This window comes from Polaromonas sp., from assembly GCF_012927455.1.
Lineage (GTDB): Bacteria > Pseudomonadota > Gammaproteobacteria > Burkholderiales > Burkholderiaceae_C > Polaromonas.
Window position 1 is genome coordinate 342233 of record NZ_JABBPE010000008.1, and the last position, 114654, is coordinate 456886.

103 protein-coding genes, 1 other RNA gene and 1 pseudogene (2 of these 105 only partly in view) are annotated in these 114654 nt (G+C 61.9%); 41 read left to right on the forward strand and 64 right to left on the reverse strand.

Annotation, left to right across the window (positions count from 1 at the left end):
* Window positions 1–375, reverse strand: the 5' portion of a protein-coding gene (locus HHJ18_RS10155) for a c-type cytochrome (RefSeq protein ID WP_296914730.1). 33 nt of this gene lie to the left of the window's left edge; the window shows 375 of its 408 coding nt (coding positions 1–375); the start codon lies at window positions 373–375; its stop codon lies beyond the left edge, outside the window.
* Window positions 376–483: 108 nt separating this feature from the next.
* Here HHJ18_RS10155 and HHJ18_RS10160 point away from each other — a divergent pair, with 108 nt between their 5' ends.
* Window positions 484–1320, forward strand: a complete 837-nt coding sequence (locus tag HHJ18_RS10160) for a c-type cytochrome (RefSeq protein WP_296914733.1) — start codon at window positions 484–486, stop codon at window positions 1318–1320.
* A gap of 493 nt (window positions 1321–1813) precedes the next feature.
* On the opposite strand, the gene ffh is transcribed toward HHJ18_RS10160, so the two are convergent.
* Window positions 1814–3172 (reverse strand): signal recognition particle protein, encoded by a 1359-nt coding sequence (gene ffh / locus HHJ18_RS10165; RefSeq protein ID WP_296914736.1) that lies wholly within the window; start codon window positions 3170–3172, stop codon window positions 1814–1816.
* Window positions 3173–3251: 79 nt separating this feature from the next.
* On the opposite strand from ffh, the gene ccsA reads away from it, so the two are divergent.
* The 8 genes from ccsA to HHJ18_RS10205 all read left to right on the forward strand — a co-directional run bounded on the left by ccsA (window position 3252) and on the right by HHJ18_RS10205 (window position 13515).
* Window positions 3252–4052: a cytochrome c biogenesis protein CcsA gene (gene ccsA / locus HHJ18_RS10170; protein WP_296914739.1), complete on the forward strand. Its 801-nt coding sequence runs from the start codon at window positions 3252–3254 to the stop codon at window positions 4050–4052.
* Window positions 4049–4297, forward strand: coding sequence for a PP0621 family protein (locus HHJ18_RS10175; protein WP_366558825.1), 249 nt, complete (start codon window positions 4049–4051; stop codon window positions 4295–4297). Before ccsA ends, HHJ18_RS10175 begins: the two co-directional genes overlap by 4 nt.
* Window positions 4298–6016, forward strand: a complete 1719-nt coding sequence (locus tag HHJ18_RS10180; protein WP_296914741.1) for an ATP-binding protein — start codon at window positions 4298–4300, stop codon at window positions 6014–6016.
* 4 nt (window positions 6017–6020) lie between these two features.
* The gene (locus tag HHJ18_RS10185; protein ID WP_296914743.1) at window positions 6021–7496 is read left to right on the forward strand and encodes a sigma-54 dependent transcriptional regulator; all 1476 of its coding nucleotides are present in this window, start codon (window positions 6021–6023) and stop codon (window positions 7494–7496) included.
* The gene (gene ampD, locus HHJ18_RS10190; protein WP_296915187.1) at window positions 7489–8094 is read left to right on the forward strand and encodes a 1,6-anhydro-N-acetylmuramyl-L-alanine amidase AmpD; all 606 of its coding nucleotides are present in this window, start codon (window positions 7489–7491) and stop codon (window positions 8092–8094) included. Before HHJ18_RS10185 ends, ampD begins: the two co-directional genes overlap by 8 nt.
* Window positions 8095–8530: 436 nt before the next feature.
* Window positions 8531–11440 carry a ribonucleoside-diphosphate reductase subunit alpha gene (locus tag HHJ18_RS10195; RefSeq protein WP_296914744.1) on the forward strand — a complete coding sequence of 970 codons (2910 nt, stop codon included), beginning with the start codon at window positions 8531–8533 and terminating at the stop codon, window positions 11438–11440.
* Window positions 11441–11573: 133 nt separating this feature from the next.
* The gene (locus tag HHJ18_RS10200; protein WP_296914746.1) at window positions 11574–12812 is read left to right on the forward strand and encodes a ribonucleotide-diphosphate reductase subunit beta; all 1239 of its coding nucleotides are present in this window, start codon (window positions 11574–11576) and stop codon (window positions 12810–12812) included.
* A gap of 190 nt (window positions 12813–13002) precedes the next feature.
* Window positions 13003–13515: a histone H1-like DNA-binding protein gene (locus HHJ18_RS10205; RefSeq protein WP_296914749.1), complete on the forward strand. Its 513-nt coding sequence runs from the start codon at window positions 13003–13005 to the stop codon at window positions 13513–13515.
* 198 nt (window positions 13516–13713) lie between these two features.
* Here HHJ18_RS10205 and HHJ18_RS10210 read toward each other — a convergent pair whose 3' ends face one another.
* From HHJ18_RS10210 to HHJ18_RS10240, 7 genes are all read right to left on the reverse strand, one after another.
* Window positions 13714–14616, reverse strand: a complete 903-nt coding sequence (locus HHJ18_RS10210; RefSeq protein ID WP_296914752.1) for a carbohydrate kinase family protein — start codon at window positions 14614–14616, stop codon at window positions 13714–13716.
* Window positions 14617–14632: 16 nt separating this feature from the next.
* Entirely contained in the window at window positions 14633–15763 is a 1131-nt protein-coding gene (locus HHJ18_RS10215) for a DUF3426 domain-containing protein (RefSeq protein ID WP_296914755.1), read from the reverse strand.
* Between the two features lie 88 nt (window positions 15764–15851).
* Window positions 15852–16742, reverse strand: coding sequence for a 50S ribosomal protein L11 methyltransferase (gene prmA / locus HHJ18_RS10220; RefSeq protein WP_296915189.1), 891 nt, complete (start codon window positions 16740–16742; stop codon window positions 15852–15854).
* Window positions 16743–16819: 77 nt separating this feature from the next.
* Window positions 16820–18169, reverse strand: a complete 1350-nt coding sequence (gene accC / locus HHJ18_RS10225) for an acetyl-CoA carboxylase biotin carboxylase subunit (RefSeq protein ID WP_296914758.1) — start codon at window positions 18167–18169, stop codon at window positions 16820–16822.
* A 77-nt stretch (window positions 18170–18246) separates the two neighbouring features.
* The gene (accB, locus tag HHJ18_RS10230) at window positions 18247–18696 is read right to left on the reverse strand and encodes an acetyl-CoA carboxylase biotin carboxyl carrier protein (RefSeq protein WP_296914760.1); all 450 of its coding nucleotides are present in this window, start codon (window positions 18694–18696) and stop codon (window positions 18247–18249) included.
* Between the two features lie 352 nt (window positions 18697–19048).
* Window positions 19049–19630, reverse strand: a complete 582-nt coding sequence (locus HHJ18_RS10235; protein WP_296914762.1) for a TlpA disulfide reductase family protein — start codon at window positions 19628–19630, stop codon at window positions 19049–19051.
* Window positions 19627–20235, reverse strand: a complete 609-nt coding sequence (locus HHJ18_RS10240; RefSeq protein ID WP_296914765.1) for a hypothetical protein — start codon at window positions 20233–20235, stop codon at window positions 19627–19629. Before HHJ18_RS10240 ends, HHJ18_RS10235 begins: the two co-directional genes overlap by 4 nt.
* Window positions 20236–20469: 234 nt before the next feature.
* On the opposite strand from HHJ18_RS10240, the gene mpl reads away from it, so the two are divergent.
* Window positions 20470–21927, forward strand: coding sequence for a UDP-N-acetylmuramate:L-alanyl-gamma-D-glutamyl-meso-diaminopimelate ligase (gene mpl / locus HHJ18_RS10245; RefSeq protein WP_296914766.1), 1458 nt, complete (start codon window positions 20470–20472; stop codon window positions 21925–21927).
* Between the two features lie 156 nt (window positions 21928–22083).
* On the opposite strand, the gene HHJ18_RS10250 is transcribed toward mpl, so the two are convergent.
* From HHJ18_RS10250 to HHJ18_RS10260, 3 genes are all read right to left on the reverse strand, one after another.
* Window positions 22084–22686, reverse strand: coding sequence for a hypothetical protein (locus HHJ18_RS10250; protein ID WP_296914768.1), 603 nt, complete (start codon window positions 22684–22686; stop codon window positions 22084–22086).
* A gap of 311 nt (window positions 22687–22997) precedes the next feature.
* Window positions 22998–23309: a hypothetical protein gene (locus HHJ18_RS10255; RefSeq protein ID WP_296914771.1), complete on the reverse strand. Its 312-nt coding sequence runs from the start codon at window positions 23307–23309 to the stop codon at window positions 22998–23000.
* 43 nt (window positions 23310–23352) lie between these two features.
* Window positions 23353–24492: a 3-deoxy-7-phosphoheptulonate synthase gene (locus tag HHJ18_RS10260; RefSeq protein ID WP_296914774.1), complete on the reverse strand. Its 1140-nt coding sequence runs from the start codon at window positions 24490–24492 to the stop codon at window positions 23353–23355.
* 527 nt (window positions 24493–25019) lie between these two features.
* Between HHJ18_RS10260 and HHJ18_RS10265 the strand changes: the two genes are divergently transcribed.
* From HHJ18_RS10265 to HHJ18_RS10295, 7 genes are all read left to right on the forward strand, one after another.
* A complete protein-coding gene (locus HHJ18_RS10265; RefSeq protein WP_296914776.1) occupies window positions 25020–25805 on the forward strand; it encodes an FCD domain-containing protein in 786 nt (261 codons plus the stop codon).
* A 58-nt stretch (window positions 25806–25863) separates the two neighbouring features.
* Window positions 25864–27183, forward strand: coding sequence for an ABC transporter substrate-binding protein (locus HHJ18_RS10270; RefSeq protein WP_296914779.1), 1320 nt, complete (start codon window positions 25864–25866; stop codon window positions 27181–27183).
* A 33-nt stretch (window positions 27184–27216) separates the two neighbouring features.
* The gene (locus HHJ18_RS10275; protein ID WP_296914782.1) at window positions 27217–28113 is read left to right on the forward strand and encodes a branched-chain amino acid ABC transporter permease; all 897 of its coding nucleotides are present in this window, start codon (window positions 27217–27219) and stop codon (window positions 28111–28113) included.
* Between the two features lie 68 nt (window positions 28114–28181).
* On the forward strand, window positions 28182–29156 hold the full coding sequence (locus HHJ18_RS10280) for a branched-chain amino acid ABC transporter permease (RefSeq protein WP_296914785.1): 975 nt from the start codon (window positions 28182–28184) through the stop codon (window positions 29154–29156).
* On the forward strand, window positions 29153–29971 hold the full coding sequence (locus HHJ18_RS10285; RefSeq protein WP_296914786.1) for an ABC transporter ATP-binding protein: 819 nt from the start codon (window positions 29153–29155) through the stop codon (window positions 29969–29971). Before HHJ18_RS10280 ends, HHJ18_RS10285 begins: the two co-directional genes overlap by 4 nt.
* Window positions 29968–30621 carry an ATP-binding cassette domain-containing protein gene (locus tag HHJ18_RS10290; RefSeq protein ID WP_296914789.1) on the forward strand — a complete coding sequence of 218 codons (654 nt, stop codon included), beginning with the start codon at window positions 29968–29970 and terminating at the stop codon, window positions 30619–30621. Before HHJ18_RS10285 ends, HHJ18_RS10290 begins: the two co-directional genes overlap by 4 nt.
* Complete coding sequence (locus HHJ18_RS10295; RefSeq protein ID WP_296914792.1) at window positions 30618–32294, forward strand: AMP-binding protein; 1677 nt, start codon at window positions 30618–30620, stop codon at window positions 32292–32294. The genes HHJ18_RS10290 and HHJ18_RS10295 overlap by 4 nt, the downstream gene beginning before the upstream one ends.
* A gap of 51 nt (window positions 32295–32345) precedes the next feature.
* On the opposite strand, the gene tldD is transcribed toward HHJ18_RS10295, so the two are convergent.
* The 3 genes and pseudogenes from tldD to rodA form a co-directional block, all read right to left on the reverse strand.
* Window positions 32346–33872 carry a metalloprotease TldD gene (tldD, locus tag HHJ18_RS10300; protein WP_296914795.1) on the reverse strand — a complete coding sequence of 509 codons (1527 nt, stop codon included), beginning with the start codon at window positions 33870–33872 and terminating at the stop codon, window positions 32346–32348.
* Window positions 33873–33968: 96 nt separating this feature from the next.
* Window positions 33969–34303, reverse strand: a pseudogene (locus HHJ18_RS10305) (YegP family protein).
* A gap of 206 nt (window positions 34304–34509) precedes the next feature.
* The gene (gene rodA, locus HHJ18_RS10310; RefSeq protein WP_296914797.1) at window positions 34510–35664 is read right to left on the reverse strand and encodes a rod shape-determining protein RodA; all 1155 of its coding nucleotides are present in this window, start codon (window positions 35662–35664) and stop codon (window positions 34510–34512) included.
* 209 nt (window positions 35665–35873) lie between these two features.
* On the opposite strand from rodA, the gene HHJ18_RS10315 reads away from it, so the two are divergent.
* The 6 genes from HHJ18_RS10315 to ruvC all read left to right on the forward strand — a co-directional run bounded on the left by HHJ18_RS10315 (window position 35874) and on the right by ruvC (window position 41885).
* Window positions 35874–36494 (forward strand): YqiA/YcfP family alpha/beta fold hydrolase, encoded by a 621-nt coding sequence (locus tag HHJ18_RS10315; protein WP_296914800.1) that lies wholly within the window; start codon window positions 35874–35876, stop codon window positions 36492–36494.
* 64 nt (window positions 36495–36558) lie between these two features.
* Window positions 36559–38637 (forward strand): ribonuclease catalytic domain-containing protein, encoded by a 2079-nt coding sequence (locus tag HHJ18_RS10320; protein ID WP_296914801.1) that lies wholly within the window; start codon window positions 36559–36561, stop codon window positions 38635–38637.
* 70 nt (window positions 38638–38707) lie between these two features.
* On the forward strand, window positions 38708–39556 hold the full coding sequence (locus HHJ18_RS10325; protein ID WP_296914805.1) for a TonB C-terminal domain-containing protein: 849 nt from the start codon (window positions 38708–38710) through the stop codon (window positions 39554–39556).
* Between the two features lie 9 nt (window positions 39557–39565).
* On the forward strand, window positions 39566–40432 hold the full coding sequence (gene aroE / locus HHJ18_RS10330; protein WP_296914806.1) for a shikimate dehydrogenase: 867 nt from the start codon (window positions 39566–39568) through the stop codon (window positions 40430–40432).
* Window positions 40429–41178: a transglycosylase domain-containing protein gene (locus HHJ18_RS10335; RefSeq protein ID WP_296914810.1), complete on the forward strand. Its 750-nt coding sequence runs from the start codon at window positions 40429–40431 to the stop codon at window positions 41176–41178. The genes aroE and HHJ18_RS10335 overlap by 4 nt, the downstream gene beginning before the upstream one ends.
* A 158-nt stretch (window positions 41179–41336) precedes the next feature.
* A complete protein-coding gene (gene ruvC / locus HHJ18_RS10340) occupies window positions 41337–41885 on the forward strand; it encodes a crossover junction endodeoxyribonuclease RuvC (protein WP_296914812.1) in 549 nt (182 codons plus the stop codon).
* Between the two features lie 29 nt (window positions 41886–41914).
* On the opposite strand, the gene HHJ18_RS10345 is transcribed toward ruvC, so the two are convergent.
* The 21 genes from HHJ18_RS10345 to HHJ18_RS10445 form a co-directional block, all read right to left on the reverse strand.
* Complete coding sequence (locus HHJ18_RS10345; RefSeq protein ID WP_296914816.1) at window positions 41915–42091, reverse strand: hypothetical protein; 177 nt, start codon at window positions 42089–42091, stop codon at window positions 41915–41917.
* Window positions 42092–42112: 21 nt separating this feature from the next.
* A complete protein-coding gene (gene lpxC, locus HHJ18_RS10350; protein ID WP_296914819.1) occupies window positions 42113–43036 on the reverse strand; it encodes a UDP-3-O-acyl-N-acetylglucosamine deacetylase in 924 nt (307 codons plus the stop codon).
* A 160-nt stretch (window positions 43037–43196) separates the two neighbouring features.
* A complete protein-coding gene (gene ftsZ / locus HHJ18_RS10355; protein WP_296914822.1) occupies window positions 43197–44426 on the reverse strand; it encodes a cell division protein FtsZ in 1230 nt (409 codons plus the stop codon).
* Between the two features lie 162 nt (window positions 44427–44588).
* Window positions 44589–45818, reverse strand: a complete 1230-nt coding sequence (ftsA, locus tag HHJ18_RS10360) for a cell division protein FtsA (RefSeq protein WP_296914825.1) — start codon at window positions 45816–45818, stop codon at window positions 44589–44591.
* 6 nt (window positions 45819–45824) lie between these two features.
* Window positions 45825–46634, reverse strand: coding sequence for a cell division protein FtsQ/DivIB (locus tag HHJ18_RS10365; RefSeq protein WP_296914828.1), 810 nt, complete (start codon window positions 46632–46634; stop codon window positions 45825–45827).
* The gene (locus HHJ18_RS10370; RefSeq protein WP_296914830.1) at window positions 46631–47617 is read right to left on the reverse strand and encodes a D-alanine--D-alanine ligase; all 987 of its coding nucleotides are present in this window, start codon (window positions 47615–47617) and stop codon (window positions 46631–46633) included. Before HHJ18_RS10370 ends, HHJ18_RS10365 begins: the two co-directional genes overlap by 4 nt.
* Window positions 47614–49050 (reverse strand): UDP-N-acetylmuramate--L-alanine ligase, encoded by a 1437-nt coding sequence (gene murC / locus HHJ18_RS10375; protein WP_296914831.1) that lies wholly within the window; start codon window positions 49048–49050, stop codon window positions 47614–47616. Before murC ends, HHJ18_RS10370 begins: the two co-directional genes overlap by 4 nt.
* Window positions 49047–50102 carry an undecaprenyldiphospho-muramoylpentapeptide beta-N-acetylglucosaminyltransferase gene (gene murG / locus HHJ18_RS10380; protein WP_296915192.1) on the reverse strand — a complete coding sequence of 352 codons (1056 nt, stop codon included), beginning with the start codon at window positions 50100–50102 and terminating at the stop codon, window positions 49047–49049. The genes murC and murG overlap by 4 nt, the downstream gene beginning before the upstream one ends.
* 140 nt (window positions 50103–50242) lie before the next feature.
* The gene (ftsW, locus tag HHJ18_RS10385; RefSeq protein WP_296914834.1) at window positions 50243–51499 is read right to left on the reverse strand and encodes a putative lipid II flippase FtsW; all 1257 of its coding nucleotides are present in this window, start codon (window positions 51497–51499) and stop codon (window positions 50243–50245) included.
* Window positions 51496–53019 (reverse strand): UDP-N-acetylmuramoyl-L-alanine--D-glutamate ligase, encoded by a 1524-nt coding sequence (gene murD, locus HHJ18_RS10390; RefSeq protein WP_296914836.1) that lies wholly within the window; start codon window positions 53017–53019, stop codon window positions 51496–51498. The genes ftsW and murD overlap by 4 nt, the downstream gene beginning before the upstream one ends.
* Window positions 53016–54194, reverse strand: a complete 1179-nt coding sequence (gene mraY, locus HHJ18_RS10395; RefSeq protein WP_296914838.1) for a phospho-N-acetylmuramoyl-pentapeptide-transferase — start codon at window positions 54192–54194, stop codon at window positions 53016–53018. Before mraY ends, murD begins: the two co-directional genes overlap by 4 nt.
* On the reverse strand, window positions 54184–55605 hold the full coding sequence (gene murF, locus HHJ18_RS10400) for a UDP-N-acetylmuramoyl-tripeptide--D-alanyl-D-alanine ligase (RefSeq protein ID WP_296914841.1): 1422 nt from the start codon (window positions 55603–55605) through the stop codon (window positions 54184–54186). The genes mraY and murF overlap by 11 nt, the downstream gene beginning before the upstream one ends.
* Window positions 55602–57113, reverse strand: coding sequence for a UDP-N-acetylmuramoyl-L-alanyl-D-glutamate--2,6-diaminopimelate ligase (locus HHJ18_RS10405; protein WP_296914844.1), 1512 nt, complete (start codon window positions 57111–57113; stop codon window positions 55602–55604). Before HHJ18_RS10405 ends, murF begins: the two co-directional genes overlap by 4 nt.
* Window positions 57110–58846, reverse strand: coding sequence for a penicillin-binding protein 2 (locus tag HHJ18_RS10410; protein WP_296914846.1), 1737 nt, complete (start codon window positions 58844–58846; stop codon window positions 57110–57112). The genes HHJ18_RS10405 and HHJ18_RS10410 overlap by 4 nt, the downstream gene beginning before the upstream one ends.
* The gene (gene ftsL, locus HHJ18_RS10415) at window positions 58839–59150 is read right to left on the reverse strand and encodes a cell division protein FtsL (RefSeq protein ID WP_296914848.1); all 312 of its coding nucleotides are present in this window, start codon (window positions 59148–59150) and stop codon (window positions 58839–58841) included. Before ftsL ends, HHJ18_RS10410 begins: the two co-directional genes overlap by 8 nt.
* A 181-nt stretch (window positions 59151–59331) precedes the next feature.
* The gene (gene rsmH, locus HHJ18_RS10420; RefSeq protein WP_296914851.1) at window positions 59332–60249 is read right to left on the reverse strand and encodes a 16S rRNA (cytosine(1402)-N(4))-methyltransferase RsmH; all 918 of its coding nucleotides are present in this window, start codon (window positions 60247–60249) and stop codon (window positions 59332–59334) included.
* Between the two features lie 9 nt (window positions 60250–60258).
* Window positions 60259–60687, reverse strand: a complete 429-nt coding sequence (gene mraZ, locus HHJ18_RS10425) for a division/cell wall cluster transcriptional repressor MraZ (protein ID WP_296915195.1) — start codon at window positions 60685–60687, stop codon at window positions 60259–60261.
* 506 nt (window positions 60688–61193) lie between these two features.
* Complete coding sequence (locus HHJ18_RS10430) at window positions 61194–63011, reverse strand: STAS domain-containing protein (RefSeq protein WP_296914854.1); 1818 nt, start codon at window positions 63009–63011, stop codon at window positions 61194–61196.
* A 37-nt stretch (window positions 63012–63048) separates the two neighbouring features.
* Window positions 63049–64107: an RNA polymerase-binding protein DksA gene (dksA, locus tag HHJ18_RS10435; RefSeq protein ID WP_296914856.1), complete on the reverse strand. Its 1059-nt coding sequence runs from the start codon at window positions 64105–64107 to the stop codon at window positions 63049–63051.
* Between the two features lie 302 nt (window positions 64108–64409).
* Window positions 64410–65471 (reverse strand): GTP-binding protein, encoded by a 1062-nt coding sequence (locus HHJ18_RS10440; protein ID WP_296914859.1) that lies wholly within the window; start codon window positions 65469–65471, stop codon window positions 64410–64412.
* Window positions 65472–65749: 278 nt separating this feature from the next.
* Window positions 65750–66940: a class I SAM-dependent methyltransferase gene (locus tag HHJ18_RS10445; RefSeq protein WP_296914863.1), complete on the reverse strand. Its 1191-nt coding sequence runs from the start codon at window positions 66938–66940 to the stop codon at window positions 65750–65752.
* 138 nt (window positions 66941–67078) lie between these two features.
* Between HHJ18_RS10445 and HHJ18_RS10450 the strand changes: the two genes are divergently transcribed.
* The gene (locus HHJ18_RS10450) at window positions 67079–68908 is read left to right on the forward strand and encodes a 7TM diverse intracellular signaling domain-containing protein (protein ID WP_296914865.1); all 1830 of its coding nucleotides are present in this window, start codon (window positions 67079–67081) and stop codon (window positions 68906–68908) included.
* Between the two features lie 69 nt (window positions 68909–68977).
* Here HHJ18_RS10450 and HHJ18_RS10455 read toward each other — a convergent pair whose 3' ends face one another.
* The 3 genes from HHJ18_RS10455 to dapF all read right to left on the reverse strand — a co-directional run bounded on the left by HHJ18_RS10455 (window position 68978) and on the right by dapF (window position 71949).
* Window positions 68978–70120: a tyrosine recombinase XerC gene (locus tag HHJ18_RS10455; protein WP_296914868.1), complete on the reverse strand. Its 1143-nt coding sequence runs from the start codon at window positions 70118–70120 to the stop codon at window positions 68978–68980.
* A gap of 9 nt (window positions 70121–70129) precedes the next feature.
* Window positions 70130–70834 (reverse strand): DUF484 family protein, encoded by a 705-nt coding sequence (locus HHJ18_RS10460; protein WP_296914871.1) that lies wholly within the window; start codon window positions 70832–70834, stop codon window positions 70130–70132.
* 242 nt (window positions 70835–71076) lie between these two features.
* A complete protein-coding gene (dapF, locus tag HHJ18_RS10465) occupies window positions 71077–71949 on the reverse strand; it encodes a diaminopimelate epimerase (protein ID WP_296914874.1) in 873 nt (290 codons plus the stop codon).
* Window positions 71950–72025: 76 nt separating this feature from the next.
* Between dapF and HHJ18_RS10470 the strand changes: the two genes are divergently transcribed.
* Window positions 72026–72571, forward strand: a complete 546-nt coding sequence (locus HHJ18_RS10470) for a carboxymuconolactone decarboxylase family protein (protein WP_296914876.1) — start codon at window positions 72026–72028, stop codon at window positions 72569–72571.
* 301 nt (window positions 72572–72872) lie between these two features.
* On the opposite strand, the gene HHJ18_RS10475 is transcribed toward HHJ18_RS10470, so the two are convergent.
* The gene (locus HHJ18_RS10475) at window positions 72873–73850 is read right to left on the reverse strand and encodes a tripartite tricarboxylate transporter substrate binding protein (RefSeq protein ID WP_296914878.1); all 978 of its coding nucleotides are present in this window, start codon (window positions 73848–73850) and stop codon (window positions 72873–72875) included.
* Window positions 73851–74009: 159 nt separating this feature from the next.
* Between HHJ18_RS10475 and HHJ18_RS10480 the strand changes: the two genes are divergently transcribed.
* Entirely contained in the window at window positions 74010–75644 is a 1635-nt protein-coding gene (locus HHJ18_RS10480) for an MBL fold metallo-hydrolase (protein WP_296914881.1), read from the forward strand.
* Between the two features lie 123 nt (window positions 75645–75767).
* Window positions 75768–76628 carry a basic amino acid ABC transporter substrate-binding protein gene (locus HHJ18_RS10485; protein ID WP_296914883.1) on the forward strand — a complete coding sequence of 287 codons (861 nt, stop codon included), beginning with the start codon at window positions 75768–75770 and terminating at the stop codon, window positions 76626–76628.
* A gap of 56 nt (window positions 76629–76684) precedes the next feature.
* On the opposite strand, the gene nhaR is transcribed toward HHJ18_RS10485, so the two are convergent.
* Entirely contained in the window at window positions 76685–77581 is an 897-nt protein-coding gene (gene nhaR / locus HHJ18_RS10490; RefSeq protein WP_296914885.1) for a transcriptional activator NhaR, read from the reverse strand.
* A gap of 162 nt (window positions 77582–77743) precedes the next feature.
* On the opposite strand from nhaR, the gene HHJ18_RS10495 reads away from it, so the two are divergent.
* Entirely contained in the window at window positions 77744–78283 is a 540-nt protein-coding gene (locus HHJ18_RS10495; protein ID WP_296914888.1) for an Rrf2 family transcriptional regulator, read from the forward strand.
* A 22-nt stretch (window positions 78284–78305) separates the two neighbouring features.
* Here the strand turns inward: HHJ18_RS10495 and rnpB are convergent.
* Window positions 78306–78661, reverse strand: an RNA gene (gene rnpB, locus HHJ18_RS10500) — RNase P RNA component class A.
* Between the two features lie 62 nt (window positions 78662–78723).
* On the opposite strand from rnpB, the gene cysK reads away from it, so the two are divergent.
* From cysK to HHJ18_RS10515, 3 genes are all read left to right on the forward strand, one after another.
* Window positions 78724–79641: a cysteine synthase A gene (gene cysK, locus HHJ18_RS10505; RefSeq protein ID WP_296914891.1), complete on the forward strand. Its 918-nt coding sequence runs from the start codon at window positions 78724–78726 to the stop codon at window positions 79639–79641.
* Between the two features lie 113 nt (window positions 79642–79754).
* Window positions 79755–81416 (forward strand): NAD(P)/FAD-dependent oxidoreductase, encoded by a 1662-nt coding sequence (locus tag HHJ18_RS10510; protein WP_296914892.1) that lies wholly within the window; start codon window positions 79755–79757, stop codon window positions 81414–81416.
* Window positions 81417–81551: 135 nt separating this feature from the next.
* The gene (locus HHJ18_RS10515) at window positions 81552–82364 is read left to right on the forward strand and encodes a ProQ/FINO family protein (RefSeq protein WP_296914895.1); all 813 of its coding nucleotides are present in this window, start codon (window positions 81552–81554) and stop codon (window positions 82362–82364) included.
* A 60-nt stretch (window positions 82365–82424) separates the two neighbouring features.
* Here the strand turns inward: HHJ18_RS10515 and htpX are convergent, their stop codons facing one another.
* The 4 genes from htpX to pyrC form a co-directional block, all read right to left on the reverse strand.
* Window positions 82425–83300: a protease HtpX gene (htpX, locus tag HHJ18_RS10520; RefSeq protein ID WP_296914898.1), complete on the reverse strand. Its 876-nt coding sequence runs from the start codon at window positions 83298–83300 to the stop codon at window positions 82425–82427.
* A gap of 153 nt (window positions 83301–83453) precedes the next feature.
* The gene (locus HHJ18_RS10525; protein ID WP_296914901.1) at window positions 83454–84209 is read right to left on the reverse strand and encodes a DUF3025 domain-containing protein; all 756 of its coding nucleotides are present in this window, start codon (window positions 84207–84209) and stop codon (window positions 83454–83456) included.
* Window positions 84206–84976, reverse strand: a complete 771-nt coding sequence (locus HHJ18_RS10530; protein WP_296914904.1) for an NYN domain-containing protein — start codon at window positions 84974–84976, stop codon at window positions 84206–84208. The genes HHJ18_RS10525 and HHJ18_RS10530 overlap by 4 nt, the downstream gene beginning before the upstream one ends.
* Entirely contained in the window at window positions 84976–86064 is a 1089-nt protein-coding gene (pyrC, locus tag HHJ18_RS10535; protein ID WP_296914907.1) for a dihydroorotase, read from the reverse strand. Before pyrC ends, HHJ18_RS10530 begins: the two co-directional genes overlap by 1 nt.
* A gap of 258 nt (window positions 86065–86322) precedes the next feature.
* Between pyrC and HHJ18_RS10540 the strand changes: the two genes are divergently transcribed.
* The 3 genes from HHJ18_RS10540 to HHJ18_RS10550 are packed head-to-tail and all read left to right on the forward strand — an operon-like array spanning window position 86323 to window position 89168.
* Window positions 86323–86811: a TRAP transporter small permease gene (locus HHJ18_RS10540; RefSeq protein ID WP_296915197.1), complete on the forward strand. Its 489-nt coding sequence runs from the start codon at window positions 86323–86325 to the stop codon at window positions 86809–86811.
* Window positions 86808–88106, forward strand: a complete 1299-nt coding sequence (locus HHJ18_RS10545; RefSeq protein WP_296914910.1) for a TRAP transporter large permease — start codon at window positions 86808–86810, stop codon at window positions 88104–88106. Before HHJ18_RS10540 ends, HHJ18_RS10545 begins: the two co-directional genes overlap by 4 nt.
* Before the next feature lie 33 nt (window positions 88107–88139).
* Complete coding sequence (locus HHJ18_RS10550; RefSeq protein ID WP_296914913.1) at window positions 88140–89168, forward strand: DctP family TRAP transporter solute-binding subunit; 1029 nt, start codon at window positions 88140–88142, stop codon at window positions 89166–89168.
* A gap of 163 nt (window positions 89169–89331) precedes the next feature.
* Here the strand turns inward: HHJ18_RS10550 and HHJ18_RS10555 are convergent, their stop codons facing one another.
* The 6 genes from HHJ18_RS10555 to HHJ18_RS10580 form a co-directional block, all read right to left on the reverse strand.
* On the reverse strand, window positions 89332–90069 hold the full coding sequence (locus HHJ18_RS10555) for an amino acid ABC transporter ATP-binding protein (protein WP_296914917.1): 738 nt from the start codon (window positions 90067–90069) through the stop codon (window positions 89332–89334).
* A gap of 70 nt (window positions 90070–90139) precedes the next feature.
* Window positions 90140–90808, reverse strand: coding sequence for an amino acid ABC transporter permease (locus tag HHJ18_RS10560; RefSeq protein ID WP_296914920.1), 669 nt, complete (start codon window positions 90806–90808; stop codon window positions 90140–90142).
* Between the two features lies 1 nt (window position 90809).
* Window positions 90810–91532 (reverse strand): amino acid ABC transporter permease, encoded by a 723-nt coding sequence (locus tag HHJ18_RS10565; RefSeq protein WP_296914923.1) that lies wholly within the window; start codon window positions 91530–91532, stop codon window positions 90810–90812.
* A gap of 107 nt (window positions 91533–91639) precedes the next feature.
* Entirely contained in the window at window positions 91640–92539 is a 900-nt protein-coding gene (locus tag HHJ18_RS10570) for an amino acid ABC transporter substrate-binding protein (RefSeq protein WP_296914926.1), read from the reverse strand.
* A gap of 376 nt (window positions 92540–92915) precedes the next feature.
* Window positions 92916–93878: a LysR substrate-binding domain-containing protein gene (locus HHJ18_RS10575; RefSeq protein WP_296914927.1), complete on the reverse strand. Its 963-nt coding sequence runs from the start codon at window positions 93876–93878 to the stop codon at window positions 92916–92918.
* Window positions 93879–93986: 108 nt separating this feature from the next.
* A complete protein-coding gene (locus HHJ18_RS10580) occupies window positions 93987–95873 on the reverse strand; it encodes an ABC transporter ATP-binding protein/permease (protein WP_296914929.1) in 1887 nt (628 codons plus the stop codon).
* Between the two features lie 170 nt (window positions 95874–96043).
* Here HHJ18_RS10580 and HHJ18_RS10585 point away from each other — a divergent pair, with 170 nt between their 5' ends.
* On the forward strand, window positions 96044–96391 hold the full coding sequence (locus HHJ18_RS10585) for an acyl-CoA thioesterase (RefSeq protein ID WP_296915200.1): 348 nt from the start codon (window positions 96044–96046) through the stop codon (window positions 96389–96391).
* A 44-nt stretch (window positions 96392–96435) separates the two neighbouring features.
* On the opposite strand, the gene HHJ18_RS10590 is transcribed toward HHJ18_RS10585, so the two are convergent.
* Complete coding sequence (locus HHJ18_RS10590) at window positions 96436–96879, reverse strand: hemerythrin domain-containing protein (RefSeq protein WP_296914940.1); 444 nt, start codon at window positions 96877–96879, stop codon at window positions 96436–96438.
* A gap of 218 nt (window positions 96880–97097) precedes the next feature.
* On the opposite strand from HHJ18_RS10590, the gene HHJ18_RS10595 reads away from it, so the two are divergent.
* The 6 genes from HHJ18_RS10595 (at window position 97098) to otsA (ending at window position 104480) form a co-directional block, all read left to right on the forward strand.
* The gene (locus HHJ18_RS10595; RefSeq protein ID WP_296914942.1) at window positions 97098–98054 is read left to right on the forward strand and encodes a complex I NDUFA9 subunit family protein; all 957 of its coding nucleotides are present in this window, start codon (window positions 97098–97100) and stop codon (window positions 98052–98054) included.
* A 116-nt stretch (window positions 98055–98170) separates the two neighbouring features.
* The gene (locus tag HHJ18_RS10600; protein ID WP_296914944.1) at window positions 98171–98854 is read left to right on the forward strand and encodes a glutathione S-transferase family protein; all 684 of its coding nucleotides are present in this window, start codon (window positions 98171–98173) and stop codon (window positions 98852–98854) included.
* 36 nt (window positions 98855–98890) lie between these two features.
* On the forward strand, window positions 98891–100171 hold the full coding sequence (locus HHJ18_RS10605; protein WP_296914946.1) for a multifunctional CCA addition/repair protein: 1281 nt from the start codon (window positions 98891–98893) through the stop codon (window positions 100169–100171).
* A 112-nt stretch (window positions 100172–100283) separates the two neighbouring features.
* Window positions 100284–101102, forward strand: coding sequence for a trehalose-phosphatase (otsB, locus tag HHJ18_RS10610; RefSeq protein WP_296914948.1), 819 nt, complete (start codon window positions 100284–100286; stop codon window positions 101100–101102).
* A complete protein-coding gene (locus HHJ18_RS10615) occupies window positions 101099–102943 on the forward strand; it encodes a glycoside hydrolase family 15 protein (protein WP_296914951.1) in 1845 nt (614 codons plus the stop codon). The genes otsB and HHJ18_RS10615 overlap by 4 nt, the downstream gene beginning before the upstream one ends.
* Before the next feature lie 154 nt (window positions 102944–103097).
* Window positions 103098–104480 carry an alpha,alpha-trehalose-phosphate synthase (UDP-forming) gene (gene otsA / locus HHJ18_RS10620; protein ID WP_296914953.1) on the forward strand — a complete coding sequence of 461 codons (1383 nt, stop codon included), beginning with the start codon at window positions 103098–103100 and terminating at the stop codon, window positions 104478–104480.
* 56 nt (window positions 104481–104536) lie between these two features.
* Here the strand turns inward: otsA and HHJ18_RS10625 are convergent, their stop codons facing one another.
* From HHJ18_RS10625 to HHJ18_RS10675, 11 genes are all read right to left on the reverse strand, one after another.
* Window positions 104537–105037 carry a thioesterase family protein gene (locus HHJ18_RS10625; protein ID WP_296914955.1) on the reverse strand — a complete coding sequence of 167 codons (501 nt, stop codon included), beginning with the start codon at window positions 105035–105037 and terminating at the stop codon, window positions 104537–104539.
* A gap of 288 nt (window positions 105038–105325) precedes the next feature.
* Complete coding sequence (locus HHJ18_RS10630) at window positions 105326–106603, reverse strand: RNA polymerase sigma factor (protein WP_296914957.1); 1278 nt, start codon at window positions 106601–106603, stop codon at window positions 105326–105328.
* 16 nt (window positions 106604–106619) lie between these two features.
* The gene (locus HHJ18_RS10635) at window positions 106620–107042 is read right to left on the reverse strand and encodes a VOC family protein (RefSeq protein WP_296914959.1); all 423 of its coding nucleotides are present in this window, start codon (window positions 107040–107042) and stop codon (window positions 106620–106622) included.
* A gap of 16 nt (window positions 107043–107058) precedes the next feature.
* Window positions 107059–107487: a YciI family protein gene (locus HHJ18_RS10640; RefSeq protein ID WP_296914960.1), complete on the reverse strand. Its 429-nt coding sequence runs from the start codon at window positions 107485–107487 to the stop codon at window positions 107059–107061.
* Window positions 107488–107613: 126 nt separating this feature from the next.
* Complete coding sequence (locus tag HHJ18_RS10645; RefSeq protein WP_296914962.1) at window positions 107614–107970, reverse strand: YciI family protein; 357 nt, start codon at window positions 107968–107970, stop codon at window positions 107614–107616.
* A 9-nt stretch (window positions 107971–107979) separates the two neighbouring features.
* Window positions 107980–108807, reverse strand: a complete 828-nt coding sequence (locus HHJ18_RS10650) for an NAD(P)-dependent oxidoreductase (protein ID WP_296914964.1) — start codon at window positions 108805–108807, stop codon at window positions 107980–107982.
* A gap of 148 nt (window positions 108808–108955) precedes the next feature.
* Window positions 108956–109756: an enoyl-CoA hydratase gene (locus tag HHJ18_RS10655; protein ID WP_296914966.1), complete on the reverse strand. Its 801-nt coding sequence runs from the start codon at window positions 109754–109756 to the stop codon at window positions 108956–108958.
* Window positions 109757–110003: 247 nt separating this feature from the next.
* On the reverse strand, window positions 110004–111203 hold the full coding sequence (locus HHJ18_RS10660; protein ID WP_296914968.1) for an acetyl-CoA C-acyltransferase: 1200 nt from the start codon (window positions 111201–111203) through the stop codon (window positions 110004–110006).
* Between the two features lie 36 nt (window positions 111204–111239).
* Window positions 111240–111749 (reverse strand): DUF4442 domain-containing protein, encoded by a 510-nt coding sequence (locus tag HHJ18_RS10665; protein WP_296914971.1) that lies wholly within the window; start codon window positions 111747–111749, stop codon window positions 111240–111242.
* A gap of 164 nt (window positions 111750–111913) precedes the next feature.
* On the reverse strand, window positions 111914–114346 hold the full coding sequence (locus HHJ18_RS10670; protein ID WP_296914974.1) for a 3-hydroxyacyl-CoA dehydrogenase/enoyl-CoA hydratase family protein: 2433 nt from the start codon (window positions 114344–114346) through the stop codon (window positions 111914–111916).
* 163 nt (window positions 114347–114509) lie between these two features.
* Window positions 114510–114654 carry the end of a DUF2147 domain-containing protein gene (locus HHJ18_RS10675; RefSeq protein ID WP_296914976.1) on the reverse strand. 290 nt of this gene lie beyond the right edge of the window, so only the last 145 of its 435 coding nucleotides appear in the window; the start codon falls outside the window, past its right edge; the stop codon is at window positions 114510–114512.

The following is a 114654-nucleotide window of genomic DNA, read 5'->3' on the forward strand; positions in this document are numbered from 1 at the left end:
GCGCGCGTCAGCCGGCGACACGCCCATGCTGGGCATGGCGGTATCGGGCACCAGCGCGGCGGGCGCGGCGATCCAGCGGGCCAGCAGGTCCGGGCCGTTGGGCAGATGGCCTGCGATGTAGCTGCGTTTGCCAAAAGCCTCCAGCGAGGGTCCGAGGCGACCGCGCGCCGCCGCCACGCCGGGAATGGTGTGGCAACTGCCGCACTGGTACTGCGCCAGCAGGCGTTGGCCGCGCACAAGGTCGGCGGCACGGCTGTTCGAAGCGGATTTGGCGTCGCAGCCTGCAATGCCGCCCATCAGCAGCCCCAGCAGCAGCGCGCAGACGCGGGCGGCGGCCGGCTTGGCTGCGCGAGTTGCCAAGCATGCAAAAGACATGACCGTGCCGTCCATAAACGCATTTTTCTGCAAAGGCGCGCAGGTTCATGAAGGACAACGCCGATAGTTGACTACAAGAACCAGGCAGTGGCGGCAAAATGCTCAGCCATGAAAGCAGCTCCCGCACTGTCAATTGCCGCCGTCCTGCTGACGGCGCTGGCGGCGGGCGCAGGCTTGCTGGTGATTTACTCCGGCGTCTACAACGTTGCCGCCACTTCGCAGCACCTGCAGCCGGTCTATTCGCTGTTGGAGATCGCCCTGCGCCATTCGGTGCGGCTGCGCGCCCGCCAAATTGAGACCCCGGCGCTGGACGAGCCCGAGCGCATCCAGCGCGGTGCCCTGCTGTTCCACGGCAAGTGCGTGCAATGCCACGGCGCGCCCGGTGTGGCGCAAGGCGACATCGGCAAAAGCATGCAGCCCCTGCCCGGTCCGCTGGTCGATGCCATGCAGCGCTGGCGCCCGCGCGAGATTTACTGGATCACCCGCCACGGCATCAAGATGACCGGCATGCCCGCCTGGGAGTTCAGGCTGGACGATGCACAGCTGTGGGACGTGGTGGCTTTTGTACAGCGCCTGCCGGGGCTGACGCCGCAAGACTATGCCCAGGCCACGCGCGGTGCGGCGCTCCCCACCAATCCAGCGCCAGCTGACGAGCAACGCCTGCTTCCTTCTGCCGAACGCGGACGCCTGGCCCTGACCCAGTACGCCTGCAACGCCTGCCACACCATTCCCGGCATCACTGGTTCATCGCCCCAGGTCGGGCCGCCGCTCAAGGGCCTGGCCAGCCGCCGCGTCATTGCTGGCAAGCTGATCAACACGCCCGACAACCTGGTCAAGTGGCTGCGTCATCCCAAAGCCGTGAAACCGCTGACCGCCATGCCCGACATGGGCGTGAGCGAGGCAGATGCGCGCGACATGGCGGCCTATCTGAGCACCTTGCACTAGTTGCAGAAAACAGATTGCTATTTAATTGATAGCTAGTTACGAGCGTCCAGCGGGGGCTAGAGGCATATTTCATCATCAAAAAAAGCTTGGGGTCAGGTCCTTTATTCCTACTTTTCAGAGCAGAAAAGCTGAGGCAACGCAAAAGTTATGGCGATGAGAGACACGAGTTTCCTGCACCTCAATGCCGCAATGGCCTGCAAATACTCTGGCCTCTCCCATTAGCTTCAAGTATGAAATCAGCCTCCAGCCCCGGCAAACCGCGCGTAAACAGCTATGAAATAAATAGCAAACCTCGCATTCGCGCTGGTGGCCGACCTCACTGACGCAAAGCATTGATAGAACAATCCCGGGCTTGCTATCTGCTTGAATCGCTCGCACACCCAACCACCCAAGCGCCGGGTTTTGCCAAGGACTGCATTCGCTATCATTTCAATAGCTTATTGCGCCCGTAGCTATTGGGCTAGGGGCTTATTTAGCCCCTAAAATCAGCTCATCAGAACTTCGGCATGCCTTTCATGCCGCCCATGCGCTTCATCATCTTCATCATGCCGCTGCCCTTCATCTTTTTCATCATGCCCTGCATCTGCTCAAACTCCTTGAGCAGGCGGTTGACTTCCTGAACCTGCACACCTGAGCCGGCAGCAATGCGGCGTTTGCGCGTGGCCTTTATCAGCTCAGGCTTGCGGCGCTCCAGTGGCGTCATGCTCTGGATGATGCCTTCCTTGCGCTTGATGTCTTTTTCGGCCTTTTCCATGTCGACCTGACCGGCCTTGGCCGCCATTTGCGCCGGCAGCTTTTCCAGCAGGCTGGACAGGCCGCCCATGTTTTTCATCTGTTGCAGCTGGCTCAGGAAATCGCTGAGGTCAAAACCGTCGCCGGACTTGATCTTGGCGGCGAGCTTTTGCGCTGCGGCCATGTCCACCCCGGCCGCCACCTGCTCGACCAGCGCGACGATGTCGCCCATGCCCAGAATGCGGCCGGCGTGGCGCTCGGCGTCAAACACTTCGAGACCGTCAAGCTTTTCGCTGGTGCCGGCAAACTTGATCGGTGCGCCGGTAATTTGCCGCACCGACAGCGCCGCACCGCCGCGCGAGTCGCCGTCGGTCTTGGTCAGGATGATGCCGGTCAGCGGCAGCGCTTCCTTGAAGGCCTTGGCGGTGTTGACGGCGTCCTGGCCCTGCATGGCATCGACGACGAACAGCGTTTCGACCGGATTGAGCACCGCGTGCAGTTCCCTGATCTCGTTCATCAGGGCTTCGTCAATCGCCAGGCGGCCGGCCGTGTCGACCAGCAGCACGTCAAAGAAGTGGCGGCGCGCGTAGTCGAGCGCGGCTTTGGCAATGTCCACCGGCTTTTGATCCGGCGTGCTCGGAAACCATTCGGCACCGGCCTGCTTGGTCACCACCTTGAGCTGCTCGATGGCCGCCGGCCGATACACGTCGCCGGATACCGTCAGCACTTTTTTCTTGCGCTTTTCTATCAGGTGCTTGGCCAGCTTGGCCGTCGTGGTGGTTTTGCCGGCGCCCTGCAGACCGGCCATCAGAATCACCGCCGGCGGCTGCGCGGCCAGGTTGATGTCGCTGACGCCTTCGCCCATGGTCGCCGCCAGTTCGCGGCTGACGATGCCGACCAGCGCCTGGCCGGGCGAGAGCGAGCCCATCACTTCCTGGCCGAGTGCCTTGTCCTTGACGCGGGCGATGAAGTCGCGCACCACCGGCAACGCCACGTCGGCTTCGAGCAGCGCCATGCGCACTTCGCGCAGCATGTCTTGCACATTGGCTTCGGTGATGCGGGCCTGGCCGCGCATTTCCTTGACGAGGCGCGATAACTTGTCGGTAAGGGCTGAAGCCATAGATGGAATCCGGAAATGGAGGCTCCGCGCGGGGAGCAAAAAGGTCTGGGCAGACCTGAGCAGGAGCTAAACTCTAGCGATGATTTTAGCTTTGAGCGCCTGGTGGGGTTTTGCGGTGGCGGCAGGCGCCGCCATCGCCTATGCGGTCCTTGCGCTGGTCAGCCCGCGCCTGGGCTCAACCACGCTGCGCGGCCTGTTGCTGGCGGCCTGGTTGTTGCACGCACTGGCCCTGGCCGACGGCCTGCTGGGCGAGCCGCCGCGCTTCGGTTTTGCGCCTGCGCTGTCCATGACGGTCTGGCTGGTGCTGACGGTGTATGCGATTGAAAGCCGGCTGTTTCCGCAGCTGCGGCCGCATTGGGCGTTGGCCGGACTGGGCAGCGCCGCCGTCATCGTGACGGTGATTTTCCCTGGCACCAGCTACCACGTCATCGCGTCGCCCTGGTTGCCGCTGCACTGGGCTTTGGGCATTGCCTCGTATGGGCTGTTTGCCGCCGCGGTAGTGCATGGCTGGCTGATGAACCGCTCCGAACGCGCGATCCGGCTGGCAGTGCCCACCGATGCCGGCGTGCCGCTGCTGACGCTGGAACGCCTGACCTTTCGTTTCGTCGAAGCGGGTTTTGTGCTGTTGTCGGCGACCTTGCTGGTCGGCTGGCTGTTTGCAGAAACGCTTTACGGGCCGGGGCTGGCGTGGAAGTGGAACCACAAGACAATATTTTCAGTGCTGGCATGGCTGACCTTTGCCGGTCTGCTGGCCGGGCGCGCCCGCCTGGGCTGGCGTGGCCACCAGGCGGTTCGGTTGCTGTACCTGGGCTCGGGCTTGCTGCTGTTGGGTTACGCCGGCTCACGCTTTGTTCTAGAACTCATCCTGAAGCGCGCATGAACATGAAGTACCTGCTGGTCACGGCGCTGATAGTGGTCGTTTTCTGGCTCTGGCGCCACAACCGGGAGGCCGACCGAAACGAGGCGCAGCGTAGCCGCCAGCGCCCGCCCGCCAAGCCATCGCATGAAGTCACCGAGGTGGTGGCCTGCGCAGTCTGCCAGGTGCATCTGCCGCGCTCCGATGCCCTGCCTGGCCCTAACGGTTTTTACTGCAGCGATGCGCATCGCCGCCAAGCCGGGGGCTGATTGACTTCCGTAGGCCACTCGTGGCTGGAATCGGCAGAACACGCGTCTGAGAGCCGGCAGGCCACACCCGAGCTGGGCGCTTTCGGCCGGCTCTGGCGGGTTTTCATGACGGCACGCGTGGCGATTGCCGGCGTGCTGATCGTGCTGCAAGCCTTCATCCATGCCCTGGGCAATCTGGGCAATCGCTGGTCCATCGCCGTCTGCATTGCCTACCTGTGTGCCACGCTGGCGGTCCGGCTCTGGGCCAGTCCGCGCCCGCCGCGAAGCAGCTTTGATGCGCAATGGCTGTCCACCATTGGGGTGGACGTGCTGGCGTTTTCGCTGCTCAATTTCCTGCAATCGGGCGGCATCAACTACACCCCGCTGTTCGCGCTGCCGGTGCTGCTGTCGTCGTTTTTGGGACCTATCCTGCTGGCTTTCGGCACGGCTGCCAGCGTCACGCTGCTGCTGCTGCTCGAAGCCTGGTGGAGCTCCCTGCCTTCGCTGATTGAATTCAGCGGGCGCTTTCTGCAGTCGGGTCTGAGCGGCACGGGCTTTTTTCTGGTGGCGCTGCTGGCCAACCAGCTGGCCTTGCGGCTGGCGCGCGAGGAGTATCTGGCCAAGACCAGCGAGTCGGCTGCGCGCATGCAGGGCCAGGTCAATGAGCTGGTGATTGAAGCGCTGGCCGAAGGCGTGCTGGTGGTCGATGTCCACGGCGTGGTGCGCTCGGCCAATCCCGCTTCCCGGCGCTTGCTGGTCACGCACGATGCGCTGCCAGCCGCCCCTTTCACCTTCGCCTCTGAAGCGGCCTGGCAACCGCTGCTGGAGCTGATGCAGCACACCTTTGCGACGCGGTCGCCGCAACAGGCAGACCTCAGCCTGCAATCTACCGCCGGCAACGCCAGAAGACTGCAGGTACGCACCCGCCTGGCTGCCTCGACCAGCGACACGCAAGAGGGCCTGTGCGTGATGTTTCTGGAGGATCTTCGTGAAATGGAGGCACGCGTGCGTACCGAAAAAATGGCCGCCATGGGCCGCATGTCGGCGGCCGTGGCCCACGAAATCCGCAACCCGCTGGCCGCTATTTCGCAAGCCAACGCGCTGCTCGAAGAAGACCTGCACGATCCGGCGCAGCTTCAACTCACCACCATGGTCAGGCAAAACGCGCAGCGCCTGGACAAAATTGTTGAGGAGGTGCTGAACATTTCACGGGCCCAAGGGCAGATCCCCATGCCCCGCACCACCACGCTGTTGCTCGACGAGACGGTGCTGCGCATCGCGGCAGACTGGGCCAGGCAAGCCGCGGCGGCTCAGCGCCTGCAGCTAAGCCCAGGCTGCGCCCATGCAGCGGTGTGGTTTGAGCCTGAACATTTGCGCCGCCTGCTGATCAACCTGCTGGACAATGCCCTGCGCTACGCCAGCACCTCGGCCCACGCAATCGAAGTGGCCACCCAGATGGCGGGAGCCGGACAAGCCCGGCTTTCGGTGTGGAGCGACGGCAAGCCGCTGGAAAAATCGGTGCAGACGCATCTGTTTGAACCATTTTTCTCCTCCGAAAGCCGCTCCAGCGGTCTCGGCCTGTATATCTGCCGGGAACTGTGCGAAGGCCACGGCGCGCTGATAGGCTACCAGCGCGTGCTGCGCGCAGGCCTGGAAGGCAATGAATTTTTTGTCTTGTTCAGGCCTGGGTCGCAGCCCGTTAGCCTTGATCCGCCCGCTTTTGACACACTTCTTGTCTGAGACCATGAGCCCGACCTTAGCTGCCGCCCAGGCGCCCCACATTCTTGTCATTGATGACGAGCCCGATCTGCGCACGTTGTATGAACTGACGCTGCTGCGGGAGGGCTACCGGGTGGAGGCGGCCGGCAACTTGCTGCAGGCGCGCGAACAGCTCAAGGAGCATCGCTTCGATGCGGTCATCACCGACATGCGCCTGCCCGACGGCCTGGGGCTTGAACTGCTGCGAGACATGCTGGGCCAGCAACGGGCCGAGCGCTGCGTCGTCATCACGGCGCATGGGTCGGCTGAGAACGCGGTGGAAGCGCTCAAGGCAGGAGCCTTTGACTACCTCACCAAACCGGTTGACCTCAAGCAGTTTCGCAGCGTGGTGGCGTCCGCCATACAAGGCACCCGAAGTCTGGCGCAGCCGGCCCGGCTGGAGGACGGCGTACGCGAGATGGGCACAGCGCCCGGCGCGCCGGCAGCGCCTGCAAAAGTGACTGGGGCAGCCGAGGGTTCTACCCTGTTGCAAAAGCTGGTCGGTGAATCGCCCGCCATGCGCGCCGTCAAGTCGCGCATTGTCAAAGTGGCCGGCAGCATGGCACCGGTACTGATACAGGGTGAATCGGGCACCGGCAAGGAACTGGTGGCGCGCGCGGTGCACGGTTGCAGCCACCGCGCTGCCGGCCCCTTCGTGGCGGTCAATTGCAGCGCGATTCCCGAAAACCTGATGGAGGCGGAGTTTTTTGGCGCGCGCAAGGGGGCGTACACCGGCGCCACGCAGGACCGCCTCGGACTTTTTCAGACCGCCAAGGGCGGCACGCTGTTTCTTGACGAGATCGGCGACCTGCCGCTGGCGATGCAGGCCAAGCTGCTGCGCGTCATTCAGGAACGCAGCGTGCGCTCGCTCGGCTCGTCGCAGGAAGAAGCGGTGGACGTGCGCATCGTCAGCGCCACCCACAAGGACCTGGCCGCCGAGGTGCAGGCCGGCAGCTTTCGCCAGGATTTGTATTACCGGCTCAACGTGATCGAAATTGCCGTGCCGCCGCTGCGCGAACGGCGTGAGGACCTGCCGGCGCTTTGCCATGCCTTGCTTGCCAAAATTTGCCAGGAAGCCGGCTCAAGCGACTCTAATGGCTCTGGCATGCCGGAGGTGAGCGCTGCGGTGCTTGAGCAGCTGCGCTCGCACCCCTTGAGCGGCAATGTCAGGGAATTGGAAAATATTTTGCACCGCGCGCTGGCGCTGGGCGAAGGCAGCAGCCTGCATTTCGATGCGCCGGCGCAGGGTTTTGTGGCAGTCCCGGAAAACCTGCAAAATTTTCTGGACCAGCAAGAGCGCGGCATTCTGACCAAGGTACTGCAGGAGACCGGTTTCAACCGCACGGCCGCTGCGGCCAAGCTAGGCCTGAGCCTGCGTCAGATCCGCTATCGCATTGCGCGGCTCAACATCCTGACGCCGGGCCACGATGACGCTCTGGAGGCAGCCGATGACGATGCCTGAGCGTCACCGCCACCCGGCCAGCCTTAGCAACCCGGCCCTGTGGCGGGACGGCTGGTACCGCTACGCCCGCGCCCTGGCTTCGCCCAACTTTGGCCCGCGCCCGGCCGGCGCGCCAATCGACTTGGTCGTGATTCATTCAATCAGCCTGCCGCCCGGCGAGTTTGGTAACGGCAACGTGCAGCGCCTCTTCACCAATCAGCTTGACTGGCAGGCCCACCCCTACTTTCAGGGCATTCGCGGCTTGCAGGTGTCCGCGCACTTTTTCATCACCCGCACCGGCGCGCTGTGGCAGTTTGTGGCGTGCGGTGACCGGGCCTGGCATGCTGGGGAATCAAGCTACCGCGGGCGCGGTAACTGCAATGACGACTCCATCGGCATCGAGCTCGAAGGACTCGAAGGCGGCAGCTTTGAAGCGCCGCAATACGAAACCCTGGCGGGGCTGTGCGCGGCGCTGCTGCAGGCCTATCCGATCGCGCACATTGCCGGGCACGAGCACATTGCAGCAGGACGCAAACAGGACCCTGGTCCGGGTTTTGACTGGCCCCGCTTGCAAGCCTCGCTGGCTGCGCCGGCTCGGTGTTTTCCCGCAGTCAGCTGATCTGCGCAAGCACTGGGCGGTGCCCCGCGCGGAAAAAATAAAACAGCGGGCATTTTTTAATCTCCAGCACGGGCCGGCATTACCTCAGACAAAGCCGCGCCGAGCCGCGCCGGCGCTGGGCCGGTCTGACTGCAGCCTTGTCAAACAAGGCGTTGAACGCGATTCGGTGAGTCGTTCCTGCGGCTTGTCGAGACGTTAAAAAACAAAACAATTCGGCCCCACAAGGTAACAGTGAATTCAGTCCACGATACGCTACCGGTAGTGGCTTGTGTTCACCTTAGACCCTAGGTATAGTGTCTAAGCCTTCATTCAGTTTGATGTGATTTCGGTCAGACAGCGAAGAAATCAGCGCGCCGGCGGAACCGGCCTGCCACCGCTGCAGACTGTCCTGCGCCACCCTTCAAACCCGTTATAAATCCAAGCAAAAGAGGAATTCATGCAGACAGCACAACGTCCAGTGCCCGCCACGTCCAGCGTTTCGGCTCGCAACCCCGCCAGCACCGCTATCGACGCGCCAGCCAATCCGCTCGCCGACTACCAGATCATTCGCCGCAACGGCGCCGTCGTGCCGTTCGAACCCGGCAAGATCGTCGTGGCCATGATGAAGGCTTTTCTGGCCGTTCATGGCACTCAGGGCGCGGCTTCGGCCAGTGTTCGTGAAACAGTGGACGGCCTGACGCAGACTGTGATTCGCGCCTTGGTGCGTTCGCGCCCCAGTGGCGGAACCTTTCATATTGAAGACGTGCAAGACCAGGTGGAGTTGGCCCTGATGCGCGACGGGCACCACGAAATTGCCCGTGCGTATGTGCTCTACCGTGAAAAACGCACGCAGGAACGGGCGCGCCAGCCGCAAGCCGCGGCGCCCGAGGCAGCGTTGCTACATGTGACGGATGGCGGCCAAAAGGTGGCACTCGACCTGCGCCAGCTGCAGGCACTGATTGAAGCCTCCTGTGCCGACCTGGGCGCCGATGTCCAGGCCGCACCCATCGTGCAGGAGACCATGCGCAATCTGTACGACGGCGTGCCGATCGAGGAGGTCTACAAGGCCTCCATCTTGGCGGCCCGCACCCTGATTGAAAAAGATCCGGACTACACCTACGCCACCGCACGCCTGCTGATGCACACCATCCGCAAGGAAGTGCTGGGCGAAGAAGTCAGCCAGCAAGAAATGGCCAGCCGCTATGCCGAGTACTTTCCGGCGTTTATTGCCAAAGGAGTGCAGAACGAGTTGCTCGACGAGAAGCTGCAGCAGTTCGACCTGGCCCGGCTGGGCGCGGCACTCAAGCCCGCACGCGACCTGAAGTTTGACTACCTTGGGCTGCAGACCCTGTATGACCGCTACTTTTTGCACCTGCGCAAGCAGCGCATCGAGTTGCCGCAGGCCTTCTTCATGCGCGTGGCGATGGGGCTGTCGCTCAATGAAATTAACCGTGAAGAGCGGGCCATCGAGTTCTACGAAATCCTCTCATCGTTTGACTTCATGTCGAGCACGCCGACGCTGTTCAATGCCGGAACGCTGCGTTCGCAGCTGTCGTCGTGCTACCTAACCACGGTGGCCGATGACCTGGGCGGCATCTACGACGCCATCAAGGAAAACGCCCTGCTGTCTAAATTTGCCGGTGGCCTTGGCAACGACTGGACGCCGGTGCGCGCTTTGGGCGCCCATATCAAGGGAACCAACGGTGAATCCCAGGGCGTGGTGCCGTTCCTAAAAGTGGTCAACGATACCGCCGTAGCGGTCAACCAGGGCGGCAAGCGCAAGGGTGCGGTCTGCGCCTACCTGGAAACCTGGCACCTCGATATCGAGGAATTCCTGGAACTGCGCAAGAACACCGGCGATGACCGCCGGCGCACGCACGACATGAACACCGCCAACTGGATTCCCGACCTGTTCATGCGCCGCGTGATGGAAAAGGGTACCTGGACATTGTTTTCGCCCAACGACACGCCTGACCTGCACGACAAATTCGGCAAGGAATTCGAGACGCTTTACACGGCCTATGAAGCCAGGGCCGAACGCGGCGAGATCAAGCCCTCGCGTCAGCTCCAGGCCACCGACTTGTGGCGCAAGATGCTGTCCATGCTGTTCGAGACCGGCCATCCCTGGATCACCTTCAAGGATGCCTGCAATATTCGCTCACCGCAGCAGCACGCGGGTGTTGTGCACTCGTCCAACCTGTGCACCGAGATCACGCTCAACACCAGCGAGACCGAAACTGCCGTGTGCAACCTCGGCTCGGTCAACCTGGTCCAGCATTTGAAGGACGGCGCGGTCGACCATGACAAGCTGAAAAAAACCATCACCACCGCCATGCGCATGCTGGACAACGTGATCGACATCAACTACTACGCCGTCAAAAAAGCCCGCGACTCCAATATGCGGCACCGCCCGGTGGGTCTGGGAATCATGGGCTTCCAGGACTGCCTGTACGAGTTGCGTCTGCCTTACGCTTCACAGGCAGCGGTCGACTTTGCCGACCAGTCCATGGAAGCGGTCTGCTTCCACGCCTACTGGGCATCGACCGAGCTCGCCAAAGAGCGCGGCAAGTACGCCAGCTACAAGGGCTCGCTCTGGGATCAAGGCATTTTGCCGCTGGATACGCTGGACCTGCTGCTTGAGCAGCGCGGCGGTTATGTCGAAGTTGACCGCTCTGCCACGCTGGACTGGGAGGCGCTGCGCCAGAAGATCGCCAAGGACGGCATGCGCAATTCCAACTGCGTCGCCATTGCGCCGACCGCCACCATCTCCAACATCATCGGAGTGGACGCCTGCATCGAACCATGCTTTGGCAACCTCTCGGTGAAATCCAACCTGTCGGGCGAATTCACCGTGATCAACGGCTACCTGGTCAATGATCTGAAGCGCCTGGGGCTGTGGGACGACGTGATGGTGGTGGACCTCAAGCATTTTGACGGCTCGCTGCGCCCGATCGACCGCGTGCCACACGACATCAAGGCGCTTTACGCCACGGCATTTGAAGTGGAAACCTCGTGGATCGTGGAGGCGGCCGCGCGTCGCCAGAAATGGATTGACCAGGGGCAATCTCTCAATATCTACATGGCGGGCGCATCGGGCAAAAAGCTTGACGACACCTACAAGCTGGCTTGGGTGCGCGGGCTGAAAACCACTTACTACCTGCGCACCATGGGCGCCACGCACGCCGAAAAATCTACCGTGAAAGCGGGCAAGATGAACTCGGTTTCATCCGGCCCTGCAGCGGCAAGCGGCGCAATGACCGCGCTTGAGATGGCCGCAGCGACGGCGCATATGCAAATGATGGCGTCACCCGCAACCGATATCAAGTTCTGCGCGATCGACGATCCAGGTTGCGAGGCTTGCCAATAAAAAAATATCGAATCGTGCGATGAAAACCAGCGCACGATTCGATGCAATTGAGCAACACAAATTTGCAGCGATGTAAATGAACACTTTTCATTTTGTAGCGCTGCTTTCATAATCAGAAAATATTGGAACCTCTATGTTGACCTGGGACGAAGAAGTCAAACCATCGCCGCAAAACTCTCTCCCCAGTGGCCTGTCCAATAGCCGCTCGCCCGCGCATCCGCATCCTTCTTCCGCACTGCCTCAAGCCCCCCTGCATACGCTGCATGATGGCGCTTCCTTTGAATCTTTTGAAGCCCCCTACGCATCTCAAGCCGCTGCGAACAACGCATCCGCCGCGGCCGTACCGGTCAAGGCCCAGCGCGTCAAGGCTTCCGACAAACGCATCATCAACGGCCAGACCGACGTCAACCAGCTGGTGCCGTTCAAATACAAATGGGCCTGGGAAAAATACCTCGCAAGCTGCGCCAACCACTGGATGCCGCAGGAAGTGAACATGACGCGCGACATCGCGCTGTGGAAAGATCCAAACGGCCTGACCGAAGATGAGCGCCGCCTGGTCAAGCGCAACCTGGGTTTCTTCGTCACCGCCGATTCGCTCGCCGCCAACAACATCGTGCTGGGAACCTACCGCCACATCACGGCGCCCGAATGCCGCCAGTTCCTGTTGCGTCAGGCTTTTGAAGAAGCCATCCATACCCATGCTTACCAGTACATCACCGAGTCGCTGGGCCTGGACGAGGCGGAGATCTTCAATGCTTACAACGAAGTGCAGTCGATCCGGGACAAAGACCAGTTCTTGATTCCTTTCATTGAGGTGATTTCCGACCCCCACTTCAAGACCGGCACCCCCGAAACTGACCAGACCCTGCTCAAGTCTTTGATTGTGTTTGCCTGCCTGATGGAAGGCCTGTTCTTCTATGTGGGTTTCACGCAGATTCTTGCGCTGGGGCGCCAGAACAAGATGACAGGCGCGGCCGAGCAGTACCAGTACATCCTTCGCGATGAATCCATGCACTGCAATTTCGGCATCGATCTGATCAACCAGCTTAAGCTGGAGAATCCGCATTTGTGGACGGCAGAGTTCAAGGCCGAGATCAAGGCTTTGTTCATGAAAGCCGTTGAACTCGAGTACCGCTACGCCGAGGACACCATGCCGCGCGGCGTGCTGGGCCTTAATGCATCCATGTTCAAAGGCTACCTGCGCTACATCGCTAATCGCCGCGCCACGCAAATTGGACTTGAAACTCTCTTCCCTAACGAGGAGAATCCGTTCCCGTGGATGAGCGAAATGATCGACCTAAAAAAGGAACGTAATTTTTTTGAAACCCGCGTGATCGAATACCAGTCCGGTGGTGCTCTTTCCTGGGATTGAACGACAAAAGATTCGTACAAAAATGACTTCAAGAATTGCAATGACCAGTGACAGCACCGCAGAGTGCGCGTTGGGCTTTGCTCCTGTGTTCGCGGCGCTGGGCCCGGTTAAGCCGTCCGCCCAACGCCGTGAATCGCTTCGCGTACTCCAAACGTGAAGTGCTCTTTGCAACGTGATCAAGGAGAAAACTATGGCAACTGCGAAAAAATCTGCGGCTAAAAAAGCTGCTCCAAAGAAAGCGCCGGCTAAAAAAGTAGCGGCTAAAAAGGCGCCGGCTAAAAAATTGGCCGCCAAAAGAGCGCCAGCGAAAAAAGTAGCGGTTAAAAAGGCGCCAGCGAAAAAGGCTCCGGCCAAAAAGGCGCCAGCTAAAAAAGTAACGGCTAAAAAAGTAGCAGCGAAAAAGGTGCCAGCGAAAAAAGCCCCGGCAAAGAAAGTAGCGACTAAAAAAGTAGCAGCCAAGAAGCCGGCTGCCAAAAAAGCGGCGGCGAAAAAGCCTGCTACAAAAAAAGTAGCAAAGAAAGCAGCGGCGAAGAAACCAGCTGCGAAAAAGCCCGCTGCAAAAAAAGCCGCGAAAAAGCCCGCTGCGAAGAAAGCCGCGAAGAAACCCGCTGCGAATGCAGCAGCTGTTGTGACAGCGCCTGCCGCTCAGACGACGCTGAACCCGCAGGCTGCCTGGCCGTTTCCTACAGCCAGCAAGCCGTAAACAGCACGGCCTTTCGGCCTCAAGCCCGATGTCGCAAGATGTCGGGCTTTTTTACTTCTGTCTTCGGCCGTCACGCTGGAAACGGCCGCTGACTGCTTGTCCGGAAAATAGGCCGCATCGGGATGGATCGCGGGAATTTTCCCGGTCAGGAGCTGTTTGCTATAATTTTAATAGCTACTAACGCCCGCCAGCTATGGGCTATCCCTTAATTTGAGCAGAACTCAGGGTGTAATTCTGACCGCCGCGGCTGGCGATCTTGTGCGCGCCCACCCGGTTGCCCAAAGCCGCGCAGCGGACCAGCGGCCAGCCCTGCTCCAGACCGTAAAGCAGCGCGCCGCGAAAGGCGTCGCCACAACCGGTCGGATCGACCACCGCCTCGGCCTTGACCGGTGCCACCAGGGTCTTCGCACCATCCAGCCAAACCTCGCACCCCTCTGCCCCTAGTGTCACCACCAGGCCCCGAACCTGCCGGGACAGCTGCTCGCTCGACAGGCCAGTGCGCTCGCTCAGCATGCGCGCTTCGTAATCGTTGACCGTCACCCAGCTTGCCAGCTCAACAAAATGAGCGAGCTCCTTGCCGTCAAACATCGGCAGACCCTGACCCGGGTCAAATACAAAGGGAATGCCGGCGGCCTTGAACTGTTCGGCGTGCTGCAGCATGGCATCGCGCCCGTCGGGCGAGATCATCCCCAGCTTGATATCGCTGCGCGCCGCTATTTGGGTGAGGTGGGCCTGCATCATCGCGCCCGGGTGAAAGGCGGTGATCTGGTTGTTGTCGCGGTCCGTCATGATCATGGCCTGCGCGGTATAGGTATCAGCGACGGAACGGACAAACTCGGTGCTCATGCCCAGTGTTTTCAGGCGCTCGACATAGTCAGCGCCGTCGCTGCCCACCGTGGCCATGGGCAAGGGCGTACCGCCCAACTGCTGCAGGCTGTAAGCGATATTTCCGGCACAGCCCCCGAATTCGCGGCGCAGCGCGGGGACCAGAAAAGATACGTTGAGGATGTGCAGCTGGTCGGGCAGGATCTGCTCGGAAAATCGGCCCTCAAAAGTCATGATGGTGTCAAACGCCAGGGAACCACAAATCACAGCAGACATTCAGTTCTCGATTCTGTCAAGGGTAAAAAGCAAGGACGCGGTAGCCGGCAACCCGCAATGGCGCAGCTGACGCGGAAGATGGCAGCGACGCCACGTTGGCGAGGCCGCCGTCGGCTGAAACTTTCATGATCACGGCGCTGGCCAGCTCGGAGTGGGCGGCCAGTGTGCCGGTACTGGCTCCAAACAACGCTGGCGCCAACACCCGGCGCACCAGCGCCTGGTCCTGGGCATCGGTTAGGGTCACCTCCAAAGAAGGCATTTCCAGAGCTGCCGCGGCGGTATTCTTGAGTGAAAAATTAAGGCGATACGCATCCGGGCCGAGTCGGTTAAAGCTGGAGCTGTCGATCACCAACGATTCGATATGGCGCGGCGGCCGAATTTCGCAACCCAATACGCTGCAAAGTGTTTGCAGCAGCGGTGTGAAGCGTGGATCGCGCGCCGCCAAAGTGTCTTTTTGCTGGGTTACCCATTGCAGCGCCAGCAAGGCCAGCAACAGCACAGACAACGCCGCCAACGAGCGCCGAGCCGGCGGCTGTGTCCAAAAAGCTTTGCGACGCGCTTCACGAACAAAGGAAACATCGGGCAGGGCATCAAAATCACTGCTTTCAACGGCCATTGCTTGGGCCGCCGCTACTCGGGCCTGCGCCACGACCGGGGTCGCCAGATCGGAGTCATCCAGGGTCGCGGTGTGGACTAGCTCCTGCAGGCGCGGCGGCAGGTCGCCCGGCGCCGCGCTGGTCTCCCGCCCGGACTGCGCCTTTTCTTGCGCGCCGCCCTGTTGCGCCAGCTGCCAGCTTGCCAGGTCAAAATCGCCGGCGCTGTCTGGTGCATTATCGGGTTCGGACAGCGCAGGCTTCAGCAGTACCAGCTCCACCAGCGAGGGGGCCGGTGCAAGAATCGACTTCTGCGGCGCCTGCGCTTCTGCGCTGTTTTGCCAGCGTGACGCCTGCGCAACTTCCTGCTCATCGGCGTCAGGCGCCAGGGCCGCTGGCTCAAGCAAGGCGGATTCGCGTTGCAGCAGGTGCGTCGCGGCATCAAACACTTCAGCGCAATGCCCGCATCGCACCCAGCCTTGCGAGACTTTGAGTTGATCGGCCACGACTTTGAACATCGTGCCGCAAGCGGGGCAGCGCGTAAGCAGGCTCATTTAGCGCTGTATTGTAGGGGCTCGTTGCCACCAGACCGGACTGGAAAGCAACCCCGCGCGCGGCGGTCAGGCTTGCTCCAGTACGCGCTCACAAGTCCGCGGTCATCAGTATCCAGCCGTCTTCCTCGTTGTGCACCTGAAGCTGGCAATAAGGCGCGTAGGCGGCTTTGAGCTCATCGGCCTGACGCGCCAAAATGCCTGCAAGCACCAGATGGCCACCCTTTTCCACATGCGCGCAGAGCAGCGGCGCCAGCACGCGCAAAGGCGTTGCCAAAATGTTGGCGAGCACCGTGTTGTAGCCACCGACCGCCTTGTCGGGCAAGCCGGCCTGCACGCGCACATGGTTGGCCTCAGCATTGGCACGGGTTGATGTCACCGCCGCCTCGTCAATATCGACGGCGTCGATGTCCGACGCACCATACTTGGCAGCGCCAATCGCCAAAATGCCCGAGCCGCAACCGTAGTCGAGCACACGCCCGAGCGAATTGCCGGCGGCACTCTGGCCGGCAATCCACTGCAGGCACATGCGCGTGGTGGGGTGGGTGCCGGTGCCAAAGGCCAGACCGGGGTCAAGCCGTATTACCTGCCTGGCCTGCGCCGGTGGCTCATGCCAGGTTGGCACAATCCAGAATTCGGGTGTGATCTCAACCGGGGTGAACTGCGATTGCGTCAGCCGCACCCAATCCTGTTCGGGCACGGCCTGAATCACGACCAGCTGGCAAGCGGCAAAAAAATCCTGCGCTGCCAGCAAAGCGGCGGCATCGCGCGCCAGGGTCTCGGAGGCAAACAGGGACACCACGCGCGAGCGCTCCCAGCCGGCTTGGGGCGGCGGCATGCCGGGCTCGCCAAACAGGGCCTGCTCGGCCGGCGTCTGGGCGTCGGCATCTTCCACCGACACGCTGAGCGCGTCCAGCGCCTCCAGCGCCTCACTGAGCGTTTCCACTTCGTGGACCGGCGCCAGCAAAATGAGTTCGTACAGACTCATAGTCCCTGCCCTGCGTGCGCAGGGAGCCTCTGCATGACCCGCATCGGGCCGCTTGCCAAATAAATCACTGCCTAGCGTTGACGCTTGGACAGCCACTCTTCAAGGTAGTGGATGTTGGTGCCGCCGTCCATGAACTTCGCATCGACCATCAGCTCGCGGTGCAGCGCGATATTGGTGTTGATGCCTTCGACCACGGTTTCGGCCAGCGCGGTGCGCATGCGCGCCAGCGCCTGCTCGCGGGTATCGCCGTGAACAATGATCTTGCCGATCATCGAGTCGTAATTGGGCGGCACGAAGTAGTTGGCGTAGATGTGCGAATCGACCCGCACCCCGGGGCCGCCCGGCGTATGCCAGGTCGTGATGCGTCCCGGCGAAGGGATGAACTTGTACGGGTCTTCGGCGTTGATGCGGCATTCAATCGAATGGCCCTTCAACTGGATGTCACGCTGGACAAAGGGCAGTCTTTCGCCGGCCGCCACCATGATCTGCGTTCTCACGATATCCACACCGGTGATCCACTCCGTCACCGGATGCTCCACTTGGACGCGGGTATTCATCTCGATGAAGTAGAACTCGCCGTTCTCAAAAAGAAACTCGAAGGTGCCGGCACCCCGGTAGCCGATTTTCTTGACGGCCGCCACGCAGCGCTCGCCGATTCGTTCGATCAGCTTGCGCGCAATGCCCGGCGCCGGCGCTTCTTCGATAACCTTTTGGTGGCGGCGCTGCATGGAGCAGTCGCGCTCACCAAGCCAGACCGCGTTTTTATGCTGGTCGGCCATGATCTGGATTTCGATATGCCGCGGATTCTGCAGGAATTTCTCCATGTAGACCTCGGGATTGCCGAAGGCCGCGCCGGCTTCGGCCTTGGTGGTCTGCACCGCATGCAACAGCGCCGCCTCGGTGTGCACCACGCGCATGCCGCGGCCGCCGCCGCCGCCAGCGGCCTTGATGATGACGGGATAACCGACCTGCTTGGCGGTGCGCTTGATGATCGCCGCGTCATCGGGCAGCGCGCCCTCCGAGCCCGGTACGCAGGGCACACCGGCCTTGATCATGGTTTGTTTGGCCGATACCTTGTCGCCCATGGTGCGGATCGACTCAGGCGACGGGCCGATGAACTTGAAACCGCTTTTTTCAACGCGTTCGGCAAAATCGGCGTTTTCGCTCAGGAAACCATAGCCCGGGTGAATCGCTTCCGAGTCAGTGACCTCGGCCGCCGAAATAATGGCCGGCATGTTGAGGTAGCTCAGGCTTGACGCTGCCGGCCCTATGCACACCGCCTCGTCGGCCAGCTTGATGTATTTCGCCTCGCGGTCCGCTTCGGAATACACCATCACGGCCTTGACGCCGAGCTCCCGGCAGGCGCGCTGGATGCGCAGCGCAATCTCGCCGCGGTTAGCTATCAGTATTTTTTTAAACATTCGTCGAAGAACTTGGTCTGGCCGGATCGGCTGATCGGTTATCTGACAGTGGGCAACAGCGCCGCTTAGTTACTCAATTACTCAATAAGGAAGAGGGGCTGCCCATATTCCACGGCCTGGCCATTTTCGGAAAGGATTTTGGTGACGGTACCTGACTTGTCGGCCTCGATCTCGTTGAGAATTTTCATGGCTTCGATGATGCAGATGGTTTCGCCTTCGCGGATCACGCTGCCGACCTCAACATAAGCTTTGGCGCCAGGGCTGGCGGAGCGGTAAAAAGTACCGACCATGGGCGACTTGACGGCGTGGCCGGCAGGAACAAGCGCTGCAGCGTCGGCCGCCGGCACTGCCGACAGCGCTGTCGCTTGCGGAGCAAGTGCTATGGGGGCGGCAGCTTGCTGCATGACGAGAGGAGCTCCGCTGGACTTGACAATGCGTACCTTGCCTTCAGCTTCGGTAATTTCCAGTTCGGACACATTGGACTCTGAAACAAGATCAATCAGTGTCTTGAGTTTTCTTAAATCCATAAATTCTTTCCAACAACGGTGGCCTGGCTAGCGCGAGGAATTCTGCGCGCACCTTCTGAAAATGTGGGGAGACCGGCACGAGCACCAATCTTCCTTCTTTTTTCGCTTACTCTCTGCTTTTACGCTCTAAAGCGCTCAAAGGCTAATCATTTGGCGCGGCAACCGACAGGTTGACGCGTGAAAAAGCAGAGTGTACCCCAAGCCAAAGCGCCTCTAGTGCCTGCGTGTGAAGCACTTGCCAGTGGAAATAGCCCACTCTTTATGTAAGAAATAAATGCGAATAAGCACAAAATGCTACATTTTGAAGCGTTTTGGCTACTGATGACAAAACCCGTGCGGGTGGATTCAAAAGCTACTTGAGCTGCGCCCAAAGCCCGAGATCCTCGGGTTTGATTTTGCCGACCTTGCGGTAAAGGAGCCGACCAGAAGCGCCAAATACCACCGAATACGGCAGGCCGCCCGCCAGATTGCCCAGCGTCTTGCTTAACTCGGCGCCTTGCAGGCCCGCCATGCCGACCGGAAAATTCAGCGGCTTGGTCTCCAGCCAAGCACGCACGGCGCTCGGCTGATCGACCGCCAGGCCTACTACCTGCCAGTTCTTGTCCTTGTTTTCCTGATAAAAGTAATCCAGCAAAGGCAGCTCCTCGATGCAAGGAGGGCACCAGGTGGCCCAGAAATTCACCAGCAACCGCTTGCCGTGAAAGCTGCGCATGGGCAGTGGTTTGCCGTCCGGCGTGTCAAAGCTCAGGCTCCAGAACGTTTCGGCGGCAGCAGCGTCGCCGGCTGAGACCGCCGTGTCTGCGCCCGCCGCTGGCGCCACGGCGCTGACCTCGCCGCGCAGCGCATGCGGCTGAAATTTCCACCACGCCGCCCCGGCGCCAGCCAGGCCGGCTGCAGCGGCGACGCCGCCATAAAGCATATTTCTGCGATTCAAGTTTCAGACTCCAAAGGGATAAAGAGCAATTTTTGCACGGCGGCCAGGTCGCCGCGCGGCGCGCGGCCCTTGCCATCGGGTCGCAAGGCACCACGCAAGTCGTCGTGATCGTAGACCATCAAATGCACGCCAACCGTTTCGTTCAGGGCTTGGCAGACGCTGCGCAGGCTGAGCGCCTCCACACTGCCGCCGGTAAAGCCCGTAACGGTGCGCGGCTCGTAAACCACGTTGTGCTCGATCAAGGCGATTTCGGCCGACTTCGGGTCGTCGCAAAACAGCTGGATATAGATATCTGACAGCCGCGTCGCCGTGCCATGCCAGACGGCGCCGCCCAGGTAAGGCCGGAACTGGCTCAGGCGCTCCATCCATAGCAGCGCCACAGCGCGCAAGGCCGCCAATTCGGCGGGTTGGGTGTCCGCGCAAAACAGCGCAATATATTCATGCACGGCGTCTTCCAGCGCATCGTTGCCGGGCAGTTCGGTGCGCGCAGGCAAGCCCATCTGTTTGACCGCACGGCGCTTTGCCGGACCGTATTCCAGCCCTTCTTCGACCACCAGCGCAGCGGCGGTGGCGGAAATTTCGGATTTCAGGGTGTGTGGGTTCAAGGTATGGAGTCGGTATGTGGGCACAGGAGAGTGAGCAAGGGCGGCCCAAAAGCTTTGTTTTCCGTTAGGTTCACGCCGGCGTACAAAGTTCACGCTCCGCAAATTTGCTATTGAATCAGGAGCGCGTTACGCCCGTAAATACCGGGCAATCAACCTATTTTGCTTGAAAACTCGGTAAAACTTCAGCATCGTTGCTGGCCGGCTCACTGAGTGCCCTGCCTAGAATACACCCCCATGCACATACATATTCTGGGAATTTGCGGCAGCTTTATGGGAGGGCTAGCCGCCTTGGCGCGCGAGACCGGACACCAGGTTACAGGGTGCGACAGCGCCGTTTACCCACCCATGAGTGACCAGCTGCGGGCTTTGGACATTGAACTGACAGAAGGCTACAGCGCCGACCAGCTGGACCAAGCCGGCTTTGCGCCCGACATGTTTGTGGTCGGAAATGTCGTGTCGCGCGCCCATCAGGCCGACGGCAGCGCCAGATACGAGTTGATGGAAGCCATTTTGAACCGTGGCCTGCCCTACACCAGCGGCCCGCAATGGCTGGCCGAGCATGTCTTGCACGGTCGCCATGTGTTGGCCGTGGCGGGTACCCACGGCAAAACCACCACCACCGCCATGCTGGCCTGGATTCTGGAAAGCGCGGGCCTGCGGCCCGGTTTTCTGGTCGGCGGCGTGCCACTCAACTTTGGCGTGTCGGCCCGCCTGGGGAAAGGGGGTAAAGGGGGCAAAGGCAACACCTTTGTGATTGAAGCCGACGAGTACGACACCGCGTTCTTCGACAAACGCAGCAAGTTCCTGCATTACCGGCCGCGCACCGCCATCTTGAACAACCTGGAGTTTGACCACGCCGACATTTTTGACGACCTGGCGGCGATCGAGCGGCAATTTCATCACTTAGTGCGCACCGTGCCTTCGGAAGGCCGGGTCGTCGTGAATGCCTGCGACGAAAGCCTGCGCCGCGTACTGGCGCAAGGCTGCTGGAGTGAGCAGGTACTCTTCGGCAGCAGCCCGCTGAACCACAGCGGCTTTACCGCCCAGGGCGAGCCGAGCGACTTCAAGGTGCTGAAGGCCGGTCGCCCCGTGGCGCGTGTGCAGTGGGCCATCAGCGGCCTGCACAACCAGCTCAATGCCCTGGCCGCCATCGCCGCAGCCGAGCATGTGGGGGTAGCCCCCGAGCTGGCAGCGCGGGCACTGGCCGAATTCCAGAACGTCAAGCGCCGCATGGAAGTGCGTGGCGTCGTCCACGTCCACGATCACGTCCATGGCGCAGGCTCAAGCGAGGGCGACATCACCGTGTACGACGATTTTGCACATCACCCGACGGCCATCCACACCACGCTCGACGGCCTGCGTCGCCAGCTCGACGGCAAAGGGGAAACCGGCGCGCGCATCCTGGCCATCTTCGAGCCGCGCAGCAACACCATGAAGCTGGGCACCATGACAGCGCAGTTGCCCTGGAGCCTGGAGCGCGCCGACCTGGCTTTTTGCCATGCCGGCGGACTCGACTGGGATGCCAGGGCCGCCCTCGCCCCCATGGGCGCGCGCGCCCAGGTGGCGGACAGCCTGGAGCAGCTGCTGGCGCAGGTCAAAGCGGCGGCCCGGCCCGGCGATCATTTGCTGTGCATGAGCAATGGCGGATTTGGCGGCATTCACGCCAAGCTGCTGCAAGCGCTGAAATCCTGAAACGGCAAGCGGCGCCTGTTTGCTATTAAATTAGTAGCTGCTTGCGTCCGTGGATATTGGGCTAGAGGCAAACAACGCGTTAAAAACAGGTCAGTTTAAGCCAGCGCAGCCTGACCCGACCGCACGCTCAATCACAGCGCGGCCCGGATGACGCCTTTACTGTTCGGCTTGCGTCGCTTCCTGCATGTGCGCCATGGCGGCGCGCATCACGGCGTCGACGGGATCGAGCGATTCATCAAGCGACTCATCAACCTCCAGCGGCTTGCCAAAAACGTCCTCCATCATGGCGCGCATGCCGGCGGCAGCGGCCTGGTCCTTCTCACCCAAGCTGTGCCGGCTGCGCTTGTAGTGCAGCGCCCGCATGGACTCATCGCCGTTCGCGACCAGCGCCGCGCATAAACCACAAAGAATTTCTAGGGCGGTGCGCTTTTGCGCGAGGCGCAGGTCTTTGTCCTGCAGCCGCTCATCCAGCCACAGCGCCATGCTGCGCATCAGCGCCTGGAAACGCTCACGCAGCGGCGTGAGCGTGGCATTGAAGAGCGGGCGATGCAGATCGGCCAGGGCCTGCACGTCGGCGATCTGCCCTTTCAGCTTGCCAATGCGCGCCAGCAGCCGATTAAAGCGCTGCTGGGCGGGGGAAAAGGCGCGAGTCCCTGGCCCCGAGACAGAAAAGCCATGCCGGTTGCGCTGCCGGCCCCGGCAGACGCTGCGAGTGGCTGACTGGCAAACAGGTCGGGTTGAGCTTTCACGGCGTGTCAAAGCGGTTGAGTGGTTGAGTGGTTGAGTGGTTGAGTGGTTGAGTGGTTGAGTGGTTGAAAATATCACTCTGGCTGCAGGAGCGGCCAAGAGGCAGGCAGCAGCGGCGTTAATTGCGTAGCTATAGAAGAACAACGCAGCACTCTTGGTCGTTCCAGACCAAGGGCGGCAGCAGCTCGCCGGCGGCATCCACAGGGCCTAAAGTGCTATTATTTTTATAGCTGCTTGCGCCCGTATTTATTGGGCTATAGGCCTTTTTTACACTCAAATAAACTCAAACTGCCGACCCTGACGGCTCGTGCGGCTGGCCGTCTTTAGTAGCTGATGCTCAGCGTGTCGACGTCAATCTGCACCAACGGCTTGGCCAGCGCGGCGCTGGCGGCGCGGGCGAACGCCTGCGCCCACTGGGTCTCGGCAAACTTGGCCGGGCCGGCGGCCTGCGCCACCACCATCACCTTGTCGGCCGTCAGCAGTTTGCCGGTGGCCCGCAGCGGCTCGCAACCCATCTGGGTGAACTGCTCATCAAGCCACTTGCGTGCCTCGTCGTGCGGCATGGGCTGGACTTCATTGAGGTCTATCCGCACCGGCGGGCTGTTTTTAAATGTCACACTGACTTCGCTGCGCATGGCTTGCTCCAGAGGGGTAAATGATGAAGACTTGACGCCCATGTTAGGCCACTTGCAGGGCCCGGCGCGCCAGCACGGCGGCCGACAAGGAATCGAGCAGCGTCAGCGAATCGTCCCAGCCGAGGCAGGCGTCGGTGATGCTTTTGCCGTAGGCCAGCGCCTTGGCGTTGTCCTTGCCCGCAGTGAACTTTTGCGCGCCGGCGCTCAGATGGCTTTCCACCATCACGCCGAACACCTGGCGCGAACCAGCAGCCAGCTGCGCCGCGACGTCGCGCGCCACCTCGAGCTGCTTTTCATGCTGCTTGGAACTGTTGGCATGGCTGCAATCGACCATCAAAGTGGCAGGCAAGCTGGCGGCTTCGAGGTCCTTGCAGGCTGCGGCCACGCTGGCAGCGTCGTAATTGGGGGCTTTGCCGCCGCGCAAAATGACGTGGCAGTCCTGGTTGCCCCTGGTTTGCACAATCGCGACCTGGCCGTTTTTATGCACCGACAAAAAGTGGTGACCGCGCGCCGCTGCCTGGATCGCGTCGGTGGCGATGCGGATATTGCCGTCGGTGCCGTTCTTGAAGCCGATCGGTGCCGACAGACCAGACGCCAGTTCACGGTGCACCTGGCTTTCGGTGGTGCGCGCGCCAATCGCCCCCCAGGAGATCAGATCGCCGATGTACTGCGGGGAAATCACGTCGAGAAACTCGCTTCCCGCCGGCAGGCCCAGGCGATTGATGTCGATCAGCAGCTGACGCGCAATGCGCAGGCCTTCGTCGATGCGAAAGCTTTCATCGAGGTAAGGGTCGTTGATCAGCCCTTTCCAGCCCACGGTCGTGCGCGGCTTTTCAAAGTACACGCGCATGACGATTTCCAGCGTGCCGGCGTACTTCTTGCGCTGCTCGGCCAGGCCGCGCGCATAGTCCAGCGCGGCCATCGGGTCATGAATGGAGCACGGACCGATCACCACCAGCAGGCGGTCATCGCTGCCCGCGATGATGTGGTGGATGCTTTTCCGGGTCCGGGTAATCAGCGATTCCTCGGCGGTTCCGCGAATCGGGAAGAAGCGGATGAGATGCTCGGGAGGGGGTAACACGGTGATGTCCTTGATGCGTTCGTCGTCGGTCTCGCTGGTTTTGTCGACGCTCGCATGCCAGCTGTCGCTGGCGGGGTTGGCCGAAGTGGCTTTGGCATTCATCTCATGCTTCCTTTTAAAAGTTTCAGGCAATTTCAATAAGTCAATTTACGCTAAACAAATTTTCAAATCGGCAAAAAAAAACCGCCGGGAGTCCGGCGGTTTTTTGAGATTTGTTGCGTTTTTTTCAGGTTACGCGAATGTCTCTCTACCGCCGAAAGCGCTTGAGAACCAGAAGTAACCAAAATAAAGTTTCGCGGAAGTCATTGAGGTCAATGTAACACAGCGCAAAAATGATTCTGGCGCCCTCAACGAAAGGCCGTGCCTTTCTTCACGACAGGCGCGTCGAAATAGGCGGACATATCCGGCACCCGCCGCGCGTCAAAAATGGCTGCATCTTGTTGACGCGCGGCTTCCTCAAGCCATTGACCTGCGCTAACTCAGCCTCTGCTCAACCTCGGGAAAGTCCTAGGGCGATCCTCGGTTGGCCTGTGTGACAGTTCGGTTGTCGGACAATGTTTTTGACGAAGGAGAGCAGCTATCAACCGGTCTGTCTTGCTTGCGCTGCGTCGTCACGTTGCGGGTATGCCATGAGCGTCCACGCTGTCGCCGAGGCGAAACCTGTTGCCATGGCGCCGTTTGAGCGCGTCAAGGTCATGCCGGCCTACAAGGCGGTCTGCACTGTGGTGGAGCAGCGCATCGTGCGCGGCGAACTCAAACCCGGCACCCAGCTGCCAACCGAGCTGGATCTGGCGCAGCAGTTTGGCGTTAACCGTTCTACTGTGCGCGAGGCGATACGCCAGCTGGAGCAGGAAGGGCTGGTCGAGCGGCGCGGCTCCAAACGCCTTCACGTCACCATGCCGGGGGTCTATGACGCAGCACCCAGGGCGGCGCGCGCGCTGCTGCTGCATCAAGTGACTTTTGAGGAACTTTGGCAGGTGGCGCTGGTGCTGGAGCCCCAGGCGGCACGGCTGGCCGCTGCAGCCGCAGCGCCCGCAGACTTGCAGGAACTGCAAGAGGCAGTGGACCGGCTCTGCGCGCATGACAAGTGTGAGGAATCGCTGCAATCGCACGCCGAGCTCGACATCGAATTTCACGCGCTGGTGGCGCGCATATCCGGCAATCGCGTATTGATGCTAGCGCGCGAGCCCATCAACCTGCTGTACCGGCCATCGCTGATCCGGCTGCAGCAGGCGCTGCCACAAATGAAGCGGCGCAACCTCGAAGCGCACAAGCGCATCGTGCGGGCCATCGCGGCGCACGACGCCGACCAGGCGTACGAGTGGACGCGCAAGCACCTGATCGATTTTCAGCGCGGCTATGCGTTGGCGCGCATTCCGATGAACACCCCACTGCAAGCGTACGACACCCAATAAGAAGCGTTCAAATCCACAGCATTGCAGCGACGCTGCATTTAATTAAAGGAGACTTTCGATGAAACTGCCTTCCAACCTGGTTTTTGTGTCCACGCACCCGGCCTGGCGCAGCGCCTGCGTCGTCGCCGCCGTCTCGCTGGCAACGCTGCCGGCGTTGGCACAAGAGACCTTCAAGATTGGCGTCGTCAGCTTCCTGTCGGGCCAGGCCGCCGAGAGTTTTGGCGTGCCGGCCGTCAACGGCGCCAAGGTACTGGTGGACGCCTTCAACAAGGGACAGGCGCCCGCCCCCTACAACAAGGTGGGCTTCGGCGGCATGAAGATCGAAGCCGTTTATGTCGACGAGGCCGGCGGCGCGACCAAGCAGGTTCAGGAGCTGCGCAACCTCTACGAGCGCGAAAAAGTCGATGCCGTGGTCGGCTACGTCAGCTCGGGCGACTGCTTGGCCGTCGCTCCGGTCGCCGAGGAGATGAAGAAGTTCCTGATCCTTTACGACTGCGGCACGCCGCGTATTTTTGAAGACGGCAAATACAACTACGTATTTCGCACAGCAGCCCACGCAACCATGGACAACGTGGCGCTGGCGCGCTACCTGAAGGCGCGCAACGTCAAGGTACAGCGCTACAACATGATCAACCAGGACTACGCCTGGGGCCAGGACAGCAAAAAGGACTTCACGCTGGCGATGGACCAGCTCTACAAAGACGCCAAGCCTGATGCTGACCTTCTGCCAAAATTTGGCGCGGGCCAATACGGCACCGAGGTGTCGGTGTTGCTGAGCAAGCCGGCCGACATCCTGCATTCCAGCCTGTGGGGCGGCGATCTCCAGGCCTTCATCCTGCAAGCCAATGCGCGCGGCGTTTTCCAGACACAAACGCCGGTGTTTTCCGCCGCCGACCATGTGCTGCCCGGGCTGGGCGAGAAAATGCCGAATGGCGCGATCATTGGAGCGCGCGGCGCCTATGGCCTGATGGCGCCCAAGTCGGCGCTTAACGACTGGTGGTTTGACTTGTATCAGAAGGCCAACAACGTCTATCCGGTGCAAGCCCCGTACCGCATGGCGCAAGCGCTGCTGGGCTTGAAACAAGCGGCAGAAAAAGCCATGGCGGCCAACGGCGGCAAAAAGCCCACGCATGAACAGCTGGCAGCGGCGCTCAAGGGCAGCAACTGGGCATCCCCGGCAGGCAACATCCGTATGGCCTTGGGCGACGGCAACCAGGCGATTCAGGAAACCGCGATTGGCAAGACGCGCTGGGACGCCGGCAAGAAAATGGTGCTACTTGACGACATTCAGCGCTTTCCGGCCGAGTGCGTGAATCCGCCGGCCAACATGAAGAGCGAGGACTGGCTGAAAGCCGGCTTCCCAGGGGCCAAGTGCTGAGCGCGCACGCGACGCGTTGACGCACTACCCATCATGAACTTGCTGACCACCATCCTGTTCGACGGGATCACCTACGCCTCCTGGCTGTTCATCGTGGCGCTGGGCCTGACGCTGGTTTTCGGGGTGCTGAAAATCCTGAATATCGCGCATGGCAGCTTCTACGCGGTAGGCGCCTACGCGGGCGCCAGCCTGGTCACCTGGCTGCTGGCGCTGAAGTTCTCGCCAGCCCTGAGCGTGGTGGCGCTGGTTGCCGCTGCCGTGGCGGTGGCAGCCGTGCTGGCGCCGCTGACCGAACGCGGTTTGCTGCGCATGTTTTATGGCCGCGATGAGGTACTGCTGGTGCTGGTCACCTATGCGATGTTTCTCATGCTGGAAGACATCACCAAGCTGATCTGGGGCGTCAATCCCTACTATGTGTCCGACACCTACCAGGCCTTTGGCAACATCAAACTGGGCCAGCTCAGCTACGTCGGCTACGACGTGCTGCTGGTAGGGGTGGCGTTGGTCTGCGGCGGCGTCACCTGGTGGGTCCTCAACCGCACGCGCCAGGGCAAGATCGTCACGGCAGTGATTCACAGCCCCGAGGTGGCGGCGAGCATGGGCGTCAATGTGTCGCGCATCTACACCGGCGCCTTCACGGCGGGCGTGTTTCTGGCCGCACTGGGCGGCGCCCTTACCGCGCCCATGCTGTCGGTGCAACCGGGCTTGAGCGTGGGCGTGATTATTGTGAGCTTTGCCGTCGTCATCATCGGCGGCCTGGGCAGCATCGAGGGCGCGGCCATAGGCGCTTTGGTGGTCGGGCTGGCGCGCGCTGCGTCGGTACACATCTGGCCACCAGCCGAACTGTTCAGCGTTTATGTCGTGATGGCCGCCATTTTGGTGTTCAAGCCGCAGGGGCTGTTTCAGCGCATCCAGGCGCGCAAGATCTAACCGGAGGGATTACTGTGGCTGCGCCCTCCTTCCTCTTGCACTTCTTCTTTCTCTTTTAGGAGTCGATGTTGTCCAACCGTTCATTGAGGCGTGTGGCCATGACCAGCGCGGGCGCGCTGGCGCTGCTGCTGCTGGCTGGTTTCCTGGCGCCCAGGTGGCTGGTGTCGCTGGCCACCATGGCCCTGGCCAATGGCCTGGTGTCCATGGGTATTGTGGTCATGATGCGCAGCGGCGTTGTGCCTTTTGGGCAGGGTTTGGTGTTTGCCGCTGGCGGTTATGCGGCCGCGCTGGCGTTCAACAAGCTGGGCGTGACCGATGTGCTGGCGTTGAGCGCATTCGGCGGCGTAGCGGCCTTTTTGCTGGCGGCGCCGTTCGCGCCGCTACTGGCGCGCTACCGCGGCATCTTCTTTGCGATGCTGACGCTGGCGCTGTCCATGGTCTTGTATGGTGTGCTGGTCAAAACCGAAGCGCTGGGCGGCTCAGATGGCTTCAACGTGAGTCGGCCCAGCTTGTTCGGCCAGCGCGCGGTCGATGGCGGGACACCGCTACTGCTGTGGTGCGTGACCGCCACCATCACCTGCGTGCTGGCTGCGCTGGTGCGCCTGTATTGCGACTCGGCGCGCGGACTGTTGTCGCTGGCCGTGCGTGAAAACGAGTTGCGCGTCGAATATCTCGGCATGTCAACGGCCAATCTGGTGGCCTGGAACTACGCGTTGGCGGCATTCCTCGGCGGCGTTGGCGGCGCCCTGGGCGTGCTGGCGTTGGGCCACATTGACCCGAGCTTCAGCTACTGGACCACCTCGGGCGAATTCGTCTTCGTGGCGATTCTGGCCGGCCACCACAGCGTGATCGCGGTGTTGACGGCCTCGTTTTTGCTGGAGCTGGTGCGCTCATTTTCAAGCGCTTATTTTCCCAACACCTGGCAACTGGTGCTGGGCCTGTTCTTGCTGTTGGTGATTCGCTTTCTGCCCGATGGCCTGGGGTCACTGTCGGATCGCCTGCGGCCGCTACGCCGGGCCGCAATACGACGTGACATGACATGACGACCAACCATCCGACCCCCTTGCCCCACTTTCCCGCGCTAGCCGTGCTGTCGGCCCGGCAGTTGCAGCGCAGCTTCGGCGCGGTGGTGGCTGCAGCCGATGTCAGCTTGGATATAGCGGCCGGTGAGCGGCTGTGTCTGATCGGCAGCAACGGCGCCGGCAAGACCACCTTTGTCAACATGATCACCGGCTACCTCAAACCCAGCGCGGGGCAGATTTTTCTGGCGGGCGAGGACATCACGGCGCTGACGCCGCGCGAGATCACGCGGCTGGGCGTGGCGCGCTCGTTCCAGATTCCGCAGCTGTGCCTGCATCTGTCGGTACTCGACAACCTGCTGGCCGCGCTGCACTGCAACCGCGGCAGCCGCCACTTCTTTCGCTCGGCGCGCGACGCTGCGTCACTGGCGCAATGCGCCGACCTGCTGGCGCGCTTTGGCCTGGCGGCCCACGCGCAGCGAATGGTGCGCGAGCTGCCCGGCGGCATTCGCAAATTGCTGGATATTGCCATGGCACTGACCGGGCAGCCCAGGGTGTTGCTGCTGGACGAGCCCACCAGCGGCGTCAGCGCCGACGAGAAATTCAGCACCATGGACACCGTCATGCAGGCCATCGAAAGCCGAAACGGCGAAGCACCGGTCGCCGTACTGTTCGTCGAGCATGACATGGACATCATGCAGCGCTACGCGACGCGGGTCGCGGCCTTCTACAGTGGCCGGGTCATCGCCGACGGCCCGCCCCGTGACGTGCTGAACGATTCCGACGTGCAGCGCTACGTAACCGGCTCAGCCCACCACGCCAGCGGAGCCAGCGCATGATCGATCTCGCAGCGGCCGAAGTGGCGATTCAAGACGTACAGGTGCTACGCGGTTTTTCCTTGCGCGTCGAGCCCGGCACCATGGTGGGCCTGATTGGCCGCAACGGCGCGGGCAAGACCACGGTGATGCGCACCATCATGGGCCACTTGCCGTTGCTGGCGGGCAGCCTGCGCCTGGGTGACGTCGACCTGGCTGGCACAGAACCGCACCAGCGCGCCGCGCTGGGCATTGGCTACATGCCGGAAGACCGCGGGTTGGTGCCGGAGCTGACGGTGGAGGAAAATATTTGTCTGCCGCTGTGGGTGTCACCGCAGCTGAAGCTCGTCGAGCGCCTCAAATTTGTCTACGACGTATTGCCCGAACTGCTGGAAATGCGCCAGCGCAAGGCCTTGCTGTTATCGGGCGGCCAGCAAAAGCTGGTGGCGCTGGCCAGGGCTCTGTCGGTAGGCACGCGCTTGCTGCTGCTCGACGAGCCTTTCGAGGGGGTAGCGCCCGCGCTGTCGCAGCGCCTGTCCGAGGTGGTAGGCGGTTTGCGCGGCAGCGGCGTGTCGGTGCTGATCAGTCAATCTGACCTGAACCACTCGCGCAGCCTGCTGGACGACGAGGTGGTGATAGAGCGCGGCGCCAACCTCGCCGTGGTGACCTCATGAACGATTCGGTCGGCAACTGCGGCAGCAAGCCGTTTGTCTCGACGCCCGGCGCGCCATGGGCAAGCGCGCTGCTGCGTGAGGAGCGCCATTTCGGCGACCGGCTGCTGCGCTGCTTTGCCGAGCGCCCGCGCCACCTGCCGCAGATGCTGCAAGAGGCCCACGCGCGCGACCCGCAAGCCGCTGCGCTGGCGGACGGGGCGCGGCGCTGGAACTGGGCCGCGCTGCGCGACGACAGCGGCCGGCTTGCGCACACGCTGGCGCAACTGGGCGTGGCGGCAGGCGACCGGGTGGCGCTGCTGCTGGGCAACCGCGCGGAATTCGTGATCGCCACCCATGCCGTGCTGCGCCTGGGCGCCGTGCTGGTGCCGATAAGCATTCGGGAAGCCGCGCCGGGCGTCGCTTTCGTCGTGAACCAGTGCCGCGCCACAGCGGTACTGGCCGACGCGGGACTGGCGACGCTGGTGCCGGAGCGCCTGGACGATGGTCAAGCCTTGCAGCGCATCTGCGTTGGCGAAGGCGCGGCGGCGCCTGACGGGTGGCTGTCGTGGCACGCCATGGTTGCGACCCAACAGGGCACCCCCTTTGAGGACGCCGCACCCGCAGAAGACGACGCCGCGGTGATCCTCTACACCTCGGGCACCACCGGCCGGCCCAAGGGCGCGGTGTTGACGCATTTAAACCTGCTGCATTCGGTGCTGCATTACCGTCACGCCCTGGGGCTGCGTCCAGATGATCGCGCGCTACTGGCGGTGCCGGCTTCGCATGTGACCGGGCTGGTCGCCATCGTACTGGCAATGGCCGGCGTCGGCGGCGCCGTGGTCGTGCTGCGCGAGTTCAAGGCGGCCAGCTGCCTCGCGATGATTGAGCGTGAAAAGGTCAGCTACACACTGATGGTGCCTGCGATGTATGCGCTTTGCCTGCTGGAGCCGACATGGGCGCGCACCGATTTGAGCGGCTGGCGCCTAGCCGGTTTTGGCGGTGCGCCGATGCCGCCCGCCACGATTGACGCCCTGCGCCAGCACTGCACAGGCATCCGGCTGTTCAACGCCTATGGCGCCACCGAGACTACTTCGCCGGTCACGCTGACACCGCCCGGCGCCGCCCCGTTGGACGCCGTCGGTGTGGCGCTGCCCTGCGCCGACCTGCGGGTGGTGGACGATGACGGCCATGATCTGCCCGCTGGCCAAAGCGGCGAAATCTGGATCGCCGGCCCCATGGTAGTGCCACGCTACTGGGACAACCCGCAGGCTACGGCCGACGGCTTTGTGAACGGCTACTGGAAGTCCGGCGACATCGGCACGCTGGACGCGAATGGCTTTTTGCGTGTGCATGACCGCAAAAAAGACATGATCAACCGCGGTGGCTACAAAGTGTTTTCGGTGGAAGTCGAGAACTGCCTGCTGTCGCATCCGGCGGTGCGCGAGGCGGCGACGGTGGGCGTGCCCTGCCCTGTGCTGGGGGAGCGCATCCATGCCTTTGTCCATGCACCCAACATCGCCAGCACGGCGCAACTGCAAGCCGAATTGGTGGCGCTATGCCGTCAGCAGCTGGCCGACTACAAAACGCCTGACGCCTGGACTTGGCTGGACGAGCCCTTGCCACGCAATCCCAACGGCAAACTACTCAAACGCACCTTGCGGGATCTGGCTGTGGCGTCGCAAAAAGGGGCTTGAGCGCGGGCGCTCGCGCATCTGATCAGGGAACTTCCCTTTGAAGGCTGGTTCTCAGGCGGTGCCGCCCACGGTGAGGCCATCAATCCGCAAAGTCGGCTGGCCCACGCCTACCGGTACGCTCTGGCCTTCCTTGCCACAGGTGCCGACGCCGCTGTCAAGCTGCATGTCGTTGCCTATCATGGTGACGCGGGTCAACGCATCGGGGCCGTTGCCCACAATCGTGGCGCCCTTGACGGGATAAAGTATCTTGCCGTTCTCAACCCAGAAGGCTTCGCTGGCAGAAAACACAAACTTGCCCGAGGTGATGTCAACCTGGCCGCCGGCAAAGTTGGTGGCGTACAGGCCTTTTTTGATGCTGGCCACAATTTCCTCGGGCGCCTTGTCGCCACCCAGCATATAGGTGTTGGTCATGCGCGGCATCGGCACATGGGCGTAGCTTTCGCGCCGTCCATTGCCGGTAGGTTTGACTTTCATCAGGCGCGCATTGAGCGCGTCCTGAATGTAGCCTTTCAAAATGCCGTCCTCGATCAACACGTTGCGCTGGCTGGCATGGCCCTCGTCATCGACGTTCAGAGATCCGCGGCGATCGGCAATCGTACCGTCATCGAGCACCGTCACGCCTTTGGCGGCCACACGCTGGCCGATGCGCCCCGAAAATGCGCTGGAACCCTTGCGGTTGAAGTCGCCCTCCAGTCCGTGACCAATCGCTTCGTGCAGCAAAATGCCAGGCCAGCCAGGGCCAAGCACCACGGTCATTTCCCCGGCAGGCGCGGGGCGTGCGTCCAGATTGGTCAGCGCCGCCTTCACGGCGTCATCGACATACTGGCCGATTTGCGCATCGTCAAAATAGGCCAGGCCAAAACGACCGCCGCCGCCGCCGGACCCGACTTCGCGCCGGCCTTTTTGCTCGGCAATCACTGTCAGGCTCAAACGTACCAGCGGGCGCACATCAGCGGCCAGCGTGCCGTCGGCGCGCGCCACCATCACCACGTCGTACTCGCTGGCCAGTCCGGCCATTACCTGCACGATGCGCGGATCTTTGGCCTTGGCGAGTTTTTCGACTTTTTCGAGCAGTTTGACCTTGGCGGTGCTACCCAGGCTGGCAATCGGGTCCAGGTCGCGGTAAAGCGAGCGGCTGGCGGCAACCTTGCGGGCCGGCGTTTTGACGCGACCGACCCGGTTGGCGGCCGAGATGCTGCGCACTGTGCGGGCCGCGTCAAGCAGCGAGGCTTCGGAAATATCGTCGGAATAGGCAAAAGCGGTTTTCTCGCCGCTAACGGCGCGCACGCCAACGCCCTGGTCTATGCTAAATGAGCCGGTCTTCACAATGCCCTCTTCCAGACTCCAGCCCTCGCTGCGGGTGTACTGAAAATAGAGATCGGCGTCGTCGACGCCGTAGGAGGTGATTTCGCCGAGGGCGCGGCTCAGGGCCGCATCGTTCAGACCGAAGGGCTCAAGCAGGAGCTTTTGCGCGATGACCAGGCGCCCAGCGGTGGACTCGAGCGTGGGGCGGGACAGCGGCCGGACGCCCACACTGGTTTGACGAGCTGACGCGGCGGAAGATTTGAGTGAGTTCATCAAATCATTGTAGGCAGTCTGAAAGGGGCCTGTGTCTGTACGGTCAAGGCCAGCCAGGCACGTGGACCGTGCCCGCAGAGCCGATGGACTAAGCGCTCAGCCCGTCAGGTCGCTGACAGCCGCGCTCGGTCCATTGGCTTTGCACGACTCAATGCCGGCGTCGCGGAATTTTTCACTCGAATACATCTGGCTTTGGCCGAACACCTGACAGTTGCCCGCCTTGAGGGAAAAATACGGCGAGCCGTCTTTGCCTACAACGGGCGCATAACGGCCATCTCCGCCGCATTTTTCTTGATCGATTCCATGCCGCTGACCGCACTGGCGCTGGACTCATACATTTCAATGGACAAAATGATCTGCCCATTGCCTGTCAACAGGTTGAAAAAATACTTGTCATTCTTGGATTTCTTGAGCTCAAATTTACCGGTCATGACAAGACTCCTTGAAGTGGTATGTCCAATGGATCAAGTGGCCCATCCGCGCTGCTTTGTTACCCGAGCGCTGCCGTAACTCAAGAAATATGAGTACTTTGGTGAATGCAGCCATGGAGGTTGTCCGCGCCCACTGCGGCAAATTTACGGCGACGTGCCGCGCACCCGGCAAGCCCAGCAAGCCCAGCAAGCCCCGGGCCGGACCCTCATGTCTGCACCAGGCGCTTGGCCTTGCCAATCGACATCAACAGGCCAATGGCCAGCCCCAACGTCACCATCGACGTTCCGCCGTAACTGATGAAAGGCAGCGGCACGCCGACCACGGGCAAGATGCCGCTCACCATGCCCATGTTGACAAAGGCGTAAGTGAAAAAAATCATGGTCAGCGCACCGGCCAGCAGCCGGGCAAACAGCGTGGAGGCCTCCAGCGCAATGGCCAGCCCGCGCAAGATCAAAAACATGAAACCGGCAATCAGCAGCAGATTGCCGATCAGGCCGAACTCCTCGGAGTAAGCCGCAAAAATAAAGTCGGTCGTGCGCTCGGGAATGAACTCCAGGTGCGTCTGCGTGCCGGCCATGAAGCCCTTGCCGAACATGCCGCCGGAGCCGATCGCGATCATCCCCTGAATCGTATGAAAACCCTTGCCCAGCGGGTCGCGCGACGGGTCCAGCAGGGTGCAGATACGCTGCTGCTGGTAGTCATGCAGGACCGGCCAGCGCATGCCGTCGGCGCACAGTTGCGGCTCAAACCACACCACCAGAAAAACACCGATCAGCCCCAGCAGAACCGGCGGAACAATCAGCTTCCAGCTCAGACCGGCAAAAAAAATCACCGCCAGGCCAGCAGCCAGCACCAGCAAAGCGGTGCCCAGATCGGGTTGCTTCATGATCAGCCCGATCGGCACGGCCAGTAGCAGCGCTGCAGCCAGAAAGTCCAGTGGACGCAACTGGCCCTCGCGCTTTTGAAACCACCAGGCGAGCATCAGCGGCATGGCGATTTTCAGGATTTCACTGGGTTGAATCACCACGCCGATGTTGAGCCAGCGCCGCGCGCCTTTCTTGGTCACACCGAAAACGGCAACCGCCACCAGCAACGTCACGCCGACGACATACAGCGGAACGGCGAAGGCCATCAGGCGCTGCGGCGGAATCTGCGCCACCACAAACATGATGGCCCCGGCAATCAGCATGTTGCGGCCATGGTCGACAAAGCGCGTGCCGTTGTCGTAGCCCGCCGAGTACATGGTCAGCAAGCCGGCGCAGACCAGCAAAAAAACCGCAAAGGCCAGCAGGCCGTCAAAGCCCTGCACCAAGGGCAAGGTTCGCTGAAAAAGGGAAGGTTTGTTGAAAACGGCGGCCATACACTGATTATCGGCCAGCGCCGCCCCTGCCCACCGCTCTGCTGCGCCCGAAGGGGAATCTTTTTGCTATTAATTAAATAGCTGCTTGCGCCCGTACTTATTGGGCTAGAGGCCTATTTTATGCTTAAAAGGCAAAAACACCGGCGTTGCCGCAATCCAGACGCTGGGGGCTATTTTCTAAGGCGACGCGGCGCGTTTACCATGGCACTATGCGCACCACCCACTTGCTCTACCTGCACGGATTTCGTTCCTCGCCCTACTCCGTCAAGGCGCAAAAAATGGCAGCCATCGTGCGCCAGCGTTTCCCCGCAGTGCGCTGGTGGTGCCCGCAGCTGCCGCCGTCGCCACGCGCGGCGCTGCAAGGGGTGATGGACGGCATCGCCGGCTGGCCGCAAGACGCCGGATTTGAGAGTCTGGCCGTGATCGGCTCGTCGCTGGGCGGCTTTTACGCCACGGCACTGACCGAGCGCCTGGGCTGCAAGGCGGTGTTGCTGAACCCGGCTGTTGATCCGGCGCGCGACCTGGCCAACTACATCGGCGAGCAAACCGCCTGGCACCAGCCCGACGAGCACTTTTTCTTTGAACCGGGTTTTGTCGACGAGTTGCGCGCGCTGCAGGCCGGGCCTTTGAAAGCGCCGCAGCACTACTTCGCCATCATCGCCAAGGGCGACGAAGTGCTGGACTGGCGCGAGATGACGGCGCGCTACGCTAGCGCCCAGCTGCGCCTGCTGGAGGGTGGCGACCACGCCCTGAGCGATTTCGACCTGCATGTGCCGGCCATTCTCGATTTTCTGGATTTGGAACCGGCTGCCGGAAGCCCCCCCGGATAGCCGCCGCTGCGACTGCCTGATTACACTAGCCGCAAGTCATCCAAGTCACTAAAGGAATTCCGTTTTGTTTGTATTGTTTGAAGAAACCGGCAAATTTCTGGCCGGCCGGATTTTGTCGGAGGCCGACGCGTCGCTGCAGGTGGAGCTCGACTCGGGCAAGCGAGTCAAGGTTAAGGCCGCCAATGCGCTGCTCAAGTTTGAAAAGCCCGCTCCGGCCGAATTCATGGCGGCCGGACAAAAATTGAGCGAAGAAATCGAACTGGAACTGGCTTGGGAATTTGCCAGCGACGAGGAATTCAGCTTTGCCGACCTGGCCCGGGACTATTTCAGCTCGGATGCCGCCAAACCCGCCACGCTGGAGCAGCAGGCCGCGGCGCTGTTGCGCCTGTACGATGCACCGCATTATTTCCGGCGCGCTGGCAAGGGCCGCTTCAAGAAGGCTCCGGCCGAGATTTTGCAGCTGGCGCTGAACGCTATTGAAAAGAAAAAGCAGCTTGCCGCGCAAATCAGCGCCTGGGCCGGGGAACTTGGCGAGGGCCAATGCCCGGCATCGGTGCGCGAGCAACTTTACAAAATTCTATTCAAACCCGACAAAAACAGCGCTGAATACAAGGCCGTGGTTGAAGCCTCGCGCGCCACGCGCCTGGCGCCGCTCGATCTGCTGCAGCAGGCTGGAGCGATTGCCTCGCCCTACCAGTTTCACTGGAAGCGCTTTCTGTTTGAGAACTTCCCCAAAGGCACGGCTTTCCCGGCCCTGCAGGCGCCGCAGGTCAAGGACGAATTGCCGCTGGCCGATGTCAGGGCGTTCTCCATCGACGACTCCGCCACTACCGAGATTGACGATGCGCTGTCGGTGCAAGGACTAGGCAGCGGCAGCGTAACGCTGGGCATCCACATTGCCGCGCCTGGCCTGGCCGTGTTGCCCGGCAGCCCGCTTGATGCGCTGGGCCGCACGCGCCTGTCCACGGTGTACATGCCGGGTTACAAGCTGACGATGCTGCCCGATGAAATCGTGCAAAGCTACACCTTGCGCGAAGGCCATAACTGCCCGGCCCTGTCGCTCTACCTTACGCTTGATGAAGCCACGCTGGAGATTACCGGCAGCGTCACTCGGCTGGAACAGGTGCCCATCGCCAGCAACCTGCGCCACGACGTGCTGGACAGCACCTTCACCGAAGCATTTTTTGAAGCCGCGCAGACCACCGCGCCAACTGACGTTCCGTGGGGCGTGGAGCTGACATTTCTGCACCGCCTGGCCAGACACCTCAAGGGCCAGCGCGAAGTGGCGCGCGGCAAACCCGAAAACTTTAACCGGCCCGACTACAACTTCAAGCTCGCCAACCCGTCGGGCGGAGAGCCACAGGGCGATGAAGCGGTCAGCATCAGCACGCGCCAGCGCGGAGCGCCGCTCGATTTGATCGTGGCCGAGGCCATGATTTTGGCTAACAGCACCTGGGGCCAGTGGCTGGCCGAGCATGGCGTGCCCGGCATTTACCGCAGCCAGGCCAGTCTGGCGCCCGGTGTGAAGGTGCGCATGGGCACCAAGGCGCTGCCGCATGCGGGCCTGGGCGTCAAAAGCTACGCCTGGAGCACCTCGCCGCTGCGCCGCTACACCGACCTGGTCAACCAGTGGCAAATCATCGCTTGCGTGCGCAATGGCCGCACCGCCGCGCTGGCCGCGCCCTTCAAGCCCAAGGACGCAGAGCTGTTTTCCATCATTTCGTGTTTTGATGCCGCCTACGGCGCTTACAACGGCTTTCAGGCCGGCATAGAGCGCTACTGGACGCTTAAATACCTGCAGCAAAACGGCATCAGCGAACTGACGGCCACGGCCTTCAAGGACAACCTGGTGCGCGCCGATGACTTGCCGCTGGTGCTGCCGGCGCTGGGCGCCCAGGGCTTGCCGCGCGGCGCCAGCGTTCGCGTCAAGCTCGGCGCGATTGACGAGATCACGCTCGATATTTCCGGCACCGTGGTGGAGCGGCTCGATAGCGTGCCTGATGCTGCGGCGGCCGCGCCAATTGACACGCAAGACAGCGAGGACGACGGCGAGTCCGACATCGCCGCAGGCCCGATCTCGATTGCGGTGGATATCAACGAGCCCGCGGCGGACGCGGCCGGCGCGCTGGCAACAGCACCCTGAAGGTACTGGCAAGCCGGCACCCGCCGGCAAAAGTCAGTTCACGCCGCTAAAGACCCGATAATCCTCTCCTGTGAAATCATTCAGCACACTGCAAATTGCCCTGGGCGCCTCGATTGCTGTCCACGTGGTGCTGCTGACGGTGCGTTTTATCGACCCGGAACGCTTTAACCGCGTGTTTCAGGACACGCCGCTGGAAGTGATTCTGGTCAATGCCAAGTCCAATGAAAAGCCGGACTTTGCCAAGGCGATTGCGCAGGCATCGTTGGCCGGTGGCGGCGAGCTTGAAAAAGGCCGCGCCACCTCGCCGCTGCCACCCTCGGCCCTGATGGAGCTGGGCGACGCCGCCGAAGATGCTCAGCGCAAGGTCGATTCGATGCAAGAGCAGCAAACCCAGTTACTGGCGCAAATCAAGAAGCAGCTGGCCTCGATGCCGCCGCCCGACCCGAACGTGCCTAGCAACGACCCGGTGCGGGCCGAGCGCGAGCAAAAGCGCAAGCAACTCATCAAGATACTGGCCGAGATCGAGAAACGCATTAATGAAGAAAATGCGCGGCCCAAAAAGCGCTACATCAGTCCGGCCACGCGCGAGGAAGTCTATGCGCTGTACTACGACGAACTGCGCCGCAAGATTGAGGACAAGGGCACCGTCAACTTTCCCGAACAAGCCGGCAAAAAACTTTATGGCGAACTTAGCATGGTGGTGACCGTCAATTTTGATGGGCGGGTGCTGGACACCGAAGTCATTCAGACCTCGGGCAACCTGACGCTGGACCGGCGCGCGCAGAACATCGTCCGGGGCACTGGCCCGTTCGGCAAATTCGACCAGGTGATGCGCCGTCAGGCCGATCAGATCGTGGTGGTGTCGCGCTTCAAGTTCACGCGCGATGAAACCCTTGAAACCAAGCTGACCAACCGCTGAGGTTCTGGCATGGACAAGTACTACGTTCTGGGCAACCCCATTGCACACAGCAAATCGCCGCTGATTCATGCGCGCTTTGCCGAGCTGACGGGTCAGACCCTGAGCTACGAGCGCTTGCTCACCCCGCTTGATGGCTTTGCCGCCACGCTGACGCAACTGCTGCAAAGCGGCGCGCGCGGCTGCAATGTCACCGTGCCCTTCAAGTTTGAAGCGTTTCAGGCGGCCAGAACACAGGGCACGCAGACCGACCGGGCGCAGCTGGCCGAGGCCGCCAACACGCTGGTCCTTAACCATCCCGCCAGCGGCGGCGTCCACGCCGACAACACCGATGGCGTAGGACTGGTCAACGACATCCAGCACCATGCGGGCGTTGCACTGGCCGGACGCGATGTGCTGCTGATAGGCGCCGGTGGCGCCGCTGCCGGTGCGCTGGCAGCGCTGCTGGCAGCCGGCCCGCGCCGGCTGGTGCTGGCCAACCGTACACCGGCCCGCGCCAAGGCCCTGGTGGCGCGCCATCAAGCGCACCCTTCAATGCACGATCTGCTACAAAAAACAGAGCTGCTCGCGCACGGCCTGCAAGGGCTGCCGGGTGATTTTGATGTGGTCATCAACGCCAGCGCGAGCAGCCTGGGCGGCGCCGCGGTGCCGGTTGATCGCCAGGTGCTCAAGCCTGGCGCGCTGGCCTACGACATGATGTACGGGCCCGCCGCGGCGGGCTTCATGCGTTGGGCCAGACAGAACGGCGCCACCGCGCGTGACGGCCTGGGCATGCTGGTGGAACAGGCCGCCGAAGCCTTTGCGCTGTGGCGCCAGCTGCGCCCGTCCCCTGCGCAGGTGCTGCAGGTGCTGCACGAATTGCGGGCGCTGCAGCCATGAAAGCCCTGCTCAGGCTGCTGGGCCTGGTGTTGCTGGCCGGGCTGGGTTTGCAGCTGTATTTTGTGGCGCGCGTAGCCCTGATGGCCGTGCTGGACCCCGAGTCCACCACCTTTCAGCGCTCGGAGGCCTATCTCGTCGTCAAGCACACCGGCACACTGAAGTGGCGCCAGCAGTGGCTGCCGTATGCGAATTTGTCCGAGAACCTGAAGCGCGCCGTGATCGCCTCTGAAGACGCCAGTTTCGTCGTACACGACGGGGTGGACCTGGAGGCGCTGGAAAAGGCCTGGGAGAAAAATGCCAGGGCCGAGCAGCGCGCCGCGCAGGCGGGCAGCCGGCTGGCTCCCAGCCAATCCGCTCGGGCCGGCGCCAAGCCGCCCAAAATTATCGGCGGCTCCACCATCACGCAGCAGCTCGCCAAAAACCTGTTCCTGTCGGGTGAACGCACGCTGTTGCGCAAGGGCGAGGAGCTGCTGCTCTCGCTGCTGCTTGAAGCGCTGCTGAGCAAGCAGCGCATTCTGGAGATTTACCTCAATAACGTCGAGTGGGGCGAAGGCATTTTTGGCGCCGAAGCCGCCGCCCAGCACTATTACCGCAAACCCGCTGCAAGACTAAGCGCCTATGAAGCCGCCCGCCTTGCCGTGATGCTGCCACGGCCCAAGTATTTTGAAACCCGGCCCAATTCGGCCTACCTCGCCTCACGTGCCGGCACCATCACGGCACGCATGGGCGGGGTGGAATTGCCTTGACGGCGGATGGGCGATCCATTGGCTACGCCGCTGCTTGCCGGTTCGGCTCGGTCTGTGCGCCCGACCTTGCCGAAACCGGTTGTTTTTCCATTTTTAGGCATCGTTTTGGCCGCTAGCCCAATGAAGACGGGCGCAAGCAGCTATAAAATGTATAGCAAATGCGCATCTTAGGAATTGACCCCGGCCTGCAAATCGCCGGTTTCGGCGTGGTAGACATGGACGGCCATGCGCTGAGCTACGTCGCCAGCGGCACCATCAAGACCACGCACCTGGAGCGCGGCAATCTGCCGGGCCGCCTGAAGGTGCTGTTTGACGGCGTGTGCGAGGTCGTTCAGCGCTACCAGCCCGATGCGGCGTCGGTGGAGATTGTCTTTGTCAACGTCAACCCGCAGGCCACGCTGCTGCTCGGCCAGGCGCGCGGCGCCTGCATCACCGGCCTGGTCTCCTGCGATCTGTCCGTTGCCGAATACACCGCCCTGCAGATGAAGAAAGCCGTGGCGGGCTATGGCAAGGCGGGCAAAGCCGAGGTGCAGCAGATGGTGATGCGGCTGTTGAAGCTTCCGGCGCTGCCCGGCAAAGATGCCGCAGACGCGCTAGGGCTGGCCATTACCCATGCCCATGCGTGGCGTTCATCCGCCATTTTGGCCGCAGCCACCACGCTGAAGCCGAACTCCAGCGCCTCCTACAAGGCGGGCCGCCACTACTGATAATGGCGCGCCCTGATGAGGCGCCCCTTTCAGCCGAGCCGTTCCAGAATCAGCACCGCAAAAAAGCCGAAAGCCGCGATCAGCGTCCATTTGAGGAGGATCAGGCCGAAGCGCTTGAAGCGCTGTTGCCCGGTGCCGGCGTAGAACATGAAGGACACCACTGCCCCCAGCAATGCCAGCAAAATCAACCAACGAAAAAGCAGCATGGTTTGAAGTCCCTTTGCGCGCTACCAGGCGCGCGCCAGCGTCGCAAAACCGGGGGGCGCGCGCTTTTCATCGTCAAACGTAACCACCTCGAATGCTTCGGGGTGAGCGAGCAGCTCACGCAACAACTGGTTGTTCATGGCATGGCCTGAGCGAAAGGCGCTGTAGGCGGCCAGCAGCGGTTTGCCGAGCAAATACAAATCGCCCATGGCATCGAGGATTTTGTGCTTCACAAACTCGTCGTTGTAGCGCAGGCCATCGCTGTTGAGCACCTTGTAGTCGTCCATGACGATGGCGTTGTCCAGACCGCCGCCGAGTGCCAATCCGTTGGCGCGCATCATCTCGACGTCTTTGGTAAAGCCGAAGGTGCGCGCCCTGGCGATGTCGCGGCTGTAAGCGCCCGAGCCGATATCGAACTCGACGCGCTGGCCGGTGGAGTCCACGGCCGGGTGGTCAAAGTCAATTTCAAAACTCAGCTTGTAACCCTCGTAGGGGTCCAGCCGCGCCCACTTGACTGCTGCGCCCTGGCCGATACGCACTTCGACCGGTTTGATCACCCGAATAAAGCGTTTGGGTGCCGCCTGCAGCGCAATACCGGCCGATTGCAGCAAAAAGACAAAAGAAGAAGCCGACCCGTCAAGAATCGGCACCTCTTCGGCCGTGATATCTACATACAGGTTGTCGATGCCCAGGCCGGCGCAGGCTGACATCAGGTGCTCGACGGTGTGAATCTTGGCACTGCCGTTGGAAATGGTGGACGCCAGCCGGGTGTCCGTCACGGCCTGCGCCGAGATGACGATGTCCACCGGTTGCGGCAAATCGACGCGCCTGAAGACGATCCCTGTATCTGGCGCCGCTGGCCGCAAGGTCAGCTCCACCCGCTGGCCACTGTGCAGGCCAACACCGACGGCCTTGGTCAGGGATTTAAGGGTTCTTTGGGCGAGCATCCAGGTATTTTAATTTTTAAGCACTCACTACATTTAGTAGGGATTAGTCGAATGGAAAGCGTAGCGAGCGGGAACGAGCTTGCGTTGAGAAGCGCAGCCGTACTCAGGTACGGCGAGCATCGCAAACGCGAGATCGACCCGCGCAGTAGCTTTACATCGACTAATCGGCTTGCTTGCGCAGGAAAGCTGGAATCTCGAAGTCATCCATGCCGCCCGATGCCAGCGCGTCCACCTTGGCCGCTGCCTGGGTGCGGTTGGTGCGCCATACGCTGGGCACCGTCATGTTGCCGTAGTCGGGTTGAGCCGATCCCATGGACGTTTGCGACACACCGGAACCTCCCGACACTGCGCTGAGTGTAGGTACATGAAAGGGCACGTTGTCGGTCCCAGTACGTAATACCTGCAGCGGGGGCGCATGGCGGCGCACTCCCTGGCGGCTCAGCCCGGTGGCAACCACCGTGACACGGATGTCATCGCCCAGGTCGTCATCGTAAGCCGTGCCATAGATCACATGCGCATCGGGTGAGGCGTAAGCGCGAATGGTGTTCATCGCCAGCTTGGACTCGGCCAATTTGAGCGAGCCTTTGGCTGCGGTGATCAGCACCAGCACGCCTTTGGCACCCGACAGGTCAATGCCTTCAAGTAGCGGGCAGGCGACGGCCTGTTCGGCGGCGATGCGCGCGCGGTCCGGGCCGTTGGCCTTGGCCGTGCCCATCATGGCTTTGCCGGGCTCGCCCATCACGGTGCGCACGTCTTCAAAGTCAACGTTGACATGGCCGGGCACATTGATGATCTCGGCAATACCGCCCACGGCGTTTTTCAGCACGTCGTTGGCGTGGGCAAAGGCTTCGTCCTGGGTCACCTCGTCGCCAAGCACCTCGAGCAGCTTTTCGTTGAGGATGACGATCAGCGAGTCCACATTGGCCTCCAGCTCGGTCAGCCCCAGATCAGCGTTGGTCATGCGGCGCCCGCCTTCGAAGTCGAAAGGCTTGGTCACCACGCCGACCGTCAAAATACCCATTTCCTTGGCCACGCGGGCAATCACCGGCGCTGCACCGGTGCCGGTTCCGCCGCCCATGCCGGCGGTGATGAACAGCATGTGCGCGCCGGCAATCGCGCTGCGGATGTCGTCAACCGCCAGTTCGGCCGCCTCGCGGCCCTTGTCGGGCTTGCTGCCGGCCCCCAGGCCGCTGCTGCCGAGCTGGATCGTCTTGTGCGCCGTGCCGCGCGTGAGCGCCTGCGCATCGGTGTTGGCGCAGATGAACTCGACGCCTTGCACGCCGCAGTCCATCATGTGCCCGACGGCGTTGCCGCCACCGCCGCCGACACCGATCACCTTGATCTGTGTGCCCTGGTTGAATTCTTCGATCTCAATCATTTCGATGCTCATTGGGAGCCCCCTTTTTCAGTAGATTCAATAAACCGCAGTTGCCAAAATTTTTTAAACACTTCCATGCTTCCATGTCTTGCCGGACGCCTCATGAAGGAGGGTCCGCGCCGCCAGAATAAAAACCACGAGAAGGACGACCGATGAAATTGAAAAAATGATTCATCAAAAGTTCCCCACAAACCAGTCTTTGACACGACCAAATGCGTTGTGCACACTGCCCGCCTTCTGCGCCACCTTGTAGCCGCGCATGCGCGCCATTCGTGCCTCTTCGAGCAAGCCCATGACAGTAGCCGCGCGGGCCTGCGCCACCATGTCGGACAACGCGCTGGAGTAACGCGGTATGCCGCGCCGCACGGGCTTGAGAAAGATGTCCTCGCCGAGTTCGACCATGCCGGGCATCATCACGCTGCCGCCGGTGATCACGATGCCGGAAGACAGCACCTCTTCGTAGCCGGACTCGCGGATGACCTGCTGAACCAGTGAATAAATTTCCTCGACACGCGGCTCGATCACGCCGGCCAGCGCCTGTTTGCTCAGCATACGCGGGCTGCGGTCGCCCAGGCCAGGCACTTCCACCTGCGTGTCTGGGTCGGCCAGCAACTGCTTGGCGTAACCGCTTTCAACCTTGATGTCCTCGGCGTCCTTGGTGGGCGTTCGCAGCGCCATGGCGATGTCGCTGGTGATCAGGTCGCCGGCAATCGGAATCACCGCAGTGTGCCGGATCGCGCCGCCGGTGAAGATGGCGACATCGGTGGTGCCGGCGCCAATGTCGACCAGCGCCACGCCTAATTCGCGCTCGTCCTGGGTCAGCACCGACAGGCTGGAGGCCAGCGGGTTGAGCATCAGCTGGTCCACTTCAAGACCACAGCGCCTGACGCATTTGATGATGTTCTCGGCCGCACTTTGCGCGCCGGTGACGATATGCACCTTGGCCTCCAGCCTTATGCCGCTCATGCCGATGGGCTCACGCACATCCTGGCCGTCGATCACAAACTCCTGCGGCTCGACCAGCAGCAGGCGCTGGTCGGTCGAGATGTTGATGGCCTTGGCAGTCTCTATCACGCGGGCCACGTCGGCCTGCGTGACTTCCTTGTCCTTCACCGCCACCATGCCGCTGGAGTTGATGCCGCGAATGTGGCTGCCGGTGATGCCGGTGTAGACACGGGCAATCTTGCAGTCGGCCATCAGCTCGGCCTCCTTCAACGCTTGCTGAATGCTCTGCACGGTCGCGTCAATGTTCACCACGACACCGCGCTTGAGGCCGTGACTGGCCGCAATGCCCAGCCCCGCCAACTTGAGCTCACCGCCCGGCATGACCTCGGCCACCACGGCCATCACCTTGCTGGTTCCAATGTCCAGCCCGACGACGAGATCTTTGTATTCCTTGGCCATCTGTATTTACCTTTTACTTTTATCTTTTTTATCGTCTTTGTCAGCCGGGCTGCCGGTGGTGACGCCCCTGAGCTTGATCGCGTAGCCGTTGCCATAACGAAGATCGGCGGACTCCAGCTCGCGCCCGTAGCGCGAGGAAACCTGGGTCAGCGTGGCGATGAAGCGGCGGGTGCGCGTGCTCAGCTCATCCATGGAGCCGTTGCCCAGTTCAATCACCGCGCCACTGTCGAGCTGGGCGCGCCAGCTGCCCTGGCCGGTCAACTGCAGCCGCTCCAGCACCGTGTCAATTTCTTCAAACATCGGCGCCAGCAACTGATAGGCGCGCAGCACCAGCGGGGCCTGGCCCTGCGGCCCGTTGAGCAGCGGCAGGTCTTCGGCTTCCAGATCGCCCTGGTTGGCTTCAAAAACTTCGCCAAAATTGTTGACCAGCCGAGCATCACCTTCCTGGCCCCAATAGGCAATCGCCTGGTGTTCCTGCAGCACCACCTTCAGGCGGCTGGGAAATTCACGCTGGACCACCGCGCGGCGCACCCAGGGCACGGCCTCGAAGGTCGCGCGCGCGCGGGCCAGGTCCACGGTAAAGAAATTGCCGGTCAGGTTGTGCGCCACATTGGCGCGCAGCGTGACGGCGTTGTTGTGTGACAAATCACCCTGCACATGAATGGCACTCAGGTTAAACAGCGACTGGCGCATCAGCCAGCCCAGCGCCAGCGCCAGCACCATGACGGCAAACGCCAGGCCCAGAAGCACCGACACGGTGTTCATGAGCTTGACGTCGAGCGGCAAGGGAGTCGGCAATGGCAGGGGACGAATCAAGGGGTGGCTCCGTCCGGTTGGAGGTAGTCGAGCGCCGCGCTCTTCAGCACCTCAACACACAGGTCTTCGTAAGAGATGCCCGCCGCCCGCGCTGACATCGGCACCAGCGAATGCCCGGTCATGCCCGGCGAGGTATTGATCTCAAGCAGGTAGGGCTGGCGCGTGGCCTTGTCAATCATCACGTCGGCACGAGCCCAGCCGCGGCAGTTGAGGGTGCGGTAAGCCTGCAGCACCAGGCCCTGAATGGCGGCTTCTTCGCCCTCAGGCAGGCCACAGGGCACCAGGTACTGAGTGATATCGGTGAAGTATTTGTTCTGGTAGTCGTAGTTGCCGTCGGGTGCGACGATGCGAATCACCGGCAGCGCTTGCGCAGTTGCGCCGGTTCCCAGCACCGGGCAAGTGACTTCGTCGCCACTGATGAACTGCTCGCACAAGATGTCGGCATCGAGTTGGGCCGCCTGCGCCACGGCCTCCGCCATGCCGGCCTGCGCCGTCACCTTGGTCAGGCCAAGCGAGGAGCCTTCGCGCGCGGGCTTGACGATTAGCGGCAGTCCCAGCTCATCGGCGATGGCGCCAAGGTCAGCACCGCCATAGCCGCCCTGCGCATCGCGGCGCAGCAGCGCATAGCGGGGAGTCGGCAGGCCTTCCGACAGGAGGACGCGTTTGGTCATGACCTTGTCGATGGCCATGCTCGACGCCATGACGCCAGAACCGGTGTAGGGAATCCCAAGCAGCTCGAGCGCGCCCTGCACCGTTCCATCCTCGCCGAAACGGCCATGCAGCGCAATGAAGCAGCGCGTAAACCCATCTTTCTTCAGCTCGCTCAGATCGCGTTCGGCGGGATCAAATGCATGGGCATCGACGCCGCGCGCGCGCAACGCCTGCAACACGCCGTGGCCCGACAACAACGAAATTTCACGCTCGGCGGAGCGTCCGCCCAGCAACACAGCCACTTTTCCAAAACCTTTAACGCTGTCAGTCATGGTCGATCTCCGGCACACAGCAGCTGGCGCCCGGCCGCCTGCACAATGTCCACGACCTTGCCGGGTTCCCGCCCAATCGAGCCGGCGCCCATGCACATGATCACGTCGCCTTCTTTGGCGTTGTCGACAATCGCTTGCGCCATAGCCTCAATCTCGTCGACAAAAATCGGCTCGACCTTGCCCGCCACGCGCAGCGCACGCGCCAGCGATCGGCCATCAGCCGCCACGATGGGCGCCTCGCCGGCGGCATAGACTTCGGCAAGCAATACGGCATCGGCCTGCCCCAGGACTTTGACGAAGTCCTCAAAGCAGTCGCGGGTGCGGCTGTAGCGGTGCGGCTGGAATGCCAGCACCAACCGCCTGCCGGGGAACGCGCCACGCGCTGCGGCCAGCGTGGCGGCAACTTCAACGGGGTGGTGTCCGTAGTCTTCAATCAGGGTGAACTGCCCGCCACCCTGCGCCGGCAGATCGCCGTAACTCTGGAAGCGCCGGCCCACGCCCTTGAATTCAGCCAGGGCTTTTTGCACGGCGGCATCGGGCACGTTGAGCTCCACGGCTATGGCAATGGCCGACAAGGCGTTGAGCACGTTGTGCTGGCCGGCGAGGTTGAGCACCACGTCCAGGTCGGGCAGGGTGACGCCGTTGCGCCGCTGCGCCGTGAAGTGCATTTGCGCGCCCACAGCCCGCACGTTGATGGCACGTACCTGCGCGTCCTCGCCAAAGCCGTAACTCGTAATGGGGCAGGAAACCTGGGGAATGATTTCACATACCGCCGGGTCATCGGTGCACAAAATCGCCGTGCCATAAAAAGGCATGCGGTGCAGAAAATCGACAAAGGCCTTTTTCAGGTTGCCAAAGTCATGGCCATAGGTCTCCATGTGGTCGGCGTCGATATTGGTGACCACCGCCATCACGGGCAACAGGTTCAGGAAGGAAGCGTCCGACTCGTCGGCTTCCACGACGATGTACTCACCCAGGCCCAACTTGGCGTTGGCACCGGCGCTGTTAAGCCGGCCCCCTATGACATAGGTCGGGTCCAGGCCGGCTTCGGCCAGCACACTGGCGACCAGGCTGGTGGTGGTGGTTTTTCCATGGGTGCCGGCAATGGCGATGCCGTGCTTCAGGCGCATCAACTCGGCCAGCATGAGGGCGCGCGGCACGACCGGAATGCGTTTTTCGCGCGCCGCGAGCACTTCGGGGTTGTCCGCCTGCACTGCAGTGGAGGTAACCACCGCATCGACCGTCACCAGATTGGACGCTGCATGACCGACAAAAGTCTTGATGCCGAGCCCGGCGAGGCGCCGCAAGGTGGAGCTGTCCGACAGGTCGGAGCCTGAAATGACATAACCGAGGTTGTGCAAGACTTCGGCAATGCCGGACATGCCCGCGCCGCCCAGTCCGATGAAGTGAATGTGTTTGATGGCGTGCTTCATGTCACAAGTTCCTCGCAGGCCGCCACGACACGCGCTGTAGCCTCTGTTTTTTGCATAGATTTAGCCTGCAGCGCCCGTTGTATAAGCGTAGAGCGCTCTGTTTTTTGTAGCATTTCGGCCAGCAGCGGAGCCGTCAGGTCACGCTGCGGCACCAGCCAGCCGCCGCCCTGGTCGACCAAAAACCTGGCATTGCTGGTCTGGTGGTCGTCCACAGCGGATGGAAGGGGCACAAACATTGCCGCGGCGCCAACGGCTGCGATTTCGGTCACCGTACTGGCGCCTGCGCGGCAGATGATCAGGTCGGCGTCGGCAAACGCCTGCGCCGTGTCTTCGATGAAGGGCGTGAGTTCAGCCTGCACGCCTGCGGCCGCGTAGTGGGCGCGCAGCGCCTCGATCTGACGGGCACCGCTTTGATGCGTGACCTGCGGACGGCTGGCCTCGGGGATCAGCGCGAGCGCCTTGGGAACCAGCGCATTCAGGGCGCTGGCCCCCAGGCTGCCGCCGACAATCAGCAGCTTTAAGGGCCCGCTGCGCCCAGCAAAACGCGCGGCCGGATCGGGCTGCTGGATAAAAGCCGGGCGCAAGGGGTTGCCGATCCAGTCGGCTTTCTTGAGCGCACCGGGAAAAGCCGTAAAGACCCGATCGGCAACACCGGACATGACCCTGTTGACCAAGCCGGCGACGGAGTTTTGTTCATGCAGCACCAGCGGCTTACCCAGCAGCACACTCATCAGGCCGGCCGGAAAGCTGATGTAGCCGCCAAGACCGAGCACCACATCGGGCTTGATACGTCTAAGCACCTGCAGGCTTTGCCAGAACGCCTTAAGCAGGCGCAGCGGCAACAACACCAGCGTGGCCGGGCCTTTGCCGCGCACGCCGGAAAAATCAATCGACTCAAATGCAAAGCCGCGCGGCGGCACCAGTTGGCTTTCCATGCTGGGTTGGCCTGCGCTGCCGCTGCCGCCCAGCCAGTGCACGCGCCAGCCGCGCTCGCGCAAGGCTTCAGCCACGGCAAGCCCTGGAAAAATGTGGCCACCGGTACCACCGGCCATGACCAAGGCAGTATGGACGGCCCCCACGCTTTTCACTGCGTGTAATGCGCTGCCCCCCAGGGGGGCTGAACTTGCTTGGGGCTGCCCGGCGCTGCGTTCGGGGGCCCCCACGCTTTTCGCTCCGTGTACTGCGCTGGCGCTCATGAACGGCCTCCGCGCATCAGGGTACGGTTCTCGAAATCGATTCGCAGCACCACCGCCAGGGAAATCAGGTTCATCAAAATGGCCGAACCGCCATAGCTCATCAAGGGCAAGGTCAGGCCCTTGGTCGGCAAAGCGCCCAGGTTCACGCCTATGTTGATAAAGGTCTGAAAGCCCAACCAGATGCCGACACCCTGCGCCACCAGCCCGGCAAACACCTGGTCGAGCGCGATCGACTGACGACCTATGAGCATGATGCGGCGGATCATCCACATGAACAGGCCAATCACCACCAGCACGCCCAACAGGCCAAACTCCTCGCCGATCACGGCCATCAGGAAGTCGGTATGCGCTTCGGGCAGCCAGTGAAGTTTTTCAATGCTGCCGCCCAGGCCGACGCCGAAGATTTCACCGCGACCGAAGGCAATCAGTGAGTGGGTCAACTGGTAACCCTTGCCCATGGAGAACTTGTCGCTCCAAGGATCCAGATAGGCAAAAATCCGCTCGCGCCGCCACTCGCTGAGCATCACCATCAGTCCAAATGCAACCACCACCACGCCGGCGATGACAAAGAACATACGCGCATTGACGCCGCCCAGAAAGAGAATGCCCATGGCGATCACCGAGATCACCATGAAGGCGCCCATATCAGGTTCGGCCAGCAACAACACGCCCACCACCGCAACTGCGGTAGCCATGGGCAGCACGGCACGAAAGAAGCGCTCTTTGACTTCCATTTTGCGAACCATATAGTCTGCGGCGTACAGCAGCACTGCGAATTTCGCCAACTCCGAGGGCTGAAAGTTGATGATGCCCAGCGAGATCCAGCGACGCGCACCATTGACACCCTTGCCCATGAAGGGCAGCAGCACCAGTATCAGCAGCAGCAGGGAAGCGATAAACAGCCAGGGCGCCAGTTTTTCCCATCGCGACATGGGAACCTGAAACGCTACCAGCGCTGCCACGAATGCCACCACCAGCGAGGCGAAGTGGCGCAGCAGAAAATGGGTGTGCGCGTAGCGGGCGAATTTGGGGTTGTCAGGCATCGCAACCGACGCCGAATAGACCATGACCAGACCCCACATCAGCAAGGCCACCGTGACCCAGACCAGCGTCTGGTCAAAGCCAGCCATGCGCGCAGGTGGCGGCGCCAGCGAGCGCTGCAAGCTTTGGCCGCCGAGCCGGATCGGCAGCGCGTCAGAGGCGGCTTTGCCGGCGCCCGAGAACCAGCCAAAAAAGCCCGTGGCAGTGGTCACAGCACGGCCCCCTGTTCATGGCCGAGGGCCTGAACCGCTTCGCAAAAGACGCGGGCCCGGTGTTCGTAGTTTTCAAACATGTCAAAACTGGCGCAGGCCGGCGACATCAACACGGCGTCACCGCCCCTGGCCTGCTGCGCGGCCACGCTGACCGCCTCCTGCATCGACGCGGCATCCAGTAGCGGCACATGTCTGTCTTGCAACGCGGCGCGGATCAGGCCCGCATCGCGCCCTATCAGCACCACGGCGCGGGCATAGCGCGACACCGGGCCGGCCAGCAGCGAGAAATCCTGCCCCTTGCCTTCACCGCCCAAGATCAATACCAGTTTGCGGTCACTGCCCAGGCCAGCCAGCGCCGCCGCGGTGGCACCCACGTTGGTGCCCTTGCTGTCGTCGAAGTACTCGACCTCATTGACGACGGCTACCGACTCCACCCGATGCGGCTCTCCCCGGTATTCACGCAGGCCATGCAGCATGGGCGCCAGGGCGCAATCCGCCGCCAGCGCAAGACCGAGGGCGGCCAGGGCATTGGTGGCGTTGTGGCGCCCATGGATACGCAGCGCATCGAGCGGCATCAGGCGCTGGATATGCAGCACCACCTCTTCGTCCTTGCGACGCTTGATGGTTTCATCGGCCAACGCCGCACGCACCAGCCATGCCATGCCGTTGACGGTTTCAATGCCGTAGTCGCCGGGGCGCTGCGGCTCGTCACCGCCAAAAGTCAGGTAGGCACGCAGCGGCTTGCCTTTGACCAGTGGCGGCAAGGCTGCCATCACCAGAGCATCATCCCGGTTGAGCAGCATCAGGCCGGCGCTGCCGTACACACGGGCCTTGGCTGCGCTGTAGGCGGCCAGGGTTTCGTGCCAGTCCATATGGTCCTGCGTCACGTTGAGCACCGTCGCTACGGTGGGCTCGAAGTTCGTGACGCGGTCCAGCTGAAAGCTCGACAGCTCCAGCACCCACACCTCAGGCAGGTCCGGCACAACGTCGACTTCGGCGAATTCCCGTTTCTCGTCGAGCTTCTCCATCAGGGTATCGAGCAGCGTCGGGCCGATATTGCCCGCCACTGCCACCGATTTTCCGGCGCGCTGCACCAGCTGACCAGTCAGCGAGGTCACGGTGGTTTTGCCGTTGGTACCGGTGATGGCTATGACCTGCGGCGCGTAGCCACGCTCTTCTTTCAAATCGGCCAGCGCCTGAGCGAAAAGGCTGAGCTCGTTGCCGCAGGTTATGCCTTGGGCTTCTGCCGCACGGATCACACCAGCCACGCTGGATGGTGACAAGCCCGGGCTTTTCAGCACCATGTCATAGGCAGCCGTCGCCAGCAACGCCTCGCTCATCGCAGCGTTAACAAACTTCACCGCAGGCACAGCGGATTGCAGCGCCGCCAGCTGCGGCGGTGCTGCCCGGGTATCGGCCACAGTCACTTGCGCACCCCAGCGGACGCACCAACGCGCCAGCGCCAGGCCCGAAGCGCCAAGCCCCAGTATCAGAATGTTTTTTTGGTCCAGCTGCTTCATCGGAGTTTCAGCGTTGACAGGCCGACCAGGCATAGCAGTATGGTGATGATCCAGAAACGCACGACCACTTGCGTTTCCTTCCAGCCGCTTTTCTCGAAATGGTGGTGCAGTGGTGCCATTTTTAAAAGACGCCGTCCTTCGCCAAAGCGTTTTCGGGTGTACTTGAACCACACGACCTGCAGCATCACGGACAAGGCTTCTACGACAAAAATACCGCCCATGATGGCTAGCACAATTTCCTGGCGCACGATGACCGCGACAGTCCCAAGTGCAGCGCCCAAGGCCAGTGCGCCGACGTCGCCCATAAAGACCTGGGCGGGATGCGTGTTGAACCACAAGAATGCCAGACCGGCGCCCGCCATAGCGGAACAAAATATCAGCAGTTCACCGGCGCCAGGAATGTGCGGAAAGAAAAGGTATTTGGAGTAAACGGCGCTGCCTGTGACATAAGCAAAGACGCCCAGCGAAGAGCCCACCAGGACGACCGGCATGATGGCCAGCCCGTCCAGACCGTCCGTCAGGTTGACGGCGTTGCTCGAACCCACGATCACGAGATAGGTCAGGATGACAAAACCAAAGACACCCAACGGATAGCTCACTTCTTTGGCAAACGGCAGCAGCAATCCGGCCTTGGGCGGCAAGTTCACATCAAAACCTGACTGCACCCAGCTGAAGAAAAGCTGCAGCACGCGCAGGTTGGAGCTCTCCGAGATGCTGAACACCAGGTACAGCGCGGCCACCAGACCGATCACCGATTGCCAAAAATATTTCTCGCGCGACCGCATGCCTTCCGGGTCCTTGAGCACCACTTTGCGCCAGTCATCGGCCCAGCCGATGGCACCGAAGCCCAAGGTCACGATCAGCACGATCCAGACGAAACGGTTGGACAGGTCAAACCACAGCAATGTCGAGATACCGATCGCCAGCAGGATCAACACTCCGCCCATGGTGGGCGTGCCACTTTTGCTCAGGTGCGTCTGCATCGCGTACTCGCGTATCGGTTGACCGATCTTGAGAAATATCAACCGGCGAATCACAAATGGCCCGGCCAGCAGGCCTATCAGCAATGCCGTGAGCGCTGCCATGACGGCGCGAAACGTCAGATATTGAAATACCCTGAAAAAGCCAAATTCAGGCGATAAGGTCTGGAGCCACTGGGCCAGGCTAAGCAGCATGCGGCTCTTTCTTGTGTTGTTCGGTTTGATGGTGTGCGTGGTCGTCTGCGAGACCGGTCAGGGCCTGCACCACGCGTTCCATCTTCATGAAGCGCGAACCCTTTACCAGCACACTAGCCACTTCGGGTAACTCGGCCACAATCGCTGCAAGCAGCTCGTCGATGGCCAAAAAATGGCGTCCGCGGCCAAAGGCAAGAGCCGCCCTTTCAGACTGCGCGCCCAGCGTGAAGAGTTTTTCTACGCCCAGCGCGTGGGCGTGCTGGCCAGCTTCGTCATGGAACTGCGGGCCTTGGTCGCCCACCTCGCCCATGTCACCCATCACCAGCAAGCGCGGCCCGGGCAGTTCGGCCAACACCTCGATGGCGGCACGCATGGAATCGGGATTGGCGTTGTAGCTGTCGTCAATCAGCGTTAGCACACGACCGGGCTGGCCGGGAACAACCAGCGGTATGGCACGCGAGCGCCCCTTAACCGGAACAAAGGTTGACAGGCCCGCAGCAATGAAAGATGTCGGCACGCCTGCAGCGAGGGCGCAGGCCACCGCAGCCAGGGCGTTCTTGACGTTGTGCCGACCGGCAATGTGCAGCGAAAAATCAATCGGACCCGACGGCGTTTTCGCCTCTACTTGCCAGCAATCGCCGCTCCAGCGCGCACTGGCGGTCACCTCTGCGGGGCCGGAAAGCGCAAAAGTCACGACTTGCCGCGCACCCGCCAGCGCGCGCCAGAGCGCGCTGTAGTCGTCGTCAGCAGGGAAAACCGCGATGCCGGCCACAGCCAGCGACGCCATCACGGCACCATTTTCCCGGGCTACTGCTTGCACCGTGGCCATGAACTCAAGGTGCTCACGCTGGGCGTTATTGACCAACGCTACGCTGGGCCTGGCGATGGCTGCCAGATAGGCAATCTCCCCAGGGTGGTTCATCCCCAGTTCGACCACGCCGACCTGGTGCGAGGCGCGCAGGCGCAGCAGCGTCAGCGGCACACCAATGTCATTGTTGAGGTTGCCCTTGGTAGCAAAGGCCTGATCTGATTTCCAGGCGCGCAAGATGGACGCGATCATCTGTGTGACCGTGGTCTTGCCGTTGCTTCCTGTCACGGCGATGAGCGGCAAATTGAATTGCGAACGCCAGCCGGCCGCCAGCTGGCCCAGCGCCAGTTTGGGGTCGGCCACCTGCAGACCGGACAAGCCAGCCCCGGCCAGACCATGGTGGGCAATCGCCGCCACCGCGCCATGCGCCGACGCTTGCGCCAGAAATTCGTGGGCATCGAAACGATCACCCTTGAGCGCAACGAAAAGATCGCCGGCCTGCAGGCTGCGCGTGTCGGTATGCACGCGCAGAAAATTCACACGCCCATCGCCCACCAGCTTGGCCGATGGCAACCAGCCCAGGGCTTGCTGCAGGGTCATCATGCGGCGCCTCCTGTAACCGGGCGTCCAGCCGTCAACGCGCCCAGTGCGGCCTGCGCATGCGCCCGGTCAGAAAATGGTAGTTTCTGGCCGCCAATCTCCTGATAACTTTCATGGCCCTTGCCGGCGAGGAGAACCACATCGTGCGGCTGCGCCAGGCTCAGCGCATGGGCTATTGCAACTGCGCGATCGGCCTGCACATGGACGGCGTCACGGTGGCTCAAGCCCAGCAAGACCTGGCCCATGATGACCAGCGGGTTTTCACTGCGCGGATTGTCGCTGGTCAGCACCACCTGGTCAGCATTGTTTTCTGCCACCGCCGCCATCAAGGGGCGTTTGCTGGCATCACGGTCGCCGCCGCAACCAAACACACACCAAACCTGCCCACCCCGGTTCAGCGCGACCGGCTTAAGCGCCATCAAAACTTTTTCTAGCGCGTCGGGCGTGTGCGCGTAGTCGATGACGACGAGCGGCAACCCCTCCATGGCGATGATTTCCATGCGTCCCGGCACCGGCGCCAGGTCTGCGCAGGCGCTGACGGCGTCGGTCAGCGGCAGCCCCAGGGCACGCAGGGCCCCCGTCACCCCCAGCAGGTTGGACACGTTGTACTGCCCGACCAGATGGGTCGAAATGCGGTGGCGCTCCGCGCCTTCACCATCACCTTCAACGACGTCAAAGCTCAAAGTCTGCGCACCGTGATGAATGGCGCGCGCTTGCAGCCGTGCCGGCCGCTCGCATGAAAATGTCCAGACATCCAGGGCAGAACCCGTCAGCGAAGCGCTCAATTCAACACCTTTGCTGTCGTCAACATTGATGACTGCCGCCTTCAGGCCGGGCCAGCCGAACAACATTTTCTTGGCCTCCCAATAGGACTGCATCGAGGCGTGGTAGTCGAGATGGTCTTGCGTGAAATTGGTGAAGATGGCGACCTGCACAGCAGTCGCGTCGAGTCGCCGCTCGACAATCCCCACCGAAGACGCTTCCAGCGCACACGCGCTAAAGCCCTCATCGACAAAGCGCCGCAGCTGCTGCTGCAGCAGCACCGGATCAGGCGTGGTCAAACCATTAAAGACCATGGCACCGGGCTCGCCGATGCCCAGGGTTCCGACGACACCGCATTTGCGCCCCAGACGGCCCAAGGCCTGCGCCAGCCACCAGGCGGTCGAGGTCTTGCCGTTGGTACCAGTGACCGCTACCACCTGCAACTGCCGGCTAGGCGAATTGAAATAGGCTGCGGCAATGGGCCCTGTAGCCGCCTTGAGTCCAGCGTAAGTCGCGATTCTTTCGTCCTTGAAAGCATAGGCTAAGGCGCCTTCCTGCTCAACCAGGCAAGCTGCAGCGCCCGCGGCAAGCGCATCAGCGACATAGTTGCGGCCGTCGGTTGCCGCGCCTGGCCAGGCCACAAAGCCGTCGCCCTGGCAGAGCTTGCGGCTGTCCGTTGCGAGGCTGCCCGTGACGCGTTCGCGCAACCAGTTAGCCGCCTGTTCGGGTGTGTAGAGTTGCGGGGTCAAAACGACTCCTCCACAGCCTGCGTCGCAATCTGCGGCTTGACACTCATGTCGGGCTGCACGCCCATCATGCGCAGCGTCTGCTGAACCACTTCGCTAAATACCGGGGCGGCCGCGATGCCGCCATAGTATTGACCATCGCCCGGCTCATCGATCATCACCGCCACAATAATGCGCGGCGCTTCGATCGGGGCCATACCGGTAAACCAGGCGCGGTACTTATTGCGGGCATAGCTTTTCCCAACCTGCTTGCGCGCCGTGCCTGACTTGCCACCGACCGAATAGCCGAGCGTCTGCGCCAACGGGCCGGTGCCGCCCGGCGCCGCAGCCATCTTGAGCATGCGCCGCACGGCGTGCGCGTTCTCGGCCGAAAAAACTTTAACGCCGACGGCTGGTTCGCTGCTCTTGAGCATGGTGACCGGAATGATCTGCCCATCGTGCGCAAATGAAGTGTAGGAATGCGCCATCTGGAACAGCGAGGCCGACAGGCCATAGCCGTAAGCCATGGTTGCCTGCTCCACCGGCCGCCAGGTTTTCCACGGCCGCAACCGGCCCGTCACGGCGCCGGGAAACTCGATCTGCGGCTTTTGCCCATAGCCCAGCGCGACATAGGTATTCCACATCTCGTGGGGACTCATTTTTTGCGCAATTTTCAGCGCGCCGACGTTGCTGGACTTCTGAATCACACCTTCGACCGTGAGCGTGCCGTAATTGTGGGTGTCGCTGATGGTGAAGCCACCAATACTGAAACGGCCGGGACCGGTTTCGATCAGCGTCTGCGGCTTGACGCGGCCCGCTTCCAGCGCCATCGCCACCGTGATCGGCTTCATGGTCGAGCCGGGCTCGAAGGTGTCGGTAATGGCACGGTTGCGCAGTTGTTCGCCCGTCAGGTTTTGCCGTTTGTCTGGAACGTAGCTCGGGTAGTTGGCAAGCGCCAGCACCTCGCCCGTGATGGTATCGAGCACGACCACGCTGCCGGCCTTGGCCTTGCGCGCGATCACCGCGTCACGCAGCTTTTGGTAGGCGAAGAACTGCACTTTGCTGTCTACGCTGAGTTGGATATCTTTGCCCTCGACCGGCGGCACCTGCTCGCCAACGCCTTCGACGACGCGGCCCAGCCGGTCCTTGATCACGCGCCGGGATCCTGCCTTGCCGGCGAGTTCCTTGTTAAAAGCAAGCTCAATGCCTTCCTGGCCGCGGTCCTCCACATTGGTAAAACCGACCACGTGTGCAATGGTTTCGCCCTCGGGATACTTGCGCTTGTATTCCTTGCGCTGATAAATGCCCTTGATGCCCAGCGCCTGGATTTTTTGCGCCACTGGCTCGTCCACCTGGCGCTTGATCCAGACAAAGGTCTTGTCCTCATCGCCAAGCTTTTTGTTCAGATCGACCAGCGGCATCTCCAGCAGTTTGGCCAACTCCGCGAGCTGGGCCTTGCTGGCTTCAACGTCTTCCGGAATCGCCCAGATGCTCGGTGCGGGCACGCTGGAGGCCAGGATCAGACCGTTGCGATCCAGGATGCGGCCGCGGTTGGCAGGCAGTTCCAGGGTGCGCGCAAATCGGACTTCGCCCTGGCGCTGAAAGAATTCATTGCCGAAAATCTGTATGTAGGCCGCCCTTGCGGCAAGTCCGGCAAAAGCCATCGCCACTGCAGCGACGATGAATTTACTGCGCCAGACCGGCGTCTTGCTGGCGAGCAAGGGACTTGAGGTGTAGCGCACGCTCCTTCTACTCATGCTGCGCCCCTTTGGCCTGGGCTGCCGGAGCCGCCGCGCCATTTTTGTAGCTCACGTACTGCGTGATGGCGGGCGTGGCGGTGCGCATCTGCAGGCGGTCTCTGGCGAGTTTCTCGACCTTGAGCGGCGTCGCCTGGGCGCGCCTTTCCACCTGCAAGCGTTCGCTGTCCGTTTCTAGTGACCGGCTCTGGGTTGCGACCTTCTCCAGCTCCACATAAAGGCGGCGCGACTCGTACTGGGTATGCACGAGGTACAGTGCGCTGGCCAGTACGGCCAACAAAAGAACCAGATTCAAGCGGGCCATATCACCCCCACGCTGTTCACTTCGTGTGCCGCGCTTCCCCTTGCATAAGGGGAAGGGGCTGAACTTCGCTTGGAGCGGCCCGGCGCTTCGTTCGCGACCCACACGCTTTTCACTTCGTGCACTACGCTGCCCGCTGACCGAGCCAATTTGCAGTGAGGCGAACTCGCGAACAATGACTGCCTCATGCCGCCACCTCGGTGCGTTCAGCTACCCGCATGACGGCGCTGCGCGAGCGTGGATTGCCAGCAACTTCCTCATCGCTTGGCTTAGTGCGGCCCAGGGCCTTGAGCTTCATCGCCTTGGGCGCTGCAAACGGGGCGCGCCGGTCAAACACCTCGCGCGAATGTCCTGCAATGAATTGCTTGACGATGCGGTCCTCCAGCGAATGAAAGCTGATCACCACCAGACGGCCGCCCGGCTGCAGGACCGTCAGCGACGCTTCTAGCGCCTGTTGCAGCTCTTCAAGCTCGGCATTGATGAAAATCCGAAGAGCCTGAAATGTGCGCGTTGCAGGATCCTTGCCCGGCTCGCGGGTTTTGACCGCGCCAGCCACGACTTCGGCCAGTTCAGCGGTGCCTCGAACAGGGCCCCGTTCCTGTCTGCGACGATCAATCGCCTTTGCAATCTGCCCAGCAAACCGTTCTTCGCCATATTCACGAATCACCTCCGTCATGGTTTCAATGGACGCCTCTGCCAACCAGTCAGCCACACTTTGACCGCGCGTGGTATCCATGCGCATGTCGAGCGGGCCGTCTGAACGAAAAGAAAAACCGCGCGCCGGATTGTCAATCTGGGGCGAGCTGATACCCAGGTCCAGCAGCACGCCCGCCGCACTGGCCGGTGGCAGTTGGCCCAGCTGCCGGAAGCCTTCGTGGCGGATAGCGAAGCGTGGATCAACGATGCTTGAAGCTTCTGCAATAGCCTCCAGATCTTTGTCAAAGGCCGTCAGGCGCCCTTGCTTAGAGAGCTGCGACAGCAACAGGCGCGAATGCCCGCCGCGTCCAAAAGTCGCGTCGATGTAGTGACCGTCCGGGTTGACGAGAAGCGCTGCGATGGCTTCGTTCAACAAGACAGTGCGGTGTGTCCATGTGCCTGTCACCGTCCTCTTTCAGAATGAAAAGTCTTTGAAGACATCGGGCATCTCACCCTTCATCTGCTCAGCCTCTTGGCCAGCGTAAGTCGCAGCATCCCAAAGCTCAAAATAGCTGCCCATGCCGAGCAGCAAGGCATCCTTGCTGATGCCCGCCGCTGCGCGCAACTCAGGCGAGACCAGCAGGCGGCCGGTCGCATCCATATCCACATCCATGGCATTGCCCAGAAAAATCCGCTTCCACCAGTGCGCTTGTGGCGGCAATGAGGAGATACGGTCACGGAATTTTTCCCACTCATTGCGTGGGAAAATCATTAGACAGCCATGTGGGTGTTTGGTGATGGTGAGCTGGCCAGAGGCGGTGGCGCTCAGGACGTCACGATACCGAGTCGGCACAGATAGCCGCCCCTTGGTATCGAGAGCTAGAGAAGACGCGCCTTGGAACACCGTTAAAACCCTTGAAAAAACACTTTTCGCCACTTAATTGCACTTTCTCCCACTTTATCAGTAAAGCATCCCTGCGCAAGAGCTTTGAAACAATATTTTTCAATGAAATCAAGGACTTAGCCCCATCTTTGAAAGCGCCCGGGACAGAAAATCGTTCTAGATTAAGCACTTAGAGCAGTCTATGAAGGTAGTGCGTGAAGCGAGCCTGCGCTCAGGCCTGCATTCTTCAAAGAGGTGGGAGCAAACGCCAAGTGCTGTTGAATTTTTTATTCAACTGACAGGTCAAGCAGGCTCGAGGCAGCCGGCTGGCTCAATAATTGAGGGGCAATTTGCCCTCAGCCCATATGCGAGGGGCGCAAGTAGCTATGAAACTTATAGCAAACCAACTCCAGAGGCCGTGCTTCGCAATGATCGAAAACACACCTTTAGCGGAGTCATTGTGTAAAGACCCGCCAATTTGTATCCAATGCGCAGCAGATCAGCGTGCCTCGGCGAGGCAGCAGCACTCAATCAATCCGAACGACGACCCGCGCGTGGTCTGTGATGCCAATCACGTTGAAAAAGGCAGCAACCAGTCGATTGACGTCCGAAAACTGCACCGAGCAGTGCTGGTTCTCGCGCGCCGAGACCCAGTTCAACAGCGTACCAGCGGCGGAAAAATCGACGCGGATCAGCTTGGCGCAGGAAATCACCATGACGTCCGCCCCCATCAGCTTGACTGCGAGCTTGTCCATCACCGCAATGACATCGCCCTGTATCTGCCCGGACAGTTCCACCGACGCGATATTGCTCACTTGTGAACTCTGGGCGTCCGCCTGCTGAGAGTCCCGCTCGTCTATCGCTGCGAAGCCGAAACTGGTGGAGTCACGGTAAACATCGCCGATGATGGTCTGCTCAGCCATCGCGCCGCCTTGCGCATCGATCGATTGGTACCTGCAGCGTGCGCTCTCCCACGCTGGCGGGGAAACCTCATAGGTCACGCAAAAATCAAGCGCCGCGAGTTCGAAGTCATCGGGTCTGTGCACGACACGCAGCACTTGCATGCGCAACTGCCAGCAGTTTTGATCGGTATCACGGCTTCCCGAGGGCGTGGCCTGCTGCAGTACCTTTTGCAGTTGGCCCTCGCCCACGAAATGCAACTCGACAGACTGCCCTCCCCAGCCACTAAATACTTTGTTCAAGGCTTCAACGGCAGTTGGGTCGATCGTCTTGAGATTGCTCCAATCCAAGCGCCAGGGCTGAGGCGCCCTGAGCATGACCGCCGTGAGCGCGGCCACGGTCTGCAGCCCCAGCACCGACGGACAGATCCAGTCAGAGACAGGCCCATGGGCGGATTTGCCGGCCGGACGTGCAAGCAGCTTCACCAGTTCCGGCAGTGAAAACCACTGCGGTGCGGAACGCTCAAAGCGCTCTACAAACTGAATGGCAGCGGCTTCAAACTTGTCCTGCTCGCCGGTGGCCCGATACAGGTCAAACAGCGTCAGCCAGGTTTCAACGTGCCCGGCGCGGGCTGCGCCTGGTGCCAGTATTTCGAGCAAGCCGGCTTCGGCACCTTCATCATCACCATTGGCAAAACGGATAGCGGCTTCTTCCAGTTCCGCATCGTGCGCAACAATTTCTCCCGCCTCCACCGCTGAAATTTTCGAAGGTGAGAATGTCGACGGCCCGCTATCGCGCACACCAGCGACCCCCGAAAAATTACCCCCCTCGGGGGCTCTGGTCGACACTCCGCCCGAGCCGGAGGCGGCCAGCGCCATCGACAAGGCAGTGGCTTCAATTGGAAACCGCGCTTGCGAGGGCATGCTTTGCCCACCTTTCGCGGCCTCAGACTGCAGGCCTGCCGGGACCGTCGGCCGGTAGGCCAAAGGTAGCTCGTCGTCCAGCAACGGAGGCTGTGTGGCGAGCCCTTTGTCTTGTAACCTTGTGGGCGCCGAAGCGCCGGCATCCGCTGGCAGGTTGTTCTTGGTTTTCCACCACTGCATGGACATCTGCGCTTCAATTTCGTCGATTTTCTTGATCGTCGACGCCCGGTCGTCGGGCCGCGAGGGCAGACTGCTTTGAAAGAAGGAGGGCCGCCCGCCCTCGTCTTGGCCCATGCCCACTATGGCTTCGCGCTTGCGCATCTTGCGCAGCATTTCGAACTCGCGCTTGCGCACGAAATCGTTTTGCCGCTTGCGCTCTATCATTTCCTTGAGCAATTGCTTGCTCATGGCTTCGTCTCGATCAGTTTGCGCAGAGTCCAGATCCGACCAGCTGGTAGCCGGATTGCGGACGAACTTGACCATTTTGGACAGCAAGCCGGGTGCGGTTTCTTCTTTGGCCATGGCTGGGCGGTTAAAAAGCGTTCAGTCGCCGAGCGCGTTAATCGCCAAACATCTTTTGCTTGAGCTCGCGGCGTTGTTGTGCTTCCAGCGACAAATTGGCCGTAGGCCTTGCGATCAGGCGTCCCACACCGATGGGTTCTCCGGTCTCGTCGCAGTAGCCATAGTCACCGGAGTCAATGCGGGAAATCGACTGCTCGATCTTCTTGAGCAGCTTGCGTTCGCGGTCGCGGGTGCGCAATTCCAGCGCGTGTTCTTCTTCAATGGTGGCGCGGTCTGCCGGGTCCGGCACCACCACGGTGTCTTCGCGCAAATGTTCCGTGGTTTCACCAGCACTGTTGTGAATATCCTGCTTGAGCACCGACAGCTTGTGGCGAAAGAACGCCAGCTGCTTTTCGTTCATGTACTCGGAGTCGGGCATGGACTTGACTTCGTCGTCGCTCAGTTCGTCTGCGGCCTTGGTCTTCCAGTTGTTGGCAAGCTTGGGGTCTTTTTTGGCAGCCGCCTGGATGGGCGGCGCAATCACGCGCTCGGTCATGGTCGAGTAACTGGCTTTGGCGGCATCAGGCGCATGGGTAGGCAACATAGGCGCTTGCGGCGCTGACTGGGCGGCCACGCGCGCCGAACTCCTTCGACCGGGCTTGAGCGGCTTGGGTGCCGGCAACCCCGAGGGACGAGCGGGCGCTGGCGCAGCGACCACTGCCAGAGCGGTTTTCGAGGCGCTAGCCGATTTGACGATTTTGCTGTCTTTGGCAACAGGTTTGGAAGGCGCTTTCGCGACAGGTGTTTGCAATGGTTTTGCCACAGGTTGTGCCACGGGTCTGGCGGGTTGAATGGATTTGGTCGCTACCTTGGCTTTGACGGGAACGGGCTGACCCGTTGCCTTCTTGCTGGCTGCCCCGGCGGGTGCATGCACCGACGCCGCGTTGCTTAAAGGTTGGGCCTTCGCCTTGAGCGTCTTGCTGGCAACCGGACTGGCGGCCCTTTTTACCGCCCCGGCTGCGACCTTGGGTGTTGGTTTGACATGCATCGTCGTTTTGGCCGATGGTTTTACGGCCGCCTTGGCTGGCGTGGGGGTCTTCTTTGCTGGGGCTTTCACCATATGTCTCCTCTGGAAAGTAGCTTGGGAGCGGTTCTTGGACCTTCGCCGCAGCTGATTGGCCCCACTGCCGTTACGCGGTACGGCCCTGGCGGATACCAGGCTTTCTGGTTGGTCTGCCGCCCGCCTGCCTCGCAAGTCGCCTTAACGCGGCGTCCCGATTCGGTCTTCCGGGTATTTTGATCGGCGCGCGATTGTAACGGCTCACCGGCGCACAGCAACAATCTGGCAGCAAAGCGTGGAAAAATCGAAACAAACATGAAAGCCTTCGCCTTTTGGAGGTTACAGGCGGACAGCCTACATCAAACCAAGCATTGCTCCAGTCCCTGTACAAAAATATCTTTGGGCAGGTCAATGCCGATGAAGACCATCTTGCTGTTTTTCTTCTCGCCCTCGGCCCAGGCCGGACCCAGGTCGCTGCCCATGAGCTGGTGCACACCCTGAAAAATCACTTTGCGCTCGGTGCCTTCCATATAAAGCACTCCCTTGTAGCGCAGCATGCGCGGGCCGTAAATATTGACCACCGCGCCCAGGAAGTCCTCCAGCTTGGCCGGGCTAAAGGCCTTGTCGGCGCGGAATACAAAGCTTTTCACATCGTCGTCATGGTGATGATGATGGCCCTGGCCGTGGTCTGGCGCATGCGAGGGGTGGTCGCAGTGTTCGCCGTGTTCATGGTCGTGGTTGTGGTGCTCGTGGGCCGCCTCCTCGTCCTTGAGGAAATCGGGGTCGATATCGAGCTTGGCGTTGAGGTTGAAGCCGCGCAGGTCAAACACCTCTGAAATCGGCACCTCACCGAAATGTACGGCGCGCTGCGGTGCGCGCGGGTTCATATCGCGCAGCCGGTGCATCAGCGCCTGTACTTCGCCCTCGGTGACCAGCTCGGCCTTGCTGATAAATATCTGATCGGCAAAACCGACCTGGCGGCGCGCCTCCTGGCGCTCGTCGAGCTGAATCTGCGCATGTTTGGCATCGACCACCGTCAAAATGGAGTCCAGCAGGTACTGCTCGGCAATTTCTTCATCCATGAAGAAGGTCTGCGCCACCGGTCCGGGGTCGGCCAGCCCGGTGGTTTCTATCACCACACGCTCAAAGTCAAGCAGGCCCTTGCGTTTCTTGGTTGCCAGCAACTGCAGCGTTTCGCGAAGATCTTCGCGGATCGTGCAGCAAATGCAACCATTGTTCATCTGAATGATGTTTTCCTGGGTGTCGTTGACGAGAATTTCGTTGTCGATGTTTTCCTCGCCGAACTCGTTTTCAATGACGGCAATCTTCTGGCCGTGCGCCTCCGTCAGGATGCGCTTGAGCAGCGTGGTCTTGCCCGCGCCCAGAAAGCCGGTGAGTATGGTGACGGGAATCAAGCTCATGGTGTTTGCCTAAATAACAGAGAACATGTTTTAAAAAATACGCAAGGCGACAAGGCGCGCAACAACTAACCAAGCTGGGGAGTTTAGCGGCGCTGTCAAGCTACCGAGCTGCGCCGATCAATACCACTTTTGCCAGTAGCTACTCTGGGACCGGCGTTGGCAACAGCGTCCAATTTGCAGCATCTGAGTACCGTTGAGCGCCTTATTGACACTATTATTTTAATAGCTGCTTGCGCCCGTCCTTATTGGGCCAGAGGCCTATTCGACTGCCAAATTAGTTAACCCGCCGGCCGTTTGACCAGCACCAGCCCCTTGAGGTACTCGCCTTCCGGAAACGCCACCGTCATAGGGTGATCGGGCGCGCCACCCATGCGCTCGGTGATAAAGGCGTCGATCCCGGCGTCGGTGCCCGCCGACGCGACAATTTTGTGGAACAGGTCGCCGCTGATGCCACCCGAGCAGGAATAGGTGAACAGCACCCCGCCCGGCTCCAGAATGCTCAAGGCCAACCGGTTGATGTCCTTGTAGGCGCGCGCCGCCCGCTCGGCGTGCTTGATGGTGGGCGCGAACTTGGGCGGGTCGAGCACGATGGCGTCAAAGGTCCTGCCCTCCTTCTGGTACTGGCGCAGCGAGGCATTGACATCGGCGTCGAGCAGTGTGCTGCGGCTGGCGTCAAAGCCGTTCAAGGCCACATTGGCCTGGGCGCGCGCCAGCGCCGGGGCGGACGAGTCGATCGAGGTGACATGGCGGGCGCCGCCGGCCAGCGCCGCCACGCTAAAGCCGCCGGTGTAGCAAAAACAGTTGAGCACGCGCTCGAACTGCAGGCGCCGCGTGGTGGAGGCAAATTTCTGCCGGCTGTCGCGCTGGTCCAAGTAAAAACCGGTTTTGTGGCCTTCTGCCACATCCAGGCTCAGCTTCCAGTCATGCTCGGCAATGGTGATTGAGGTGTCGCCCGAGCCGGCCAGCCAGCCGGTGGCCTCGGGCAAGCCTTCCAGCGCGCGCACGCTGGCGTCCGAGCGTTCATACAGACGCGTCAAGCCGGTTTGCGCCAGCAGCGCCTGCACAATCACGTCCTTCCAGCGCTCGGTGCCGCAGCTGGAAAACTGCGCCACCAGCGTGTCGGCATAGCGATCCACCACCAAGCCGGGCAGCCCGTCGGATTCACCGTGAATCAGCCGCCGGCCGTCGCTCTGGATGTCAAACAGGCTCCTGGCTTTTATGGCCTGGGCGATGCGTGCTATAAAAAACGAAGCATCGATGCGCTGCGTCTCGTCAAAACTCCAGACCCGGGCACGAATTTTGGAGCTAGGACTGAAAGCCGCCCAGCCCAGAAACTGCCCGGCATAGCCCTCTACGCGCACCGTTTCACCGGCATCCGCGCTGCCGCTGGCAATGGCGCCGTCAAAAATCCAGGGATGGCGGCGCAGCAAGGAGCGTTCCTTGCCGTCCCTTAATCGAATTGTTTTCATGGCGCTATTGTCGCGGCTCGTCTGCAGTGAAGCCGCCGGCGCACAGCGGTTCCGACCCTGCGTGCCCGCAAACGGTGGAGCACTCCTTCGTTTAGACGAGGTGACTATCCCAATACTTTGCGACAATCCGGCCCTCTAATGATTTTTACCTATAAATCTTGCCTGCCCGGACTTTGCCAGCGCTTTGGCATTCGGGCGCTCCCAACGCTTCGCCTGCTGATGGCGGGCCTGTGCACGAGCCTGCTGCTCGGTGCGCTGCTGGCGCTGACCAGCCTGGATGCGCGCGCGCGCACCGTGCTGGACCTGGACACGCGAACCCAGCCGGTGGCGCTGCAGGACTGGGGCGATTACTGGATAGATCCCACCGGCAAGTCCACCGCCGAACAGGTGGCAAGCCACGCTGACATGCCCTGGCAGCCGACGCGCGCCGCGGCGATCTACCCGGTGACCGCTGGCTCCGCCATGTGGGTTCGTTTTACCGTGCCACCAGCACCGGATGCCGAGCGCTGGTACCTCGAAGTGCCTTACCCGGCGATCAACCGCGCCTCGCTTTACACACCCGACGGCGCCGACCAGTGGCGTGAGCAGCGCGCCGGCGACCTGGTGGCGGTCAGCCAATGGCCGGTGCCGCACCGCCATCCGCTGCTGCCGATTGCCTTGTCGGCGGAGCAGCCCACCCGCTACTTGCTGCGGCTTGAAAACGGACACGCCTTCAGAGCCTCGCTGCAATTTATCAGCGAAGGACGCCTGAGTGCTTCAGAGCAGCGGGTCTCGCTGATTCTCGGCCTGTTCTTTGGGCTGGCCGGCCTGGCCGCGCTGGTTTCTGCACTCAGCGCCGTCTCGCTGCGCGACTCGGCCTATGCCTTTTATGCCTTGAGCGTGGCCTTGCTCGGCCTGACCCAAGCCAGCCTCACCGGCATCGCCGGCCTCCACCTGTGGCCTAACTCGCCTTGGTGGAACGACCTCGCGCCGTGCATTCTGCCGCTGCTGACGGCATCGGCCACCTTGCTGTTTATCTCGGCAGCGGTGGCGCTGCCCGAGCGGTGGCAGCGCCTGCACCGGCTCATCGTCGGCCTGGCCTTGCTGGGCGTTCTGCTCGCTGCCGCGCTGGTGTGGCTGCCCGCCGCATCGCGCCGGGATCTCTTCGTGCCCAATCTGTGGCTGCTGCGGCTCAGCGGCCTGCTGTTGTTAGCTTGGGCCTGGCGGCGCGGTGACCGCTTTGCGCCCTGGCTGTTGCTGGCCTGCCTGCCCATGCTCGCGGCCAACGGCTGGTCCCTGGCTGCCAATGCCGGACTGGCGCCCTTCGGCTTTCTCACGCGCTATGGCATGCAGCTGAGCGTGGCCTTGTACTTGCCGGTCGTCATGCTGGTGCTGATGCTGCGCAGCCAGCACCGGCGCGAAAACACCCGGCGGATTCAAGGGCTGGACCGGGTCGATCCGGCTACCGGGCTGATCAATGGCCATGTGTTTGCCGAACGTCTGCTGCGCATGATGGCGCGCTCGGAGCGGCTAAACCAGCAAAGCGGCGTGCTGCTGGTAGAACTGGCCAACACCGAACAGATACAGCGCGATTTTGGCGGCAAGGCAGCAGACGAATTGCCACTGCGCGTGGCCGAGCGGCTGCTGTCCATCACGCGTGTCATCGACAGCGCTGCCCGGCTTTCGGACCGGCGCTTTGCCATGCTGGTCGAAGGCCCGTTCAGCGCGGCAGATGCTGCCGCGCTAGGGCCGCGCATCGTGGCGCGCTGCATGATGCCGTACGACCGCCTGCACGTGGACTGCGTGGCGCAAGTGCGCGTGGTCTATGCATTGGTGCCCTACCGGGGCGCCGACGCGCAAGATCTGCTGGAGTTGCTAGAAGACCGTTTGGCCGCCGTGCCAGCCAACAGCAAGCGCGCGGTTTTTGCGCTCGGCGACATCTCGGCTGGTATCCCCTTGCAAAGTCCAGTGCTGCGCAAAACCGCCTGACTCCCGGATTCCCCTGATCGCATTTCTACGTCAATACAGCCGGTTGTTGAAATGCCATGAGATCGCCGCTCAGCCCTTCGTGACGGCTTCGTTTTTGCTGATCGCTTTAGGTTTAGGTTTGGATTTGGATTTGGATTTAGTCTTGACCTTCACCTTAGCTTCAGCGCCAACCGCAACGCCTAAGGGCAGCCGGGCCGCCGTGGGGCCTGCGCCGGCCTGGCTGCCCAACAGCGCCCGCGGATGGGTTGCGTCATAAATCCTGGCCAGGTGCTGGAAGTCGAGTCGCGTGTAAACCTGCGTCGTGGTGATGTTGGCATGGCCCAGCAACTCCTGCACCGCCCGCAAATCACCGCTGGACTGCAGCACATGGCTGGCAAAAGAGTGGCGCAGCATGTGCGGATGCACCGGCGTTGCCAGCCCGGCCTGGAGCGAACGCTGCTTTAGGCGCACGCGAATGTGCTGCGGCGTCAGTCGTCCGCCGCGCTGGTTGATGAACAAGGCGGTCGAAGCCGCTTCTGCGCGCGGCAAGCCGGCCCAATCGCTGCGTGCTGCCAGCCAGGTCTGCAGCGCCTGCAAGGCCTGCCGGCCGACCGGGACGCTGCGCCGCTTGGAACCTTTGCCCAGCACATGCGCCTCGGCGGCGTCCAGGTCAATCCAGCCGCGCGCCTGGCCACTGGCCAGCACATCAAGCCCCACCAGTTCGCCAATGCGCAACCCGCAGCCGTAGAGCAGTTCGGTGATGCACTGGTCGCGCGCCTCCAGGTGCGCATCGCCGGCATCGTCGGGCGCCTGGTAGCTGGCCAGTTGCACCGCCTCATCCACGCTCAGGGCTTTGGGCAGCGGCTTGGCGGCTTTGGGGGCGCGCACATCCTGCACCGGGTTGGCGGCCACCAGCCCTTCACGGCCCAGCCAGGTGTAAAAGCCGCGCCAGCCCGACAGGATCAGCGCAATGCCGCGCCCGCTGCGCCCGGCGCCGTGCATCTGCACCACCCAGCGCCGCATGTGGGTGCTGTGCACGTCCGTTAGTGCCACACCGGCCTGCAACGCGTTGCTTTGCAGCTTGTGCAGGTCCAGCGCGTAAAGCTCCACGGTGCGCTGCGCCAGGCGTTTTTCCACCCGCACATGCTCCAGGTAGCGCTCGACCAGCGGATGCGCTGCGGGCTCGGCTAGTGCCGGCTCAGATCCAGACACGAGCGGAGGTGTCTGCACCATATGCAAGGTTTAGGCGGTGCGAGGCCGGGTCGTGCCCTGGGCGCGCAGCCGCGACAATGCCGCGCCGCCCAGCTCGCCCAGACGCTCCAGAAAATCAGTGCCCATGCCGCTTTCAAAGCGCTCGGCATCGGGCGAAGCCAGCACCAGCAGACCCGACACCTGGGCGCCGGCGGCAGTGCGCAAGGGAATCAGTGCAATCGACTGCGCCTGCGCCGCGTCGGGCAGCCAGCCGACGGCTTCAAAGCCTGAATTGATACCGCAGTAGGGCGCGCTCAAGGAGCAGGCAAAGGTCTGCGCGTCGGGGCTCACACCTGTCACAAAGCTCTCGTCCGAGAAGATGCCGTTGACGCCCCAGATTTTGATGGCGGCCTGCGGAATCTGGAACTCGCCGGTGATGCCGTCGACGATGGCGCCCGGCAAGTCGCGCGCGTGCGCCGTCTGCAGCAGCTTGCGGGTCCAGCGCTGCAGCTTGTCGGCAATCGCCACGTTGTCCTGGCCGTGGCGGATCATCTCGACCACCCGCGTTTCCAGACCCTTGATCTTTTCGCGCAGCATGCCGGCCTGGCGCTCCTGCAGGCTGACGGCCCGGGTGCCGTGGCCGCTGGACAGTTGCACCGTGGCCAGCAGTTGGGCGTGACGTTCGAAGAAATCCGGCGTGTTGGCCAGAAAGTTGGCGATGTCGTCTTCGGTGATGGAGTGTTCAGTTGGGTTCATCAATGCATTGTCCCGTGTTTAAAAGTTAAGGCTAAAAAAGCCGCGGCGCCGGGCTTGCTCCTCACGCCGGCAGGGGCCGCGGAACCGGCTTGCCGGGCCGCAGGCGCGGCGCCCCCTCAAGGGGCAGCGAACCACACGCAGCGGGAAGCGTGGGGGCATCGGCCGCCAGCGCCGGGCCGCCCCAAGCCAGGCCAGCCCCCTCGGGGGGCAGCGAACCACACGCAGTGGGGAGCGTGGGGGCATTATTCAGGCACGTCGATCTGCGACGCAAACACCGTGGTCGCCGGGCCGGTCAGCATGACCGGGGCATCGAGCTGGCCCGACCATTCAATCGTCAGCAGGCCGCCGCGCGTCAGCACCTCGACGCGCGCGTCCAGCAGGCCCCAGCGGATGCCGGCCACCACCGCCGCGCAGGCGCCGCTGCCGCAGGCCAGTGTTTCTCCGGCGCCGCGCTCGTAGACCCGCAGGCGAATCTGTCTGGTTGAGACCACCTGCATGAAGCCCGCGTTGACGCGCCTGGGAAAACGCACATGCTGCTCGATCAGCGGGCCGCTTTGTAGCACCGGCGCAAGCGCCACATCGTCCACCAGCTGCACCGCGTGCGGGTTACCCATGGACAGCGCTGCTATAAAAACAGGAGCTGCTTGCGCCCGTCCCGTATGGGCTAGAGGCCATTTTTGCCATGAACCAACGGCTTGCGGCGTCAATCCGCAAGCGTCAAAAGGAATGCGCGCCAAGTCAAACACCGGCGCGCCCATGTTGACTGTCACGCGGCCGTCAGGCTGCATGCGCAACTCGATCACGCCACCCAGCGTCTTGACCCTGACCGCGTCTTTGGTGGTCAGCCCCTGCTCGCGCACAAAACGCACAAAGCAGCGCGCGCCATTGCCGCATTGCTCGACCTCGCCGCCGTCGGCGTTGTGAATCACGTATTCAAAGTCGATGCCCGCGCCGGGCGAGGGCCGCACCGAAAGAATCTGGTCGGCGCCTACGCCAAAGTGGCGATCGGCCAGAAAGCGGTACTGGCCGGGCGACAGATTCAGGCGCCCGCGGGTCTCGTCAAGCACCACAAAATCGTTGCCGGCCCCCTGCATTTTGGTAAATCGGATTAGCATCGCGGCATTATCCGCCGGGGCCGCGCCCTACTCGCACCGCCTTATGCCTTCTCCCCCGAACCACCGAAAGACAGCCATGCGTATCCCCGACTGGAGCCCCGCCCTCAAACCTCAACCGCAGGAACTGATTGATGCCATCCTGGCGCGCCGCGGCGGCGCGCTGATCAACCTGGACAAGGCACTGCTATGGAGCGAGCCGCTGGCGCGCGCCTGGAATGTCTACCTGGGCGCGGTGCGCACCGGCCTGCACACCAGCCGCAAGCTGCGCGAACTGGGCATTTGCACGGTGGCATTGCTGACCGGCGCGGCCTATGAGTACCAGCACCATGCACCAGATTTTCTGGCCGCCGGCGGACATCGGGGCGAGCTCGACGCGCTGAACGAACTGGTCAAGCAAAACGCGCGCGAAGCCGTGGCGCACCCGGCGCTGGGCGCCGTCGAGCAGCTGGTGATCCAGTACGCGGCGCAGATGACGCTGGACGTCAAGGTCAGCGATAAGCTATTCGCCGCCTTGCGTCAGCACTTTGACACCACCGAACTGGTGGAGCTGACCAGCGCCATTGCCACCTACAACATGGTGGCGCGTTTTCTGGTGGCGCTGGGCGTGTCACCGGAGGAATGAGACGTAGCCGCTAGCTATTCGAACTGAATGAACGCTGGCGCGCGCACTGCGCAACGCCGGGCCGCCCCAAGCAAGCACAGCCCCCTCGGGTGGCGGCTCAGCACATGCAGTGGCAAGCGTGGGGGCCGCAAACGACGCGCCGGGCCGCCCCAAGCGGAGTTCAACCCCCTCGGGGGGCAGCGCAGCACACGCAGTGGCAAGCTTGGGGGCCGCGAACGAAGCGCCGGGCCGCCCCAAGCGGAGTTCAGCCCCCTCGGGGGGCAGCGCAGCACACGCAGTGGCTAGCGTGGGGGCCACATTTCTAGTCGGCTTTGATCCCGTTATCCTTGACCACCTTGGCCCAGGTATCGATCTGCTTATCAATAAAAACGCGCGCCGTCTCTTGCGAACCGCCCAGGATGTCGATGCCCTGTGCGCTAAGTTTTTTGGCAATCTCCGGATTTTTCAGCGCCTTGTTGACTTCCTCGTTCATGCGCTTGAGCACTTCCGGCGGTGTTTTGGCGGGCGCCACGATGGCCCACCAGGCCGGTGCGTCAAAGCCGGCAAAACCGCTTTCAGCCAGGGTCGGCACATTTGGCAAATCGGCCGAACGTTGGCTGGTCGTCACCGCCAGCGGGCGCAGACGGCCGCTGTCGATGTGCGGCCTGGTCACAAACACCGAAGCGATGGACAGTTGCACATGGCCGGCCACGGCATCGGTCATCAGCGGGCCGCCGCCTTTGTAGGGCACGTGCTGCCAGTCCATGTTGCCGTTTTTGCCCAGCAGCGCCATCGCCAGGTGACCCAGGCTACCCGAGCCTATGCTGCCGTAATTGACGTTCTTTTTGGCCTTGGCGGCTGCCACCACATCGGCAAAGCTCTTGTACTCGGACGCAGAATGAGCAGCCAGCACCATGGCCGAGGTGCCGATCAGCGCGACCGGGGCCAGGTCCTTACGGGTGTCAAAAGGCAGGCCGGGAATCAGGCTAGGGTTGACGCCGTGGGTGTCAAACACCACCGCAAAGGTGTAGCCGTCAGCGGGCGCTGCGGCAACGGCCGCGGTGCCGATGGAGCCCGACGCACCCCCTTTGTTTTCGACAATGACGTTTTGACCGAGCTGCTGCGACAGCGGCTGCGCCAGAATGCGCGCGACCTGGTCGACCGAGCCGCCGGGCGGAAATACCGCGACAAATTTGATCGGCTGTTTGGCCGGCCAGGCCTGCGCCCAGGCAGCCATGGGAGCGGCCACAGTGCACAGCGCGGCCAGTGCCAGCGTAGCGCGCAAGGTCGAAGGTTTCATTCGGATCTCCAGAAAAAACAAAAGCTTGACAAGCTGGGGAACCGAGTATGGGCTGAAGCCGGTTTTTTCGCATGACGATCTTTACCAATGGGGTTTACGTGAATCGCCGATTAGCAGATTGGCCAGACCGGGCTACTGTTTGGCGGCAAAATCAGGCGCATGGCCCGCTCTTCCCAACTTCTTTATCCGCAACGCGAACCGGCGCCCACGCGCCCGGCCGCCACCGTGCTGCTGTTGCGCGACACGGCGCAGGGCCTGGAGGTGCTGATGACGCGCCGCTCCATGACGGCCAGTTTTGCGCCCGGCGCCTATGTCTTTCCGGGCGGCGGCATTGATGCGGCGGACGCGGCGGCGCATGGCCACGCGACGCGGCGCACCAGCCAGAGCGACCTGCACCTGACGCAGGCCATCGCCGCCATCCGCGAAAGCTTTGAAGAGCTGGGCGTGCTGCTGGCGCAGCATGGCCACGGCGGCTTCGCGACCAACCAGGACATCGCGGCGCTGGACCGCAAGGCGCCGCTGGCGGCACAGTGCCGAGAACGCGGCTTGAGGCTGGCGGCCGACCAAGTTTTTGTGCTGGCGCACTGGGTGACTGACCGCGATTTGCCGCGGCGTTTTGATGTACCTTTTCTGGTGGCCCGCATGCCCGAAGGCCAAACCCCGGTGGCGGACGAAACCGAGCAGTTCGAGCCGGTCTGGCTGCGCCCGGCCGACGCGCTGGCGCGGCACCAGGCGGGCGGCTTCTTCATGATCTTTCCGACCATTCGCACGCTGCAAAGGCTGCAGCAGCACCCGCATGTCGAGGCGGTGCTGCAGGCTTGCGCATCCGAGGCGCCGCTCTGGAGTTCCTGTCCGCGCGCCGGCTGGCTAGCGGGCCGCGAGGCGCGCTATATGGAGCATGAGGCGCCGTATGGTGAACTCGCGCTGGTCTGCCCGGACGGGCAGATCGTCCATGCGCTGGACTGGCAAACAGAGCGCCCGGTGCAACTTTTGAAACACCTGAGTCGCCTGACCGCGCCCAATCCCGGCATGATGACCGGGCCGGGCACCAACAGCTACCTAGTAGGCGATGCGGCCAGCGGCTACATCGTGATTGACCCGGGGCCGAACGACGCGGGCCATATCCAGCGCCTGTTTGAGGCGACCGGCGGGCGCATCGCGGCGATTGTCTGCACCCACTCCCATGCTGACCATTCGCCTGCCGCCAAGCCCTTGCAGATGCTTTGCGCCAGCCCGCCGCCCATCTTGGGCTTGGCCTCCCGGGAAACCGCGCACCCCGATGCGTATTTTTTGCCCGACCGGCTGCTATTAAATCAGGAGCTACTCACGCTCACCAGTCATGGGCTAGAGCACACATTAAAGGTTGTTTTCAGCCCCGGGCACGCGGCCAACCATTTGTGCCTGGTGTTGCTGGAGGACGGCCTGCTTTTTTCCGGCGATCATATCCTCAACGGCAGCACCACCGTGGTCAATCCACCCGACGGCGAAATGACGGCCTACCTGGCGTCACTGGACATTTTGAGCGCGAACTGCGAACAGCACCAGATCGACTTCATCCTGCCGGCGCACGGCCATGTGCTGGGCGATGCCAGGCTGGCGATCGCCGGACTCAAGGCGCACCGCCTGCGGCGAGAAGCCAAGGTGGCTGCCGCCATGCGGGCGCTGCCCCAGGGAACGCTGAACGACTGGCTGGCGCTGGCCTACGACGACACCGACCCGAGGCTGTGGCCGGTGGCACTGCGTTCGCTGCAGGCCCATGTGGACCGGCTTCTGGCCCTGCAGAGCGCTACCTAAAGGGTAAACCCGCAACAGTTGGGGTTTATACTTTTTTGCTCTTGCTTCCAGGGTTAGCGCATCCCGGCCGACTTTGATCAGGCAAGTCCAACGCACAGCGTTCAACTTTTTAGCGAGCCTTTTATGCCCAAGATGACGACACGACATTTCCTTCAATCTGCCGCCACCGTGCTGGCCGGTCTGCTTCTGGTGGCCTGTGGAAAGCAGCAGCCGCCTGCCCCGGCCGCCAGCACGCCGGCACCTGCCGCCTCGGCACCGGCCCCTGCTGCCAAGGTGTACGTGGTGGGCACCGACGCCGCCTATGCCCCTTTTGAATCGCAGAACGAAAAAGGAGAAATCGTCGGCTTTGACATTGACGTGGTCAAGGCCGCCGCACAAAAGGCCGGCATCGAGGTGAAGTTCGTGAACACGCCGTGGGAAGGCATTTTCAACACCCTGGCCCAGGGCGACCGCGATTTCCTGGTGTCAAGCATCACCATCACCGACGAGCGCAAGCAGACCATGGATTTTTCATCGCCCTACTTCGACGCGCAGCAGCTGATCGCCGTCAAAAAGGATTCGAAGATCGCCAAATTCGACGACCTGAAAAAACTCAAGGTTGGCGTGCAAAACGGCACCACGGGCGACGAAGTCATCACCAAGCTGCAAGGCAAGGAAAGCGCCAACATCAAGCGTTTTGAGTCAACGCCGCTGGCGTTGAAAGAGCTCGAAGGCGGCGGCGTCGATGCCGTGGTGGCCGACAACGGCGTGGTGGTGCATTACGTCAACAACAACAGCGGCTCGAATTTCAAGACCATCAGCGACGCCAGCTTTCCCGCCGAGCAGTACGGCGTGGCCGTCAAGAAAGGCAATACCGAGTTGCTTGAAAAAATCAACAAGGGCCTGGCCGACATCAAGACCGACGGCAGCTACCAACAGATCTACACCAAGTATTTCGGCTCTGCGCCAACAGCAGCGGCACCGGCAGCAGCCGCCTCGAAATAAACTTCCAGCCGTTTCGGCAAATGCCCTCCTTCAGCCATGAAGGAGGGCATTTTTAATCAGGCGGTGAAGAGCTGCCGCCGTGCGGCCTGCGTGATGGCCGCCACGCAGGGGTGCGTGATGCGCCGCTCGACCGACACGGCATAAAAATCTTCCACCATTTCGTTGGTGCGCCCAATCACTTGCACGCCATATTGCGCGACGGTCTCGGCCTCCAGTACGCTTGCCGACATGAACACTCCGCGCCCCTCGCGCCCGAAGGCCTGCAGCAGCGCGGCGTCGTCAAACTCGCCAACGATGCGCGGATGTATCTGGTGCTTGGTAAACCAGCTGTCAAGCTGTTTGCGCACCGATGAAGACAGGCCTTGAATCAGCATAGGCGCATCGCTCAGGCAGCCCGGGAAATCGCCCTGGAGCGAGGTCTTGAGCGCTGGCGTGCAGAAAAAACTCATAGGCGTGCTGCCCAGCGGGTGGTTGAAGGCCTTGATGCTGACGCGGCCCGACATCGGCTCGTCGGCCATCACCAAGTCAAGCCGGTGCAGGGCCAGCTGTGCCAGCAAATCAGGAAATTTTCCTTCGCTGCAGATCAGTCGCACCGGCTCGCTGACTGATAAGGCGGGCTCCAGCAGCCGGTACACCACGGACTTGGCGACTGAATCGGCCACGCCAACGCGAAAGTCCAGTATCTTTTGGCCGCCGCGCGCCTGCCGCAGCGCGGTCTCCATTTCCGCGCCCAGGGTGAATATCTGGTCGGCGTAGCCCAGCGCCAGCCGGCCCTCATCGGTCAACTCAAGCTGACGCCCACTTTTGCGGAACAGCCGGCGCCCCAGCCAGGCCTCCAGCAGCTTGATCTGCCCCGAAAGGGTTTGCGGCGTGGTGTGCAACTGCTCACCGGCGCGCATGATGCCGCCGGCCTTGGCGGTTACCCAGAAATAGTGCAAGTGCTTAAAGTTCACGATGGCGCATCCTTCTGAAAAATTCCAGGAACATTTTCGGAGATAGCCAATTATTCGCGTTTTTCGAAGACAAACAGTTTTAAATACGAATTTACACGAAGTAATAAATTTTCTATAGTAGACATCTTGACGTTAATTTTTAGCGTCCCAAGGAGAACAGATATGCGCCTGAATACCCAAAGCCGTTTTGCCGTCACCGCGATGATCGACATTGCCCTTCGCGACAATGCCGGGCCGATTTCGCTCGCCGACATTGGCGCGCGCCACCATGTATCGCTGTCTTACCTGGAGCATTTGTTCAGCAAATTGCGTCGCTGCGGCTTGGTCGAAAGCACCCGTGGTCCGGGGGGCGGCTATTCGCTGGCGCGCTCCGGCGAGGCTATCTCCGTGGCAGACATCATTGGCGCCGTGGAGACCGACCCGGGCAAATCCAGCCGACAGGAAAAATCCGCGCCAAAGTCTGACGAATCAAGTAGCGGGCTGACGCAGGATCTGTGGACCAGTCTGAACGCCAAGATGACCGAGCACATGCAGTCCATCAGCCTTCGCAAGCTGGTGGCCGAACAGCGCGCCAAAGGGGTGCAGATTGAGGACCGCCCGGCCAAACGTGGCATCAGCAAAGCGGCAAAGCGGCAAAGCGTGTTCACCACGGCCCCGAACTCGGTGTTTGCGCTGGGGCGCTCGCTGCTGGCAGGCAGCTGAGCGGCCTGCCGGTCGAATAAAAGTGTGAAGCCCGCCGATAAGCCGGATTCTGTGCGCCAGGCTTCCCTGCCCGAAAGCAGGTTGGCCTGGTGTGACCGCCATTAATCTGGGCCGGGGGTCGCCCACCCGGCTCGGTGCTACCTACCCGCCAGCAATTCTTGCGGAACCACAAGATAGGCTTTCGCCCGGTGCTGGCCTACTTGGTATTGCTGCGCGTAGAGATTGCCCGTTTCACCCGAACTGAATCGGCTCGTCTCTGTTGCTCTAATCCTCACCTCACGGTGGAGAGGTGTTACCTCCTACGCTGTCCTGTGCAGTCCGGACGTTCCTCCAGTGCCTGGTTTCCCAGATTGCACCAGCGGCGGTCTGGCAGGCTTCACCGCTCTATTATGTCAGTGCGCCACAATGCGCTGACAGCCCACTACAGACAAGGAGACCCCATGAAAGCCGACAACATTCTCGCCACCATTGGCAACACCCCCCACGTCCGCATCCGCCGCCTGTTTGGCCCCGATGCGCAAGTGTGGATCAAGTCCGAGCGTGCCAATCCGGGCGGCTCGATCAAAGACCGCATTGCGCTGGCAATGGTTGAAGAGGCCGAAAAATCGGGCGCGTTGCAGCCCGGCGGCACCATCATCGAGCCGACGTCGGGCAACACCGGCATTGGTCTGGCGATGGTCGCTGCCGTCAAGGGCTACAAACTGGTGCTGGTGATGCCTGACAGCATGTCAGTCGAGCGCCGCCGCCTGATGCTGGCCTATGGCGCCAGCTTTGACTTGACGCCGCGTGAAAAAGGCATGAAAGGCTCGATTGCCCGTGCCCAGGAACTGGTGGCGGCCACGCCGGGTTCATGGATGCCACAGCAGTTTGAGAACCCGGTCAACATTGAGGTGCACGCACGCACCACGGCGCAGGAAATCCTGACTGATTTTCCCGAGGGACTGGACGCCTTGATCACCGGCGTCGGTACCGGCGGCCACCTGACCGGATGCGCCAAAGTGCTGAAAGCCGCCTGGCCGCGCCTTTTGGTGTTTGCGGTCGAACCGTCAGCCTCGCCGGTCATCTCGGGAGGACAGCCTTCCCCGCATCCGATCCAGGGTATAGGCGCGGGATTCATTCCAAAAAACCTGGACACCAGTTTGCTCGACGGCGTGATTCAGGTCGAGGCCGAACCGGCCCGCGAGATGGCGCGCCGCTCCGCCAGCGAGGAAGGCATGCTGGTGGGTATTTCCTCAGGCGCTACGCTGGCCGCGATTGCCCAGAAGCTGGCGCAATTGCCAGCCGGCGTCCGCGTGCTGGGCTTCAACTACGACACTGGCGAGCGTTACCTGTCGGTTGAAGGTCTGTTTCCGGCTTGAGTGCCTGAAGCGCCTGAATCATCGGGCGGCGCTTTAGTCTTTATCGCATTGTTGCCGCGCCTTTATCATTACGCCCTTCTGCTTGATAACTACAAGCCACGAACCGGACGACCATGCTGCGACTGACTGAAATCAAACTTCCGCTTGATCACGCTGAAAAAGCGTTGCAGGAAGAGCTGCTCAACGCGCTGGACATCACGCCGGCCGAGCTGCTGAGCTTCACGGTCTTCAAACGCAGCTTTGACGCCCGCAAGGCCGTCATCATGCAGGTCTACATCGTCGATGTGGTGCTGGCCAGCGCCACGCTTGAAGCCGCGCTGCTGGCCCGCCATGGCGGCAACCCGCACATCGGGCCCACGCCCGACATGGCCTACCACCGGGTGGGACAAGCCCCGGCCGATCTGCCGCTGCGCCCGGTGGTGGTCGGCTTTGGCCCATGCGGCATTTTTGCGGCTTTGCTTTTGGCGCAAATGGGCTTCAAGCCCATCGTACTGGAGCGCGGAAAAAGCGTGCGCCAGCGCACCCTGGACACTTGGCGCCTGTGGCGCAAGAACGTGCTGAATCCGGAATCCAACGTGCAGTTTGGCGAAGGCGGCGCCGGCACCTTCTCGGACGGCAAGCTCTACAGCCAGATCAAGGACCCGCGCCACCTGGGCCGCAAGGTGATGAACGAGTTCGTCAAGGCCGGCGCACCCGCCGACATTCTTTTTGAGGCGCACCCTCACATCGGCACCTTCAAGCTGGTCAAGGTGGTGGAGAACCTGCGGGCGCAGATCATCGCGCTGGGCGGCGAGATTCGCTTTGAGCAGCGCGTGACCGACGTGCTGATTGAAGACGACGCCGCTGGCAAGCACATTCGCGGCCTCACGGTGCTTAACCAGGCCACAGGCGCAAGCCAAGATCTGCGCGCCGATCAGGTGGTGCTGGCGCTGGGCCACAGCGCGCGCGACACCTTTGCCATGCTGCATGCGCGCGGCGTCTACGTCGAGGCCAAGCCCTTTTCCATCGGCTTTCGGGTCGAGCACCCACAAAGCCTGATTGACCGCGCGCGCTGGGGCCGCCATGCCGGGCACCCGGCGCTGGGCGCGGCCGAATACAAGCTGGTGCACCACGCCAGCAATGGCCGATCGGTCTACAGCTTTTGCATGTGCCCGGGCGGCACGGTGGTGGCCGCCACTTCGGAAGCCGGCCGCGTCGTGACCAACGGCATGAGCCAGTACTCGCGCAACGAACGCAATGCCAATGCCGGCATCGTGGTGGGCATCGACCCGCGTGACTATCCCGAAAATCCACTGGCGGGCATCGACCTGCAGCGCCGGCTCGAATCCCATGCCTACGTGCTGGGTGGCAGCAGCTACGAAGCGCCCGGCCAGTTGGTCGGCGACTTTGTGGCGGGGCGTCCGTCCAAGGCGCTGGGCGCCATCATGCCGTCCTACCAGCCGGGCGTGCTGCTAGGCGACCTGTCGTCCGCCCTGCCCGGCTATGCCATAGCCGCACTGCGCGAAGCCTTTCCGGCCTTCGGTCAGAAAATCAAGGGTTTTGACAGCCACGATGCCGTGCTGACGGGCGTGGAAACACGCACCTCCTCGCCCATCAAGATGAGCCGCGGTGATGATCTGCAAAGCATCAACGTGCGCGGTCTTTATCCCGCCGGAGAAGGCGCCAGTTATGCCGGCGGCATTTTGTCCGCCGGGGTCGATGGCATCAAGGTGGCCGAAGCGCTGGCGCGCAGCCTGCTGGGCGAAGCAGAGCGGATGCGGACTGCCGCCGCCTGAGACGTCGCAATGTCCGATAGTCCCGATAGGGGATACTTCGGCTCTGCAGCTTTGAACCGCAGTGCCTTCTGCACGGCACGAACGCCACTATCGCCTGCCGACATGCGGCCCCGAACCCCAACCCAGAACTGACCGATGACCGATACCGTCCCCAAACCCCGCGAACCACAACAGCAAGAACATCAAGAACGCCAGGAACGCGGCCACGCCCCTCCTGCCGGCAAGCGCCCTAGCGCCCCGCGCGCCCGTCCGGTGCATCCGGCGTTGCAAAAGCTGTTCGAGCTCTACCCCAAGATGTTCGGCGCGCGCTTCCTGCCGCTTAAACTCGGCGTGTTTCAGGACCTGCTGGCGCAACACCCCGACGAGTTCAAGCGCGAAGACCTGAAAATCGCGCTGGGATTGCATGCCCGCTCTATGCGCTATCTGGAAAGCGTGGCCACTGGCCTGCCGCGCCACGATCTGCAGGCGGTGCCGGTCGAGCCGGTCGCCCCCGAGCATGTGCACCACGCAATCATGGAAGTCTTCCGCAGGCGCCAGGCGCGCTCCAACGAGGACTTGCGCCCCTATGTACGCGCGCAGCTGATGCGGGCAATTGAAGCGTCAGGCCTGAGCCGCGAGGACTACCTGCTGAGCGTCCGCCAGCAGGATGAGGTATCGGATACCTTGCTTGCGGAGGTTTTTGCCGAACTTGGCGAGCAGGCCGCCAAACGCGATGCCCTGCTCAGGACCTTTGAGGCCAGCGCCAAAACCGTCGCAGAATTTTCCGACATGTACGGCATGGACCCGAGCGAAGTGGCGCAGACGCTGGACCGAGCGCGGCTGGCGCAATCGGTTGAAGCCGCTCAGGCAGCTCAGGCAGCAGCAACCGCTCAGGAATCTCAGCCGCCTCAGCATTTGCTGCCCGAAGAGACGCCAGCGGACGCAGGCGAGGTTCCCGCAGCCCCATGAAAAAGGCCGGCACCAGGCCGGCCTTCAATCTAACGGGCTAACTCGACCAAGCGAAAACGCTCAACCCGGGGCGTTTTGCAGTGCCGCAATACGCTCTTCAATCGGCGGATGCGTCGCGAACCATTTGCCAATACCGCCGGTAATGCCCATGGCTTCCACCGCCTTGGGCAATTCACCGGGCTGCATGCCGCCCAGACGGGCCAGCGCGTTCATCATGGGCTGGCGGCGGCCCATCAGCTGCGCGGCGCCAGCGTCGGCCCGGAATTCGCGGTGGCGCGAAAACCAGGCGACGACGATGGCCGCGGCAAAACCCAAGACGATGTCGAGCACGATGGTGCTGACGTAGTAACCGATGCCAGGGCCGGAATTGCTGTCGCTGCCGCGGCGCAAAAAGCTGTCGACCGCATAACCGATCACGCGCGACAAAAACACCACGAAGGTGTTCATGACACCCTGGATCAGCGTCATCGTGACCATGTCGCCATTGGCCACGTGGGCGATCTCGTGGCCTAGAACGGCCTCGATCTCTTCCTTGGTCATGCCCTGCAGCAAGCCGGTGGACACCGCCACCAGCGAGGAATTCTTGAACGCCCCGGTGGCGAAGGCGTTCGGCGCGCCTTCGAAAATGCCGACTTCGGGCATGCCGATCTGCGCCTTGTCGGCGAGCTGGCGCACGGTCTGGACAATCCAGGCTTCATCGGCATTCTGGGTGCCGTCTATCAGGCGCACGCCGGCGCTCCACTTGGCCACCGGCTTGCTGATCAGCAGCGAAATGATGGCGCCGCCAAAACCAATGACCAGCGCAAAGCCGAGCAACATGCCAAGGTTCAGACCGTTGGGCGTGAGAAAGCGGTTGACGCCGAGCAGGCTGGCAACGATGCCCAGCACCGCCACCACGGCGATATTGGTTAGTACAAACAAGAAAATGCGTTTCATGGATTCTCCGTAGAGGTCGGTGACAACTAAAGATTGCAACACAGGCGACTGCCGCTGCAAGGATGATCCTCAGAAAATAAGGGGTTTTCAGCCCAAATCAAGTGTTTCGGATCAACTTTTGGCCGGTTTTGCGTGTTGTTCTCGGTTTATGCATCAGCGGCGCGGGCGGAATACGACTGAGTCGTCATAAAAGGAAAGGTTCTCGTTTTCCGCCCACCAAGCTGGAACGCCCAGCACCGGCAGCGGCGCAAACGGCTTGGCGGCCAGCTTATCGGCGCTCAGGTCGGCGGCCAGCCAGGCGTCCAATTCTGCTATTGAATTAATAGCTACTTGCGCCCGGTACACATGGGCTGTGATCGGTTTTCGTGGGTAAACCAGCTTTTCAAGCAGCGCGTGGCCAAACAGCACCAGACTAGCCTGCCGCCAAAGCGGGCGCAGGCCAACAAACAGCGCGTTCCAGTCCTTGGCGACCAGCGCATCCCACAGCGGCTGCGGCGCCGACAGCAGGGCGGCGTTTTCGTCGAACAGCGTCAGCGCGTCGCGCACCGGGCCGCGCAGGGGCGTCACGCCGGCAGCGGCAATCTCGTGAGCCTGCAGCAGATTGAGTTTTTTCTTGGTGTGCGGGAACCGCATCCAGCACAGGCCATTAAAAAAATCGTGCAAGCCCTCGCGGGTCGGGCACTGACCGCTATTGAAAATATAGCGCTCATAGGCCTCGCCGGGCGGCAGCGCGCTTTGCGGTACGAAGCGCAGCGGGGCGGCCGGCTCGCGATTCAGCGCTTCGGGCAGAGTGGCACCGGCCGCGACGGTCTGCGCCACGCGCTGCCCCGGCTCGCGCCACGGCTCCAGCCAGGGCCGCTCCCAGTTGATCTGCTGCAGCGCTGAGGCCGGCACGGCGGCGGCCCTCAAGCCCGGGCCGGTCTGGACTGCCTTTTGTCGCGCACCATCACAGTCGATTTGCCTTCGTCCGAGATCTCGAACAGCTGGGTCGCTACCAGCAGCTTGGTCAGCGTGGCGTAGCCGTAGTTGCGATGATCGAACGAGGCCTGGTTGGCAATCTGGGTGCCAACCGCGCCGACGCGCGCCCAGCCCTCGTCATCGGCGGCCGCCTGCACGGCGTTGCGCAGCAGCATGACGAGCTTGGCGTCCTGCTTGAGCTGGGCCGGCGTAGCGCGCAGCGGTGTGGCGGCCACCGCATCCACGTCGTCCCGGCCGCTCGCAGGCGCGTCGCCCGCAGCGATGGGCCTCAGCTTGTCGAGGTACAAAAACCGTGAACAGGCGTTGACAAAGGGCTCCGGCGTCTTTTGCGCGCCAAAGCCATAGACCGCGGCACCCTTGGCGCGCAGGTGCATCACCAGCGGCGTGAAATCGGCGTCCGACGAGACAATGCCGAAAGCGTCGGGCCGGTCGGTGTAGAGCAGCTCCAGCGCGTCTATCACCATGGCCATGTCGCTGGCGTTTTTGCCTTTGGTGTAGTCGAACTGCTGCATCGGACGAATGGCGTGCTCGTGCAGCGCCTCCTCCCAGCCCTTGAGCTCGCTCTTTTTCCAGTTGCCGTAGGCGCGGCGAATATTGGTCTCGCCAAAGGTCGACAGCTCATTGAGGATCAGGTCGATCTTGGATGCGGGCGAGTTGTCGGCGTCGATCAGCAACGCGACACGGGGTTTGCGCTCCATCAGGCCTTCCCTTCGGCGATCAGTTTCCACGGCAACGCTTCGCCGGACCGCAAGGGCTTGAGTTGCGCCTCGCCAAAGGCAAAACTCTCGGGCGGCCGCCAGCTTTCCTTCTTCAGCGTGATGCGGCCGGGGTTGCGCGGCAGGCCGTAGAAGTCGGCGCCGTTGAAGCTGGCAAAGGCTTCGAGCTGATCCAGCGCGCCGGCCGCGTCGAAGGCTTCGGCGTACAACTCCATCGCCGCGTGCGCGGTGTAGCAGCCGGCGCAGCCGCCGGCGTGCTCTTTGAGGTGCGCCGGGTGCGGCGCGCTGTCGGTGCCCAGAAAGAAGCGGGTATTGCCGGACGTGGCCGCCTCGACCAGCGCGACGCGGTGCGTTTCGCGCTTGAGAACCGGTAGGCAGTAGTAGTGCGGGCGGATGCCGCCGGTGAAGATGGCGTTGCGGTTGTACAGCAGGTGGTGCGCGGTAATCGTGGCGCCCAGGAAGCGATCCGCGTCACGCACATACTGCGCGGCTTCCTTCGTCGTGATGTGCTCGAAGACAATTTTGAGCTCAGGGAAATCGCGGCGCAGCGGGAGCAATTGCGTGTCGATGAAAACCGCCTCACGGTCGAATAAATCGATGTCAGGCGACGTGACTTCGCCATGCACCAACAGCAGCAAACCCTCGCGCTGCATCGCTTCCAGAGTTTTAAAGGTCTTGCGCATATCGGTCACGCCGGCGTCGCTGTTGGTGGTGGCACCGGCCGGATACAGCTTGACGGCGACCACGCCAGCGTCTTTGGCGCGCTTGATCTCGTCGGGCGCCAGCTGGTCGGTCAGGTACAGCGTCATCAGCGGCTCAAACTGCACGCCAGCGGGCACGGCGGCCTGGATGCGCTGGCGGTAGGCCAGGGCCTGCGCCGCGGTAGTCACCGGCGGGCGCAGATTGGGCATGATGATGGCGCGGCCAAACTGGGCAGCAGTATGCGGCACCACGGTACGCAGGGCGTCGCCATCGCGCACATGCAGGTGCCAGTCATCTGGGCGGGTGATAGTTACCGTGGTATTCGGGGCCGCGCTCAGGCCGGAGGACGATGGGGTGACTGAAGTCATGGCTGAATTGTCGCATTGGTGGCAACCGCGCAAGTCCGGAATCCCTATCCGGACCGGTGGCTGATTCATAGGTACGCATAAGGAAAGTCCCGCAGCTGGAACGTAGAGCCAGCCGTTACGATATGCCCTGGCCGCAAGAGAGCACAACGCCCGGTTGTCCGGAGGCCGGCTCAGGCGACACGAAGATCGCCCCACTTCAATTACTAAAGCGCTAATTCCATGACTTTCCCTTCCGCCGCTGGTCACGCACCAGAAGCCATGCCGCCACTTGATGAAGTCGATGAAGCGGTACACGTTCCACTTAAGATTGAAGACTGGCTGACCGTCATCGTTATGGGCGCGCTGGCGCTGATCACCTTCGCCAATGTCATCGCCCGCTATTTCACCAACCAGTCTTTTGCCTGGACTGAAGAGTTCTCGGTGTTTCTCATGATCGTGCTGGCGCTGGTTGGCAGTTCCGCTGCGGTTGCGCGTGACCGGCATATCCGCATCGAATATTTTTCTGACAGCGGCTCCATGGCCAGGCGCAAAACGCTGTCGCGCTTTGGTGCGGTGATGGTCGCCCTGCTGTTTTCGCTGATTGGCGTGCTGAGCCTGCGACTGGTGTGGGATGACTACCGCTTTGGCGAAACCTCCCCTGGCATTGGTGTGCCGCAGTGGTGGTATTCGATCTGGCTGCCGATTCTTTCCATCGGCATTGCATTGCGCGCCGTCGGCCTCTTCATGCGCCGCGGACGCCGCTCATGATCGCAACGCTACTCTTTGTGGCGTTTATCGCCATGATGCTGGTGGGCGTGCCCATCGGCGCGGCGCTCGGCCTGGCCGGCGCCACAGCTATTGCACTGGCCAATCTAGACGCGCAATGGTTGGGCCTGCTGGCCGTTCCGCAAAACTTTTACGCTGGCTTGGGCAAGTACCCCTTGCTGGCGATTCCCATGTTCGTACTGGTCGGATCGATTTTTGACCGTTCCGGCGTGGCGTTGAGGTTGGTCAATTTTGCGGTCGCCATCGTCGGGCGCGGCCCCGGCATGCTGCCGCTGGTGGCGATTGCCGTGGCGATGTTTTTGGGTGGCATTTCAGGCTCCGGCCCGGCCTGTGCAGCGGCCGTGGGTGGCGTGATGATTGCCGCCATGAACCGTGCCGGTTACCCAGCGGCGTTTTCGGCCAGCGTGGTGGGCGCTGCGGCGGCGACCGATATCCTGATTCCGCCATCAGTGGCCTTCATTGTCTACTCGGTGCTGGTGCCGGGCGCTTCGGTACCGGCGCTGTTTGCCGCCGGCATGATTCCGGGCATCCTGGCCGGGCTGGCGCTGATCGTGCCGGCCGTCTGGCTGTCGCGCAAGCACAAAATGGGCGCACTCGAATCCAGCATGCCGCGCCCGCCTTTCTGGGCCAGCCTGCGCGATGCTGTCTGGGGTCTGGCCGCGCCGGTGCTGATTCTGGGCGGCATGCGTGCGGGCTGGTTTACGCCGACCGAAGCGGCGGTGGTGGCGGTGTTTTACGGGCTGTTTGTTGGCATGGTGATTCACCGCACCATTACGATTCGGGACCTGTTTCCGATCCTGCGCGAGTCGGGCGAATTGTCGGCGGTGATTTTGCTGGTGGTTTCGCTGGCCGGCATTTTTGCCTATTCTCTCAACACCCTGGGCATCATCGATCCGCTGACGAACGCCATCGTCAATTCGGGACTGGGCGAGTACGGCATTTTGTCCCTGCTGATCCTGATGCTGATCATCGTCGGCATGTTCCTCGACGGCGTGTCGATTTTCCTCATCTTTGTGCCGATTCTTCTGCCAATTGCTCAGTATTACCACTGGGACTTGGTGTGGTTCGGCGTCATCCTCACGCTGAAAGTGGCACTGGGCCAGTTCACGCCGCCGCTGGCCGTGAACCTGATGGTGTCCTGCCGGATTGCCAATGTGCGCATGGAAGAAACCGTGCGCTGGGTGGTCTGGATGCTGGCCGCGATGTTCCTGGTGCTGATCGCCGTGATAGCCTTTCCCGAACTGGCCCTCTGGCTGCCGCGCAAGCTGGGCTACTGAGCCCGAATTATTTTTAACAAGGAGACTTCCGTCATGAAATTTAAAACCGTTCTCGGCCTGGCTCTGGCCGCCGCCGCGCTGGCCTTCACGGTCGCTGCACCCGCACAGACCTACAAATCCGAATACAAAATGTCGCTGGTCCTCGGCCCGGCATACCCCTGGGGCAAGGGCGGCGAAATCTGGGCCAATCTGGTGCGCGAGCGCACCCAGGGCCGCATCAACATCAAGCTCTACCCTGGCGTCTCGCTCATTCAGGGTGATCAGACGCGCGAATTCAGCGCCATCCGCCAAGGCGTGATCGACCTGGCTGTCGGCTCGACCATCAACTGGTCGCCGCAGGTGAAGGCGCTGAACCTGTTCTCGCTGCCGTTCTTGATGCCCGACTACGCCGCGATGGACGCACTGACCCAGGGTGAGGTGGGCAAGGACATTTTCAAGATCATCGACAAGGCGGGCGTGATGCCGCTGGCGTGGGGCGAAAACGGCTACCGGGAAATCAGCAATTCCAAGCTCATCATCAAGAAGCCGGAAGACCTCAAAGGCCTGAAAATCCGCGTCGTCGGCTCACCATTGTTCCTGGACACCTTTACCGCTCTCGGAGCCAACCCGACCCAGATGAGCTGGGCCGATGCACAGCCGGCCCTGGCAACCGGCGCGGTGGACGGTCAGGAAAACCCGATGGCGATTTACACCGCCGCCAAGCTTCACACCATGGCGCAGAAGTACGTCACGATGTGGGGCTACGTGTCGGACCCGCTGATCTTTGTGGCGAACAAGGACATTTGGGCTTCTTGGACGCCAGCAGACCAGGCCATCGTGAAACAGGCGGCCATGGACGCTGGCAAGCAGGAAATCGCGATTGCCCGCAAAGGCCTGGCCGAAGCCGACCGGCCGCTGCTCAAAGAGATTGCCAGCCACGGCGTCACCGTGACCCAGCTGAGCCCGCAAGAGCGCGAAGCGTTTGTCAAGGCAACACGCCCGGTGTATGAAAAATGGAAAGGCCAAATTGGCGCCAACTTGGTCAACGCGGCTGAAAAGTCGATTGCAGCGCGCAAGAAATAAGCCTTGGCGCAAACGCAAAAAAGCCCCGAATTCGGGGCTTTTTTGCGTTCGCGCCTGGCAGCACAGGGCTAGCGACGGTAGTCGCCACTGGCTTCCGGCTGAAAAAGGACCTTCAAAATTTTGCCGATGCCTGCGTGCCATTTGGGCGCGGCCCTTTATCCGCTCAATGCTGAAGAATCTTGTTTAGGAAGTCGCGCGTGCGCTCCTTGCGGTTTTCCGGGTGGCTGAAGAATTCTTCCTTGGTGCAGTCTTCCAGAATATGCCCGCCCACGTCCATGAAGATAACGCGGCTGCCGACTTTCTTGGCAAAACCCATTTCGTGCGTGACCACCATCATGGTCATGCCGTCGGTGGCAAGCCCCATCATGCACTCGAGCACCTCGCCGACCATCTCCGGGTCCAGCGCCGAGGTCGGCTCGTCGAACAGCATGGCAATCGGGTCCATGCTCAAGGCACGGGCAATCGCCACGCGCTGCTGCTGGCCGCCCGACAGCTGACCGGGGAATTTGTCCTTGTGCGCCATCAGGCCGACGCGGTCCAGATACTTCAGGCCGTGCGCTTTGGCGTCGTCGGCGCTGCGGCCCAATACCTTGATCTGCGCCAGCGTCAGGTTTTCGGTCACGCTCAAATGCGGAAACAACTCGAAATTCTGGAACACCATGCCGACATGGCTGCGCAGCTTGGGCAAATCGGTCTTGGGGTCATGCACCGCCTGGCCATTGACAAAAATCTCGCCTTTCTGGAAGGGCTCCAGCGCGTTGATGACCTTGATCAGCGTCGATTTGCCCGAGCCGGAAGGCCCGCAAACCACGACGACTTCGCCTTTTTGGATACGTGTGCTGCAGTTGCTGAGCACCTGCACGTCACCGTACCATTTGGAAACTTCTTTTAACTCAATCATTTCTTCTCCAGTGTGCGCCGTGTATTTTTGCCGTGCTTTACCAGGCGTTTTCAGGCCTTGCCAGGCAGCTTTAGCGAATGATGGCGATGCGGCTGTTCAGCCGTTTGACCATGTAGGACAGACCGAAACAAATCACAAAATAAACCACGGCCGCCAGCAGATAGGCCTCTTCGGGACGACCATAAATCTTGCCCGCAGTGGTAAAGCCTTTGAGCAGGTCGTACGCGCCAATGGCATAGACCAGCGAGGTGTCCTGAAACAGGATGATGGTCTGCGTCAGCAGCACCGGCACCATGTTGCGAAACGCCTGCGGCAAGATGATCAGCCGCATGTTCTGGCCATAGGTCATACCCAGCGCACGCCCGGCATTCACCTGGCCGCTGGAAATCGACTGAATGCCGGCGCGCATGATCTCGCTGAAATAGGCCGCTTCAAAAGCGACGAAGGTGATCGTGGCCGACAGCTCGGCGCCTATCGGCCGGCCGATGATGGTTGGCACCAGCAGGAAGAACCACAAGATCACCATGACCAGCGGAACAGAGCGCATGCCGTTGACGTAAATAGTCGCCGGCAGCACCAGCAGTTTTTGCCCCGACAGGCGCATCAGCGCGAGCAGCGTACCCAGCACGATGCCGCCTAAAGTGGCAATCACCGTGAGCTGAACACTGAAAATAAAACCGTTAATGACGAACTTGGAAAGAATCTCCCAGTTCAAAAAGGTCAGGTCGAGTCCCAGCATGTCAGTGCCCTCCGCCTGCGCTTCCGGCTACGACGTAGCCCGGAATCTGCAGTTTCTTTTCCACCAGGGCCATGATGCGGTTCACGGCAAACGCCGATACGGCATAGAGCGCCGTCACAGCGATGTAAATTTCGATGCCACGCGAGGTTTCCTCCTGCGCCTGCATGGCAAACATGGTGAGCTCGGCAATCGACACGGCAAACGCCACCGAAGAGTTCTTCAGCAGGTTCATCGATTCGCTGGTGAGCGGCGGAATGATGATGCGAAAAGCCATCGGCAAAATAACATAGCGGTAGGTTTGCGCCGTGGTAAAGCCCAGCGCCATACCGGCATAGCGCTGGCCGCGCGGCAGCGCCTGCACGCCGGCACGCACCTGCTCGGCAATCCGCGCCGACGTAAAAAACCCGAGCGCCAGCACCACCAGCACAAAGCCGGGCACTTCTTTCATGGCCGGAAACATCTTGGGCACGACGAAGTACCAGATGAAGATTTGAACCAGCAGCGGAATGTTGCGAAACAACTCTACCCAGGCATTGCCCAGGCGCACCAGCCAGGGGTGGTTCGGCAAGGTCCGGAAGGTCCCCATCACCACGCCGAACAGCATGGCCACGACCCAGGCCGAAGCCGCGACGGCTAGCGTCCAGCCCCAGGCATCAAACATCCATTGCAAATAGGTACGGCCGCTGCCGTCGTCGTTTAAAAATACCCGCCAATCCCAAGTCATCACGGCTCCAGCCAATTGTTGTTGTGTTGTTATTCCACGAGACAGTAAATGCAAAACCCCGCCAGAGCAAGAGAACCGGCGGGGTTTTTCACGTTACCGGGCCCAAATTACTTGGCGGCGTACGACTCCATCGGATTGTCGTTCGGGTTGTCCCAGGCGGCCTTGGTGCTGGCGCTCAAGGGCAGGCCGACTTTGGTGTTTTTCGGCTCAATCGGCTGCAGGAACCATTTGGTGTACAGCTTGTTCAACTCGCCCGACTTGATCAGGCCTTTGACGGTGTCGTCGGCCAGGCGCTTCAGCAGCGGGTCGTCCTTGCGGATCATGATGGCGATGGGCTCGACGCTCAACACCTCCCCCACCACCTTGAAGTCAGCCGGATTTTTGGCGGTGGCGATATTGCCCGCCAAAATGGAGCCGTCCATCACGAAAGCATCGGCACGGCCCGATTCGAGCAGCAGAAAACTGTCGGAATGGTCTTTGCCGAAAATCTCCTTGAACTCAACGCCGCTGGCGCGCTTGTTCTTGCGCAGTGTCTGCACAGAGGTGGTGCCGGTGGTGGTAGCCACCGTCTTGCCACCAAGCTGGGCCACCGAGGTAATGCCGGAATTGGCTTTGACGGCGATGCGCACTTCCTCAACGAAGGTGGTGACGACAAAGGCCACATCCTTGGCGCGGGTCGCGTTGTTGGTGGTGGAGCCGCACTCGATGTCCACAGTGCCGTTTTGCACCAGCGGAATGCGGTTTTGCGAGGTCACCGGCTGGTATTTCACTTCCAGCTTGCGGCCGGCGGACTTTTCCAGATCAGCCAGGATGCGCTGGCAAACTTCGACGTGGTAGCCGGTGTATTTACCATCGCCCAGGGTATAGGACAGCGCGCCCGAGGAGTCGCGCACGCCCATGGTCACGACACCCGAGGACTTGGCTTTGCTGAGCGTATCGGCTCCTTGGGCGAATGCACCGGTGCTTGCGAGCAGGGCGACGGACAAAGCGGCTAGCTTAAGTTTCATGGAATCTCCAGTAAAGAAAAATGAAAGTGGACAGAACTATTTTAGAGCCGGCACCTTGGCGCCCGTCTAGGTTTACCCGGCCTTTGCAACACGGCACAGACCGGGAAATCTTCACGAATCGCCAGAAAAACAGCACTTGCCGACCTTGCCAAACCTGGTGCACGCGGCAGTGGACTGAACTATACGGCAGCTACAAGCAGTCTTTATGCCAGGAAGCCAGTTATTGAGGGCGACTGCGTCATTTGCGTCTTCCTTGAACCTGCCGGGGCAACCCTCTCAAAATTGCAAGCTGCCGCACTTTAGAGTTTCAGGCTTGAAAACACCAATGCCGTTTCAGCGCAAGGCCATGCATTTTTTGTATAGCGAGCACGGGTTGCTACTTAGTCGCAGCCTGCAAGCCGCCCCGGCTGCTGGCTTTGTCGCTGGCGCTGGCAGGCGGCTGCAAGAAGGTCCAAAGCGCCTGCGCGTGGCTTTTAGCGCCTTCTTTGGAACTGGGCCGCTCCCGGTAAAGGCGCACATCCATGGTCATTTCCAGATGGCCGCCGGCGCTGACCAGTTTTTTTGCCCTGACCTCTTTCTTGACAGCGCTCAGCGGTAAAAAGGCAATGCCGTGGCCTTCCAGCGCCATCGCCTTCAAGCCCTCGGCCATGTCGGTTTCATAGACGCGGTCCAGATGAATCGGGACGCTGGACTGCTTGAGGATCAAGTCCACCATGCGCCCCAGATACGCCCCCGGCGCGTAGCCCAGATAAGGTAGCAGTTGCCCGGCCCGCCCCGGCAGGCTGAACTCCGGCTCGCCCGCGGCATTGGCCCGGGAAAACGGCGCCAGCACTTCGCGCCCCAGCGAGACCATTTCATAGCGGTCCGGGTGCAACTGGAAAGGCTGGGAATCATGATGGTAGGAAATCAAGAGGTCGCAACTGCCCTCGACCAGGCGCAGCACCGCGTCGTGCACATTGAGTGCAATCAGCCGGCTTTTGATGGGACCGAACTTCTCGCGCAGGCTGCTGACCCAAGCCGGGAAGAAGGTGAAGGCCAGCGTGTGCGGCACCGCAAACTCGATGACGTCCTGCCCGGCCGAGGCATGGCCGCGCAGCATGGCGCGGGTCGACTGCAGGCCCTGCAGCATTTCCAGCGACTGGTTGTACAGCGTCTCGCCAGCCGGCGTCAGCCGCGTCGGATACGAGCTGCGGTCAACCAGGTCGGCGCCGGCCCAGGCTTCGAGCGCTTGAATACGCCGCGAAAAGGCTGGCTGCGTGACATGTCGCAATTGGGCAGAGCGGCTGAAACTGCGGGTTTCAGCGAGCGAGACGAAATCTTCCAGCCATTTGGTTTCCATGGGCAGATTATCGACGCGAGCCTGGCGTCGGCAACGCCGCCTGGCGGGGCCGGTCGCAAAACAAAAATGCTCTGTTTTTAATAGCTGCTTGCGCCCGTCCTATATAGGCTAGACCCCTATTTCATCCTCAAATTGCTGACTCTGCTGCTGCATCGCCCACATCTCGGCGTAGCGCCCGTTGGCGGCCAACAGGGCGGCGTGGTTGCCGCGCTCGATGATGCGGCCGGCGTCCATCACCAGAATTTCGTGTGCGTCCACCACCGTTGACAGGCGGTGCGCAATCACCAAGGTGGTCTTGTTCTGGGCAGTGGTACGAAGTTCCGCCTGAATGGCGCGCTCGTTGGCCGAGTCGAGCGCCGAGGTGGCTTCGTCGAAAATCACCACAGGGGGGTTTTTCAACAGGGTACGGGCAATTGCCACGCGCTGCTTTTCACCGCCCGAAAGTTTCAGGCCGCGCTCGCCCACCATGGTCTGGTAACCCAGGGGCGTCGCTGCTATGAAATTGTGAATGTGCGCCGCGCGCGCCGCCTCTTCCACCTCGGCGTGGCTGGCGCCTGGCTGGCCGTAGGCGATGTTGTATTCAACGGTGTCGTTGAAAAGCACGGTGTCTTGCGGCACGATGCCAATCGCCTGGCGCACGCTGGACTGGGTGACCTGCTTGATGTCCTGCCCGGCAATCGTGATGCGGCCTCCTTCCTGCGGGTTACTCACGTCGTAGAAGCGAAACAACAGGCGCGCCAGCGTCGATTTGCCGGCACCCGACGAGCCCACCACCGCCACGGTTTTGCCCGGCGGAATTTCAAAACTCACGTTGTGCAGGATCGGGCGTGCCGCCTCGTAGGCAAAGCTGACGTTTTCAAAGCGCAAGGCCGGTGAACCTTCAATGCGGATAGGCTGCGCACCGGGCTCGTCGGCGATTTCGCGCTCGCGTTCCATCAGCGTGAACATCTTTTCCAGGTCGGTCAGGCTCTGCTTGATTTCGCGGTAGATCACCCCCAGAAAACCCAGCGGGATGTAGAGCTGGATCATGAAAGCGTTGACCATCACCAGGTCGCCCAGCGTCATGCGGCCATCGACCACGCCTTGCGTGGCGCGCCACAGCATGGTGACCAGCGCGATCGCGATGATTACCTGCTGCCCGGTGTTGAGCAGGCTCAGCGTGTTCTGGCTCTTGATGGCGGCCTGGCGGTAGCGCACCAAGCCCTCGTCGTAGCGCAAGGCTTCAAATTCCTCGTTGTTGAAATACTTGACGGTTTCATAATTTAAAAGCGAGTCGACGGCGCGGCTATGCGCCGAAGAATCGAGCTCGTTCATGGTCTTGCGATACTGCGTGCGCCATTCGGTCACCTTGACCGTGAAGAAGATGTAAAACACCAGCGCGATGCCGGTGATGCCGGCAAACCAGACGTCAAACTTGATAGCCAGCAGGGTCAGGACCAGCGTCACTTCGATCAGGGTCGGGACGATGCTGTAGAGCGAGTACGAGATCAGCGAGTGCACGCCGCGCGTGCCGCGCTCGATGTCGCGCGTCATGCCGCCGGTTTGCCGCTCCAGGTGAAAGCGCAGGCTGAGCGCGTGCAGATGGCGAAACACTTCAAGCGAGATGCGCCGCGCCGCGCCTTCGGTGGCCTTGGCAAATACCAGCTCGCGCAGCTCGGTGAACAGCGTGGTCGAAAGGCGCAGCAGACCGTAGGCCAGCAGCAAGGCGGCCGGCACCACCAGCATCGCCTGCGCGTCGCCGGGCTTGATGTTCATGGTGTCCACCAGATTTTTCAGCAGCAGCGGCACGCCCACGTTGGCCAGCTTGGCGCCCACCATGAAGGCCAGCGCCGCCATAACGCGCCATTTGTAATCCCACAGATAGGGAAACAGGCGTTTTAAGGTGGTCCAATCCGAGCGCTCGGGCGCCGGCGTCCGGGGCGAGGCTCCCGCCGCCGCAGCGGCTGCAGTGGGTAAAGGAAGCGAAGAATCAGCAGCGGAAGCACGGGAGCGCATGAGTCACAATCGTTGGAGTTGTTTGAATTTCTTTTCAGATTGTGCCTATGTCCCTCGAAACAAGCGCTCCCACGGACAAACCCCTGAAGGCCGACGCGGTTGCTGGCGCCGACGCGGTCACGCATGCCGTCACGGTGCAGTTGCCGACCGACAAGGAGCTGGTGCTCAAGATGATTCCGATGCCGGCCGACTGTAACGCCAACGGCGACATCTTCGGCGGCTGGGTCATGGCCCAGGTCGACCTGGCCGGTGCGGTGGTGCCGGCGCGCTATGTCGATGGCCGCATGGCGACGGTGGCGGTCAACCAGTTCGTCTTCAAGCAGCCGGTGCGGGTCGGCGACATCTTGTCGTTTTTTGCTGCCGTGACACGCCAGGGCACCACCTCGATCACGGTGCAGGTCGAGGTCTACGCCGAGCGTTTTCGCTCGCAAGGCCGCTACATCAAGGTTACTGAAGCCAGCCTGACCTATGTGGCGCTCGACGATGCGGGCAGGCCGCGCAAGATTGCGCGCCGGTAAGCTGAAATTTTATTTGTGCACGCTGACCTGAGGCTGATCAGCGATCAATCCTTGATGCGCTGCGAGACGAACTCACCCTCGTAGTCTTTAGCCAGCGACAGCTTCTCGGCCTCGGTCAATACCTTGCCCGCGAGCTGAAAAACGCTCTTCTCCTCGTCTTCCAGGTGGTGAAACACCTTGTGATGCAAGGCCTTGGCAATGGCCAGCCAGCCCGGCGAGCTGAGCTCGGTTTCCTCCAGCTGCTCGACCAGCTTGTCCATCTCGTGATGCTCAGCAATGCCATGGCGCGACGGCTCCTGCGTCGTGTCGTGCGTGATCAGCGGCACATAAAAAAACCGCTCCTCGGCCGCCGCGTGCGCTGCCAGTTCGCGCTTGAGCTCTTTGAAGAGCGAGGCCCTTTGAGGACTGTCGCCCTGGGTCTCGAGCAGCTGATTGGCCAGCGCGCGCTGGGTGTCGTGGCTAATGCGCAAAGCTTCGAAAATATTCATTAAATTATTATCCGCACGGCGCCAGCCGGCCCCTGTAGGCCAATGGCGATAGCTGTATGGGACGGTGGCTGGGACTACTGGCCGGCGCTGCGGTTGCTCCTGAATTAATAGCTACTTGCGCCCGTCCCATATGGTCTAGAGCCCTAAATTACTGTAAAAATTGTTTTAAAAGTGCAAGCACGTCGGCAGCCGGGTGTAAACGCGCTAAATTAGTGCCTATGAAAAAAGTCCTCATCCTTGGCGGTACCGGTTTTGTTGGCCGGCACCTTTGTGAAAAACTGGTCGAGGCGCAATGCAGCGTGACGGTGGTCACGCGACGGCGCGCCAACGCGCGGCACCTGCTGATGCTGCCCATGCTTGAAATCGCCGAGGCCGATGCCTACGACAGCGCTTCGCTCGCGCGCCTGCTCGCGGGTCACGACGCCGTGGTCAATCTGGTCGCCATCCTGCATGGATCGGAGGACGCCTTTGAAAAAGCCCATGTGCAGTTGCCACAGACGCTGGCACGCGCTTGCGAGACCAGCGGCGTGCGCCGCCTCGTCCATGTCAGCGCGCTGGGCGCTTCGCTGACCTCAGCATCCGGGTACCAGCGCAGCAAGGCGCGCGGCGAGGCGGTGCTAATCAGCAGCGAGCTGGACGTGACGGTGCTGCGCCCCAGTGTGATCTTTGGCGCCGGAGACAAATTCCTCAACACCTTTGCCCGGCTGCAGCAATTCTTTCCGGTCATTCCGCTGGCAGGCAGCCAGGCACGCTTTCAGCCGGTGTGGGTTGAAGACGTGGCCAGCGCACTGCTGCGCTGCCTGCAGGACAGCAGCACCATAGGCCAGATTTTTGAGATTTGCGGGCCCGAGGTGTTCACGCTCAGGCAACTGGTCGAGCTGGCTGGCCGCTGGGCCGGCGTCAACGGCGGCAGGGGCCGCACTGTGCTGGCGCTGCCCGCCCCGCTGGCGCGTCTGCAGGCGGCACTGATGGAACTGGCGCCGGGAGAGCCGCTGCTGAGCCGGGACAATCTGGACGCCATGAAAACCGACAACGTGGCCACCGGCTGGCTGCCCGGTCTAAAGGCGCTGGGCATCACGCCTGCCGCGCTGGCTGCGATTGCGCCGTCGTATCTGGGCGCGCAGGGCCTGCGTAGCGGGCTCATGGCCAAACGAAAAACCGCAGGCAGGTTTTAGCAAGGTTTCGCGGCCATCAATTTGGCGCCTTTTTTAGCTTGAATGGCGGCCCGCCAGCCCCGGCAGGATCGCAAGCCGCGTCATTCGGCCTTCCTTCCTTAGACGACAGGTACACCATGCTCAAGCTCTATATCGGGAACAAGAACTACTCTTCCTGGTCGATGCGGCCATGGGTGCTACTCAAGCAGGCCGGCATTGCTTTCGAAGAAGTGACGATTCGTTTCGATTCCTTCGACGCCGGCTCCGAATTCAGGCAAAAGACCAGCAACATCAACCCCGCAGGCAAGGTGCCGGTGCTCGATGACGAAGGCCTGCTGGTGTGGGACACGCTGGCCATTGCCGAATACTTGGCAGAACGCTTTCCTGACAAACAACTCTGGCCGCAAAACCTGCCAGCGCGGGCCAGGGCGCGCAGTGTCTGCGCCGAAATGCACAGCGGCTTTGCTGCCCTGCGCGCGGCCTGCCCGATGAACATCGAGGCCGACCTGAAAGCGGCGGGCCAACTTATCTGGCGCGACAAGCCCGCGGTGCGCGCCGATGTCGCGCGCCTCATCGCCATGTGGGGCGAGTTGCTGGCAGAACACAAGGGTCCCCTGCTTTTTGGTGCGTTCGGCATTGCCGATGCGTTTTTTGCACCGGTGTGCATGCGGCTGAAAAACTACGCCTTCCCAGTGGCGGCAGACATCAGCGCTTACATAGCCCACCTGAGTGCGCTGCCCGGCGTCAGGGCCTGGATAGACGACGCGCTGGCGGAAAACGACTTCCGTGATTTTGAGGAACCGTACCGCATCAAGCGCTGATGAGGCGCTGAGGGTTTGCGCCGCTAAACTGGCCGCATGCAAATTTACATGGTTGGTGGTGCGGTGCGCGATACCCTGCTGGGCTTGCCGGTGCAAGACCACGACTGGGTGGTGGTGGGTGCCACGCCCGAGCAGTTGATGGCCCAAGGCTACCTGGCGGTGGGCAAGGACTTTCCAGTGTTCTTGCATCCGCGAACCCGCGAGGAGTACGCGCTGGCGCGCACCGAGCGCAAGACGGCGCGCGGTTACCGCGGTTTTGTCGTGCATGCCGCGCCCGACGTGACGCTGCAGCAAGACCTGGCGCGGCGCGACCTTACTATCAATTCAATAGCTGCTCCCGCCCTTCAGAAAAGGGCTGCAGCCGTATTTGAGCCAGATTTTGAGGCGTTGATCGACCCCTACGGCGGGCAGCGCGACCTGCGCGCCAAGGTGTTGCGCCATGTCACCGAGGCTTTTCGCGAGGACCCGGTCCGCATCCTGCGGCTGGCGCGCTTTGCCGCCCGCTTCGAGGATTTTTCGGTTGCGCCCGAAACTCTGGTGCTGATGCAGGACATGGTTGCCAGTGGCGAAGTCGATGCGCTGGTGTCCGAACGGGTCTGGCAGGAGCTGGCGCGCGGCCTGATGGAAAACAAACCATCGCGCATGCTGCAAGTGCTGCGCGACTGCGGTGCGCTGCAAAGGCTGCTGCCCGAAGTTGCCGCTCTGTGGGGCGTGCCGCAGCGCGCCGAGTACCACCCCGAGATTGACACCGGCATCCATCTGATGCTGGTGCTGGACATGGCAGCGCAGCTGCAGGCGCCTTTGCCGGTGCGCTTTGCCTGCCTGGGCCACGACCTGGGCAAGGGGACGACACCGGTTGACATATTACCCAAACACATCGGTCATGAAGAGCGCAGTGCGCGCCTGCTCAAGGGGATGTGCGAGCGCCTGCGCGTGCCGGTCGATTGCCGCGAAATCGCCGACGTGGTGGCGCGCGAGCACGGCAATATTCATCGCAGCGCGGACTTCAACGCGGCGGCCGTGGTGCGCTTGCTGGAGCGCTGCGACGCGTTTCGCAAGCCGCAGCGCTTTGCCGATGTGCTGCTGGCGTGCGAATGCGATGCGCGCGGCCGCCTCGGGCTGGCGCAGTCGCCCTACCCGCAGCACCAGCGGCTGCTTGACGCGCTGCTAGCGGCCCAATCAGTGGCAACGCATAGCGTGGCGGCTGCGGCGCAGGCCGCCGGGCAGGACGGCAAACGCATTGGCGAGCTGATTCAGCAGGCGCGGGTGGCGGCCGTGGGCAGCAACCCGGGCTTTGCGGCAGCGCCACCGCAGTAACTTGCCGTGCTTTGCAGCGTTGCTTTGTTAAAAAACGATATTAGCGTTACCAGAGATACCAGCGATACCGGCCTACAGCTATTTCAGGGCGCTGCTGCTAAGGTTATTGGTGATGCAGTTATCACCCGCTCAGGCGCCATCGCCGTCCTCTTTTTTGCCGCCGGTCGGCCCCCAGACCGCGCTGTTTCTGGACTTTGACGGTACGCTGGCCGACCTGGCGCCGCAGCCGGATGCGGTGCAAGTGACTGCAGAGTTGGTTCCCACCCTGCGGCAACTGCAGGCCCAACTTGACGGCGCGCTGGCCATTGTGTCGGGGCGTCAGCTGGTGGAACTGGACGGCTTCCTCGCGCCCTTGCGGTTGACCACCGCCGCTGAACACGGTGCGCAATGCCGCTTGCCATCCGGCGAAGTGCTCCGCCTCGCCTCACCCGATTTGCGTGACGTGGCGCGACTGGCCTCGGCGCTGGCAGCGCAGCATACCGGTCTGCGCGTGGAAATCAAGACGGCGGCCGTCGCCTTGCACTACCGCCACGCACCCGAGCTTGAAGCGCAGTGCCTGCCAGTCATGCTGGAAGCGGCTGGCAGCGCGCCCGGCCTGGAATTGCTGCGCGGCAAATGTGTCTTTGAGGTCAAGCCGGTGGGCGTCAGCAAGGGCACGGCCATTGCTGCCTTCATGGCGCAGCCGCCCTTTGCTGGCCGCCTGCCGCTGTTCGCGGGGGATGACGTGACCGACGAAGCGGGATTTTCAGCCGTTCAGTTGCTGGGCGGTCAGAGCATCAAGATTGGCGAGGGCGCCACGCTGGCTCACTACCGCTGCGCGACGCCAGCGGCTTTCCGGCAATGGCTGCAGGCGGCCAGCCAGAACTACAGCACCCTTCCCGACAGACTATCCGAAGAACAAAACCCACCGATGCGGAAGATCAAGCCATGACGGTAGCAGCCGACTCTGTGCACTTCGCGCCACCGGCGGAGCCGTCGCTGGCCATGGGGGTGATTGGCAACTGTGCCTTCAGTGCATTGATTGATGCGCGCGGGCGCATTGTCTGGTGCTGCCTGCCGCGCTTTGACGGGGATCCGGTGTTCAACGCGCTGCTTGAGCCCAGTAGCGACAAGGACGACCGTGACACGTCCCAATCGAGCGCCTTCGCCATCGAGATCGAGGATTTCGCGCATTCCAAGCAGTGGTACGAGCCCAATACCGCCGTGCTGCGCACCCAGCTGTTTGACAAAAGCGGCCAAGCCGTGGAGATCACCGACTTCGCACCGCGTTTTTACAGCCGCTCACGGTTTTTCAGGCCCATGACGCTGGTGCGGCGGGTTCGCAATATCCACGGCGCGCCGCGTATCCGGGTCTCGCTGGACATCCGTTTTGACTGGGGCAGGCGCCAGCCATTGATCACGCAGGGCAGTAACCACCTGCGCTATGTCGGCGATGCGCTGACGCTGCGGCTGAACACCGACGCGCCGCTGTCGCACCTGCTGTCCCGTCAGCCTTTTGTGCTGACCCGCGAGTACAACTTTTTACTGGGCGCCGACGAGTCGCTGGCCGACGGCATCGCCGACACGGCGCGACTGTTTGAACAGGAGACCGTCAGCTACTGGCGCAAATGGAGTCAGCGCCTGCATATTCCGCTGGAGTGGCAGGCCGCGGTGATACGCGCCGCCATCACGCTCAAGCTGTCGCTGTTTGAAGACACTGGCGCCATCGTGGCGGCTATGACCACCAGCATCCCGGAAGCACCAGGCAGCCAGCGCAACTGGGACTACCGCTTTTGCTGGCTGCGCGATGCCTTTTTTGTGGTGCGGGCGCTCAACAGCCTGTCCGAGGTCGGCACCCTGGAAGACTACCTGCGCTGGCTCAGCAACGTCGTGGTGCAGGCCAAGGGCGGGCACATCCAGCCGCTATACGGCATTGGCCTGGAGCGCGAACTGCCCGAAGCGGTGATGGCCCATTTGAGCGGTTACCGGGGTATGGGGCCGGTGCGCGTCGGCAATCAGGCGCAAGAGCATTTTCAACATGACGTGTATGGCAATGTGGTACTGGGCGCGGCACAGGCATTTCATGACCACCGTCTGCTGCACCGCGCCGGGCTGGCCGAATTCAAACGGCTGGAAGAAGTCGGCGAACAGGCGGCGCGCACTTACGACAAACCCGATGCCGGCATGTGGGAGTTGCGCACTCGCGCCCGCGTGCACACCTCGTCGGCACTGATGTGCTGGGCGGCGTGCGACCGGCTCGGCAAAATCGCGCGGACGCTCAAGCTTCCCGAGCGCGCGGCCTACTGGCAGGACCATGCGCAGCGCATGCAGGAGCGCATCTTGCGTGAAGCCTGGAGCGAAGAGCGTCAGGCTTTTACCGAGAGTTTTGGCGGACTCGGTCTGGATGCCAGCGTGCTGCTGATGATTGAGGTTGGCTTCATCGATCCGAAAGACCCGCGCTTCATCGCCACGGTGGATGCGCTGGAAACTCATTTGTGCGACGGCCCCTACATGCGCCGCTACGAGGCCCCCGACGATTTCGGCAAACCCGAAACCGCCTTCAACATCTGCACCTTCTGGCGCATTGATGCGCTGGCGCGCATTGGCCGCAAGGAACAAGCGCGCGAGATTTTCGAGACCATGCTGGGCGTGCGCAATCATCTCGGACTGCTCTCAGAAGACACGCACCCAGTCACAGGCGAGATGTGGGGCAACTTTCCGCAAACCTACTCCATGGTGGGCATCATCAACGCAGCGGTGCGCCTGTCCGCGCCATGGGAGTCGCAGGTATGACACTCAAAAGTAGTAACCGTCAGCGCAGTACGATACGGCGCGGAGTGACCGGCGGTGAGACGGCGAACGAAGCGCCGGGCCGCCCCAAGCGAAGTTCAGCCCCCTCGGGGGGCAGCGCAGTACGCGCAGCGACAAGCGTGGGGGTCACGTCCCGATGAAACGGCTCGTCGTGGTATCCAACCGCGTGGCCGACCCCCGCAAGCCGGCCGCCGGCGGTCTGGCCGTGGCGCTGGGCGATTCGCTCAACGCCACGGGCGGCCTCTGGTTTGGCTGGAGTGGCAACGTCATCGAAGGCGGCAAGCCCGGAGAAGGCGAACTGCATGTCCACCAGGCAGGCAGCGTGAAACTGGCCACTGTCGATTTATCGGCCGAGGACCATGAGGGCTATTACCTGGGCTATAGCAACGGCGTGCTCTGGCCGGTGTTTCACTACCGGCTCGATCTGGCGCGCTTTGACGCCGGCCACATCAGCGCCTACCGCCGCGTCAACCAGCTGTTTGCGCGCCAGCTGATGACGCTGCTCAAGTCCGACGACATCATCTGGGTGCACGACTACCACCTGATTCCGCTGGCGTCCGAACTGCGCGACTTGGGCTGCAAGAACCGCATCGGATTTTTCCTGCATATTCCCTTGCCGCCGCAGCAGCTGCTGGCGGCCATTCCGCAACACGAATGGCTGATGCGTGCGCTCTTTGCCTATGACCTGGTGGGGTTTCAAAGCGAGGCCGACCTGCTGAACCTGACTCGCTACGTGGAAGCCGAGGCCGGCGCCGAAGACCTGGGCGGTCACCGCTTTCGCGCCTTCAACCGCACCGTGCGGGCTGGCGCTTTCCCGATCGGTATTGACGTGGATGAATTCGCGGCGCTGACGCACGCCAAAGAGGCGAGCGACACTTACGAACGCATGAAAGAGGAATACTCGCGCCGCCAGCTGCTGCTGGGGGTCGAGCGTCTGGACTACTCAAAAGGCCTGCCGCAGCGCCTGCGGGCGTTTGCATCGCTGCTGAAAAAATACCCGGAAAATCTGCGCAGCGCCACGCTGATCCAGATCGCCTCACCGAGCCGCGAAGATATGGGGACCTACACCGCTTTGCTGCAGGAACTTGAGAGCTTGAGCGGCGCCATCAACGGCAACTTTGGCGAACTTGACTGGATGCCTATCCGCTATATCCACCGCAACGTGGCGCGCAAACGCCTGCCCGGGCTCTACCGCGTGGCGCGGGTGGCGCTGGTCACCCCGCTGCGCGACGGCATGAACCTGGTAGCCAAGGAATTTATTGCGGCACAAGACCCGGCCGATCCGGGCGTGCTGGTGCTGTCGCGCTTTGCCGGCGCCGCCGAGCAGCTCAAAGAGGCCTTGCTGGTCAACCCTTACGACAGCGATGGCATGGCCGACACCATACAGCGGGCGCTGCAGATGCCGCGGGAGGAGCGGCAGTCGCGGCATCAGAAGCTGCTGAGAAATATCCGCGAGCAGGATGTGCACTGGTGGCGCGAGACGTTTCTGCAGGCGCTGAGCGAAGCCGGCGCCAATTAGTTGGTGTGGTGCGCTGGGCGTTAAGCCCTGAGGCGCGGACGCGCAGCAACGCAGCGTCAGGAAACGATGTAAGCCGCCGCCGCCGTGGAAAACAGCTTGCCGTCGGCGCCCAAGAACTCCATGCGCGTGCTTGCCACCCGCGAGCCGAGGCGCAACACTTCGGCGCGCAGCTCGAAGTACTCGCTGATGCCTGGCCGCAGATAGTCCACCCGCAGGTCAATCGTTCCGAGCTTGGAAAAACGGTGCAACCGCTGCTCGGGCGCCTCGTCCATATGGCGCGCACCGATGGCGGCCATCACGGCCAGGCCGCCCATGGCGTCGAGCCCGGCACTGATCACGCCGCCGTGAATGCGGTTGTAGGCGAAGTGGCCTATCAATTCGTGCCGCATGTCGATTCGCCCCGTCACCCGGTCCGCCCGCAGCGAGGTGATCTTCAGGCCGAGCAGCTGGTTGAAGACAATTTTTTCTTCAAAGATTTTCTTCAGACCGGTGACGAACTCCTCTTCAAATTCAAGGACGGGCGGCACGAGGGGGTGATGGGTCAAAGCTTGGGTCATGAGATTGATTGTCAGGCCTTGCGCTTGCATTATTTTTTAGCCAGTTTGCTGCACCGTAAATTGCCAGGAAGGCCACGACAGCCCGCTGCGCCCGCGCCGCGCGCGCAGCGTTCCCGTGGAGTTGATTTTTTTGCTTTTGATATTGCTGTTGCTGTAGGTGCTGACCCGATAGGCGCACAACGACGCGCTACCCCCCGCCCCGGATGGAGGCCACCCGCACCAATCCTGCGGCGCCGTTCACGTCGAAACCAGCCCAAACCTACTGCAGCTGTAATGGCACTCCCAGTGCTACCCAGTCCGCGCGCGCTCCAGCAGCAGCTCGCGCTCGCGCGCGTTGCGGGTCAGCGCCGCGGCGCGCTTAAACTCTGCCCGCGCCTCGTCCTTGCGCCCCAGCTTGCTGAGCAGGTCGCCTCGCACACTGGGCAGCCACTGGTAGCTTTGCATGGCGCGCTCATCGCGCAGCGCGTCGACAATCGCCAGCCCGGCCGCCGGGCCGAAGGCCATGGCGACAGCAACTCCACGATTGAGTTCCACCACGGGCGAAGGCGCGGTCTGCGCAAGGGCGTCATACAGCGCTGCAATACGCATCCAGTCGGTCTGCGCCGCCGTGCTGGCCCGCGCGTGACAGGCGGCGATGGCGGCCTGCAGCGCATAGCGGCCCAGTGGCTGGCCGAGCGCGCCAGCCAGCGCCTCGGCACGCGCAAGTGCCAGCAAGCCGCGCCGGATCAGCAGATGGTCCCAGCGGGCGCGCTCTTGCTCCAGCAACAACACCGGGCGGCCAGTCGCGTCAACGCGGGCGGCGGCACGCGAGCTTTGCAATTCGATCAGCGCGACCAGGCCTAGCGCTTCCGGCTGTTCGGGCGCCAGTTCGGCCAGCATACGGCCCAGGCGCAGCGCCTCGCCGGTGAGCGCCGGGCGCATCCAGTCCTCACCTGCGGTGGCGGTGTAGCCTTCGTTGAAGACCAGGTAAACCACTTCCAGCACCGATGCCAGCCGCTCACCAAGGGCTGCCGCGCGCGGCACCTCAAACGGCACGCGCGCCTCGCTCAGCGTGCGTTTGGCGCGCACGATGCGCTGTGCGATGGTCGGCTCGGGCACCAAAAAAGCGCGGGCAATCTCGTGGGTACTCAGGCCGCCCAGCAGTTTCAGGGTCAGCGCAACCCGCGCCTCGATCGAGAGCACCGGGTGGCAGGCGGTGAAGATCAGCCGCAGCAAGTCGTCGCCGATATCGTCCTGGCGTGCGGCATCGAGTGCATCGACAAAGTCAGGCGTTATCAGCGCTTCCTGCACGTCGAGCTCATGGCCCAGCTGTTCGAGCTTGCGGTCCAGCAGCTTGTTGCGGCGCAGGCGGTCGAGCGCGCGGTTCTTCGCGGTGGCCATCAGCCAGGCGCCCGGGTTGTCCGGCACGCCTGCCGTCGGCCAATGCTCCAGCGCCGCCACCAGTGCGTCCTGCGCCAGCTCTTCGGCCAGCCCGATGTCGCGCACCAGGTGCGCCACGCCGGCAACGATCTTCGCCGACTCGATGCGCCAGACTGCGGCGATCGCCTGATGGGTGGCCGAATGCATCAGGGCCTGCCCACACTCAGGCCGGCACAGTTGGCGTAGGCGGCACGGCCGCCATGTCCATGTACGCCAGCTCCCAGATATGGCCGTCGAGGTCTTCAAAGCCATGGCCGTACATGAAGCCGTGGTCTTGCGGCGCATTGGGTACCGTGGCGCCGGCGGCGAGTGCCTTCTTCACCAGCGCATCGACCTCGGCGCGGCTCTCGCACGACAGGCACACCAGCACTTCGGTGCTTTTGCTGGCGTCGCTGATGGCTTTTTTGGTGAAGGTCTGGAAAAAAGGTTCGACCAGAAGCATCACAAAGATGTCGTCAGCGACCACCATGCAGGCGCCCTGCTCGTTGGTGAACTGCGGATTGAAGGAGAAGCCCAGGGCGCTGAAGAAGGCCTTGGCGCGTTCCATGTTTTTAATGGGAAGGTTGACGAATATTTTGCGGCTCATGATGGGCTCCTGTGGTTTATTTCTGACTGGGCGTGTTCATTTCGCGAAAGCGATCAACCTGCTCGTTCGGCGTGAAGTCGGCCAGCTCATAAAGCTGCCGCACTTCGATGACGGCAGGCTGCCCGACACCTGCCGGGTTGGGAAAGCGGCGCGACCATTGCAGCGCTTCTTCGCGCGAGCGCACCTGGATGGTCGTGAAGCGGGCGATCAGCTCCTTGCTTTCGGCAAAAGGGCCGTCAACCACCGTGCGCTTGCCGCCTTTTTCATAGTGAATGCGCCAACCCTTGCGGCTGGGCTGCAGCCCGCTGGCGTCAAGCAGCACGCCAGCTTTGGACAGCTCTTCGTGGAAATCGGCCATCGCGGCCATCAGCTTTTCGTCCGGCGTCTGCGGCGCGGTCTCAAGCTCGAACTCGGGCGTGGATTTGACGATGATCATGAATCGCATATCGCTTCTCCTGTTGGTTGATCGGTCGCCAACAAGCTGGCGTCCACTCACACGACGAACGGGCCGCTGCAATATCGACAAACTCGGGACAAACTCCAGCGTAAGCAAAAATCCTGATTCGAGCCATCAGGCGCCGTAACAGGGCCCGAGTGCGCGCACCTCGACCGTGCACCACTGGGCCGCCGGACACTGCGCCGCTATGGCTACGGCTTCTTCGCGCGTTTCGCAATCGACCAGGAAAAACCCGCCGACCATTTCCTTGGCCTCGGCGAACGGGCCATCAAGCACCTGAGGGCGCCCGCCGCGCACCTGTACGCGGGCGGCGACGGCGTGGGAACTGAGGGACTCGACGGCGCGCAACAGGCCGCGCGCCTTCAGGTCGTCGGCGAAGCCCAGCATGCTGGCGTAGGCCGCATGGCCTTCGGCTTCGCTGCGCGAGTGCCGCTGGTCGGTGGGCTCAAGAATCAACAGCATGTAAGGCATGGGAACTCCTTAATCGACAAAAAAGTCCGGAATGAAATCTTTCGTGCCCGGCGTCACCGAATATTTGTCCAGATCGGTCACACCATGCGCGGCCAGCAGCAAGTCGTCCATGTAAAAGTTGCCGGTGTCGCCACCAGCGCTGGTCAGGATCAGATAGGCCGCGTCGGACAGGATCTCGGGTTTGCGGCACAGCGCCACGTCGACGCCGGGAATCATCTGCAGCGCGGCGGTGGCAATCGCGGTGCGCGGCCACAGGCTGTTGACGGCGATACCGCATTTTTTGAACTCGGCGGCATGTCCCAGCGTGCACATGCTCATGCCGTACTTGGCCATGGTGTAGGCGGTGTGGTTTTCGAACCAGTGCGGCTTCATCGACAACGGCGGCGACATATTAAGCACCTGCGGATTGCGCCCGGCCAGCGCGGCCTTCTTCAGCTCGGCCAGGCAGGCCTGGGTGCACAGGTAGGTGCCGCGCGCGTTGATGCCGTTCATCAGGTCGTAACGCTTCATGGGCGTGTTCTCGGTGTCCGTCAGGCTGATGGCGCTGGCGTTGTTGACCAGCATGTCGATGCCGCCAAACCGTTGTACCGCCTGCGCCACCGCCGCCAGCACGGCGTCTTCGTCGCGGATGTCCACTGCCAGCGGCAGGGCCTGGCCGCCGGCGGCCTGCACTTCCTCGGCGGCGCTGTAAATTGTGCCTGGCAGTTTGGGCGTCGCCTCAGTGGTCTTGGCGAGAATTACGATGTTGGCGCCGTCAGCGGCCGCGCGCCGGGCAATCGCCAGGCCAATGCCGCGCGAAGCGCCAGTGATGAAAAGGGTTTTTCCTTTCAGGCTCATGTCGGTCTCCTGTTCAGTTTGCTATGCTTTTAATAGCTGCTTGCGCAAGTACCTATTGGGCTAGAGGCATATTTGATCACCAAAAAAGACTTGCAACCCGCTCCAACTAGCCCCAGCAGCTCTGACGAGAAAAGGCAACAATCCGCCCTTAAAAGCGGGAAAAATCCGGACGCCGCTTTTCCATGAAGGCAGTGAAGGCTTCGCGGGCGGCCGGCTCCTGCAGCATGCGGCCAAAGCTGACACCCTCTTCGGCCATGCGCTCGGCGACCATGCCGGCGTTGCCTTTTTTCATTAAACGCTTGGTTTCCATCAACGCGCCCAGCGGCTTGGCCGCCAGCTTGAGCGCCTGCCCCTGCGCCAATGCATTGACTTCAAGAGGCGGCACGATCCGGTTGATCAGGCCCAGTTCCAACGCGGTCTCAGCGCTGAAGGGTTCGCCCAGCAGCAGCGCTTCGGCAGCGCGCGGGTAGCCCATCAGCTGCGGCAGCAGAAAGCTGGACGCCGCCTCGGGGCACAGGCCCAGGTTGACAAAGGGCAGCGAAAACGCCGCGTTGTCGCCCGCATAGACCAGGTCACAGTGCAGCAGCAGCGTGGTACCAATACCGACCGCCGGGCCGCTCACCGCAGCCACGATGACCTTGGGAAAGCTGCTGATGCCGCGCAGAAAGCGAAACACCGGAGCGTCCGCCGTGGACGGCGGCTTGTTGAGAAAATCTCCGATGTCGTTGCCTGCCGAAAAAATGCTTTCATGGCCCTGGATCACCACCACGCGGACCGCAGCGTCGTGATTGGCGTTCTCCAGCGCGTCAGCCATGGCGCCGTACATGGCGGCGGTGATGGAGTTTTTCCTGGCCACGCGGTTGATCGTGAGGGTCATCACGCCGGCTTCAACGTGGGTGAGGATTTCTGCAGCGGTGCTGGAGGAAGAGGTAGGGGCAGATGCGCTCATGATGGTTTCAGTGTTGAAAAGCCGAGTTTAAGCAAGTTTGGCGGTCGCGCAAGGCCATAAAAAACCTGGGCTTTGTAGGGTTTGTCAGCAAACCTGCCCTCATCCCCGAATTGAAAACACCAGCCTCAAGGGCGTAGCGAGCGGGATGAGATGCAAGGCGGACGGAGCGGTCCCACCGGAATCTACTTCGGGACCATGCGGAGGGGGGCACCGGACCAACGCAGCAGATCGCTCGCTCGGTAGCCAGTTAAACCCGTTCGAAGATTCCGGCGGCCCCCTGGCCCATGCCCACACACATCGTCACCATGCCGTACTTCAGCTGGTGGCGCTGCAGCGCATGAATCACCGTGGCCGCGCGAATCGCCCCGGTGGCGCCCAGCGGATGGCCCAGTGCAATCGCGCCGCCCATCGGGTTGACCTTGGCCGGGTCCAGCCCCAGCGTGTTGATGACGGCCAGCGACTGCGCCGCAAAGGCTTCGTTCAGCTCGAACCAGTCGATGTCGTTTTGCGTCAAGCCGGCAAAGCGCAGCGCCGCCGGAATCGCTTCAATCGGGCCGATGCCCATGATGTGCGGCGGCACGCCCTTGGCGGCGTAGCTGACAAAGCGCGCCAGCGGCTTCAAGCCAAACTCCTTCACCGCCTTTTCGCTGGCCAGGATCAAGGCGCCCGCGCCGTCAGACGTTTGCGAGCTGTTGCCGGCCGTGACCGATCCGCGCGCCGCAAATGGCGTTTTCAGTTTGGCCAGCCCTTCGAGCGTGGTGTCGGGCCGCGCGCCTTCGTCAAGACTCACGGTACGCGTGGTGGCGATGACTTCGCCAGTTTCCAGATTGGCCGAGCGGTCGGTCACTTTGACCGGCGTGATCTCGGCGCTGAATTCGCCGGCCTGCTGCGCCTTGAGCGCCTTCATGTGCGACTCGTAGGCAAACTGGTCCTGCGCCTCGCGCGAGACTTTCCACTGCTGCGCCACCTTCTCGGCCGTCAGGCCCATGCCGTAGGCAATGCCGATGTTTTCGTCGTTGGCAAACATGGCGGGCGACAGCGACGGCGAGTTGCCCGACATCGGCACCATGCTCATGCTTTCAGTGCCGGCGGCAATCATCACATCGGCCTCACCGACGCGAATCCGGTCGGCCGCCATCTGAATGGCTGACAGACCCGAGGCGCAAAAGCGGTTGACGGTGATGCCGCCCACGCTGGTCGGCAGGCCGGCCAGCACCGCGCCTATGCGCGCAATATTCAGGCCCTGCGGACCTTCGGGAATCGCGCAGCCGCAGATGATGTCTTCAATCGCTTTTGGGTCCAGCGTTGGCACTTGGGCCAGGGCCGCCTGCAGCGCCCTGACCAGCAGGTCGTCGGGACGGGTATTGCGGAAAAACCCCCGGTGCGAGCGCCCAATGGGCGTGCGTGTGGCGGCAACGATATAGGCTTCCTGGACTTGTTTGGCCATGATGAGATTCCTTTTTGATTTTGCAGCGTTTGCTGTTTAACTTTTTCGCGGACCGGACGGTATCCAGGCCCATACAAATTCACATTCGACCGGGTTCACGCCGGCCTCATCGGTCACGGTGACCGCGACATTGACTTCACCCTTGTCGCGGGCCTGCATGGCCAGCCGCTGCTCGGCGCTCAGCGTAGCCACGGCGCGCAGCGATCCGGTGGCGCGTTTCTTGAACGCCATCTTCAGCTCCTTGGCCAGCGGAATGCAATCGTCGCGCACATTCATGCCCACCACCATGCCGGTGGCGGTTTCTGCCAGCAAGTTCATGGCCGAGGCGTGCACGCCACCCAGGTGGTTCTGGACTTTCTTGTCGTTTTTTATGCCGATTTCCACGCGCTCGGTGTTCATCTCCAGGAAGGTCAGGCCTGCCGTGCCGGTAAAAGGCACGGCGCGGCGCAACACCACGCTGCGAAACCAGGGACGCGCAAAGGCCGGCACTTCGGAAAGCCGCTCCAGCTGGCGCTCCAGGCGGTTGGGTTGGTGGTGGATAGTCATGGCCTTTTTCATCGGTTGAGGAGGTAGCGGGTACGTGACTGAGAAAGCGTAGCGAGGAGCTGTCAGGCTAGGCGCGGGCGCCCGAAGAGAACCGGAGCGACCTTCAGGGTCGTGAGGATTCTCTTTGGGCTGCAACGACGCATGACAGCTCCGCAGTAGCTTTATCAGTTACGGACGGGTTTGCCGGTGCTCATCATGCCCATGATGCGTTCCTGCGTTTTGGGGTGTTCAAGCAGCGCGCAGAAGGCCTTACGCTCCAGCGTCATCAAATATTCTTCAGAGACCAGCGTTCCGGCATCCACATCCCCACCGCAGACCACCCCCGCGATCAGGCTGGCAATGTGGAAGTCGTGCGCGCTGATGAAGCCGCCGTCACGCATGTTGACGAGTTGGCCCTTAATAGTGGCCAGGCCGTTGCGGCCCACCACCGGGAACAGCCGTTTGTGCGGCGCGCGGTAGCCGGAATTAAACAGCGCGCGCGCTTCGTTCAGCGCCACGAACAACAGTTCGTCCTTGTTCGGCACGATCACGTCACTGCTCAGCAAATAGCCTAGCCTGCGGCTGTCAATCGCGCCAGTCCCAACGCTGGCCATGGCTGCGGCCGTAAACCCTTCCGTCAGGAAAGGCAGCATGTCCTTGTTGGTCGAGGTGGCGGCATTTTCAGCCGCACGGCGCGCAATATAGGTCAGTCCACCGGCACCCGGCACCAGGCCCACGCCTACTTCAACCAGACCGATGTAGCTTTCCATCGCCGCGACGCGTTTGCTGGAGTACACCGCCAGCTCGCAACCGCCGCCAAGGGCGAGGCCGCGAATGGCTGACACCACCGGCACAGCGGCATAACGCAGCTTCAGCATCACTTTCTGCAGTTCGGCCTCGACGCCATCAATCATGGCGCTGCCGCCCATCATGAAAGCCGGTAGCATGGCCTGCAGGTCGGCACCGGCCGAAAACATCTCGTCGTTGGACCAGATCACCAGGCCCTTGTAGCTTTTCTCGGCCAGCTCAATGCCCATGGCCAGGCCTTCCGACACATCGGGGCTGATGGCGTGCATCTTGGTCTTGATGCTGGCGATCAGCACGTCACCAGCTTCGCCGTTCGCGCCGTCAAGCGTCCACAGGCGAATCGCATCGTCCTCGTGCACGGTCGTGCCAGCCGTTTCAAAACCCGGCGCGTTGGCGCCCAGCACGTCTTCAGGAAAATGCTGACGCGCATACACCGGCAGCTGGCGGCGTGGAATGAATTTTTGGCTTGAGGCACTCCACGAGCCTTCAGGCGTGTGCACACCGCCCGCGTCAGCCACCGGGCCCTTGAAGACCCAGTCAGGCAAGGGCGCCGTGCTCAGGGCCTTGCCGGTATCGATGTCTTCCTTGATCCAGTTCGCGACCTGCAGCCAGCCCGCTTGCTGCCACAACTCGAACGGGCCTTGGCTTGCGCCAAAACCCCAGCGCATGGCAAAGTCGATGTCGCGGGCGCTTTCGGCAATACTTTCAAGGTGCACGGCGGCATAGTGAAACTGGTCGCGCAGAACAGCCCACAGAAAGCGCGGTTCAGCGCCTTCGGCGTTGCGCAGCAGCTTGAGGCGTTCGCCTGCAGGCTTTTTCAGCATGCGACCGACCACTTCGTCGGCCTTGGCGCCGCCAGGGACATATTCCATGCTTTCCGGGTCCAGCCGCAGGATGTCGCGGCCGACCTTCTTGTAGAAACCGGCGCCGGTCTTCTGGCCCAGGCTTTTGGCTTCGAGCAAGGCGGCGAGTACGGGCGGCGTGCCGTACATATCCGAAAACGGGTCTTCGACCTTGCCGCTGCCCACAGGGCCGAGGTTGTCCTGCAGCGTCTTGATGACATGCGCCATGGTGTCCAGGCCCACCACGTCGGCGGTGCGGAAAGTGCCCGAACTGGCGCGGCCCATCTTCTTGCCGGTCAGGTCATCAACCACGTCATAACTCAGGCCAAAGGCTTCGGCCTCATGGATGGTGGCCAGCATGCCGGCAATGCCGACTCGGTTGGCGATGAAGTTGGGCGTGTCATGCGCGCGAATCACACCCTTGCCAAGCGCGCTGGTGACAAACGCTTCCAGGTTGTCAAGCACGCTGGCCTCCGTCGTCGGCGTATTGATCAGCTCGACCAGCGCCATGTAGCGCGGCGGGTTGAAAAAATGGATGCCGCAAAAGCGCGGCTTGAGGGTATCGGGGAGCGCTTGGCTTAGCGTGGTGATCGACAGGCCTGAGGTGTTGCTGGCGACGATGGCGCCCTCGGCAATAAAAGGCGCAATCTTGTGGTACAGATCGGTCTTCCAGTCCATGCGCTCGGCGATCGCCTCGATGATGAGGTCGCACTCTTTGAGCAGGTCCATGTGCTCTTCGTAATTGGCCGGCTGGATCAGGCTGGCATCTTCAGCCACGCCGAGCGGCGCGGGTTTGAGCTTTTTCAGGCCTTCAATCGCCTTGGTAACGATGCCGTTTTTCGGTCCTTCTTTGGCCGGCAGATCAAACAGCAGCACGGGCACGCGGCAGTTGACCAGATGGGCGGCAATTTGCGCGCCCATCACGCCAGCACCGAGCACGGCGACTTTTTTTACTTGAAAACGGGACATCTTGTTTCGCTCCTTATTGATTGCATATCTTGTTTCGCTGCGCATTCCTGGAACTTCAGCTCGGCTGCCAAGCCAGTGACAGCGTGGAACCGGCTTTGCCGGGCCACAGATGTCCCCCTGCAAGGGGGGATGCGGCTACACGCAGTCAGCCGCAGGCGGGGTGTTACTGGATTCTTACCCAGGTCTGGGTGCGTCCGAAAGGCCCGAAAGAGCCCCTGACTTCAAGTTTTTTTCCGTCTTCAGTGGGCGTCATTTTGAGCGTGTAGCTGCGGCCGTTTTCCGGGTCCAGAATTTTGCCGCCGTCCCAC

Bases quoted from the DNA above. Each gene is read 5' to 3' on its own strand.
- HHJ18_RS10495 (WP_296914888.1), top strand. From the start codon at position 77,744: ATGCGCCTGAATACCCAAAGCCGTTTTGCCGTCACCGCGATGATCGAC.
- HHJ18_RS10470 (WP_296914876.1), top strand. From the start codon at position 72,026: ATGCGTATCCCCGACTGGAGCCCCGCCCTCAAACCTCAACCGCAGGAA.
- HHJ18_RS10655 (WP_296914966.1), bottom strand. From the start codon at position 109,756: ATGAGCGCATCTGCCCCTACCTCTTCCTCCAGCACCGCTGCAGAAATC.
- HHJ18_RS10440 (WP_296914859.1), bottom strand. From the start codon at position 65,471: ATGAGCTTGATTCCCGTCACCATACTCACCGGCTTTCTGGGCGCGGGC.
- HHJ18_RS10175 (WP_366558825.1), top strand. From the start codon at position 4,049: ATGAACATGAAGTACCTGCTGGTCACGGCGCTGATAGTGGTCGTTTTC.
- HHJ18_RS10590 (WP_296914940.1), bottom strand. From the start codon at position 96,879: ATGAATATTTTCGAAGCTTTGCGCATTAGCCACGACACCCAGCGCGCG.
- HHJ18_RS10560 (WP_296914920.1), bottom strand. From the start codon at position 90,808: ATGCTGGGACTCGACCTGACCTTTTTGAACTGGGAGATTCTTTCCAAG.
- HHJ18_RS10160 (WP_296914733.1), top strand. From the start codon at position 484: ATGAAAGCAGCTCCCGCACTGTCAATTGCCGCCGTCCTGCTGACGGCG.
- HHJ18_RS10540 (WP_296915197.1), top strand. From the start codon at position 86,323: ATGCCGCCACTTGATGAAGTCGATGAAGCGGTACACGTTCCACTTAAG.
- otsA (WP_296914953.1), top strand. From the start codon at position 103,098: ATGAAACGGCTCGTCGTGGTATCCAACCGCGTGGCCGACCCCCGCAAG.
- HHJ18_RS10450 (WP_296914865.1), top strand. From the start codon at position 67,079: ATGATTTTTACCTATAAATCTTGCCTGCCCGGACTTTGCCAGCGCTTT.
- HHJ18_RS10275 (WP_296914782.1), top strand. From the start codon at position 27,217: ATGAACTTGCTGACCACCATCCTGTTCGACGGGATCACCTACGCCTCC.
- HHJ18_RS10290 (WP_296914789.1), top strand. From the start codon at position 29,968: ATGATCGATCTCGCAGCGGCCGAAGTGGCGATTCAAGACGTACAGGTG.
- HHJ18_RS10255 (WP_296914771.1), bottom strand. From the start codon at position 23,309: ATGCGCAGCGAAGTCAGTGTGACATTTAAAAACAGCCCGCCGGTGCGG.
- HHJ18_RS10215 (WP_296914755.1), bottom strand. From the start codon at position 15,763: ATGAGCCTGCTTACGCGCTGCCCCGCTTGCGGCACGATGTTCAAAGTC.
- accB (WP_296914760.1), bottom strand. From the start codon at position 18,696: ATGGATTTAAGAAAACTCAAGACACTGATTGATCTTGTTTCAGAGTCC.
- ftsL (WP_296914848.1), bottom strand. From the start codon at position 59,150: ATGGCCCGCTTGAATCTGGTTCTTTTGTTGGCCGTACTGGCCAGCGCA.
- HHJ18_RS10335 (WP_296914810.1), top strand. From the start codon at position 40,429: ATGAAAGCCCTGCTCAGGCTGCTGGGCCTGGTGTTGCTGGCCGGGCTG.
- murC (WP_296914831.1), bottom strand. From the start codon at position 49,050: ATGAAGCACGCCATCAAACACATTCACTTCATCGGACTGGGCGGCGCG.
- HHJ18_RS10445 (WP_296914863.1), bottom strand. From the start codon at position 66,940: ATGAAAACAATTCGATTAAGGGACGGCAAGGAACGCTCCTTGCTGCGC.
- ffh (WP_296914736.1), bottom strand. From the start codon at position 3,172: ATGGCTTCAGCCCTTACCGACAAGTTATCGCGCCTCGTCAAGGAAATG.
- HHJ18_RS10510 (WP_296914892.1), top strand. From the start codon at position 79,755: ATGCTGCGACTGACTGAAATCAAACTTCCGCTTGATCACGCTGAAAAA.
- aroE (WP_296914806.1), top strand. From the start codon at position 39,566: ATGGACAAGTACTACGTTCTGGGCAACCCCATTGCACACAGCAAATCG.
- HHJ18_RS10455 (WP_296914868.1), bottom strand. From the start codon at position 70,120: ATGGTGCAGACACCTCCGCTCGTGTCTGGATCTGAGCCGGCACTAGCC.
- HHJ18_RS10200 (WP_296914746.1), top strand. From the start codon at position 11,574: ATGTTGACCTGGGACGAAGAAGTCAAACCATCGCCGCAAAACTCTCTC.
- HHJ18_RS10205 (WP_296914749.1), top strand. From the start codon at position 13,003: ATGGCAACTGCGAAAAAATCTGCGGCTAAAAAAGCTGCTCCAAAGAAA.
- HHJ18_RS10615 (WP_296914951.1), top strand. From the start codon at position 101,099: ATGACGGTAGCAGCCGACTCTGTGCACTTCGCGCCACCGGCGGAGCCG.
- HHJ18_RS10665 (WP_296914971.1), bottom strand. From the start codon at position 111,749: ATGACTATCCACCACCAACCCAACCGCCTGGAGCGCCAGCTGGAGCGG.
- HHJ18_RS10550 (WP_296914913.1), top strand. From the start codon at position 88,140: ATGAAATTTAAAACCGTTCTCGGCCTGGCTCTGGCCGCCGCCGCGCTG.
- HHJ18_RS10660 (WP_296914968.1), bottom strand. From the start codon at position 111,203: ATGGCCAAACAAGTCCAGGAAGCCTATATCGTTGCCGCCACACGCACG.
- murG (WP_296915192.1), bottom strand. From the start codon at position 50,102: ATGGCCGGTGGTACCGGTGGCCACATTTTTCCAGGGCTTGCCGTGGCT.
- HHJ18_RS10625 (WP_296914955.1), bottom strand. From the start codon at position 105,037: ATGACCCAAGCTTTGACCCATCACCCCCTCGTGCCGCCCGTCCTTGAA.
- HHJ18_RS10210 (WP_296914752.1), bottom strand. From the start codon at position 14,616: ATGTCTGCTGTGATTTGTGGTTCCCTGGCGTTTGACACCATCATGACT.
- HHJ18_RS10570 (WP_296914926.1), bottom strand. From the start codon at position 92,539: ATGAAACTTAAGCTAGCCGCTTTGTCCGTCGCCCTGCTCGCAAGCACC.
- HHJ18_RS10585 (WP_296915200.1), top strand. From the start codon at position 96,044: ATGATTCCGATGCCGGCCGACTGTAACGCCAACGGCGACATCTTCGGC.
- HHJ18_RS10195 (WP_296914744.1), top strand. From the start codon at position 8,531: ATGCAGACAGCACAACGTCCAGTGCCCGCCACGTCCAGCGTTTCGGCT.
- mpl (WP_296914766.1), top strand. From the start codon at position 20,470: ATGCACATACATATTCTGGGAATTTGCGGCAGCTTTATGGGAGGGCTA.
- rodA (WP_296914797.1), bottom strand. From the start codon at position 35,664: ATGGCCGCCGTTTTCAACAAACCTTCCCTTTTTCAGCGAACCTTGCCC.
- HHJ18_RS10370 (WP_296914830.1), bottom strand. From the start codon at position 47,617: ATGACTGACAGCGTTAAAGGTTTTGGAAAAGTGGCTGTGTTGCTGGGC.
- HHJ18_RS10295 (WP_296914792.1), top strand. From the start codon at position 30,618: ATGAACGATTCGGTCGGCAACTGCGGCAGCAAGCCGTTTGTCTCGACG.
- HHJ18_RS10485 (WP_296914883.1), top strand. From the start codon at position 75,768: ATGCCCAAGATGACGACACGACATTTCCTTCAATCTGCCGCCACCGTG.
- HHJ18_RS10640 (WP_296914960.1), bottom strand. From the start codon at position 107,487: ATGCGATTCATGATCATCGTCAAATCCACGCCCGAGTTCGAGCTTGAG.
- mraY (WP_296914838.1), bottom strand. From the start codon at position 54,194: ATGCTGCTTAGCCTGGCCCAGTGGCTCCAGACCTTATCGCCTGAATTT.
- pyrC (WP_296914907.1), bottom strand. From the start codon at position 86,064: ATGACTTCAGTCACCCCATCGTCCTCCGGCCTGAGCGCGGCCCCGAAT.
- HHJ18_RS10530 (WP_296914904.1), bottom strand. From the start codon at position 84,976: ATGGAGCGCAAACCCCGTGTCGCGTTGCTGATCGACGCCGACAACTCG.
- ftsA (WP_296914825.1), bottom strand. From the start codon at position 45,818: ATGGCCAAGGAATACAAAGATCTCGTCGTCGGGCTGGACATTGGAACC.
- ccsA (WP_296914739.1), top strand. From the start codon at position 3,252: ATGATTTTAGCTTTGAGCGCCTGGTGGGGTTTTGCGGTGGCGGCAGGC.
- HHJ18_RS10650 (WP_296914964.1), bottom strand. From the start codon at position 108,807: ATGAGCCTGAAAGGAAAAACCCTTTTCATCACTGGCGCTTCGCGCGGC.
- murF (WP_296914841.1), bottom strand. From the start codon at position 55,605: ATGATGACCCTGCAGCAAGCCCTGGGCTGGTTGCCATCGGCCAAGCTG.
- HHJ18_RS10315 (WP_296914800.1), top strand. From the start codon at position 35,874: ATGCGCACCACCCACTTGCTCTACCTGCACGGATTTCGTTCCTCGCCC.
- HHJ18_RS10430 (WP_296914854.1), bottom strand. From the start codon at position 63,011: ATGGCCAAAGAAGAAACCGCACCCGGCTTGCTGTCCAAAATGGTCAAG.
- cysK (WP_296914891.1), top strand. From the start codon at position 78,724: ATGAAAGCCGACAACATTCTCGCCACCATTGGCAACACCCCCCACGTC.
- HHJ18_RS10630 (WP_296914957.1), bottom strand. From the start codon at position 106,603: ATGCATTCGGCCACCCATCAGGCGATCGCCGCAGTCTGGCGCATCGAG.
- murD (WP_296914836.1), bottom strand. From the start codon at position 53,019: ATGAAGCAGCTGGACCAAAAAAACATTCTGATACTGGGGCTTGGCGCT.
- HHJ18_RS10545 (WP_296914910.1), top strand. From the start codon at position 86,808: ATGATCGCAACGCTACTCTTTGTGGCGTTTATCGCCATGATGCTGGTG.
- otsB (WP_296914948.1), top strand. From the start codon at position 100,284: ATGCAGTTATCACCCGCTCAGGCGCCATCGCCGTCCTCTTTTTTGCCG.
- HHJ18_RS10580 (WP_296914929.1), bottom strand. From the start codon at position 95,873: ATGCGCTCCCGTGCTTCCGCTGCTGATTCTTCGCTTCCTTTACCCACT.
- HHJ18_RS10605 (WP_296914946.1), top strand. From the start codon at position 98,891: ATGCAAATTTACATGGTTGGTGGTGCGGTGCGCGATACCCTGCTGGGC.
- tldD (WP_296914795.1), bottom strand. From the start codon at position 33,872: ATGAACTCACTCAAATCTTCCGCCGCGTCAGCTCGTCAAACCAGTGTG.
- HHJ18_RS10475 (WP_296914878.1), bottom strand. From the start codon at position 73,850: ATGAAACCTTCGACCTTGCGCGCTACGCTGGCACTGGCCGCGCTGTGC.
- HHJ18_RS10515 (WP_296914895.1), top strand. From the start codon at position 81,552: ATGACCGATACCGTCCCCAAACCCCGCGAACCACAACAGCAAGAACAT.
- ampD (WP_296915187.1), top strand. From the start codon at position 7,489: ATGCCTGAGCGTCACCGCCACCCGGCCAGCCTTAGCAACCCGGCCCTG.
- htpX (WP_296914898.1), bottom strand. From the start codon at position 83,300: ATGAAACGCATTTTCTTGTTTGTACTAACCAATATCGCCGTGGTGGCG.
- ftsZ (WP_296914822.1), bottom strand. From the start codon at position 44,426: ATGAGCATCGAAATGATTGAGATCGAAGAATTCAACCAGGGCACACAG.
- HHJ18_RS10460 (WP_296914871.1), bottom strand. From the start codon at position 70,834: ATGAACCCAACTGAACACTCCATCACCGAAGACGACATCGCCAACTTT.
- HHJ18_RS10635 (WP_296914959.1), bottom strand. From the start codon at position 107,042: ATGAGCCGCAAAATATTCGTCAACCTTCCCATTAAAAACATGGAACGC.
- HHJ18_RS10260 (WP_296914774.1), bottom strand. From the start codon at position 24,492: ATGAATGCCAAAGCCACTTCGGCCAACCCCGCCAGCGACAGCTGGCAT.
- HHJ18_RS10575 (WP_296914927.1), bottom strand. From the start codon at position 93,878: ATGGAAACCAAATGGCTGGAAGATTTCGTCTCGCTCGCTGAAACCCGC.
- HHJ18_RS10480 (WP_296914881.1), top strand. From the start codon at position 74,010: ATGGCCCGCTCTTCCCAACTTCTTTATCCGCAACGCGAACCGGCGCCC.
- HHJ18_RS10270 (WP_296914779.1), top strand. From the start codon at position 25,864: ATGAAACTGCCTTCCAACCTGGTTTTTGTGTCCACGCACCCGGCCTGG.
- HHJ18_RS10670 (WP_296914974.1), bottom strand. From the start codon at position 114,346: ATGTCCCGTTTTCAAGTAAAAAAAGTCGCCGTGCTCGGTGCTGGCGTG.
- HHJ18_RS10645 (WP_296914962.1), bottom strand. From the start codon at position 107,970: ATGCCTTACATGCTGTTGATTCTTGAGCCCACCGACCAGCGGCACTCG.
- HHJ18_RS10555 (WP_296914917.1), bottom strand. From the start codon at position 90,069: ATGATTGAGTTAAAAGAAGTTTCCAAATGGTACGGTGACGTGCAGGTG.
- HHJ18_RS10285 (WP_296914786.1), top strand. From the start codon at position 29,153: ATGACGACCAACCATCCGACCCCCTTGCCCCACTTTCCCGCGCTAGCC.
- dapF (WP_296914874.1), bottom strand. From the start codon at position 71,949: ATGCTAATCCGATTTACCAAAATGCAGGGGGCCGGCAACGATTTTGTG.
- ruvC (WP_296914812.1), top strand. From the start codon at position 41,337: ATGCGCATCTTAGGAATTGACCCCGGCCTGCAAATCGCCGGTTTCGGC.
- HHJ18_RS10565 (WP_296914923.1), bottom strand. From the start codon at position 91,532: ATGACTTGGGATTGGCGGGTATTTTTAAACGACGACGGCAGCGGCCGT.
- HHJ18_RS10185 (WP_296914743.1), top strand. From the start codon at position 6,021: ATGAGCCCGACCTTAGCTGCCGCCCAGGCGCCCCACATTCTTGTCATT.
- HHJ18_RS10345 (WP_296914816.1), bottom strand. From the start codon at position 42,091: ATGCTGCTTTTTCGTTGGTTGATTTTGCTGGCATTGCTGGGGGCAGTG.
- HHJ18_RS10595 (WP_296914942.1), top strand. From the start codon at position 97,098: ATGAAAAAAGTCCTCATCCTTGGCGGTACCGGTTTTGTTGGCCGGCAC.
- lpxC (WP_296914819.1), bottom strand. From the start codon at position 43,036: ATGCTCGCCCAAAGAACCCTTAAATCCCTGACCAAGGCCGTCGGTGTT.
- HHJ18_RS10600 (WP_296914944.1), top strand. From the start codon at position 98,171: ATGCTCAAGCTCTATATCGGGAACAAGAACTACTCTTCCTGGTCGATG.
- HHJ18_RS10410 (WP_296914846.1), bottom strand. From the start codon at position 58,846: ATGAGTAGAAGGAGCGTGCGCTACACCTCAAGTCCCTTGCTCGCCAGC.
- accC (WP_296914758.1), bottom strand. From the start codon at position 18,169: ATGTTTAAAAAAATACTGATAGCTAACCGCGGCGAGATTGCGCTGCGC.
- HHJ18_RS10265 (WP_296914776.1), top strand. From the start codon at position 25,020: ATGAGCGTCCACGCTGTCGCCGAGGCGAAACCTGTTGCCATGGCGCCG.